Here is a 112,760-nt window from a genome sequence, read left to right on the forward strand (position 1 = left end):
CGCCGCCGATGCCGTCCCGACCCGTGCGTACCAGAGCATGGAAAACTCCCTCGCGTCGATGGCTTGACGCTCTCCAGCCTCGTCGCAGCCCTGATCGCGCTGATCCCCACGCCGAGCCAACCGCCTCCCCTGCCCGGGGGAGCCGTGGGCCCGCGCCGAGGCGGCGCGCGACCCCCGCAGCCCGCGCCGATCTTGCGGTTTGTGTCGCCGTTATGGCCGGATCGGCCCGGTATGTCGCCACAGAAAGTGCAAGATCGCGGGGGTGGGCGGGGCGGGGGTGGGGCGGGGGTGGGCCTCGGGCGCGGGGCTTCAGGGGGTGCGGCGGTGGGTGCGGCTCGTGTCGGTGGGGCGGCCGGGGTCGACGTGGTGGGGGAGGTCGGGTTCGTCGGGGCGCAGGGGAGCGAGGGTGTCGGTGAGGGCGTCGATGATTCGGTCGGTGGCCCGGCGGGCCGCGCCGGGGTGGGCGGCGTTTGACTCGCCCAGGTCGACGGGTTCGCCGAAGTGCACCCGGATCACCGGGCGACGCCACAGGGAGCGGGCGATGCCGGGCAGCATTCCCTTCGGCGTCAGGTAGGGCAGCACCTCGTGCGCGCCCCACTGGGCGACCGGGATGACGGGTGCGCCGCAGGCCAACGCGAGCCGGGCGACGCCGGTCTTGCCGCGTTCGGGCCACATGCCGGGGTCCAGGCCGATGCGTCCCTCGGGGTAGATGAGGATCACCGAGCCGGCCGCGACGGCCTGGGCCGCGTCGTCGAGGGCCTGGTGGACGGCGCTGGTGCCCCGGTCGACCCGGATGTGCCCGACGTGGCGCATGGCGGCGCCGAGCACGGGGGCGCGGAACAGGCCGGCGGTCGCCATGATCCGTGGGGCGATGCCCCGTTCCCGGCAGGCAGCGATCATGACCAGGGGGTCGAACGGGCTGATGTGGTTGGCGGCCAGCACGAGCGGTCCCCGGCGCAGGTGCGCCGGGACGTCGCCGGTGACCTCGAGGCGGGCGAGCAGGGCCACCAGGGCGCGGGCCAGCATGAGGGCGGCCCGCCAGAGCAGTGGTGGCTGCCAGGTCGTCGTGTCCATCAGCGCGCCATCCTCGCACGAGGCGGTGGGGCCGCGAGGGCGAGTGGCCGGAGTGATCAGGGTCATTGGTCCCGGGCCGCTTTGGGCCGCCCGGCCCTGCCCCTTTCTCTACGACGAGCAGTAGTATTTACTACGTCTCGTAGTACGCATAGTTGGGGGTTCAGGTGGACGCGTTGGACGTCGCCCGGTGGCAGTTCGGTGTCACGACCGTCTACCACTTCCTGTTCGTGCCACTGACCATCGGCCTGTCCGTGCTGGTGGCGATCCTGCAGACGATGTGGCACCGCACCGGCAACGAGCGCTACCTCAAGCTGACCAAGTTCTACGGCAAGCTGTTCCTGATCAACTTCGCCATGGGCGTGGTCACCGGCATCGTGCAGGAGTTCCAGTTCGGCATGAACTGGAGCGACTACTCCCGCTTCGTCGGCGACATCTTCGGCGCGCCCCTGGCCATCGAGGCGCTCGTGGCGTTCTTCCTCGAGTCCACGTTCATCGGCCTGTGGATCTTCGGCTGGGACCGGCTGCCCAAGCGCGCGCACCTGGCCAGCATCTGGGCCGCCGCCATCGGCACGAACCTGTCCGCGTACTTCATCCTCGCCGCGAACTCGTTCATGCAGAACCCCGTCGGCTACCGCATCAACCCCGACAGCGGACGCGCCGAGCTGACCGACTTCCCGGCCGTGCTCACCAACAAGGTCGCCCTGATCACCTTCCCGCACACCCTGGCCGGCTCGTTCCTGGTCGCCGCGTCGCTGATCGTGGCGGTCGGCCTGTGGCACGTGATCCGCAACCGGGACTCCGCCGACACCGGCGCGTACCGCTTCGCCACGAAGTTCGGCTCGTGGGTGGTCCTGGTCGCCTCGGCGGCCGTGCTGTTCACCGGCGACATCCAGGGCAAGATCATGACGGATGTGCAGCCCATGAAGATGGCCGCCGCCGAGGGTCTCTACACCACCGAGAGCCCCGCCTCGTTCTCCGTGCTCACCATCGGCAGCCTCGACGGCAGCCGCGAGGTGTTCGCCCTCAAGATCCCGTACCTGCTGTCGTACCTGGGCACCGGCGACCCGAACGGCACCGTGCACGGCATCAACGACCTGCAGGCCCAGTACGCCACCCAGTACGGCGCGGGCAGCTACACCCCGATCATCCCGGTCACCTACTGGAGTTTCCGCTTCATGGTCGGCTTCGGGTTGGCGGCGGGCGCGATCGCCCTGCTGGTGCTCTGGAGCCAGCGCAGGGGCCGTACCCCGCGCAGCAGGTGGCTGCTGCGCGCCGGCCTGGCCATGCCGGTGCTGCCGCTGCTGGCCAACTCCTTCGGCTGGATCTTCACCGAGATGGGCCGCCAGCCGTGGATCGTCTTCGGCGAGATGCTCACCCGCAACGGCGTGTCCCGCAGCGTCTCGCTCACCGAGGTGCTGACCTCCTTCACCGCCTTCACGCTGATCTACGCCACCCTCGCCGTGATCGAGGTCAAGTTGCTGCTGCGCTACGCCAGAGCCGGCGTGCCGGACGTCAGCGAACAGCCCCCCACCGACGACGCCGAGCGTCCGCTCGCCTTCGCCTACTGATCCCGGAGCCCATCGTGGACCTGACCACCATCTGGTTTCTCCTCGTCGCCGTGCTGTTCACCGGCTACTTCATCCTGGAGGGCTTCGACTTCGGCGTCGGCATGCTGCTGCCCGTGCTCGGCCGCGACGACCGGGAACGCCGGGTCCTGATCAACACCATCGGCCCGGTCTGGGACGGCAACGAGGTGTGGCTGATCACCGCCGGCGGGGCGATGTTCGCCGCGTTCCCCGAGTGGTACGCCACCCTCTTCTCCGGCTTCTACCTGCCGCTGCTGCTGATCCTGCTGGCCCTGATCGCCCGCGGGGTGGCCTTCGAGTACCGGCACAAGCGCCCCGAGGCGTCCTGGAAGCGCCGCTGGGACGCCGCGATCGTGGTCGGCTCGCTGCTGCCGGCGATCCTGTGGGGCGTCGCCTTCGCCAACATCCTGCGCGGCGTGCCCCTGGACGCCGACCACGAGTACGTCGGCGGCCTCGTCGACCTGCTCAACCCGTACGCCCTGCTCGGTGGCGCGACCACGCTCGCGCTGTTCCTGACCCACGGCGCGGTGTTCCTGGCCCTGAAGACCACCGGCGACATCCGCGACCGCGCGGGCGCCCTGGCGGTGCGCCTCGGCGTCGGCGCCGCCGTGCTCGCGGTCGGCTTCCTGGCCTGGACGTTGAGCATCCGCTCCAGCGCGGCCGCCGTCGTGCTCGCCGTCGGCGCGGCCCTCGCCCTGCTCGGTGGCCTCGCCGCCGCCCGGGTACGCCGGGAGGGCTGGGCGTTCACGGGTACGGCCGTGGCGATCGGCCTGGCCGTGGCGACCCTGTTCGCGGCGCTGTTCCCGAACGTGCTGCCGTCCACCCTCGACGCGGCGGGCACGCTCACGGCCACCAACGCGGCCTCCACCCCGTACACACTGAAGATCATGACCTGGGTGGCGGTGATCTTCACTCCGGTGGTGCTGGCCTACCAGGCCTGGACGTACTGGGTGTTCCGCAAGCGCATCGGCATAGCCAACATCCCCCAACACTGACCCCCACCCCCACCCCCACCCCCGCCGATCATGGACTTGTGGTGCCCGACCTGGGGCGTCAAGGGCGCTTCGTCACCCACCACGACTCCATGATCGACGGGCGTCCGGCCGGGGCGGTTATCGGCTGGTCGGGGTTGGGGCGGGCCGCTACGGTGTGCCGATGCGCGTTCGTGAACTCACCATCGACGACCTGGACGACGCCTGGGAACTGGGCCGGTTCGCGTTCGGCTCTGATGCTCAGCGGTCCCCGCACACCACCGTCGAGGTGCCCGGCATGACCCGCTACGGCGCGTTCGACGACACCGGCCGGCTCGTCGGCAAGGCCGTCGACCTGCACCACCACCAGTGGTGGTCCGGTCGGGCCGTCGCGGCGGCCGACGTCGCCGGGGTGGCGGTCGCCCCCGAGGCGCGGGGCCGGGGTGTGGCCCGAGCCCTGCTCACCGCCCTGCTGGCCGGGGCCCACGAGCGTGGCGCGGCGATCAGCGCCCTGTACCCGACCGTCGCCGCCCCCTACCGGGCCTGCGGCTGGGAGGCCGCCGGTGTGCTGCGCACCGTCAACGTCGTCACCGCCGCGCTACCCCGGCACCGGCCCGCGTCGCACCTGACCGTCCGCGCCGGCACGCCCGCCGACCTGGACGCCGTCGCCGCCCTCTACGAGCGGGTCAGCCGCCACCGCAACGGCATGTTGACCCGCCGGGGCAAGCTGTTCGACTTCTTCGCCGCCGACGCGAAACTGCCCGGTGACGGGATCACCCTCGTCGAGGACGACGGCGACCTCGTCGGCTACGCCACCTGGCAGCGCGGCCAGGGCTACGGCGCCGACTCGGTCCTCACCGTCGACGAGGCTCTGGCCACCACCGCCGACGCGGCCCGGGAACTCGTCGGGGTGCTCGGGAGCTGGGCCAGCGTCGCGCCGACCCTGCGGCTGTGCCCGCTCGACGGTGACGCCGTCAGCGTCCACCTGCCGTTGGAGGCGGCCCGGGACCACGAGCGGGACCTGTGGATGCACCGCCCGGTCGACGTCGTACGGGCGGTGGGTGAGCGCGGCTGGCCCACCCACGCCCGGGGCGTCGTCGACTTCCACCTCACCGACCCGCTCGCCGACTGGAACACCGGCACCTGGCGGTTGGCCGTCGCCGACGGCGAAGCCGAGCTGACCAGACTCGACGGCGAGGCGGACCTGCGGCTCGACGTGCGCGGCTTCGCGCTGCTGTACGCGGGCGCGGCGGGTGCCCGCTCGGTGGCCCAGGCCGGCCTGCTGCACACAGTCGGCATCGAGCCGGACGCCCTGGACCTGCTGGGCGCCGGCGGTCCGGCACACCTGCTCGACTACTTCTGACCGCCCCTTCGGGGACGGGTGGCAGTCCGGCGCGCCGGTAGGGTGTGCCGGTGCAGATCCTGACCCGCGTCCACTCCGGAGCGACGGCGCAGCGGCTGCTGCCCCACCCGCGCCTTGCACTGGTAGCGGCCTGGGACGCCGACCGTCCGGCGATCCGGATCTGGGAGTACCGGGACGGAGAACTGCGGCAGCGGGCAGCCCTCGGCGTGGACTCGGCCGGCTACGTCGAGGACGTCGGCTACGAGCGGTTGAAGCGCACACCCTCCGCCGCCTGGCACCCCCGCGACCCGTTGTTGGCGGTGGCGGACGCCGAGAGCGTTGTTCTCTGGACCCCCTCGGGCACGTCGCCGGTCGACGGCGTCCCGTCGACCGAGTACCGGCGGAAGGTGGCATTCAGCCCCGACGGTCGCACGCTCTGGTTGTCGCCCGCCGCCGGAACGGACGGCTGGGAGCACTCCGTCGCGCTCGACCTCGCCTCGGGAACGACCCTCACCGGCCCTCGGTGGGACACCGGGGTGGTGGCGCATCCGGCGGGTGGCCTGGTCTGCACCCTCGTGAGCGACCAGGGTGCCACGCTGGTGCTCTTCTCCGCGGACACCGGGCCGGTGCTGCGGCCGGTGCGCCGTGCGCTGGTCCTGGACTGCGACGGCTACCAAGCGCCGATCTTCAGCTCGGACGGCCGGCACCTCGCGGTACGGGGCAACGCGTACAACAACTCGCTTGAGGTGTTCGCGTTTCCCTCGCTGCGGCGCGTCCTGGGCATGACACTGGGGGAGCCGAGCCCGGGGTACCCGTACCCGCAGGAGTGGCTGGACGAGATGCGGGCCTGGTCCCGCCACAACGTCGCGTTCGGTCCGTCGCCGCGGGTCCTCTGGATCGGAACACCCGAAGGCGTGGTCGTCGAGCTGGACGTCGACGGCAGTCGGGTGGTCGAGCACGAGGTGCTGCCCGGGGCAGCGGTGACCGCGCTGGCGGCCACCGCCACCGGTGAGCTCGTCGTCGCCGGCAACGACGAGCTTCTTGTCCTGTCGGTGGGCACGGCCGACCCGGGCGAGGCAGCCGGGGCCTCAGCGACCGCGTTCCTCGCCAGCACCCGCGAGGCGTCGGTCGTCGACATGGACCAGCTCGACCTCACCGACGGCACGCGGGTCTGGCAGTCCGGCGACCGGGCGACGGTCGGCGAGACCTCCGCGACCGACCCGTCCTGGCTGCGGATCCGGGCGGCCGTGACCCGACGCACCTGAGTCGCTTCCGGCGTCAGGCCACGTCCGCCGGTTGAACGGCGTTCCGGCGTCAGGCGACGCCCGCCAGCTCGTCGTTGGCCCGCTCGGTGACGAGCGTGAGGACGCGGGCGGCGACGTCGGCCTCGGCGGGCGGGATGTCCCCGTACAGCCGGGCGGTGATACCCCCGACGGCCTCGGCGACACGGGCCTGCGTGCTCTGGCCGGCATCGGTGAGCGACACCCGCGGCTCGGTGGTGTCGTCGAGCCGCGCCAGGCCGGCGTCGACGAGGCCGGCGATCACCTCGTGCACGGCCGACTCGTCGACCCTTCGGGCGCTCGCGAGGCGCCGCACGAGCGAGGTCCGGTCGGCGGGGCCGGCGGTGAGGGCGTTGAGGGCGAGGACCTGGGCGAAGTCGATGCCCAGGGGCGCGACGGCGCGGTCGAGCAGGGCCCGGGTGGCGAAGTGGGCCTGACCGATGACCTGACCGTTGAGAGTGGACACGTTGCCTCCTTCGAAAACGTTGGCTGAACCAACGTTGGTAGAACCAACGTAACATGGTTTGTGGGTCACGCCAACGATTACTGTTAGGCTCCCGCCATGGACGCCACCGCCCCGCAGTCACCCGCCGGGCTGCGTACCACCGCGAGCTGGCTGCTCAACCAGGCCGCCGCCCACGCCGGCCGACTCGCCAGCGCGGGCTTCGCCGCACACGACCTCCGCGGCTACCACTTCCGGCTCCTCGCCTCGCTGGCCGAGGACGGCCCCGCGAGCCAGGCCGACCTGGGCCGCCGCTGCGGCATCGACCGCAGCGACGTCGTGGCCGCCATCAACGACCTGGCCGGCCGGGAACTCGTCGTACGCGCCCCCGACCCGGCCGACCGCCGCCGCAACGTCATCAGCCTCACCGACGCCGGCGCCGACGAAGCCCACCGGATGGCCGACACCGTCGCCCGCGTCCAGGACGACCTGCTCGCGCCCCTGTCGAGCGCCGAACGCGCGCAGCTGACCCGCCTGCTCACCCGACTGCTCCAGCACCACAACGGCCATTGACCGCCGCTCGGGCCCGCCCCACCGCAAAGGCAGCGCTCAGCTCGCCTCGCGCAACTCCGCCAACCGGGCCTCGATCTCGGCCAACTCCGCGCGCAGCTTCTCCGCCTGCTGCTCCGCCTCGGCCCGCTCGGCGCCCAGGATCTGCTCCACCGCCTCCTGCACACCCGGCACGTCCACCAGCGCCACCATCTTCAACGCCTCGGCCGGCTTCACCACGTACGGCTTCGCCAGGGCCTTGCTGCCCTGCTGCGCGGCGACCGTCCACTCGCCGTCCGCGTACGCCAGGGTCACCGTGAGGCCCGCGGGCCCCTTGGGCTTCGCGGCCTTGACCGCCCGCCGCGCCGGCGGCTTCTCGACCTGCTCCACCTTCGGCTCCTCCTGTCGCTGCGCGGGCACCCGCGGCGTGTCCAACACGAACTCCGGCGCCGCCACCGCGGGCGCCTCCGGTTCCGGTTTCGGCTCCGGTTTCGGCTCCGCCACCCGCCGGCCCGCGCCCTTGGGCGCGACCGCCAGATCGGCGGGGGAGAACGGCAACTCGTCACGACCGAACCGCACCACGACGAACTCGTCGGACACGTCCGGATCGGTCAACTCGACCACCTGGCCGACCTGACCGGCGATCTGCCCCGCCGACGCGGTGAACACCACCCTCGGCTTACGGCCGGCCGCCAACGCCTCCCGGATGCTTTGCACCTCGTCAGTGGACAAACCCTGGCCGGCATCCATCACAACCCTCTTCCGTACACCTGTTTGATTGCTGTCTTGATACCAGTCGACTGCGACACCCGCCGCACGGGGCTTAGGGCGTGTGTGAAGCCCCTGGCCGGCCGTTGGCTGGACTCCGCCTCGGCTTGACCGAGGACTTTCAGACACGCCCTAGCCGCCGAGGGCCCGCAACGCCCGATCGGCGTGGTCGTTCATGCTGACCTCGCTGTGGATCACCTCGATGATCCGCCGGTCCGTTCCGATCACGAACGTCATCCGCTTCGTGCTCAACGCCCCCAGCGGCACCCGCCGCCGGACCCCGAACGCCCGCGCGACCGTCCCGTCCACATCCGACAGCAGCGGATAGTCGAAGCCGTGCATCGTCGAGAACTCCGCCTGCTTCGCCACCTCGTCGCGGCTGATACCCACCCGCGACGCGCCCAGCGCCGTGAACTCCGCCGCCAGGTCCCGGAAGTGGCAACTCTCCGCCGTGCACCCCCGCGTCATCGCACCGGGATAGAAGAACAGCACCACCGGCCCCGACGCCAGGAACTCCGACAGCCGACGCGGCGTGCCCGTCTCATCCGGCAACTCGAAGTCGTCCACGACATCGCCGACACCCACACCCGCCACCGCGCACCTCCGTAGTCCGAACGACCGCGCGGGAAGCGTAAGCGATCACACCCGCAGCGCCTCGTGCGCCACCAGCACCAAGGCCCCCCGCATGTGACCCTCCTTACGACGACTCGTCCGCGCCGGTCACGGTAGCGTCGGCCCAACCCGCCCGACAGACCCGGAGGCGCCATGGCACCCGTCACCGTCATCACCGGCGGCGGCCGCGGCATCGGCGCGGCCACCGCCCGCCGCCTCGCCGCGGCCGGCCACCACATCGCCCTGTGCTACCGCCGCGACGACGCCGCCGCCGCGACCGTCCTGGCCGACCTGCGCGCCACCGGCGTCCAGGCCATCGCCGTACGCGCCGACACCACCGACCCCGACCAGGTCACCGCCCTGTTCGACGCCGCCGCGCAGCTCGGCCCCCTCACCGGCCTGGTCAACAACGCGGGCGTCACCAGCCTCATCGGCCCGTTCACCGACCTGCGCGTGGACGACCTGCGCCGCGTCGTCGACGTCAACCTCATCGGGTACGTCCTCTGCGCCCAGCAGGCAGCCCGCCGCCTCACCGACGGCGGCGCCATCGTCAACGTCTCCTCCGCCGCCGCGACCCTCGGCAGCCCGGGGGAGTACGTGCACTACGCCGCCGTCAAGGCCGCCACCGACACCCTCACCGTCGGCCTGGCCAAGGAACTCGCCCCGCGCGGCATCCGCGTCAACGGCGTCGCCCCCGGCCTCGTCCGCACCGACATCCACACCGACTCCGGCGTACCCGACCGCGCCGACACCGCCGCCGGTCGCATCCCGATGGGCCGCGCCGGCGAACCCGACGAGATCGCCGCCGCCATCGCCTGGCTCCTCAGCCCGGACGCCTCCTACACCGCCGGCGCCGTGCTACGGGTCTCCGGCGCCCTGTGAGCCGGGGCGCGCGACACGCGCCCCGGCCCACCGCCCTCAGTGGGTGAACAGCTTCGCCGCCGTGATCACCGTCTGCACGACCCCGTAGCCGAGCAGCACCGCCACCACCAGCCAGGAAATCCACAACCGGGCCTGCTGCCCGCTCCGACCGTCGTCGCTCATCGCGTACCACTCCTTCCCGCCGCCGTGACCTCGTCCACGTCCTGCTCCACCGGCTCGTGATAGCGCTGCGGCACCGGTCGCACCAGCAGGTTCGCCACGAAGCCCACCGCGAGGACACCCACCATCGTCAGCAGCGCCGGCCGGTACGCCGCCGCCGTCAACGTCCCCGGCTTGCCCTGCGCGTCGAGGAACCCGTTAACGATCAACGGCCCCGCGACACCCGCCGCCGACCAGGCCGTCAACAACCGGCCGTGGATCGCCCCCACCTGGTACGTGCCGAACAGGTCCCGCAGGTACGCCGGCACGGTCGCGAAGCCGCCACCGTAGAACGACAGGATCACGCACGCGAACAGCACGAACAACGCCGTCGCCGTGTGCCCGAACAGCGCCAGCAGCGCGTACATCGCCATGCCCACGCCGAGATACACCAGGTAGATCGGCTTACGGCCGATGACGTCCGACGTCGACGACCACACGAACCGGCCCGCCATGTTGAACAACGACAGCAGACCCACGAACCCACCGGCAGCCGCCACCGACACCGCCGACGTCCCGTTCTCCCGGAAGAAGTCCTGGATCATCGGGCTGGCCTGCTCCAGGATGCCGATACCGGCCGTCACGTTGCAGAACAACACCACCCACAACAACCAGAACGACCGCGTCTTCACCGCGTTCGCCGCCGACACGTTCGCCGTGGTGACCAGCGGCTTCGCCGCCACCGACGCGGGATCGAAGCCCGCCGGACGCCAGTCCTCGGCCGGCACCCGCACGTTCGCCACCCCGAACATCATGATCACGAAGTAGCCCAGGCCCAACGTCACGAACAACCACACCAGCGCGCTGCCCGACGCCGTCGAACCCGCGTTCGACGGGTCGTAGCCCGGGTCGTAGAACGACAGCAACTGCCGCGACAGGGGAGAGGCCACCATCGCCCCACCACCGAACCCCATGATCGCCAAACCGGTCGCCAGACCCGGCCGATCCGGGAACCACTTGATCAGCGTGGACACGGGGGAGATGTAACCGATACCCAGACCGATGCCGCCGAGCAGGCCGTACCCCAGGTACAGCAGCCACAACTGCTTCGTGGCGATGCCCAGCGACCCCACCAGGAAACCCGCCGCCCAGAAGCAGGCCGACACGAACATCGCCTTACGCGGCCCGTTCGCCTCCACCCACGTCCCGGCCACCGCCGCGGACAACCCCAGCATCACAATCGCGATACTGAAGATCACCCCGATCGCGGTCTGACCCGTGTCGAAATGGGCGATCAACGAATTCTTGTAGACGCTCGTGGCGTAGACCTGGCCGATACAGAGGTGGATGGCCAACGCCGCCGGGGGAATGAGCCACCGGCTGTAGCCGGGCGGCGCGACGGTATGCCGACGATCGAGTGCGGACAGCATGCGCTGCTTCCTCTCCGAGGCGGACGAAACGTGGTCACAACGTGCCCACCCCGCACCCAAGGAGCAAACCTCACCATCGCCGGACGGTCCCTCCCGTGAGCTGAGCGGTCACTCAGCCCACGCCGCACCTACCCCAGCTCCGGCGCATGCCAGCCACCCGCCAACGCATCCGCGTCCGCCGGACCCCAACTACCCCTGTCGTACGAGCGCACCGGCGCCGCCAGATCCAGGATCGGCGCCACGATCCGCCACTCCTGCCGAATCGTCTCCGCCCGCGCGAACCGCAGATGCTGCCCGTCCATCGCGTCGTCGAGCAACCGCTCGTACGCCTCCTGACGCCGACCCAACGCCGCACCGAAGTCCACCGACAGATCCACCGGCCGACTCGCCACCGCCGCGCCCGGACTCTTCGCCTGGATCGACATCGTGATGCCATCCCCACGACCCAACCGGAACCGCAACAGGTTCGCCGGCGCCTCCGCCCCACCCTCGGCGGGGATCAACGACCGCTGCGGCCGCTTGAACTCCACCACCACCTCCGTCGCCGTCCCCGGCAACGACTTGCCCGTCCGCAGATAGAACGGCACACCCGCCCACCGGGGCGAATCCACCGTCAACCGCGTCGCCACGAACGTCTCCGTGTTCGAATCCGGCGCGACACCCGGCTCATCCCGGTAACCCGCGTACTGCCCCCGCACCGTCGACTCCGGCGACAACGGCACGACCTGCCGCAACACCGCCGCCTCCGCCTCCCGGAACGAATCCACGTCGTCACCAGCCGGCGCGTCCATCGCGATCAACGCCACGACCTGCAAAATGTGGTTCTGCAACACGTCCCGCGTCGCGCCCACCGTGTCATAGAAACCGGCCCGACCCTGCGTACCGAAACCCTCGGCGAGGGTCACCTGCACGTTGTCGACGTGCTCACGGTTCCACAACGGCTCAAACAGCCGGTTGGCGAACCGGAACGCGTACAACCCCTCCACCGCCTCCTTGCCGAGGTAGTGGTCGATCCGGAACACCCGACTCGCGTCGAAAGCCGCACCCAACGTCCGATCCAACTCCTCGGACGACGCCACGTCACGCCCGAACGGCTTCTCCACGATCACCCGACCACGGTCGGCCAACCCGACCGCCGCCAAGCCCCGCACCACCGAACCGAACACCATGGGCGGAATCGCCAGATAGAAGATCGGCCGCCGCGCCTCACCCAGACGCTCCGCCAGCCGCTCGTACGTCGCCGGATCCGCATAGTCCCCGGAGATCATCGACAGGTTGGCCGCCAACGCGTCGAACGTCTCGTCATCCACCTCGTCAGAAGCCTCCGCCACCGACTTACGGGCGGTCGCCACCAACTGCTGATCATCCCAGGGGGAGCGGGCCACCCCGATCACCGGAACGTCGAGACGCCCCCGCCGCGTCAACTCGTACAACGCCGGAAACAGCTTCTTCGAGACAAGATCACCTGTCACACCGAACAGCACAACCGCGTCTGAACGCACGCGCATGACAATTCCATCCGATCATGTGGACCTGATCTTCCGAACGGACAACGGCGCGCCCCACCGGAGGAATTCCCCGCGAACTGCCCACGTGAGGTCGGCGACAACGCCACAACGGAAGATGACCCCACAGCGCTCCGCACACCCCCAGGAAGGACCAGAATGACCCTGGCCGCCGACCGCTCACCGGAAACCGGCCCCGACGTGGTGTGCCTGCCAATGTTCGGCACGACCCGCGCCGCCACCGCCGCCGCCTTCCACCCCGCCCTCGCCGGCACCGGCCTCCGGGAGACATACCTGGACCTGCCCGGCCACGGCGACACCCCACCCACCTGCCCGCCCACCTCCCAGGCCCTGCTCACCACCATCTGCGCCTGGCTCGACCACCACATCGACGGACCGGCCCTGCTGGCCGGCGCCTCCTACGGCGCCTACCTCGCCGCCGGCATCGCCCGCCAACGCCCCGACCTCGTCCGCGGCCTACTCCTGATCTGCCCCGGCATCACCATCGCACCGGCCAGCCGCACCCTGCCCGAGCACCGCCCGCCGCCAGGACCCACCGGCTGGCTCGACGACGCGCCCACCGACCTGCGCCCACACCTCGACACCGCGCTCGGCCACCGCACCCCGACCGTCGTCGCCACCGTCCTGCGCGCCCTGGACACGGGCGGCCCCGGCGACCACACCTTCCAACAGGAACTGCGCACAGGCCCCGGGTACGCGCTCCCCGACGAGACCGCCGACACCCCCTTCGACGGGCCCGTCAGCGTGCTCACCGGCCGCCAGGACGGCATCGTCGGCTTCGCCGACCAGTTCCACGCCATGCGCCGCTACCCCCGAGGCACCTACAGCACCGTCGACCAGGCCGGGCACTACCTGCCCTTCGAACAACCAGCCCTGCTCCGCGCCCACACCCGGGCCTGGCTCCGCCGAACCCCACAACCTGAGGCCGGTACGCGACAATGACCGCCATGGCTGACCTGGACGACACCAAGGCCGCGATGCACTACTACCTTCGCAGGAACCGCGACGACCTCATCTGGAAACTCGACGGCATCAGCGAACGCCAGGCCAGAACGCCCCGCACCACCACCGGCAACAACATGCTCGGCGTCGTCAAACACTGCCTCAACGTCGAGGCCGCCTACTTCGGACCCACCTTCGGCCGCGAGTTCCCCACCCCGCAGGAGCTGGTCCCGCTCACCGCGTTCGACGACGACCCGCAGGCAGACTGGTACGCGGACGAGAACGAGACCAAGGACGGCCTCATCGACCTGTACCGCCGCGTCGGCGCCTTCGCGGACGAGACGATCGACCAACTACCGCTCGACGCGCCGGGGCAGGTGCCCTGGTGGCAACCCGGCCGCCAGGACGTGACACTGGCCCGGACCATCATGCACGTCACCAGCGACATCGCCCGGCACGCCGGTCACCTGGACATCATCCGCGAGCAGCACGACGGGGCGATCGGCTGGCAGCGCGACAGCACCGGCATCGCCGACGGATACGACTGGCCGGCGTACGTCGACAAGCTTCGCAAGCTGGCCGACCAGTTCGACTGACCGAGCTGGGGGAGAAGGCCGCGGAAACGACACTGCCCTGCCGGTGCTACCGGGCACCGGCAGGGCAGTCACACCGCCTGAAATCAGTTGTCGGTGCCCTTCAGCCCCTGCAACATCTCGGCGAAGTCAGTGGTCTCCGCCGGCGGAGGCGTCTCGATGGTGACCGCCTTGCCGTAGTCGGTGTAGTCGACCACGATGTCGCCCATCGCGCCCATGACCGTGGCCGCACGACGCGGCCGGTACTGCTCGTCGACCCAGAGGTCGACCTTGACCTCCTTGACGCCCGCGGCGGTGAACTGCTTCTCGACAGCGGCCCGCAGCTTGGCGTCGACCTGAGCCAGCTGCGTCGCCACCGGGGTGGTGACGGTGTAGTGGACCGTGCGCGCCCCGTTCACCGTCTCCTCACCGACGACCGTCACGCCCTCGGACGCGAGCAGGGTCTTGACCTGCTTGGTCGGGTCGATGTCCTCGAACTGCTTACTGAAGTCCATCCCGGCCTGCTGGCCGATGCTGCCCATGTCCATCTTCAGCCACCGCTTACCGCCCATGCTCGAACGGTCCTTCGCCGGCACCTCGACGTAGAACGCGGTCCCGATCAGCCGGACGGTGGTCGGACCGTCGCTCGGGTCCGCCATCGTCATCTCGGCCTTGACCGGGTCACCCAGGTCCAGGACACCCTGCATGGAGATCTTCTGGCCGCCGGTCGTTCCCGTCATCGTCAGCGTCACCGAGTCGCTCTTGTCGGTGGCGTCGATCGTCTTCTGCAACGAGCCCTTGAGGTCGCTGGCCAGCAGCTCAAGGACGCTGGTCTGCTTCGGCGCGTCGGACGAGCCCGACGAACCGGTCGCCACGCCGCAGGCGGAGGCGGTGAGCGCCGTAAGCGCCGAGACCGCGACGACGGCGGTCTTCTTCCACAGTGACACGTGATTGCTTCTTTCCGACAAGGCTGCGGGGAATCTCCCCAGTAGATCGACGACACGCTAGCCCACCGGATCGATCTGCGGGTGCCGCGCCACATTCGATAATGCACATTATGTAAAGTCGTCCGATCTGGTGGCCCCCCGCCACGCCACGGGCGAGCCAGTCGCACATCAGGCCGAGTGGACGCGCGTCCTCGTTCGACCTGACGAGGCGTGCGTTGACCGGCGGGAGCAGGCCAGCTCCGTCGGACCGCCGAGGTCCCGGTACACGGTGGGCGTGTCCGCCCGACCACAGGTGGGACAGCTTGCGGGCGACGTCATGCCGCGCACGATCCGTGGCTCCTCGATCAGCCTATGGCCGTTCGGGCCGGCCCCCGACCGGGCTGCCGGCCGCCGTGGTGGGCTGTCCAGGCTGCGCCACGCCTGCCCCACCTACGGGGCAGCTCGACAGTCCTTCGCCGAGGTCGGTGCGGTCGCCCGAATGGCCTCCATCCCCTACTCTCCCCCGCTTCCCGGGAACACGAAAATGCTGCATAATATCCCTTATGCATGACAAAAAGGACGAATCGCTCGGAGCCTTGATCGAGGAGTTCCTGACCGCCCGGGCCACCCGTAAGCCCTCCCCCCACACCCTGGCGGCCTACCGACGCGACCTGTTCGCGGTGGCCAACCTGGTCTCCGCCGGTAATGCCACTCCCCTCCCCCTCGACGAAGTGTCGATCACCGACCTCTCCCCCCGGGTGTTACGGGCGGCGTTCGCCCGGTTCGCCGCTCCCCGCGCCCCCGCCTCGGTGCACCGCGCCTGGTCCACCTGGAACAGCTTCTTCACCTTCCTGGTGACCGACGGTGTGGTGGCGGGCAACCCGATGCCGGCGGTCGATCGGCCCCGGGCCGTCCTGCCCGAGCCGAAGCCGCTGCGCGGCGCGGACACGCCCGAGGTGCTGATGGCGTCGGTGGCGCGTGACGACGGCCGGCAGCGGGACCCGTGGCCGGAGCGGGACGTGGCGGTGCTGGCGGTGGCGCTGTGCGCCGGGTTGCGTCTGTCCGAGCTGCTGGCGTTGCGGGTGGGGTCGCTAGGTGGTCGGCCGGGTGAGCGGCGGATCGAGGTGGCCGGCAAGGGTGGGCGTCCCCGGGTGGTGCCGATCGAGACGGACCTGGACCGGGTGCTGGCGGACTATCTGGCCAGTCGGGCGCGGCGGTTCGGGTCGCGGTCGGTTCGCCCCGACTCGGCGTTGCTGGTGGACCGGCGGGGTGAGCCGCTGCGCCGCGGTGGCCTGCAGTATCTGGTCGAGTCGTGTTACCGGCGGGCGGGTATCGGTGACCGGGTACCCAAGGGGGCGCGGTTGCACGCGCTGCGGCACACGTTCGCGACCCGGTTGGCGGAGGACGGCGCGGGCGCGGCGGAGATCATGCGGTTGTTGGGGCACGCCTCGCTGGCATCGTCGCAGACGTACATCGAGGTGACGGCGGGTCAGCAGCGGGAGGCGATCCGGGCTAGTCGTACCCACCGGGTGTTGGCTGCTCTGGTGTCGGCGGAGGGTGACGCGGCGCGCTGATGCTGGCCTCAGCCGAGGTCGACGAGCAGGGGTCGGTGGTCGGAGATGGTGGACGTCGGCGTGGTGACGGCCCGTACGGGCGGGAGCGCGTCGAGGGCGTGTCGGTCGGCGAGGATGTGGTCGAGTTGGACGCGGGGTTGTCCGGAGGGGTAGGTGGGGCGTCGGCCGAGTGGCTGCCAGCGGGATACGAGGCGGGCCGGGCCGGCGGGGAGGTTGAGGTCGCCGAGCAGGACGCGGGGGCCGGGTAGGGCGCGCAGGGCGCGCACGGTCTGGCGGAGTTGGCGGGCGTTCCAGCCGGGTACGAAGGACAGGTGGGTCGCGGCGACGGTGAGGGGGCCGTGGGGGGTGTCCAGGATGGCGGCGAGGACGACGCGGGGCTCGTCGTCGAGGAGGATGAGGCCGCCGCCGGGTCCGGGGGCGTAGATGGGTGAGCGTATGGGCGCGGGTTTGAGTCGGGTGATGTGCCAGCTGCGCACGGGGTGGCGGCTGATGAGGCCGATGCCGTAGCAGGGTTCGCCGTGGCCGTCGTCGTCGTGGCGCAGGGGTCGGAACCGTTCGCCGGGGGTGCCGACGACGGCGGCCGCGAAGCGGTGGTGTGGCGCGTCGAGGGCCTGGGCGGCGATGGCGGTGAGGTCGAGGTTGCCGCTGCGGTGTTGGTCGCGGTCGACTTCCTGCAGGGCGAGGACGTCAGCGTCGAGGGCGTGTACGGCGGCGGCGAGTCGGTCGGGGTCGACGAGGCCGTCGGTGAGGGATCGTCCGTGCAGCAGGTTGAAGGTGGCCAGGCGCACTCCTGCACCTTACGTGTCCGTGGCAGGGTTGCCGCGTGGTGAAGCTGTTGCTGTGTTCGATGCTGGTGTTCGTGGCGGTCGGGGCGTGGGGGGTGTGGTTGCGGCGTAGGCGGGGCCGGTGAGCGGTGAGTCGCGCCACTTGCGGGGCTGGTGGGGTGGGTCGGGTGGGGAGAATTGCCGACCGTGGACGCCGTATCGCTGAGCACCCTGCTGGCCGCCGCGGCGATGGCCGGGTGGGTGGATGCCGTGGTCGGTGGTGGCGGGTTGTTGCTGCTGCCGGCGTTGTTGGTGGCGGCTCCGGGGGTGCCGGTGGCGACCGCGTTGGGCACGAACAAGTTGGCGGCGATCTTCGGTACGGCGACGGCGGCGGCGACGTACGCGCGGCGTACGAAGGTGGACTGGCGGGTGGCGGGGCCGGCGGCGGGTGTGGCGGTGCTCAGCGCGGGGGTGGGCGCGGCGTTGGCCGGGGCGGTGCCGGCGGCGGCGTACCGGCCGGTGGTGTTGGTGGTTCTGGTGGCGGTGGCCGTGTTCGTGTTGTTGCGTCCCCGGTTGGGGGTGGTGGCTGTGCCGGCGCGGCGGACGCGGGCACGGGTGGCGGTGGCGATCGGTGTGGCCGGGGTGGGGATCGCCCTGTACGACGGGTTGATCGGGCCGGGGACGGGCACGTTTCTGGTGCTGGCGTTCACGACGTTGGTGGGTGCGGATTTCGTGCACGGGTCGGCGATGGCGAAGGTCGTCAACGCGGGTACGAATCTGGGCGCGTTGGTGGTGTTCGCGGTGACCGGGCATGTGTGGTGGTGGTTGGGCGCGGCGATGGCGGTGTGCAACATCGCGGGCGCGGTGGTGGGTGCGCGGATGGCGTTGCGTCGCGGGTCGGGGTTCGTGCGGGTGGTGTTGCTGGTGGTGGTGCTGGCGTTGGTGGCGAAGCTGGGTTACGACCAGTGGGCGGCCCGGTAGGGGCGCGGGTTCAGGCGCGGCGGCTGGGTGAGTCGAAGCGGCCGGCGCGGATCTCGCGCAGGGCCCGGCGGCGGATGTCGCCGCGCAGGGTGTCGACGTAGAGGGTGCCGCGCAGGTGGTCGGCCTCGTGTTGCAGGGCGCGGGCGAGGAATCCGCTGCCGGTGATGGTCAACGGTTCGCCGTGCTGGTCGACGCCGTGGGCGGTGGCGTGCAGGGCGCGCGCGGTCGGGAAGTACAGCCCGGGGATGGACAGGCAGCCTTCCTCGTCGTCCTGGAGTTCGTCGGACAGTTCGAGGGTGGGGTTGATGAGGTGGCCTCGGTGGCCGTCGGCGTCGTAGACGAAGACCTGGGCGCTGACGCCGATCTGGGGTGCGGCGACGCCGGCGCGGCCGGGTGCGCCGAGCAGGGTGTCCATCAGGTCGGTGACCAGGGCGCGCAGTTCGGCGTCGAAGGTGGTGACCGGCTCGGCTTCGGTGCGCAGGACGGGGTCGCCGATGATCCGGATGGGCCGCATGGTCATGGGGGTCAGCGTATCGCCGGTGGTGGTGGTGTCAGCGTCCGGCCAGGGTGGCGCGTACGGGCGCGGTCTTGGCGGCGGCTTCGGCGACCTCGGCGGTGGGGTCGCTGTCCCAGGTGATGCCGCCGCCGGCCCAGGTGTGCAGGGTGTGGCCGGTGGCGGCGGCGGTGCGGATGGTCAGGCCGAGGTCGATGCGGCCGGGGGCGATCCAGCCGAGGGCGCCCATGCTGGCGCCCCGGCCGACGGGTTCGGCGGCGGCGATGTGGGTGAGGGCGGCGAGTTTCGGCGCGCCGGTGACGGAGCCGCCGGGGCAGGTGGCGCGGAGCAGGTCGGCGAGGCCGAGGCCGTCGGCGGCCTGGGCGCGGACGGTGGATTCGGCCTGCCACAGGTCGCACCAGCGGCGCACGGTGAACAGTTCGTCGACGGTGACGGTGCCGGTGCGGGCGATGCGGGCGAGGTCGTTGCGTTCCAGGTCGACGATCATGATGTGTTCGGCGCGTTCTTTGGCGCTGGTGAGCAGTTCGGCGTGGCCGGTGGCGGTGGCGGGGCGGGTGCCCTTGATGGGTCGGGTGATGATCTGGCCGTGGTGGACCTCGACGAGGGTTTCCGGGGAGGCGCAGCCGATGGCCCAGCCGTCGCCGGTGAGGACGCCGCCGTAGCGGGCGCCGGGGAGCGCGCCAAGGCGGCGCAGGGCGGGTAGCGGGTCGCCGCTGTAGGGGGCGGCGGCGTGTCCGACGAGGTTGGTCTGGTAGATGTCGCCGCGGCCGATGGCGGCGCGGACGGCGTCGACGGCGGCGGCGTGTTGCGCGGGTGTCCAGCTCTCGGTCCATGGGCCGAGCCACCAGGGCGTGTCGTCGGGGGCGGCGGGTGCTCGGGTGGGTCCGTGGTGGTAGATGACGATGGCGAGGTCGGGCAGGGTGGGCGCGGGTTCGGGTGCGGTGGCGGGTACGCCGGCCAGTTGTGCCCCGGCGGCGGCGGACAGGTAGAGCGCGGCGCCGCAGACGACCGGGCCGTGTGCGGCGGGTCGGTTCAGGTCGCGCAGGTCCAGGCCGTGTGCGGCCAGGAACTCCTCGGCGAGTGCGGCGGGGTCGCCGCCGTCGGCGCGATGCCAGTGGAGTCGGGCGCGTTCGACGAGGCTGTCGCGGCATCCGGCGGGTGCCGCGGGCGCATCGACCAGCACCTGTGGGAGCGTTTCCACGCCGTATGGTCCGATCTTCCTCATCCGTTCAGTGGATTTCCGGTACGGCAAGGCGACACCTGCTCGATGCTGGACACCTTCGCTTGGTACTGTGCGTCACTGGTCATGTGAACCATGACACAGTGCCCCCACAGTCCGGAGAACCCGATGTGCCAGCACCAACCGACCTGCCCCTTAGCTGAAGCCACCGATCGGGAAGCCGCCCGCGTCCTCGCCTGCTTCCCTGAGCAGGGCTGGAGCCTGCTCTGCAACGGCGTGATCGTCTTCGAGGACACCGGTGAGCTGCTTCCCGACGGCAGCAGCATCGCACCCCACCGCGGCCCCGCCCGCCACGCCCTCGTGGCCTGAACGACCACCCAGCGTCACCACGCCGAGTCGCTGTCCATCGCACAGCGGCTGCCGGGGCGGCCCGATACCGCCCGCCCCGGCACGCCCGTCGTCAGTCCTCGAACGCCTCCGGCGACGGGCACGAGCAGACCAGGTTCCGGTCGCCGTACGCGCCGTCGATGCGCCGTACCGGCGGCCAGTACTTCCCGGCCCGGTCCACCCCGGCCGGGTACGCGCCCACCGACCGCGGGTACGGGTGCGGCCACTCGTCGCCGCTGACCATCGGCGCGGTGTGCGGGGCGTTCGCCAGGGGGTTGTCCCCCGCCGGCCACTGCCCCGAGCCGACCTGCTCGATCTCGGCGCGGATCGCGATCATCGCGTCGCAGAACCGGTCCAGCTCGGTGAGGTCCTCACTCTCGGTCGGCTCCACCATCAGCGTCCCGGCCACCGGGAACGACATCGTCGGCGCGTGGAAGCCGTAGTCGATGAGGCGCTTCGCCACGTCGTCGACGCTCACGCCGGTCGCCTTCGTCAGCGGCCGCAGGTCGAGGATGCACTCGTGGGCGACCAGGCCCTTGTTGCCGGCGTACAGCACCGGGTAGTGCTCGCGCAGCCGCGCGGCCACGTAGTTCGCGGCGAGGACCGCCACGCCGGTGGCCCGGGTCAGCCCCTCGGCGCCCATCATCCGCAGGTACGCCCACGGGATCGGCAGGATGCCCGCGGACCCGTACTTGGCCGCCGAGATCGCCGGGGTGGCGTCGACGTGGGCGCCCAGGGGGTCGCCGGGCAGGAACGGCGCGAGGTGCGCGCGGACCGCCACCGGGCCGACGCCGGGGCCGCCGCCGCCGTGCGGGATGCAGAACGTCTTGTGCAGGTTGAGGTGCGACACGTCCGCGCCGAACCGGCCGGGCTTGGCGTACCCGACGAGGGCGTTGAGGTTCGCCCCGTCGACGTACACCTGCCCGCCGGCGTCGTGGACCTTCGCGCACAGCGACGCGATGCCCGTCTCGTACACGCCGTGCGTCGACGGGTACGTCACCATGATCGCGGCGAGCGCGTCCCGGTGCTTGTCGATCTTCGCGTCGAGGTCGACGAGGTCGACGTTGCCGTCGTCGTCGCAGGCCACCACGACGACCCGCATGCCGGCCATCACGGCGCTGGCGGCGTTCGTGCCGTGCGCCGACGACGGGATGAGGCACACGTCGCGGTGCGACTCGCCGCGCGACGCGTGGTACGAGCGGATGGCCAGCAGACCGGCCAGCTCACCCTGCGACCCGGCGTTGGGTTGCACGCTCACCGCGTCGTAGCCGGTCACCTCGGCCAGCCACGACTCCAACTGGCCGATCATCTCCCGGTAGCCGACGGTCTGCGCGTCCGGCGCGAACGGGTGGATGTTGGCGAACTCCGCCCAGCTCACCGGCTCCATCTCGGTGGTCGCGTTCAGCTTCATCGTGCACGAGCCCAGCGGGATCATGCCCCGGTCCAGGGCGTAGTCGAAGTCCGACAGCCGCCGCAGGTAGCGCAGCATCGCCGTCTCCGAGTGGTGGCTGCGGAACACCGGGTGGGTCAGGAAGTCGGTCGTGCGGGCCAGGTCGCCCGGCAGGGCCGCGTCGACGTCGCCGTCGAACGCGGGAACGCCGAACGCCGCCCACACCTGCCGCAGGTGCGCGTCGGTGGTCGTCTCGTCGCAGGACATCCCGACCCGGTCGGCGTCGACCAGGCGCAGGTTCACGCCCCGCTCGGCGGCGGCCGCGACGACCCGCGCCGCGCCGCCGGGCACCGTCGCGGTGACGGTGTCGAAGAACGCGACGTCCGCGACGTCCACGCCGCCGGCGCGCAGCCCGGCCGTGAGCCGCGCCGCCATGGCGTGGGTACGCGTCGCGATGTCCCGCAGCCCGTGCGGGCCGTGGTAGACGGCGTACATGCCGGCCATCACCGCGAGGAGCACCTGCGCGGTGCAGATGTTGCTGGTGGCCTTCTCCCGCCGGATGTGCTGCTCGCGGGTCTGCAACGCCAGCCGGTACGCCGGGTTGCCGGCCGCGTCGCGGGACACCCCGACCAGGCGTCCCGGCAGCATCCGCTCCAGGCCCGCGCGCACCGCCAGGTAGCCGGCGTGCGGCCCACCGAAGCCCATGGGTACGCCGAAGCGCTGGGTGGTGCCGGCGGCGATGTCCGCGCCGATCTCCCCCGGTGCCCGCAGCAGCGTCAACGCCAACAGGTCCGCCGCGACCGTCACGAGGGCGCCGGCGGCGTGCGCCGCCTGCACCAGGGCGGCGTGGTCACGGACCGCGCCGGACGCGCCCGGGTACTGCAGGTGCAGGCCGAAGAACTCGGCCGGCAGCTCGTCACGCGCGACGTCGACGACCCGCACGTCGATGCCGAGCGGCACCGCCCGGCTGGTGATCACCGCGATGGTCTGCGGCAGGGCGTCGGCGTCGACGACGTACACCCCGCTCTTGCTCTTGGAGGCGCGGCGGGCGAGGGTCATGGCCTCGGCCGCGGCGGTGCCCTCGTCGAGCATGGAGGCGTTCGCGGTGGCCAGGCCGGTCAGGTCGGTGACCATCGTCTGAAAGTTCAGCAGCGCCTCGAGCCGGCCCTGGCTGATCTCCGGCTGGTACGGCGTGTACGCCGTGTACCAGGCCGGGTCTTCGAGCACGTTGCGGCGGATCACCGCCGGGGTGTGCGTGCCGTGGTAGCCCAGGCCGATCATGGACACGGCGACGGTGTTGCGGGCCGCCAGGGCCCGCAGCTCGGCGATGGCCTCGGCCTCGGTGGCGGCGTCCGGCAGGTCGAGGGTGCCGTGCCAGCGGATCACCTCGGGGATCGCGGCGTCCATCAGCTCGTCGATGGAGTCGTGCCCGACGACCTCCAACATGCGGCGCTCGTCGTCGGGGCCGGGGCCGATGTGACGGGTGGCGAACTGCTCTACGGACATCAGGGGCGCTCCCGGGCGAGGTCGACGGGTCGGCCTCCCCCTCTGTCACACCCCACCGGAGCGCTCCACAGTGCCTGCCCACGAGGTCCTTTTGCCTGAGAGGTTCCGGGGAGGATTTGCCCCTTCGGCGCCGCCCCTGCTGTCGAGGCGGTCTCTCCCACGTGGGTGGTACCGGCATGGTCAACGCTACCAGCGCCGGTGTTTCCAGCAGATGTCCTACCCCGCGGCGGCTGTCACACCGGCACCGCCGACGCGCCGGTCACCCGCTCGGCGAGCACCGGCAGCACCTCCCCCAGCGGCGCGTCGACGCGCACCGTGGCGTACCCGTCACCCCGGGTCGGACCCTGGTTGACGATCGCTACCGGAATGCCCTGCTTCGCGGCCCGGATCACGAACCGCCGGCCCGACATGACCGTCAACGACGACCCCAGCACCACCACCGCCCGGGCCTGCTCCACCAGCGCGAAACACCGCGCCACCCGCTGCGACGGCACCGTCTCGCCGAAGAACACCACGTCCGGTTTCAGCATCCCCGTCCCGCAGATCCCGCAGTCCACCGGCCGGAACCCCGCCACCTGCTCGTCCGGGAGATCAACATCACCGTCCGGGTTGACCGCGGCGACCCGGGCCACGAAGTCCGGGTTCGCCTCGCGCAGCCGCCGGTCCACCTCCTCGCGCGAGGTCAGGTTGCCGCAGTCCAGGCACGTCACCTCGTCCAGGCGCCCGTGCAGCTCCACCACCCGCCCGCTGCCCGCCGCGCCGTGCAACCCGTCCACGTTCTGCGTGATCACCGCGTCGACCAGGCCGGCGTCCTGCAACCGCGCCACCGCCCGATGCCCCGCGTTCGGCGTCGCCCGCGCGATCAACCGCCACCCCAGGTGGCTGCGCGCCCAGTACCGCCGCCGCGCCACCGCGTCCCGGGTGAACGCCTGGAACGTCATCGGGGTGTGCCGGCGGGCCACCCCGCTGGGCCCCCGATAGTCCGGGATACCCGACTCGGTGGACAGGCCCGCCCCGCTGAGCACGACCACCTGACCGCCGGCCACCAGCGCGGCCAGTTCCTGCACACTCGTCGTCACCCCTTCATGCTGCCTCAGCGCACCCCCCGATGCCGAGCACCCGCCTACGCCGCGACGACGTCGGCGACGACACAGGCGATGTTGTCGGGCGCGCCCGCGGCCCGCGCGGCGGCCATCAGCTCCCGCACCGTGCGCTCCGGGTCGGCTCCCGCGCCCACCGTCGAGGCCAGGGCGGCCCGGTCGACGACCGCCCACAGCCCGTCGGAGCACAGCAGGTACCGGTCACCGGGCACCGCCACCCGCAACGCCAGATCGGCCTCCACCTGCCGACCGCCGCCGAGCGCGCGCACCAGCAACGCCCGCTGGGGGTGCGCGCCCGCCTCGGCAGGGTCGAGCCTGCCCTGATCCACCTGCGCCTGCACCCACGTGTGGTCCCGGGTCAACACCGACAGCTCGCCGTCGCGCAGCAGGTACGCCCGGGTGTCCCCGACGTGCGCCAACGCCAGGTGGGTGCCGCTGCGCAGCAGCGCGGTCAGCGTCGTCGCCGGCTGGTGCTCGTCGGTCGCCAGCCCCCGCACGGCCCGGTCGGCGTCGGTGACCGCGCCGGCCAGCGCCGTCACCACCTCCACCGCCGACACGTTGGTGAGGTCCAGCGACGCGAGCGCGTCGATGGCGGCGGCGCTGGCGGCAGCGCCGCCGGGCCCCCGCACACCGTCGGCGACGGCGAGCAACCGCTCGTTGGCGTACGCGGCGTCCTCGTTGCTGTCGCGGGCGATCCCGGTCTCACAGCCGGTGGCGTAACGGACACTCATCGACGACATGGTGGTGCTCCCCTCGGACAGGTCCCGCACGAGGAGGGCGGCGAGCCGCGCGCGGGCAGCGGTGTCGACCGACACCCGCCGCCAGTACGCGGTGACCACCTCGGCCGCCGCCGCCGGCTCCAGAGCACACACGGTGCGGATCTGCGCCAGCGGCATGCCGATACGACGCAGCTGAGCCACCAGCCGGGCCAGCGGCACCTGCCGCGGGTCGTAGAGCCGGTACCCGGACTCCGCGTCCACCGCCGCGGGCACCAGCACCCCCACCCGGCCGTACAGGCGCAACGCCTTCGGCGTCAGACCCGCCGCCCGGGCGAACGCCCCGATCGTCAGCAACCCCACGTCGGGTTCCTCCTCGCACCGGTCACCGTGACCGGCGCACCCCACACTGGGGGTTGCCCACAGGTCAAGGTCAAGCCCGGCGGGTGCCGGTAGGTTGGTCACATGCGTGTCGTCATCGCCGGAGGCCACGGCAAGATCGCCCTGCTCGTGCAGCGGCACCTCACCGGGCGCGGTGACGCCGCCGTCGGCCTGATCCGCAACCCCGACCACGTCGACGACCTGCGCGCCGTAGGCGCCACCCCGGTCCTCTGCGACCTGGAACACGCCGACGTCGACGAGGTCGCCGCGCACCTGCACGACGCCGACGCGGTCATCTTCGCCGCCGGCGCCGGCCCCGGCAGCGGCGCCGCCCGCAAGGACACCGTCGACCGGGCCGCCGCCGCGCTGCTCGCCGACGCCGCCACCCGCGCCGGAGTCCACCGCTACCTGCTGGTCTCCTCGATGGGCGTGGACCGGCCGCCCGCCGCCGGCACCGACGACGTGTGGGCCGCCTACCTGCGCGCCAAACGCGCCGCCGAGGACGACCTGCGCGCCCGCGACCTGGCCTGGACGATCCTGCGCCCCGGCCGGCTCACCGACGACGAACCCACCGGGCACGTCACCCTCACCCCACACGCCGGCCGGGGCGCCATCAGCCGCGCCGACGTCGCCCTCGTCCTCGCCGCGCTCCTGGACGAACCCCGCACCGCCGGGGCGACCCTGGAACTCGTCGACGGACCCACCCCGATCGCCGACGCGATCCACGCCGCCACCACCTGAACCTCAACCCGGGGGTGGGGCCTCACACGTAAGGCCCCACCCGCCAGGTGTTCAGCGCTGGTGGTGACGCGGCAACGCCGTCTGCCCGGCCGCGCCACCCACGAAAGGCGCCCCCGGCGTCTCCTTCGCGATCCGGTCCATCGTGCGCACCAACTGCTCACTGCCGTCGTCCAGGTGCCGCGCCGCCGCCTGCATGTGCGACACCATCATCTCGCCGAAGATCCGCAACGCCTCCCGGGTCGCCACCGAGTCGTCGAAGCTCGACCCGGCCGAACTGCGGTACTCCGCCACCGCACGCTCGGCCTCCTGCTTCGCCTCCTCCGCCGCCGCCCGCATGTAACTCTCGTACTGCACCCGGGCGTACTCCGCGACCCGCCGCGCGTAGTCGTGCGCCTGCGCGATGATCTGCTCCGCCTCCCGCTGCGCCGCCGACAGCAGGTTCACCTCCTTGGCCGCCGGCACCTTCGCCGCCGCCCCCGCGCTCGGGATCACCCCGTGGCGGTGCAACTCCACCCGATCGGTCAGCCGCTCGTTCTCCGCCCGCAGATGCGCGATCTGCGTCGCCAACAGATCCAACTCGTCGGCGACCTGCACCCGGAACCGGTCCACGTCCGCGTGGTCATAGCCCCGGCGCGCGAACGGCGCCGTACCGAACTCCCACCGCCGAACCCGGTCGGAGGTCATCCGCACCTGCACACCGCCGGACACCTGAATCCCGTCGTACCGGCTGATCGGGCTCGCGCTCATTGGTCACCCCCTGAACTCGACTGCTGGACCGCCGTACGCCACGCCGGGCCGTACCACTGCTTGCCCAGACCCTCGTGATGCACCTGACCCTCGTGGTAACCCGCCCGAGCCAACGTCTGCGCCGCATGCGACACCATCTCGTCGGACCCGCACACGTACACGTGCCGCGAACGCCAGTCACCATCGGCCAACGCCCGGTCCACCGCCTGCACGAACTCACCCGGCCGGTTCACGTCCGCGCCCACCACGTACGTCACCGTCAACCACGGGAACGACGACGCCATCTTGTCGATCGCGTCGCTGTCGTAGAACTCGCTGCGCGACCGCGCACCCACATACAGGTCCACCCGCCGACGGGAGCCCTCCGCGGCGATCTGCTCCACCAACGCCTTCATCGGCGCCCAACCGGTGCCCGAGGTCAACAACAACAGGTCACTGGAACCCGCCGACCACAACGCCAACCGCTCCCCCACCGGCGCGGCCAGATTGACACGGTCACCCACCGCCGAGCCGTACACCAGCCGCGACGACACCGCGCCACCCGGAGCGGCCCGCACATGCAACTCCAACGTGCCGTCCGCGCGCGGCGCGTTCGCCGGCGAGTAGTACCGCCACGACCGCACCGACGGATGCGACACCCCGATCGACTGACCCGGAGTGAACGGCAACAGGTACTGCGGACGCACCGTCAACACCGCGACGTCGAACGCCCGCCGCTCGTGGGCCACGATCTCCGCCACCCACCACGGCGGGTTCACCGCCTCGGCCGCCTGCGCCGCCTCCGTCATCACCTGCGCGACCAACCCGTACGCGCCCGCCCAGTCCTGAGCCAGCTCGTCGGTCCACTGCTCGGCCAGGAAATGCTGCAACGTCGCCAGCAACGCCTCACCGACCGCCGGGTAGTGCTCCGCGCGCACCGCGAACTTCCGGTGGTCCGCGCCGAGGTCCTGCAGGAAACCCACCAGCCGATCGACCTGGTCCACATGCGACACGATGTGCCCCAACGCGGTGACGAGGCGATCCCGCTGCCCCGCCATGTTCGTCGGGAACATCTGCCGCGTCTCGGGATGGGCCAGGAACAACGTCGAATAGAAGTAGAGCGGCACCTCGTCGCCGTGCGCGGCGACGAGGGACCAACTCTGCTTGAGTCGGGCCGCGTCCACGCTCAGACGCCCGGACGCTCTCCGGTGGACACCACCTGGTCCTGCACCTGCCCCAGCACCACGCGCACGTGGTCCAGGACGTCGGCCGGCACACCCAACTCCGTCAGCGTCGTGATCAGGTGCACGCCCACCTTCGCGTAGTGCTCCGCCGGGATGCCCAGCGGCTGGTGCGTCTCGGCCAAACCGCGACCCGCGTACTCGTTCGGGCCGCCCAACACCACCGCCAACATCAACGCCAGGTGTCGACGCTGCGTCGCCATGTCCACAGTGGCGAAATAGCCCGCCAGCTCGGGATCGGCGAGGACCTTGTCGTAGAACAGTTCGACGGCCGCCTTCACCGAACTCGCGCCGCCGATGCGGTCATAGTGCGAGGCGGCAGCGGTCTCTTCCGTAACCGTCACGGTCGTTCCTTCCGGGGGTGAAAGGTCGCGCGCGGTGACGCGCAGGGGCTACGGCCACCGACGCGACACCCGCGTGCCACGGGGCACCACGGCGGGGACCGTGACGGACCATAGCGTGCCCGCAACCTCCGGTCAGGGCCCCCCTATCCGATTCCCGACAACTGGTGGACACGCACCGTCACCACGGTCCACCCGAGATTCCACCCACCGCAACCGGAGCACCACAGACAGTGTCCACCATGGATTCATCGACCGGGGAACAGCCACCCAACGTCGACCGCCCTGACCCACAGTCACCAGCCGGGCGCGCCCAAAAAAGTCACCCACACCAACGGACCGCGCACCGACAGACGCGCAGCGCTACTCAGCCCGCGCGCCGCCGCGCCCGCCGCGCCGCCAACTCGTCCCCCACCGGATCCGACGAGGACCCCACCACCGGCTCCGCCGGGCCGCTCGCCGCCGGCTCCGCCGGCAGATGCGACAACGACCCCTGGATCTCCTTGAAGGCCCCACCGATCGCGATCCCGAACACGCCCTGCCCACCCTGCAACAGGTCGACCACCTCCTCCGGGGACCGGCACTCGTACACCGTCGTCCCGTCAGAGATCAGCGTGATACCCGCGAGATCCTCCACACCACGCGACCGCAGCGCCTCGATCGCCTTACGGATGTTCTGCAGGGACACCCCCGCATCCAACAACCGCTTCACGACCTTCAACACCACCAGATCGCGGAACGAGTACAACCGCTGGGTCCCCGAACCCGACGCGTCCCGGACGCTCGGCACCACCAACGTCGTCCGAGCCCAGTAATCCAACTGCCGATAACTGATGCCCACCGCGTGGCACGCCGTCACACCTCGGTAGCCCACCGAGCCGTCACCCTCAGGCGTCACACCCGGCTCGTTCACCTGTGTACCCGGATCGGGATCCTGCGGCTCGTGCATGCGGACAACCTCCCCGTCAGTGCGGCGACGCATCGTTTCCTGCGACGCGCACCCCTCGACACGGCAACCCTAACGCCACCTTCAGGGGTTACCGCGGAGGAACCGGCGCGACACGCCGCGCAGCCACCGAGAAAGATCACCAACCGCGCGCCAGCGTCACCCACCGTGACACCAGCCGGGCACCCGAACCGCTCAGCCCGCGAAGTCCTCCGGACGCACCTGCTCCAGGAACTCGCGGAACTTCTCCACCTCATCCTCCTGCTCATCAGGGATAACGATCCCCGCCTCGCTGAGGACCTGCTCGGCACAACGAATCGGCGCACCAACCCGCAACGCCAACGCGATCGAATCGCTCGGACGCGCCGAAACCCGCACCCCGTCACCGATCAACAAGTCGGCGTAGAACACGTTCTCCTTGAGCTCGGTGATCTCCACCGCCTGCAACGGCGCCTGCAACGCCGCCAACACATCCCGCAAAAGATCATGCGTCAACGGGCGGGCCGGCTTGACCCCCTGCTGCTCATAAGCGATAGCCGTGGCCTCGACCGCACCGATCCAGATCGGCAGATAGCGGTCGCCCTCGACCTCCCTGAGCAGGACGATCGGCTGGTTGCTGGGCAGCTCCACCCGAACTCCGACCACGCTCAGCTCGCGCACCGCCGCCTCCGTGTCGTCGTCAACCTACGCACCGCGCCCTTCCCTGCACGGTACACGGACCGCAACACGGCCGTCCCATGCGCTACAGCACCACGTCCGCGCCAGAAAGGGGTTACCCCGGCAAGCCTACGGCACGCTTCAGAGAAGAGATCTTTCCGCTCCGCCGCACCTGCCGGGCACCTCACCGACCCAACGTCGACCGCAACCCCACCCGCACCAACGCCGCGTGCAACTGCTCCGACAACGCCACCAACTCCCGCGCCGTCTCCGCCGCCCGCGCCCGCGCCGCCGGGTCACTCTGCCGCGCCAACGGCGCCACCAACTGCGCGAACAACCCGACCTCACGATCGGCCGCAGTCCGATAACCCCGCAGATGCCGCGGCTCCAACCCGTACGCCGCCAGACCCGCCACCGCCGACGCGATGATCAACGCATCCGCGTCATACCACCCCGGCGGATCCGACACCAGCACACCGAGCCGCTCCAACTCCACAAGCGTCGACTCGTCGACCCCACTGCGGGCCACCAACTCAGCCCGGCCGAGCCGCACCTGCGACGACTCGGCCGGCTCCGCCGACTCCCGACCCGGAACCGCACCATCAGGCCCCACCGCCACCAACGCCGGCCGCGACCGCTCCGGCTGCTCACCGGACGAATCCCACTCGGCCAACTGCTCACGGATCACCCGCAACGGCAGGTACCTGTCCCGCTGCGCGGTCAACACGAACCGCAACCGCGCCACATCGTCCCAGCTGTACTTCCGGTAACCCGACGCCGTCCGCTGCGGCTCAACCAGCCCTTCGGCCTCAAGGAACCGCAACTTCGAAATCGTGGTGTCCGGGAAATCCACCCGCAACTGACCCAGCACCTCACCGATGCTCATCAGCGGCTGGGACCGGGCCGCCCCGGGTGGCGTGGAGGCCGCAGGCTCGTTCACCCCCGGCCGGCCTCCTCCTCCGGGCGCGGACCGGCGATGAACACCACCCGGAACTTACCGATCTGAACCTCGTCACCATTGCTCAACGTGGCCGCCTCGACCCGCTCACGATTCACGTACGTGCCATTGAGGCTACCCACGTCCCGCACCGTGAACGTCCCACCATCACGGTGGAACTCCGCGTGCCGACGCGACACCGTCACGTCATCGAGGAAGATGTCACTGTCCGGATGCCGGCCACTGGTCGTCACGTCGTGGTCCAACAGGAACCGGGCACCCGCATTCGGACCGCGACGAACCACCAGCAGCGCCATACCCGGCGGCAACGAACCGGACATCCGGCTCGGCACCACATCGGTGTCCGGCCCCTCCAGCACTTCGTCGAGCGAGCCGAGATTGAGCGTCGAGGTGACGTCGAGCGGGGGGAACTCGTCGTCTGGGCGCGTCATGGGACCACCTCACGGATCTGTTCGGTCGGCGTCGGGTAATGGCGGGTCTGGCCGCCGGGCACTCCAACACCCGGCGGCTGGCTCCCCGTGCCCGGGAAGGCAATTCCACAACGCACAACTAATGGGTTCTTCTCGGTCGACTGGGCGAGCCTAGCCAGCGCCGAAATGCAGGGCAACCGGACGCGCGCAGACATCCCGCACGCCGGATCAAGCACACTCAGCCTTCGGTGATCTTCTGATACGCGCCCGCCGTGAGCAACCCGTCGGTCGCCGTCGGATCAGCCGGCGTGATCTCCACCAACCAACCCGCACCGTACGGATCCGTGTTGATCAGCTCAGGAGTGTCGCCCAGCGCCTCGTTCCGCGCGGCCACCGTACCCGCGACCGGCGCGTAGATCTCCGACACGCTCTTGGTCGACTCGATCTCACCCAACGAGTCACCGGCCGCCACGACCGCACCCGCCTCCGGCAACTGCACGTACACGATGTCACCCAACGCGTCCTGCGCGAAGTGCGTGATGCCGACCCGGATCGAACCGGTACCGTCACCCGCCACCCACTCATGCTCGGCGGTGTATCGCAGATCCTCGGGAATCACCAGACGCGTCCTCATCCATCGTGCCCCGGACCACCCGGGCCCGGCGCGGCCGCGCCGGTCAGGAGACCGGACGGGCGTGTTTCCTACTTGGTCGGCACGTGCAGCGCCGAAACCTCGGCAACCTCACGCTCCCCAAACGTCACGTTACCGCCGTCACCCCGGACCGACGCCACCACCCCACCAGGAATGTTCAACGCCGTACGCATCGTCGCCGGATCACCGATCACCGTGATCGTGTACGGACCCGTCAACCGACGCCCCTCCACCATCAGCGACCCGTTCTCCCCATCCAGGAAGTACGTCGACGCGATCACCCGCACCGTCGCCCGGTCACCACCGGAGATCTGCATCGCCTCCGCGCCCGCGCCCCGCAACTCCTGCACCGCGTCCAACACCCGGTTCGCCGTGATCGGCTTCACCCCACTGGAGAACTGCACCGTCAGCCCCGGGCCCACCGCCGGCAACGTACCCGCCAGAATCCCCAGCTCGTCCGCCCGACGCGTCGCCTCGTCCAACGCCGCCTGCCGACCCTGCTCACCCGAGGCCAACTGCCGCTGACTGTCCTCCAACGCCCGGATGTCCTGCTGCAGGCGACTCTCCCGCGCGTCCAGATCCGACAGGATCCGCACCAGGTCCTCCTGACGCGTCGCCCCCAACGTCGGATCCGTCGACGTCGTCTTCAACTGCACGACCAGCGTGAACCCCAGCAACGCCAACAACACCGCGATCATCACCCCGGCCGCGCTCCACCGCGACCGACCGGTCACCGCGGGCGCGGCCGGCGGCACGTCCGGCTCGTCCGACGACACCGCCGGCTCCCCCGCCCGCGACACCGCGCGCAGGTCCACCGTCGCCCCGTCATCGGCCGGCACCACCTCCGGCTCCGCGTCGTCCGGCTGCGGCTCCGACACCGGCCCGCGCGGCGCCAACGGACTCAACTCGTCCGGATCCGGCGCATCCGGCCGCGGATCCGGCTCACCCGCCGGCCCACCGGGCCGCCCCGGCACCACCGGCTGCGGCCAGCCCGTCCCCGTCTCATCCTGCTCGTCGCTCATCGCTGTCAAACCTACGCCCGGAACAGGTGCCGACGGATCGCCGCCACATTTCCGAAGATCCGCACACCCAGCACGACCACCACACCGGTGGACAACTGCCCACCCACGCCCAACTGGTCACCCAGATACACGATCAGGCCCGCCACCAGCACGTTCGAGATGAACGACACCACGAACTGCTTGTCGTCGAAGATGCGGTCCAACTTCGCCCGCACCCCACCGAACACCGCGTCCAACGCGGCCACCACCGCGATCGGCAGGTACGGCTGCAACGCCGACGGCACCGTGGGATCAAGCCACACCCCGAGCACCACACCGGCGAGCAACGCCAGCACCGCGATCATCCGCCACCTCCGGAAGGACTAGCGGTCCCCGGCGAACCCGACGACCCAGGACTGCCAGACCGGCCACCCGACCCCGAAGGGCTCGGACTGACCGACGGCTTGGCGTAGCGTAGCTGCGGCTCCGGCGCCGCCGGCAGGGTGAGGTCCTCCGCCTCCCGCACACCGAACGACAACCCGGTCTTCTGCGCGACCTCCCGCATCAGCGCCGCGTTCCGACTGTCCTCGAACTTGCGCCGCATCGACCCCGGACCCGTCGCCGACACCTCGTACGGCCCCGTCACCGGCCGGAAATCCACCAGGATCGCCTCACCCGCCGAACGGATCGTCGACGTCGACGTCAACCGCTGGCCGTTGATCGCGATCGCCTCCGCGCCGGCACTCCACAACGCGTTCGCCACACCCTGCAGGTCGCTGTACAGCACCCGCGGCGGCCCCGCGCCCGCACCGGTCACCGCATCCGCGTTCCCCGGAGCGTCCGCCAGGCGCACCACCACACCGTCACCCCGCACCCGACCCAGCCCGGTGCTCGCCTCCAGGTCCCGCAGACGCGCCGCGGCCGAACCGCTCAACGCCGCGTCCCGCTGCCGGCTGACCTCCTCACGCAGCTGGTCCGCCCGCGCCGACAACCGGTCGGTCTGACTCTCCCGCTCCTTGATCTGCGCCACCAGCCCCGAGCGCGCCTGGGCGCGCCCCGGCTCGTCCGCCATCGTCTGGCGGTACGCCACCGCGAACAGGAAACCCAGCACCACCACCACGACCAGGCCGACCGACCGCGCCGCCCAGCCCCGGGGCGCGTCCGGAGACGACCCCCGCCGGCGCGCGGCGGCCGCGTCCGCGTACCCCGGGTCCAGCGGGTTACGGAACAACTCGGTGAGGAAGTCCGGCGCGTACACCCGATCCGGGCGGGGCCGCGGCGTCGGCGGCGTCGCGCTCACGCGGCCGCGTCCCGGCCACGCGCCCCGCGCACCAACCGCGACGCCTGCACCACGTACATCGCGCCGGCCACCCAGTAGAGCACCAGCCCCCACCAGGCCAATCCCCAGCCGATCGCGGCCGTGGCCGTCGCCGCCGCGCTCCACTCGGTGGCCAGCAGCAGCACCGGGAACGCCGCGAGCAGCAGGAACGTGGCGGTCTTGCCCACGTAGTGCACCGGCGGCGGCCCGTACCCGAAGCGGCGCAGCACCGCCAGCGAACCGAGCAGCAGCAGCTCCCGGGCCAGCAGCGCCGCCGTGAACTGCCACGGCACCACCCCCCGGGCGGTGAAGGCCAGCAGCGTGGCGAGGATGTAGAGCCGGTCGGCGAGCGGGTCGAGCAGCTCACCGAGCCGGCTCACCTGCCGCAGTCGGCGGGCGATCCAACCGTCGACCCAGTCGGTGGTGCCGCCGATGGCCAGCACCACCACCGCCGCGACGTCCGCCCGGGAGACCAGGAAGAGATAGAGGAACAGGGGTACGCCCAGCAACCGCCCGAAGCTGATCAGGTTGGGCAGGGTGAGCACCTGGTCGCCGGGCGTCTGCTCGCCGGTGTCCCGCGGGTGCTCTGCCTGAGCCGGCCGACGCGACACCGAACCTCCTTCACGGCACGCCCCGACGCCGGGCCGAGATCGGGCGCGGCGGAGGTCGTACGCGCTGTCGGGCCGGCAACCACCGGCTCCCTGCGGTCCCGGGACGGGACCTCTGCCCTGATACGGCCCGCGATCACCGAGATCGCGGGCCGGTTAAGTGCGCTGCCACTATATCGGGCTCTCGTCGACGGCCCGGCCGCCGTGCGCGGTCGGCGCGGTGGTGTGGCGGTGTGGTGTGGATCACCACCGCCAGAGCGTCCTAGGATACTGGTGGAACGCGTCAGGCCGTCTGGACCGCTGCCTGGTCGGCCTGCTGCTCCGGCACCGTCTGCGTCGCCGCGCGGCCGAACGCCAACAGGGACGCCAACAGGTCGTGCTGCGTCCGGGGCGGCATCCTGTCCAGCACGGCCTGCACCGCGCGCTGGCGCCGCTCCGCCAACTCCCGCAACAGCGTCAACGCGGCGGCGGTGGGCACCAACCGCACCTCCCGCCGGTCCCGCGGATCCGCCACGCGACGCAGCAGGCCGGTCGCCTCCAACCGGTCGCACAGTCGGCTGGCCGAGGAGGGCACCACGTCCAGCAGCTCGGCCAGCCCGTTGACATTGGTCTCCGGACGGCCACTGATCAGCATCAGCACCCGCAACTGCGTGGGGGGCACCTGATGCCGTGACGCCGCCGAGTCGAGCACGGCGATCAGCGTCTCTGCGGCCGCGTTGATCGCCGCGGCGAGATCCGCCGGTCGCTCCACCCGATGTCCCCTGCCGTCGTCGCGCTGGTGCCCGCCCGGGACGGTGGCGGCGACTCTCATCCGCCATCCCGCCCACGCGGACCATGCCAGTCGAGGCAGACGACGACGGCGTCGTCGCGCAAATCGGAATCCGCGTGGTAGGCGTGTAGTTCGCGCATCACCGTACCAACCGCCTCGGTCGCCGGCTGCAACCGAGTGGCGCGCAGCGAACGAGCCAACATCCGCTGCCCGTACGGCTCCCGCCCCGCCGGCTCGGCCGCCCACACCCCGTCGCTGACCACGAAGACCCGGTCACCCGGCGCGAGCTGGAACTCCTGCACCTCGTAGCGGGTCTCGGCGAACATGCCCAGCGGCAACTGCTGATCCAGCGTCATCGGCTCGACGGTCGCGCCGCGCATCCGCAGCAGGTGCGGCGAACCGGCGTCGACCGCCCGTACCCGCCCGGTGGCGATGTCCAGCTCCAGCAGCAACGTGGCCACGTGTCGACGGCCCCGGTGCTGGTAGTAGACCGTGTCCGAGGCCAACTCCGCCTGCTCCACGAGGCCGCCGTCGGAGCGGCGGGCGTTGCGCATGGCGTTGACGGTCACCGCCGTCAGCAGCGACGCGGCCAGGCCGTTGCCCTCGCCGTTGAGCACCGTCAACGTCAGCCGTTCCCCGTCCAACGACCAGTCAAAGTGGTCTCCACCGACTGTGTACGCCGGTTCCAACTGCCCGGCCAGGTGGAAGCAGCGGTGTGCCACGCTGCGCCCGGGTAGCAGGTCCCACTGCATCTCGGCGGCCATGCTGAGCCGCTCCCGACGACGGGCCCGGCGGTACCGGTCGGTCTCCCGGTCCGCGGCCCGCATCGCCACCGCCAGGTCACCGGCGATGTCGGTGGCACGGCCGGTGACCGCCGGGCCGGGCACGGTCGGCAGCTCGATGAGCAGCACGCCGAGGCGCTCCCCCCACACCGTCAGGGGCAGGTAGAGCCGGCAGGCCCCGTCCTCGAGACCGTCGCGCACCGGCTGCTGGCTGGAGAAGCAGCGCTGCGCCACGGTGTGCCGGGCCAGGGCTCCGGCCGCCGGCAGGTCCGGGTCCAGCACGGGCCAGAGCCCGCTGATCCGGTAGTCGGCGACGAACACGTCGGTGCGCACCGCGCCCAACGCCGCCCGGATCGCCCGGTCCGCCGCCTCCGCCAACTGGTCGGGCGCGGCTTCGCGTAGCGCGCGCGACACCCCGTCCGGCGCGTCCACCATGCTTGGTCGTCCCTCCAAAAACTTGCTACAGGGCAAGCATCATACGGAGACCCCGGACAACCCGTCGTCGCGGGTCAGTCGGCGCCGCGCGTCGCCAGGACACCGTGGAAGGCGTCCGGCACGTCGACCGGCACGCCGGCGGGCCGCCAGCGGTTGACCGGGACGATTCCGTCCGACGTCGGCGTCCACCGGCCCAGCAGCGGCGCGAACGCCGCCGCGGGTCGCATCCGGAACGCCGGCCCCATCATCGCCAACGCCTGCGGGTGGGCGGCCAGCTCCTCGGTGTCGAAGTCCACGGCCAGCAGGCTGCCCGGCGCCGCCGCCGCGTACAACTCGTCGAGGGTGCGCCTCAGCGTGTCGTCGTCGAGGAACGCGGCGAGCCCGAGGAAGACCAGCCCCACCGGCCGTCGCCCCCACCCGGGTACGAAGCGGTGCAGTTGGGCCGGGTCGATGGTACCGATGTCGGTGGCGTCGCCGTAGCCGTAGCCCGCCCGGTCGCTGCCGGCGAGGATCCGCTGACCCAGCCGGATGGTCACCGGATCGACGTCGGTGTAGAGCACGCTGGCCTCGGGAGCGACCTCGTGCACGTTGCCCATCGTGGGCACCCCCGCCCCGAAGACCAGGAACCCGTCCACGCCCTGCTCGACGATCGCCCGGACCGCCCGGCCGAGAAACGCCCGCAGCTCCGCGAAGACCGGCGCGCACGGCCCGTACGCCTGCTCGAAAGCGGTCGCGGCGGCCACGTCGACGCCGAAGTGGTGCTCCCCACCGAGCCAGTAGTCGATCATGCGAGCGGTGCTCGGCTCGTCCGGTTCACCCATCGACGGCGCTCCTCCCCTCGGGTCGTCGCCAGCGTACCGACCGGTGCCCGAGCGGCGGTATCGCTCCGCCGCGCCGCCACGCCCGCGATACTGGCCCGGCGGGGGGTGGGCGGTGAACGCGGCGAACAGCGCGGCGGTGGTGGTCGGCGTGGACGGCTCGCAGCCGTCCCTGCGCGCCGTGCGCCTGGCCGCCGCCGAGGCGGTCCGCCGGCACCGGCCGCTGCGGGTGGTGCACGGTTTCATCTGGCCGCTGCTACGAGTACCCGTGGCACCTCCGTCCGGCGCGCCGCCGGGCGTCGGACTGCGCGAGCGGGCACAGGAGCTGGTCGCCGCCGCCGTGGCCGAGGCCGAGGCGACCACACCCGGGCTGACGGTCTCCGGGGAGATCATCGACGGCGAGGCCGCCGCGGTGCTGGTGGGCGAGTCCCCGACCGCCGCGCTCATCGTGCTCGGCGACCGGGGACTGGGCGGCTTCTCCGGGCTCGTCGTCGGCTCGGTAGCGGTGCAGGTCAGCGCGTACGCCGACTGCCCGGTGCTGGTCGCCCGCGGCGAGCAACGCCCCGACGGCCCGGTGGTGGTGGGGCTGGACGGCTCACCGGCGTCGCTGCTCGCCGCCGACGTCGCCGCCGAGGCCGCGGTGGCGCGCGGCGTGCCGCTGCGCGCGGTGCACGCCTACCGGCACCCCGGCAGCAGCGGTCCCGGCGACCTGCAACCCCTGGTGTACGACGAGGCGCGGTTGCACGACGAACAGGAGCGGCTGCTCGGCGGCTGGCTGCACGGGCTGACCGACCGCCATCCGGGGTTGCGCCTGACGTGCCGGGCGACCCGGGAACGCGCCAGCGCCGTGCTCGCCGAGGCGTCCGCTGACGCGCAACTGCTGGTCGTCGGGGGGCAGGGGCGCGGCGAGGTGACCGGGTTGCTGCTGGGGTCGGTGAGCCAGTCGGCGCTGCACCACGCGCGTTGCCCGGTCGAGGTGGTGCGCGGTCCCCGCTGACGCCCCGGGGTTGGTCCGCCGCCCAACGGGTAGACGGCCGCGGTACGCCAACGGCGACGAAGGAGGCAGCAGATGCCAGGACCACGGCCGGGCAGCAACGCGTACGACAAGCAGCGGGCGCGCCTGCGCAACGCGATCGACGACTCCGGACGTCGGGTACCCGACGGCAAGGCCAACCAGGTCGCCAACCGGATCCTGCAGGAGGATCGCGGCCAACGGGGCGTCGTGCGCGGTGAGCGCACGTACGGTCCCAAGAGCGAACGCGAACCGGGCGACCCGAAGTGAGGGGCGTCGACCTGGCCGACGGCGCGATCGCCGGCGCGGTCGGCAGCACCGCGCTGAACGTGGTCGGCTACCTCGACATCGCGCTGCGGGCGCGGCCGGCGAGCAGCACGCCGGAGCAGACCGTCGACAAGCTGGCCCACCTCGCGCACGTGGACCTGGGACCGGAGCCCCGGGCGGCCACCCGCCGCTCGGGGCTCGGCCCCCTGATCGGTTACGGGCTGGGCATCGCCGCCGGCATGGCCTTCGCGCTCTACGCCGGGGGCCGACGGCAGCCGTTGCCGATGGCCACCGGCGTGCTCGGCGCCGGCGTCATGGCGATGACCGACGGGTCCATCACGGCGCTGGGCATCAGCGATCCCCGTACCTGGCGGCGCTCGGACTGGATCTCCGACATCATCCCGCACCTGGCGTACGGGCTGACGGCCGCCGCCACCTGGAACAGGCTGCGACGGCCGTCAGGTCACGGTCGTTAGGAGCGGGTGTCGCTGTCGTCCTCGGCGACCGGCTCACCCGCCGGGCCGTACGGCGACACCTGCCCCTTGGGCACCGGCCGGCCGGCGTCCCCCCGCGACGAGCCACGGTTGAGCGGATGACCCGACGGTCCGGGCCCCTTGCTGTCCTGGCTGGTCGCTCCCTTGGCGTTACGCCGGAACTCCTCCTGCTGCGGGTTCACCACGAGCGTCTCCCTCCCGGTACGGCAGGCGGCATCGACCGCCTCCACCGGCCGCATACCCGTGGGATCCGGCCACATTCCGGTCCTGGCTGGCGTCGGGAGGGCTAGCCGGGCGTGCGGCGGGTACCCCGTGGTGTGGGTGACGATCGAGCGGTGGTGCGGGTCCTGCTGGACCGGCGTGGCGACACGTACGCCGAGGAGGCCGGCATCCGGCTGGCCGACCGTCCCGGCCCGCTGTACCAGCTGCTGGTGCTGGCCACCCTGTTGAGCACCCGGATCCGGGCCTGCGTCGCGGTGGACGCGGCGCGGGAGCTGTTCGCGGCCGGCTACCGCACACCGCAGGCGATGGAGGCGGCGAGCTGGCAGCAGCGGGTCGACGCGTTGGGGCGTGGTCACTACCGCCGCTACGACGAACGCACCGCCACCATGCTGGGCACCGGGGCCCGGCTGTGTCTGGACCGGTGGCACGGCGACCTGCGTCGGCTGCACCGCGATGCCCAGGGCGACCCGGCGGGGCTGCGTCGACGGCTCACCGAGTTCCCCGGCATCGGACCCACCGGCGCGGACATCTACCTGCGCGAGGCGCAGACGGTCTGGTCCGACGTGCGCCCGTACGCCGACCGGCGGGCCCTCGCCGGCGCGAAGCGGTTGGGTCTGCCGGGCTCACCGGACCGGCTGGCGTCCCTGGTCGACGAACCGGAGTTCGGTCGGCTCGCCTCGGCGCTGGTACGGGTGGCGCTCGGCGAGGAGTCCGCCGGTGAGGTCGCCCGTGTCGCCGCCGGCTGAGCCGCTCACTTGACGGTCTTGTCCCCCGGTCGGGTCAGGTGCCACACCAGCAGCGCGGCGAGCAGCGCCAGGACGATGACGCCGCCGGAGATGCCCCGGCCCTCCTCGGGGCTGCGGCCGGTGCTGCCGAAATAGATCACCGCGAGGCCGGCGAGGACGGTGACGAACGTACGTAACCCTCGGTCCTTCACGTACCGCACCGTAGGCGGGCCACCTTTCCACCGTGACGATTCACGCGTTTTGTCCCTCTTTCGGGGGTGCGGTCACTGTTCGGCGACGAAGCCTCGCAGCCGTACCCGGCGCACCGCCCGGTCGGCGACCTCCACCACCTCGATGGTCAACCCGGGCAACCGCACCGTCTCACCGGGAGTCCCCGGCAGGTGCCGCAACCGGGACAGCACCAGCCCCGCCACCGTCGTGTACTCCCGGGACAGCGGGAAGCTCAGCCGCACCCCCACGTCGGGCAGATCGTGCAGGGGAAAGTCACCGGGCACCAGCAGCGACCCGTCCGACTCCCGGACCACACCGCGCACGTCGCGGTCGGTCTCGTCGTACAGCTCGCCGACGACCTCGGCCAGCAGATCCTCCAGCGTGACGATGCCGTCGATGCCACCGTGCTCGTCCACCACGAGGGCCATCTGCTGGTGTTCCTGGCGCAGGCAGCGCAGCGCGTCGGCGACCGGCAGGGTGACCGGCAGCAGTAGCGGCGGCCGGGCCCGCTCCCCCACCGTGCCGGCCTCGGCCCGGACCAGGTCGCGGATGTGCACCACGCCGACCACCTCGTCGAGGCCGCCCGAGCCGGTGACCGGCGCACGGGACCGGCCGGCGACGCCGAGCAGACGAACCCCCTCGGCGGCGGGCAGGTCGGCCGGCAACGTGGTCACCTCCCGCCGGGCCACCAGGATCTCCCGCAGCGTCCGACCGGCGATGTCGAACGCGCCGCTCAGGATCTCCCGCTGCTGCGCCGACAGTCCCCGCTGGGTGGCCAGCATCTCCCGCAGCTCCTCCTCGGTCATCTCCTCACGGCTGGCCCGTGGGTTCCCGCCGGCGAGGCGGACCACCACGTCGGTCGTCGAGCTGAGCAGCCACACCGCCGGGCGGGACACCCGGGCGAGCAGGTCCAGGGGGCCGGCGCTGAGCAGCGCCCACCGCTCGGCGCGCTGCATCGCCAGCCGCTTCGGCGCCAACTCGCCGATCACCAGCGTCACGAAGGTCAGGGCCACCGTCACCAGCAGCACCGCGGCCGGACGAGCCACCGCGCCGAGGAAACCCAACGGGCCGACCAGTGGCTGGGCGAGGGACACGGCGGCCGCCGCCGAGGCGAGGAACCCGGCCAGGGTGATGCCGAGCTGGATGGTGGCCAGATAGCGGTTCGGGTCCCGGGACAGCCGGACCAGCCGCTCGCCGGCCCGGCTGCGCCGACCCAACCGTCGCAACTGCCCCTCGCGCAGCGTCACCAGCGCCATCTCGCTGCCGGACAGCGCGGCGTTGACCAGCACCAGGACGGCGACCAGCGCCAACTGCCCGAGCTGACCGCCCACCACGCACCCCCGTCGACCGCCCTTCCGTCACTCAACCGCAGCGCGGCCGGCTCCCGCGTGCGTTTAGTCGACCTCCAGGTCGTCCAGCGAGATGGAGTGCGTCATCAACCACCGGGCCAGCGCCGTCATGCCGAACAGCCACAGCGGCACCGACTCGGTGGGCCCGTTCGTCGCGTAGATGGCGAACCGCAGGTCCGGGGCGCGGTACGCCTCGATCCGCCACTGGTGCTGCCGGTCCCGCCAGACCGCCGAAGGGTCCATGGCGTCACCGTAGGTGACCGCCGACGGTTTGGGGGCCGGTTAGCCCGGCACCACGGCGGCACCGAGCAGAGCCCGCGCGGCGGACACCAGCATGGCGATGCCGATCCCGGCGAGCAGCAGCCAACCGACGCCGCGCCACCCCGAGCCGCGAGCGGGCGGCGGCACCGGCGGCGGTCGCCAGATCTCCCGGTACGACCAGGCCAGCACGCCCACGCCGAACGGGAGGAGCCCGATCCACCACCAGAACCACCGGGTGCCGACCGCCGGTGGGGCCCCACCGACCAGCCGGAGCAGCCACATCAGGGTCACCGCGCCAGCGAGCAGCCCGGCGGTGTCAGCGAGCCGGTGCGCGGCGACGCCGGAGGCCTGCCACGGGCGCGCCGACGCGGCCAGCCGCGCGTCCAACCCGTCGGGCCGCTCGGTCGCCTCCGGTACGAGGGACTGCGCCTGCGCGTTGGGCGGGTCGACAAAGGCGTACCGCACCCGACCGCTCGGCACGCTCCACGCGATCATCGCGCCCTGCATGTCGTACCGCAGGTGCGGCCGGCTGCCCCAGTACAGGTCGTCGTCGGCCCAGCCGGACGCCCGCTGGAAGGTCACCACACGGCCCGCCGCCAGATCCCGGTCGAGCTGGCCCGCCGTCGCCTCGCGCGGGGTCACCCACCACGCCAGCGCAGCCCACAGCACCCACAGCAGCGGCAATCCCCAGCGCATCGCGCCCGCGACGACACCACGCCACCGGTCACGTGACGACCGCGACGGGGACAGCAGCGGCTCGGCCACCTCTCCACCCTGACAGCCCACCGCAACCCCGGCCACCCCTGGTCATCGCGGAGACGCGCTCAGGTGACGACGACCCGCGCGTCGTCGGGCAGCCGACGGGTCGCGCCACGGCGGTCCAGCAGTTCCAGCAGCGGCACCGCCACCCGTCGGGTGGTGTCCAGCGCCTGCCGGGCCGCCGACAGGGTGAACGGCTGGGGCAGGCCGGCGAGGACGGTGACCGCCGCGTCGAGCGCGTCGGGCAGCAGCACCACGGTGTCGGCCAGCCTCAGCAGCGCGCCGGCGCGTACCGCCGCGCCGATCTCCCGAGGTCCCAGGCCCAGTTCGACGAGACGGTCCGCCTCCGGGGCGCGGAACGGCCGGTCGGCGTACTCGGCGCGCACCCGCCGCACGGCCCGCGCCACCGGCTCGGGCAGGGTGTCGACGGCGGCCGTGCCGATCCGGCCACCGTGCACCCGCAGCGGCGGACGCACCAGCGCCTCGACCAGCGCCCGGTCGGGCAGGGCGAGACGTTGCCGCAGCGCGTCCACCGGCATGCCCGCCTCCAACGGGTGCTCCCGGGCGTAGCGGGTGACCTCCTCGGTCACCTGGTCGCCGAGCTGCCGCCAGTGCCCCGGATCGGCCAGCCAGTCAGCGGCCACCGGCGTGGCCTGCACCGGCACACCCATGCGCCGCAGCGCGCCGACCCGGACCAGGCGACGGCGGCGCAGCTCGCCGGCCAGGTCGGGGCGACCGTCCAGCTCGGCGAGGACCGCCGCGCGGGCGACCGCCGCGCCCCGGCGGGACAGTGGCGGCGGCGCGACGTCGAGGACCCGTACCCCACCGGCAACCCGATGACGGCCGGGATCACGCAGCAGCGCCCGGTCGCCGACCAGCAACGGCAGCGGGCGGGCCAACCGCAGCCGGACGGTGTCCACGCCGAGCGGCCGCACCCGCGCCGGCACGGCCGCCGACCCCACGTGCAGGGTGAGGGTGGACGGCAGGTCGGCGGCGGGGTCACCGGTGAGCCGCACGTCGAGAAGGTCGGTGCGGTGGAACCGCCCCGGGGTGAGCAGCGCGTCGCCGCGGCCGAGCCGGTCGCGGGGCGTACCCCGCAGGTTGACCGCCACCCGGGACACGGCCGACGCCTCCGCTCGGGCCTCGCCCAGGCAGTGCAGGCCGCGGACCCGGACCGGCTCGTCGACGCCGGCCAGTTCCAGGGTGTCGCCGACCCGCAGCCGACCGGCGCCCAGCGTTCCGGTGACGACGGTGCCGCTGCCCCGCACGGTGAAGCTGCGGTCCACCCAGAGACGCACGGGCGCGTCCGCGACGGGGTCGGGCAGCCGCGCGACGAGCCGGTCCAGCGCGGCCCGCAACTGGGGCAGCCCGGCGCCGGTCAACCCGCTGACCGCCACCGTCTCCACCGCGCCGAGGCTGCTCGCCGCGATCTCGTCCCGGGCGCGCTCCGTCGCCGGCCCCGGGTCGGCGAGATCCGCGCGGGTCACCACCAGCAGGCCGCACCCGACGCCGAGCGCGTCGAGCGCGGCCAGGTGCTCGGCGGACTGCGGCATCCACCCCTCGTCGGCGGCGACCACGATCAGCGCGGCCGGCACCGGACCGACCCCCGCGAGCATGTTCGGCACGAACCGCTCGTGCCCGGGTACGTCGACGAAGGCGATCGTGCCGCCGGACGGCAACGTCGTCCAGGCGAACCCCAGGTCGATGGTCATGCCCCGGCGGCGTTCCTCGGCCCACCGGTCCGGTTCCATCCCCGTCAACGCCCGGACCAGGGTCGACTTGCCGTGGTCGACGTGCCCGGCGGTGGCGACGACGAACATGCTCAGTCGTCCCCGGGTACGCGCAGCACGGCGGCCAGGACCGTGTCGTCGGCGTCGACGGGCACGCACCGCAGGTCGAGCAGGAGTCGGCCCCGCACCACCCGACCCAGCACCGGCTGGTCTCCGGTGCGCAGCGGGACGGCGTACCGTTCGGGCAGGCTCAGCGCCCACGATTCCAGCTCGACGCCGGGAGCGCCGCCACCGCCGACGACGGCGACCGCCTCCACGACCTCCGCCTTGCGTCCGTCCGCGCCGAGCCGGTCGCGTAGCAGCTCCACCCGGCGACGTAGGACGGCCGGATCGGCGTGCAGCGCGGTCCGCGTCGGGGTGTCCGGCCGGTGCAGCGTGGCCGCCAACGCCGCCAGGGTGAGCTTGTCGACGCGCAGCGCGCGGGCCAGCGGGTGGCGGCGTAGGCGTTCGACGAGCGCGGCGTCGCCGAGCAGCAGGCCGGCCTGCGGGCCGCCGAGCAGTTTGTCGCCGCTCGCCGTGACCAGGGCCGCGCCGGCGCGCAGGGTGCTGGCCGCGTCCGGCTCGTCGGGCAGCAACGGATCCGGTGCGAGCAGCCCGGAGCCGATGTCGGCGACCACCGGCACGTCGAGGGTGGCCAGTTGGCGCACCGGCACGGCCGAGGTGAAGCCCGTGACCTGGAAGTTCGACGGGTGCACCTTCAGCACGAACCCGGTCTGCGGGCCGACGGCGGCGGCGTAGTCGTCGAGCGTCGTGCGGTTGGTGGTGCCCACCTCGCGCAGTCGCGCGCCGGTGCTTACCAGCAGGTCCGGTAGGCGGAAGCCGTCGCCGATCTCGACGAGTTCGCCGCGGCTGACCACAATCTCCCGGCCGGCGGCCAACACCGTGGCCGCCAGCACCAGCGCGGCAGCGCCGTTGTTGACCACGTGCACGGCGGCGGCGTCGGGCACGGCGGCGGCGAGCGCGTCGAGGGCGTCGCGGCCCCGACGGGCTCTGCGCCCGGTGTTCAGGTCCAGTTCGACGTCGGTGTGCCCGGCGGCCGCGACGACCGCCGCGACGGCGGCCGGCGACAGCGCCGCCCGGCCCAGGTTGGTGTGCAGCACGACACCGGTGGCGTTGAGCACCGCGCGGGGACCCGGCGCGGGCAGTCCGGCGACGGAGGCGTCCCGCACCTCCTCGGGGGCGATCTCACCACGGCGGGCCCGCGTCTGCGCCCGCACGACGGCGGCCTTGACCCGCTCGCGGCCGAGGGTCGCGATGGCCGCCGCCAGCTGCGGATCGGCGAGGAGGGTGTCGGTGCGGGGCACCCGACGTCGCGGGTCCTCGCTGCCGTCACGCATCACGTCACTCCTGCCGCCGTTGGCGGAGACGGACGGGAATCGAACCCGCCTGGCCCGGGTCCCGGACCACACCGGTTTTGAAGACCGGGAGGGGCACCAGCCGCCTGAACGCCTCCGTCGCACATTCGATCACAACGCCGGTGCGACCGCTCAGTCAGTCGTCGGATCCACCTCGGTCCGCCGGGCGTTCACCCGCTCGCGTTGCGGCACGACGGTGTAGCGGGGGTCGCGGGCGGACGCGACGCCGCCGTAGAAGATGCCGAACCGCGTGGCGACCGACGCGCCCAGCAGCGCGGCCCCGGACAACGCCCCGACGGCGCGACTACGCCGACCCAGCAGCGCCCCGGCCACCCCGGCGGTGGTCAGCAGCCGACCGGCGCGCAACAGCCGGCCCGGCCGACCCGACCGGTAGGGCTCGCTGAGCAGCCCGAGACGGGTCTCCACGCGGTGCGCGCCGTACAGCTCCAGGGCCGCCCCGGCCACCGCCATCCGGCGGGCCGGCCCGGCCTGCGACGGCGGCGCGGCGAGCAGACCGACGCCCGCGCCGCTGGCCAGCGCGCTGCCCGCGAAGATGACCGGCAACTCGGGGTACGCCTCATGCCACGACGGCACCGCCGTGTCGGCGAGCAGGACCCCGGTGTACGTCGCCAGGGCGGGCGCGGTGACGGCGGCGACCAGCCCGGCGGCGTGCCCGGCCGGCGGCAGAGCCCGACCGACCAACCCGAGCGGACCGTGCCGGGGCAGCCAGTCGGCGGTCTCGGCGATCGCCGCCAACCCGGCGGCCGGCCCGAACGCGCTGAGGATCCAGGTGCCTACCGACATGGGCGAGGTCAGCTTCGCCACCCGCAGCATGTGATGGAACCGCTCCGGCCGGCCCAGGTCCCGGATGAGGAAGACCGCGCTGGCGCTGACGGCGCCCAGCGCGGTGACCCGGCCGGCGCGGCGCAGCGCCGGGCGGCGGGTGAGTTGACCTCCGGCGGCCAGCAGCGACGAGCCGGCGGCCAGACCGCCGGTGAACAGGTACGCGGCGATGTCCCACTTCCACACCGGGGCCTTGAGGATGGGCCGGCCGTAGTAGGAGGTGAACTCGGCCTCGGGGACCCGCAGCTCCTCCCCGCCACCGCGACGACCGCGCCGGGAGCGCCGCGCGGCGTTCTCCCGGGGCTGCGCCGGCCGATCGTCGTGTGGTTGCGGCGTCCGATCCTCGTGGGCGCGGGCCGGCACGGCCACATCGGCGCCGTCGTCCGCCTGCCTCTGGCCCGGTAGGTCGAGGCTCGCGGCGGCCAGTCGGTCGCGGAACCGGCGGAACCGGTCGCCCACCGGAAGGCGCTCCGGGCTCACGAGGATCTCCCCACGAAGGCGGCTACGGTGGCCGCCGCCATGGCGAGCGCGGCGATGCCGGCGCGTTTCCACATGGCCGGTAGGTCCCGGGTCGTCACCACCGGGTCCGGCGGCAGCCCGTACACCTCCGGCTCGTCCAACAACAGGAAGAACGCCCCGTCACCACCCACACCATCGTCCGGGTCGTGCCCGTACAAGCGGGCCTCGGGAACACCCCGGCCGTGCAACGTCGCCACCCGCACCGCCGCCCGCTCCCGCAACTCCTCCAGTGGCCCGTACTGGATCGACTCCGTCGGACACGCCTGCGCACACGCCGGCGTCATCCCCGCACCCAGACGGTCGTAACACAGCGTGCACTTCCACGCCCGACCATCACCCTTACGCTGATCAATCACCCCGTACGGACACGCCGAAATGCAGTACCCACACCCATTACAGATGTCCTCCTGCACCACCACCGTCCCGAACTCCGTCCGGAACAACGACCCCGTCGGACACACATCCAAACAAGCCGCATGCGTGCAGTGCTTACACACATCCGACATCATCAACCACCGAAAATCCGACCGACCCTCCACACCGCTGTCCCGCCCCGGCGGCTGCGCCCCCGGCATACCCAGAAACTGTGGCTGCGCGCCGCCGTCGGCCGGGCCGGTGCCGGTCGCGCCGCCGTCGGCCATGCGCGCGGCGGCCGACGGCGACCCGGGCGGCAGACCCGGGTCGGTGCCGGTCGGCCCCGCCGTGCCGGCGGCGACCGCCGCCGACGCCGCGCTGACCGCCGTACCGGTGGGCGTACCGGCGAACGCCGCGCTGCCATGTCCCGCCGGGCGTGGCTGCTCCACGAACGCCACATGCCGCCACGAGTTCGCCGTCAACGCACCCGTGTTGTCATACGACATCCCCAACAGATCCAGACCACTCTCCGGAACCCCGTTCCACTCCTTGCACGCCACCTCACACGCCTTACACCCGATACACACACTCGTATCGGTGAAGAACCCCATCCGCTGCGGCGCGTCCACATAACCCGCGTCCGGCGCCGGATCGAGCGGCCCGTAGAGGCTGTTCGGGTCAGGAATCACCGCTGCCCTTCCCGTCCTGGTCGGTGGTGACGGCCGGCGCGTGCCCACCCGGGGTGATCCCGGCCCGCCGCTGGTAGTCGGCGACCAGGTCGAGCAGGGCAGCCCCGGTGGGCCGCCGGCCGGGCCGTACGTCGCAGGTACCGATCTTGCTCTCCTGGATGAGGACGTTGGGATCGAGGGTGATGCCGAACAGGTCGTTGGCCGAGTCGCCGGTCACCAGACCCTCGAACCCGAAGTGGTACGGCAGCCACACCTGATGGATGACCCGACCGTCCACCCGCAACGGAGTGAGCCGGTCGGTGACCAGCACCTTCGCCTCGATCACCGCCCGACCGCTGACCAGGTGCGCCCACCCGAGGTGCGCCAACCCGGTCTCGGCGGCCAGCTCCGGCGACACCTCGACGAACATCTCCGGCTGCAACTCGGCGAGGGGTCGTACCGTCCGGCTCATCCCACCTGCGGTGTGGTGCTCGGTGAGCCGGCTGACCGTGAAGATGTACGGGAAAACCTGACTGTGCTCCTGCGGCGGGCTCGGGTTCACCGAGTTCACCGGGTGCGCGTACGACTTGCGGGTCGGGTTGGCCTGCTGGCGGTAGAGCGGGTTGCGCACCGGCGACTCGACCGGCTCGTAGTGGGTGGGCAGCGGCCCGTCCAGGACGCCGCTGGGCGCGTACAGCCAACCCTTGCCGTCGCCCTGCATGACGAACGGGTCGTCACCGGCGATCCCCTCCGGACCGGACGCGCCGGCCGGCGGCCGGTACGACGGCGGTTTGGTCTTCTCGAAGTCCGGCACGTCGTGGCCGGTCCACTCGGCCTTGTCCGGGTCCCACCAGATGTAACGCTTGCGCTCGCTCCACGGACGGCCGTCCGGGTCGGCGGAGGCGCGGTTGTAGAGGATGCGCCGGTTCGCCGGCCACGCCCAACCCCACTCGGCGGCCACCCAGTCCTGCTCGTGCCGGGACTTGCGGCGGGCGGCCTGGTTGACGCCGTCGGCGTACACGCCGGTGTAGATCCAGCAGCCGACGGCCGTGGAGCCGTCGTCGCGGGCCTCGGCGAAACTGGACAGCGGCTGGCCGGTCGTCACGTCGTACCCGTTGATCTCGCGCAGCACCGACTCGGCGCTGGGCTCCGCGTGCGGACCGTGGGTGGGGTAGTCCCAGGTGAGGTCGAGCAGCGCCCGGTCGCGCGGCAGCGACGAGCCGGCCAGCTTCTCCCGCAGTCGGCGGCCCAGGTGGTAGAAGAACCACAGCTCGGAGCGGGCGTCGCCCGGCGGCTCGACGGCCTTCTCCCGCCACTGCAACAGCCGCTGGGTCTGCGTGAACGTGCCCTCCTTCTCCACGTGCGACGCGGCGGGCAGGAAGAACACCTCGGTGCGGCACTCCTCGGGCACGATCTCGCCGGTGGCCACCTCGGGGCCGTTCTTCCAGAACGTCGCGCTCTCGATCATGAACAGGTCCCGCACGACCAGCCAGTCGAGGTTCGCCATGCCCAGGCGTTGCGCCCGGCCGTGCGCGGACCCGACGGCCGGGTTCTGGCCGAGCAGGAAGTACCCCTTGATCTTTCCATCGATCATGTTGAGGACCTGCTGGTAGGTGCCGTGGTCCCCGGTCAGCCGGGGCAGGAAGCCGTAGCCGAAGTCGTTCTCCGGCGTCGCGGCGTCCCCCCAGTACGCCTTGAGCAGGCTGGCCGCGTACGACCGCGCGTTGCCCCAGAAGCCCTTCTGCCCGGGGTGCCGGATGCTGTCCACCCACTCGTCAAAGGTGGGGTGATCGGCGTGGTGAGGCATGGGCAGGTAGCCGGGCAGCAGGTTGAACAGGGTCGGGATGTCGGTCGAGCCCTGGATGCTCGCGTGCCCGCGCAACGCCATGACCCCGCCACCGGGCCGGCCCATGTTGCCCAGCAGGAGCTGGATGATCGCCCCGGCGCGGATGTACTGCACGCCCACGCTGTGCTGCGTCCAGCCCACCGAGTAGATGAGCATGCCGGTGCGTTCCCGGCCGGAGTTCTCCGTCCACGCCCGCGCCAGTTCCAGGAACTTGTCCTGCGGGATGCCGCAGACCCGCTCCACCATCTCCGGCGTGTAGCGGGCGTAGTGCCGCTTGAGGATCTGATAGACGCAGCGCGGGTGCTGCAACGTCTCGTCCCGCTGGGTCTGGCCGCCCACCGGCGCGCCGTGCGACTCGTGCTCCAACCCGGCGGCGGTGTCCCGCTCCTTCGCGGTGTGTCCGCTGCCCGAGGAGTCCTCGTGCCCCTCGTACTGCCAGCTGTCCTGCACGTAACTGCCGGTCTCGAGATCGAAGCCGGAGAAGAACCCGTCGCCGTCCTCGGTGTCGCTGAACCGGTCGCTGACGATCGTCGCCGCGTTGGTGTAGGCGAGGACGTACTCGCGGAAGTCCAGCTCGTTGTCGAGGATGTACCGGATCACCCCACCCAACAACGCGATGTCGGTGCCCGCCCGGATCGGCAGGTACGCGTCCGCCACCGCGCTCGTGCGCGTGAACCGCGGGTCGACGTGGAACACCTTCGCGCCCCGACGCTTGGCCTCCATCACCCACTGGAACCCGACCGGATGCGCCTCGGCCATGTTGGAGCCCTGGATGACGATGACGTCAGCGTTGGCGATGTCCTGCTGGAAGTCCGTCGCACCGCCGCGACCGAAGCTGGCCCCCAGACCGGGGACGGTGGCGGAGTGTCAAATACGCGCCTGGTTCTCGATCTGCAACGCCCCCATCGCGGTGAACAACTTCTTGATGAGGTAGTTCTCCTCGTTGTCCAACGTCGCCCCACCCAGGCTGGAGATCCCCAGCGTCCGGTTGAGCGGCCGGCCCTCGGCGTCGCGGTCCTCCCAGGTCTGGGCCCGGGCCGCGAGGATCCGATCGGCGATCATGTCGACGGCCGTCTCGAGGTCGAGGTCTTCCCACTGGGTGGAGTACGGACGGCGGTAGCGGACCGTGGTCTGGCGCAGCGGACTCGTCACGAGGCTCTTGCTGGCCGCGCCCTTGGGACACAGGCGGCCCCGCGAGATCGGACTGTCCGGGTCACCCTCGATCTGCGTGACCTGCCCGTCGGCGACGAAGACCCGCTGACCACACCCCACCGCGCAGTACGGACACACCGACCGCGCCACCGAATCGGCGGTCTCGGTACGCGCCGTCAGAGCGGCCGACCGCGCCGACTTCGCCGCGGCGCCCCGGCCCAACGGGTCCGTGCCGGTGAGCTGGCGATACACCGGCCAACCCTCGATGAAGGTCCGTAGACCCATCCCGACACCTCCTTGCCCGTGAGCGCGCGACCTCCCGAACATAGGTCAGATGAGGAGTCTTCGCTAATCGAGCGTCCGTCCGTCGCGGCGACGGTCCAGACGGTCCAGTCGGCCCAGGCGCCACGTCAGCGCCGGGACCATCACCGCCGCGGCGACGAGGTGCAGCACGACCAGCGCCACGACGGTCACCGGCGCTGCCCCGCAGAGAAACGGCGGGACCAGCGAGATCGCGGTCAGCACCACCGCCGTCCACAGGAACCGGTCGGCGGGACGCGCGCTGAACCGACCGAGCACGACGGCGAGAACGACGCCCACCACCGAGAAGACACCCGTCACCACGGCGAACCCGGCCACCGGGATCACCTCGCCACCCTCGGGAATCTCGAAGTCGACCCCGGCGGCCCCGGCGAGCGCGGCGGCGAGAGTCGTCGTGGCCATCGCCGCCACGGTGGCGACCAGGCCGACACCGACGAGCCCGAGGAGCCGGTGGGTGCGGTAGGGCGTAGCCGAGACACTCACCGCGCACCACCTGCCGACAGTCGCTCCGGCAGCCCCAGCCGCGGGAACTGGTCGGCGTGAAAGATGACGATCTCGGTGATCGCCCCACCGGTGACGCGCAGGACGTCGATGGTCAACGGCAGGTACGCGCCCTCGGCCTCCCGCCAGTGGTAGAACGCGACCGCGGGCTGCCGGTTCACCGAGGTGGCGACGCCACGCAGACCCGTCATCCCGTCGAAACCGTCCCCGATCCAGTCGCTGAGCACCGCGTCCCGACCCACGTGCAGGCCCGGCGTGGGCGGCATCGAACAGCGCACGTCCTCGCGCAACATCGTGGTGAGCCGGCCGATGTCCGTGGCCACGCTCGCCTCGGTGAAGCGCCGCACCAGCTCGCGCGTCCCGGCGTCCTGGTCGCCACCGGTCCAGTCCTGCCGCTCGGCGGGCAGGTGCTCGCGCAAGCCCGCCCGCGCCCGCTGCAGGGCGCTGTTCACCGAGTTGACCGAATCCCCGAGCAGCTCGGCGACGTCCTTCGCGGGCCAGCCCAGCACGTCCCGCAGGATCAGCACGGCCCGGGGACGCGGCGCGAGGTGCTGGACCGCCACCACGTACGCCAACTCGATCGTCTCCCGCGCGACCGCGACCGCCTCCGGCTCATCCGCGTCGCCCGCCGGCAACTCGTCGAGCAGCCGATCCGGGTACGGCTGCAACCACCGCACCTCACCGCCCCGGGCCGGCTCCGGACGGCACCTGGCCAACAGGTCCAGGCAGGCGTTCGTGGCGATCCGGTACAGCCAGGCCCGCACCGTCGACCGCCCCTCGAACGTCTCCCGCCGCCGCCAGGCCCGCAGGAACGTCTCCTGCACGGTGTCCTCGGCGTCCTCGAACGACCCGAGCATCCGGTAACAGTGCACGTGCAACTCCCGCCGGTGCCGCTGCGCCAGCCCCGCGAAGGTGGTCTCGTCGGCCTCGGCCAGAGCGCCCGCGCCCTCGCTCCGCGCGTCCGTACCCATCACGTCTTGCTCCCGTCTCGTCGTGTGCCGTCACACCTATGACGGGTGCGGGCAGGAGAACTCATCACCCGCGCCGACCGCGCGTCCCGACGTACCGTGGCGACACCCGCACCGACGGGCGTTACCCTGACACCATGCAGGCCGTCTCGCCCCCCGCGACCGGCGTGGCCTTCCTGGCCCGCCCGGGTCGTCCGGCCGTCGTGGCGCGCACGCTCACCGAGCTGGCCGGCCCCACCCGGGGCGTCGTCGAACTGCCGGTGCGGTTGATGTGGAACGCCGAGCGCACCTTCGACCTCGGCGACCCCGACCAGCTCCTCTGGATGTACGAGAACGTACTGCGCGAGACCGCCAGCACCGACGACCTGCGCACCCTCATCAACGGGCGCACGCTGCGGCGGGTGTGGCGGCTGCTCAACCTCCCCCGGGGCGTCCGCCAGGCCTGGGAGAGCCGGCACCGCGGCCTGCGCGCGGCGTGATCGCACCGCACCTGCACGACTTCTACCGGGAAGTGGCCCGGGTGGCGCTGACCGCCGCCCGGCCGTACCGATTCGTGCTCGGCGGCGGGGTGGCGTGGGCCGCGCACGGCCTGGTGGCCCGGCCCACCGAGGACGTGGACCTCTTCGCCGACGTGGAGGGCGCCGCCGCCGCGGCCTCCGCCGGGGTACGCGCCGCGCTGGAACGCGCCGGGTTCACCGTGACCGACGCCGACCCGGACAGCGAACTCGCCGACCTGTTCGACGGGTACGGCCGCGACATGAAGGACTTCGTGGTGAGCCGCGACGCACGGCAGATCCGGCTCAGCCTGGCCCGACTCGATCGACAGCAGAGCCCGGTGGTGATGGACCTCGGCCCGGTCATGGACGTCCGCGACCTGGTCGCCAACAAGATCGCGGCACTGGTCAACCGGCGGGAGGTCCGCGACTTCATCGACGTCGCGGCGGCGCTCGAGCACTACGACGTGACGCAACTGCTGGTGCTGGCCCGGCAGGTCGACCCCGCGCTCGACCCGGACGACGTCCGCGCCGCCGGGCGCTACCTCGACCGGCTGTCCGACACCCGTTTCGGCCGCTACGGCCTGAACCCGGACGACGTCGCGCGGGTACGCCGACGCTTCACCGCCTGGCCCCGCTGACGCCGGCTGGCCACCCCGTGCCGTGCTGCGGAAACCGGGGCTGACGTGGCGGGAGTGACAGGGGCTCGTTATGGTGCGCGAGGCGCTCACGAGGCGCGTCAACCCCCATCGAAGGGCACGTCATGACCTCTGGATCCGGTCCATCGCGTCGCCAGGTGCTCGCGGTCGCCGCCGCCGCGGCGACCGCCCCGCTGATCGCCGCCGCCCCCGCCCAGGCGGCGGGCCCCGCCCGGTCGCGCACCTGGGACCTCACGCTGCTGGGCACGTCGGACACGCACGGCAACGTCTACAACTGGGACTACTACCGGGACGCCGAGTACGACGACAGCAAGCACAACGATGTCGGCGTCGCGAAGCTGGCCACCCTGATCAACCAGATCCGCCGCGAGCGGCGCGGCAAGGCCACGCTCGTGCTCGACGCCGGCGACACCATCCAGGGCACTCCCCTGGCGACGTACTACGCCAAGCAGGAGCCCATCACCGCCACCGGCGAGAAGCACCCGATGGCCCGAGCGATGAACGTCATCGACTACGACGCCGTGACCCTGGGCAACCACGAGTTCAACTACGGCCTGCCGCTGCTGGACCTGTGGATCCGACAGCTCGGCTTCCCCGCCCTCGCCGCCAACGCGGTAAACGCGAAGACCGGCAAGCCGGCCTTCCTGCCGTACATCATCAAGAAGGTCTCCCTGGGCTTCGCCGCGCCGACCCTGCGGGTCGGCATCCTCGGCCTGACCAACCCGGGCGTCGCCATCTGGGACCGGGGCAACGTCGAGGGCAAACTGCGCTTCGACGACATGATCGCGACCGCCGCGAAGTGGGTGCCGGTCATGCGGGCCCGCGGCGCGGACATCGTGCTGATCTCCGCCCACGGCGGCGACAGCGGCACCTCCAGCTACGGCCCCGAGCTGCCCAACGAGAACCCGGTGGCGCTGATCGCCCAGCAGGTGCCCGGGATCGACGCGATCCTCTTCGGGCACGCCCACAACGAGGTCGTCGAGCGGTTCGTCACCAACGAGCGGACCGGCACGCAGGTGTTGCTCTCCGAGCCCTCGAAGTGGGGCCAGCGGCTCACCCGGATGGACTTCACCCTCACCCGTGAGCGCGGCCGTTGGACGATCACCAACAAGGCCGCCACCATGCTGAACACCAACACGGTCGTCGAGGACCCGAAGGTGGTCGCGGCCGTGCGGGCCCAGCACGCCAAGACTGTGGCGTACGTCAACCAGGTGGTCGCCACGTCCACCGTGGAGCTGTCGGCGGCGGAGTCCCGCTACCAGGACACCCCGATCCTCGACTTCATCAACCACGTGCAGACCGAGGTGGTCGGCGCGGCCCTGACCGGCACCGCGTACGCGGACCTGCCGGTACTGTCGATCGCGGCGCCGTTCAGCCGTACCGCCGTCTTCCCCGCCGGCGACGTCAAGATCCGCGACGTGGCCGGCCTGTACGTGTACGACAACACCCTCGAAGCCGTCGTGCTCAGCGGCGCCGAGGTACGCGCGTACCTGGAGTACTCGGCGAAGTTCTTCCGCACTCTCGCGCCGGGCGCTCCGGTCGACCCGGAGCAGATCAGCGACCCGGCCGTGCCGGACTACAACTACGACGTGATCTCCGGCCTGGACTACGACATCGACATCTCCAAGCCGGTCGGCCAGCGCATCACCCGACTGGTGCTGCCCGGCACCGACACCCCGGTCGCGGACGACGCGCAGTTCGTGGTGGCGGTGAACAACTACCGGCGCAGCGGCGGCGGCAACTTCCCCGGCATCGTGAAGACCCAGGTCTACAACGCGCAGCAGGAGATCCGCCAGCTGCTCATCGACTGGGCCCAGGCCAAGGGGACCATCAACCCGGACGACTTCTTCCAGCCCAACTGGCGTCTCGTGCGCGAGGGTGTGCCGGTCTTCTGACCGTGGCGTGACGGCGGGCCGTGGGTGACGACACCCGCGGCCCGTCCGCGTATGTTCAGCCCTGCACGTTCCAGCGGACCGGGTCCTCGGCCTTCTCCGGCCGGTCCCGCCCGGGATCGGTCTCGGTCAGCGCGACCTGGTCCTCCGGGCGGACCGCGGGTGGCAACTCCCCGAACCGGATGTGGCGCAGGAACGCGTACTCGTCGTCGGTGAACGGTTGCTCGGCCATCGGCACCCCCCTACTCCCCCGTCATTGTCCAACGGCGGGCCTTCGGCACATCGGTCCGTTGGCTGACAGCCCGTCGACGTTGGGTGGACCCCGACACACCCCGTAAAGCATCCTAGGATCCTGGTCTCATGGCCACGGAACCCGGCAACTCGCGTCGATCTTGCACTAACGGTTGCCGAAGTGTGCGGTTTCGCGTGGAATGTCGCCACAGAAAACGCAAGATCGGCGGGCTGGGGCGGGGCGGGCTGGGGCGGGGCGGGGCTCAGGAAGGGGTGTCGGCGGGCGGGCGGCGCGGGGTCGGCAGCCGGTCCAGCACGGCGAGGGCCGCCCGGATCGGTCGGCGGCGCAGCATGTCGTCGAAGCTCGCCTGCCCCTGACAGAAGCGCACGAACATCCGCCAGCCCGGCGGGGTCGCCAACAGCCCGTGGAACACCTCCGGGCGCCGGGTGAACAGGTCGAGCAACCGGAACCCTGCCCGCATCTCCGGCGTCAGGCGCTCGGCGACCGCCCGCTCGTACCCGGCCAGATCCCCGGCGGCCACCGCCGCCCCGGCCAGCTCGCCGGAGCGCAGGGCGAAGCTGATCCCCTCGCGGCTCCACGGCTCCAACAGCCCGGCCGCGTCCCCCACCACCAGCACCCGGCCGTTGCGCAACGGCGAGTCCTCCTCGCGACACCGCGTCAGGTGACCCGAATCGTGCGCCGCCGGCAGACCGGTCAGACCCAACCGGTCGACGAACTGCCGCAGGTAGGCACGTGTCCCCTCCCCCGCGCCCCGGCCCGCGATCACACCGACCGTCAACCGGTCGCCCTTCGGGAACACCCAGGCGTACGAGCCCGGCATCGCCCCCCAGTCCAGCAACAGTCGCCCACGCCAACGCTCCTGCTCGGCGGGCGGCACCGGGATCTCCAGCTCCAGCCCCAGGTCCACCTGGCGGTAGCGCACCCCCACGTGCCGGGCGGTCACCCCCGACGAGCCGTCCGCGCCGATCACCGTGCGGGCCGCCAGGGTCGTGCCGTCGGCCAGTCGCAGGCGTACCCCCTCGGGATCCTGCTCGATGGCACGGACCGCGACCTGCTCACGCAGCTGCGCGCCGGCGGCGACCGCCGCGGCGCGCAGGCGGTCGTCGAACTCCTCCCGGCGCACCATCGTCACCACCGGGCTGCCGTTGCGGCGGGTGAACTCCCGCCGGCCGTCGCGGGTGAACGTCACCCGGTCGACCCGGTCGTGCGCCGGCACCTCGATCCGTTCCCGCACGGCGGCCAGCGAGGTGCCGATGAGGCCGCCACCGCAGGTCTTGTAACGCGGGTGCGTGGCCCGCTCGACAACCAGGGTGCGAACACCCGCGCGGGCCGCGGCGTGTGCCGCGGAGAGCCCGGCGGGGCCCGCGCCGACGACGACCAGATCCCAGACGATCACCATCGCAGCGTAGGGCGTGCTCGCCCTCCACCGCCCGAACGGGTGGGCATCTTCGGTCGGGCAGGGGGTAACCGATGCGGCGCAACCGTCCGCGTCCGGCGGGTGGGCGAAGGAGGAGATCATGCAGCGGATGGAGCTGTCGGAGGTCGAGCAGCGGGTGTACGAGGCGGTCACCGCCCTCGAAGCACGCGGCCAGGTGCCCTATCCGGACCTGATCGCCGAAGGATCCGGGCTGACCGAGGAGCAGGTGCACGCCCCGCTGCACCAGCTCACCGAGAAGGGTCTGCTGCACCGCGAGGACTCGCCGATGGCCGGCCTCGACTTCGGCCCCCGGTTCTGCGCCCGTCAGATGGCGTGACCCTGGACGGTTCGCCCCCGCTGGTCGGGGTAGCGGTCAGGAATGCATGATCGACCGTCAACGGGGGGCACGATGAACGCGGCGGGCGAGCCGCAGCCGGTCGATGCGGCCGAGAACCGCCGACGCTGGCAGGCCGTCGGCGTCGGGCTGGTCGCCGCGTTCATGACGCTGCTCGACGTGAGCATCGTCAACGTCGCGGTGCCGTCCATCGACCGCGCGCTGAACGCCTCCCCGAGCGACCTGCAGTGGGTCCTCTCGGGGTACGCGCTCACCTTCGGTCTGGTGCTCGTACCGGCCGGCCGCTTCGGAGACTTCCGAGGTCGGCGTAACGCGTTCGTCTTCGGGATCGCGTTGTTCACCCTGACCAGCGCGCTCGCCGGCCTGGCGACCTCACCCACCTGGCTGGTCGCCGCCCGGCTGCTCCAGGGCGCCGCCGCCGGCATCATCAACCCACAGGTGATCGGGCTGATCCAGCAGTTGTTCCGGGGGCCGGAGCGGGCCCGCCCGTTCGGGTTGCTCGGCGCGACCATCGGCATCTCCACCGCCGTCGGACCACTGCTCGGCGGCCTGCTCATCGCCCTCGGCGGTGAGGAGCACGGATGGCGGTGGGTCTTCTTCGTCAACGTGCCGGTCGGCATCGTCGCGGTGATCCTGGGTTGGCGGCTGCTACCCGGTCGGCCCGACGGGCAACCCGGCCGCCGTCGACTCGACCCGGTCGGTGTGCTGCTGCTCGGCGTCGGCGTGGTGCTGATCCTGCTGCCCCTCGTGCAGGAGCAGCAGTGGCGTACGCCGTGGAAGTGGGCGCTCATCCCGGCCGGCCTCGCGGTGCTGGTCGCCTTCGGCCTGTGGGAGCGGTGGTACGCGCGACACCGCGAACCGCTGTTCGATCTGCGCCTGTTCACCTTCCAGTCGTACACGCTCGGGTCGCTCATCGCGCTCATCTACTTCGGCGGGTTCACCGCGATCTTCTTCATCTTCACGCTGTTCCTGCAGAACGGGCTCGGCTACAGCGCGCTCGTCGCCGGTCTCGCCATCACGCCCTTCGCGCTCGGGTCCGCCGCCGCGTCCGCTCTCGGAGGACGCATCGTCAACCGGTTCGGCCGACCCCTGGTCGCCATCGGCCTGCTCGCCGTGGTGATCGGGCTGGCCGCCACCGTGCTCGCCCTGCACGTCGCGCCGCATTCCCCGGCGCCCTGGGTCACCGCCGGTCCGCTGCTCGTCGCCGGCATCGGCAGCGGCCTCGTCATCGCCCCCAACCAGACGCTCACCCTTGCCCAGGTGCCCGTCCCGCAGGCGGGCAGCGGAGCGGGCATGCTCCAGACCGGTCAGCGGATCGGCGCCGCCGCCGGCATCGCCGCGGTCGGCTCGATGTTCTTCTCCTCGCTGGCCGACAGTCACGGCGACTGGACGGGAGCTTTCGAGAAGTCGCTGCTGCTCGCCACGGGCATCATCGCGCTCGCGCTGGTGGCGGCGTTGATCGACATCTTCCGCAATCACCACCACTGACGCGATCCGCGGGTACGGCGATGGCCGGCACCCGTTGTCGGGGTGCCGGCCATCTGCGTGTCTTAGCTGTTCCAGTTGTGGGCGACCAGGTCGGTGGCCTGCTGCTCCCACTGCGCGTACGCGTCCGGGTACGCCGACACCTGCACGGTCTGCGCGGCGTCGGTCAGCGGCATGTCCTGCCAGCCGTCAACCTGACGCAGGCCCTTGAGGAACGCCGTCGTCGAGTACTCCGGGTCGGTGATCTGCTCCGGCGTGCCCCAACCGCTCGACGGGCGCTGCTGGAACAGGCCGAGGGAGTCGTGGTCGTTGGCGTCGCCGAGGTGACCCAGGTTCTCCAGCTTGGACTCCTGCAGGCTGGTGGCGATGGAGATGACCGCGGCCCGTTCGGGCAGGCCGGCCTTCTTGGTGGCGGCGATGATGGCCTTGGCGTTGGCGGTCTGCTCGCCGTTGAGGTCGATGTGGGACTGGTCGCCCTGCGGCTTGGGTGCGGTGGTCTGCACCGCTGCGGCGGCGGGCTTGGCGTCGACCGGGTTGGCGTGGGCGGCGATGGGGCCGGCGAAGACGCCACCGGCGAACGCGAGACCAGCGATGGACAGCATGCTCTTGCGGAAGATCGTGTTCATCAGGGGTTGCTCCTTCGGGGGTAGGAAACACCCACCTGTCACCACTGCGGGGGATCGGTGACGGGGGTGTCAGCACCTCGTCCGGGCGCTCAAAGTCTGGGGGGCGGCCTGCGAGCCGGGGGGCTCGTGGCGGCCGGTCCGTGTGTAACGACCCGGGGGGCGGGGCCATTCCCGGGGGCTGACGATCCGCGGTGAGCGGGGCTCGTCGTGCCGGGACCGGGTGTAACGACCTGCGGTCCGGGGTCATTCCCGGGGGCTGACGATCCGAGGGGATCGGGGCTCGCCGTGCCGGGACCGTGTGTAACGACCCGCGGTCCGGGGTCATTCCCGGGGGCTTGGCTCCCCCCGGGGGCGGGGGGCTCGGCCGTGGTCCTGCGATCGTCGGGAGGTGTAACGACCCCCGGCCCGCCACGATTCCGGCCCACGGGTGCAGCGGGTCACCACAGTGGCCCCACAACCGGACACACCACCCACGCACGGCGGTCGGCCTGGGTGATCGACTCCGGATCGCCGAACTCGGGGCATCCCGGACCGGTCGATGCCCCCATATCGGCGACCTCGTGTCGATCACGGCGATCACGGCGATCACGGCGATCGGGGCGATCGGGGCGATCGGGGCGATCGGGGCGATCGGGGCGGCGTGGCAGGAGCCCGCCGCCGACGGACGCCAAGCGGGCGTCCCGGGTCGTCGACACCCCCGCGACTGGCGGTCGGGAGTCGATCACGCCGAGGCGGTGTGGACCGGGCGAACGCCACACCGCCCCACGACGTGACCTGGCGCCCGCCGGGACAATCCGACGGGCGCCAGTTCGAGGTACGTCCGGGGCACTGCCCCGGCTGTGGTGCCGGTTAGTGCGCGGCTCCGCCGAAGCGCTGGCGGCGACGCCAGGCCAGGGTCAGCAGCAGCATGATCGCGCCGGCGCCGACGAGACCGCCACCGAGCTTCATGGGCGTACCGATGCTGTCACCGGTGACGGGCAGCGGCTGCTTGCGGTGCAGCACCCGCAGCTCGGTGCTCGCGGTCCGGCCGGACTCGCGGCCCGTTGCGGTGAAGGTCAGCAGACCGGTCACCGACGGCTTGTAGCTCTTGGTGAAGTGCCCCTGGGCGTCGGTGTACGCCGTGAAGTTGAGCGGCGCGCTCGCCTGGTACGCCACCGGCGCCATGGCCACGGTGGTGCCGTCGCTGCGGCGGGCCGGCGCGTTGCCGGCGGCCGGGGCAGCGAGGGGGGTTACCGTCACCGAGATGTCGACGGTCTCGTTGGGGCCGAAATTGGTGCCGGTCAGGATGACCGTCTCGCCCAGGAAGATCGTCGGCCGGTTGACGGTCAGGGACGCGGCGGCCGGCGGGTACGGCGGCGGTTGAGGCGTGCCGCTGGGCGTCGGCTGCGGCTGTGCCGCCCCCGCTGCCGTCGGCACGGCCACCACGGCCAGGCCGACCGTGAGCGCCATGATGATGCGGGATAGCCGCATGATTGGTTCCCTCCTACTGGTCACAGCTTCGTGCGGAATGAACTTGGGTGGTCCAAGGGCTGGCGGTGGGGGTCAGCCACAGCTCGGCCTGCCCGACGCCGGTCTTGGCCGTCAGGACGGTGACCTCCAGCGCCCTCTCGACGCCGGGGCCGATGTCGACGTTGGCCGTCGCCACCTGGCGGCGGCGTTCGGTGCCGCTGCCCAGTGCCGTCTCGGCCCCGTCGAGCCGGGCGTCGAGCACGGAGCCGCCCGCCGGGCTGAAGATCGACACCAGCGTGCGCACGGTGTACGGGTCGCCAGCCAGACCGAGGCCAAGGATCGACTTGCTGAGCCCTGACTTCGGCGCCGTCGAGCGCAGAGTCACCCGCAGTCGGAGCTCGCGGCGGCCGTCGGGCCGGCATTCGCCGACCGTGAGGCTCGCCGTCGGCCGCAGGTAGTAGCCGAGCTTCGCGCCGCTGCCGTCGTTGAGAAACACGCCGACCGTCGGCACGGTGTCCTGTTCCGGGAGCGTCCCGGCCATCCGGCTGTTGCCGAACGTCCGTTGTTCTTCCGGGTGAGCACTCCAGAACAATATCCGGCGTTCCGTGATAGCACGGTCAAATGCGGACAACAACACCCTGGGGTTGACATTCTTCGTGAAGAAGGCGTCAAACACCGCAGCCGCCGAGGATGCGAAGTAGGCGTCCTGCTGCGTGGTGTCCAGTCGCTGGTAGGTCTCGTTGAGCAGGGTCTGCACGGCCTTCTCGCTGGCCAGCGGCGCCCCGCCGGGCACCAGCACCGGGCCGGTCGCCTTGAGCAGGTAGGACAGCACCACCGGATCCACGGCGAGCACACCGTCGACAGTGGTACCGGTCTTGCGCCGGTACATCTCCCGGTACAGGGCGGCGGCGGTCGGGAAGTGCGGGGTCAGGTTCACGTCGGCGGGGTAGATGCCGGGCAGGTCGGTCCAGATCGCCCGGGTCTCGGCGGGCAGCTTCAACGCCGGGGTGAACCGACCCAGGGACGCGCTGCTGCCCTGCCGGCCCATCTGGACCCGCCCGCCCTCGGCCTCGATCATCGCGTACGCGCCGAACATGCCGCCGGTCGCGCGCAGCTCGGCCAGGTTCTGCGAGACGAGCAGGTAGCGCCGAGAGCCGCTGGCGCCGAGCAGCGGCGGCAGCAGCCGAGCGCCCTGGTCGGCCGCGGCGGTGAGGCTGGCCAACCGGTCGATCTCGCCGCGGAGATCGGTCAGCGCCTGGCGGACCTGGCTGACCAGCTTGTCGGCCGGCACGGCGGCCAGGTCCCGACGGGTGCCCTGCACCGAGTCGTTGACCCGGGTCAGCTCGCCGGAGACCGACGTGAGCCGGGCCAGGTCCAACCGGCCGCCGGCCGGCACGAGGCTGGTCAGGTCCGTGCGCAGCAGGCTGGGGAACGCCTGCCGGGCCAGGTCGTCGATGGCGATGGCGATCAGCCGGACCGCGTCGAGATCGTCACCGGCCGCCGGGGTGTGCCGACCGAGCCTCCAGCTCGGGTCGGACGTGGCGGTCCGGGCCGCGCCGGACTGCTCCTGCAGGGCGGAGAGGGTGCGCAGGGCCCGGTCGGTGTCCCCGCCGACGACCTGAGCGCTCAACTCCCGGGCCAGGCCGGCGGCATTGAGCAGGTGCGCGCGCGCCTGCCAACCGCGAAAACCGATCCACCCACCCGCGGCCAGCACCAGCGATCCGACCACGAGCGCGCCGAGCAGGGCCCGGCGCAGTCGCGCGCGCCGGCGACGCCGGGACCGGCTTCGTCGTCGACCCGGTCGTTCGCTCTCCGTCACACCACACTCCGATCCAGGAATCGGACAGTCTGTCGAATTCCCTGACGTTCTTAGCACGTTACGAGGACTCTCGTACCGTTATGGAATTTCTGGTCCTTTACGCGAGGTTTCCTCGCGACGCCGTGGCTCCCTGCGGGACGCGGCCGGCGGCCTCGTGCAGCAGCCGTTCGATCCGGTCGACACCGGCCGGCAGCGACATCTCCCGCAGGTACGTCTGCCGCCCCCGCCGGCCCATCTCGGTGCGCGCGGGCGGCGGGATGGTGGCGGCCAGCCAGAACCGGTCGGCCAACGCGGCCCAGTCCTCGGGTGGGCAGGACAGCCCGGCTCGGGCGCGTTCGACCAGCTCGACGGTGTCCCCGCCGGCCGACGCGACGACCGGCGCGGCGCACGAGAGCGCGGCCTGCAGCTTGCCCGGCACCATGCCGCGAAGCTCGGGCAGGTCGCGCAGCATGATCAACTGGTAGTCGGCGGCGGCGTACAGCTCGGGCATGTCGACAGGTGAGCGCCGTTCGAGGAAGCGGACGTTCTCCGCCTTGAGGTCGGCGGCGAGCCCCCGCACCCGCCGCTCGTCCGCGCCCGAGCCGACCAGGACCAGGTCCATCGTCCGGTCCAGCGCGGCCGCGGCCCGTACCGCCGTCTCCAGCCCCTGGCGGGGTCCGATGGTCCCGGCGTGCATGACCACACACCGGCGATCCCGGCGGACCATCTGCCGGGCCGCCGCGCCGGGTGTCGCCGGGTAGAAGATGCGCTCGTCCGTCCAGTTGAGGACCAGACGAACCCGGCCGGGGTCGGCGCCGGCCGCGACCACCAGGTCGCGCATCGACGGCGCGGCCACGGCGACCCGCGCGGCCGACCGGTAGACGCGGGTCATCGCGGCGTCCATCCGCGCCAACCAGCGGCCGCCGCCGGACGCGTCGACGCCGTCGCGAGCCCAGACATCCTGTACGTGCAGCACCGTCGGCACCCTCGCGAGGAGCCGCAGGACGGCGGCGGTGGCGAACGTGGTGGCCGGCAGTTGAAAGACGTAGAGCGCGTCCACGTCACCCAGGAACCGGCGGGCCGCCAGCGACGCGCTCCCGGCGAACGACAGGTAGCTGGCCATCCGCGCCCGGGTGGTGGTGGCCCCGCCGGAGACCCGCGGCACCCGGCGGACCGACAGCCGGTCGCTGTGCGTCTCGTGGTGCCACCGCTGCCGCCACCCTGGATAGACGTGGCCGCCCGGGTAGTCGGGGAATCCGGTGAGGACGCGGACCTCGTGCCCGCGCGCGGCCAACTCCTCGGCGAGGCTGCCGGGGATGAACGCCGGCTCGGGCGGGAAGTGGTACGACAGGATGCCGATCTTCACCGCGGCACCGCCGGTGGGCGCGGACCGGGCTCGGCCGGCGCGGCACCGCGTCCGACGGGGCGGCCCGCGTAGGATGCTGGCAACCCCTCCCCGCGCGCCCAGCGGCGTCGACGCATCACCCTCGCGGTGCGGCGACCCGTGTCCGCATCCACGAGAGGGCTCCCGATGGCCGACCGCGTGCTGTTCGTCTGCCACGCCAACCTGTGTCGCTCGCCGATGGCCGAGCACCTGGCCCGACGGCTGTTGGCCGACCGTCCCGTGCTGGTGTCCAGCGCCGGCACCGACGCGATGGACGGGATGGCCATGCACCCGTACGCGGCGGAGGTCGTGGCCGAGGAGGGCGGCGACCCGACGGCGTTCAGCAGCCGTACGCTGCGTGCCGAACAGCTGACCGAGGCGACGCTGGTGCTGACCGCGACGCGGCGGCAGCGGTCGGTGTGCACCTCGCTCGCGCCCGGCGCGCTGCACCGGACGTTCACCCTGCGCCAGTTCGGCCGGCTGGCGGCGGCGGCCGAACCGCCCGTCGGATCGACCGACGATCCGCTGGGGGCCGCCATCGCCGCCGCCGCCAGCGCCCGCGGGCGGCTGCAACCCGCCGCTGCGGACGCGGACGACCTTCGGGACCCGATCGGCGGTACCGTCGCCGACTTCCGTCGCTGCGCCGAGGAGATCGAACGCTCGCTACGACCCCTCGCCGCGCTCATCGGGGCAGCCGGGTGAGTTCCTGGGTACGGTCGCTGACACCGTTGACCCCGGCGTCCTCACTGTGCCGGGCGGCGGGGGCCCGGTCGGTCGGTACCGACGGCGTGGCCGTCGAGGCGACCACCCGGTAGGCCTCGTACTGGTACGCCTCGGCCTTGGCCACCTTCGCCATGTTGAGCACGCAGCCGAGCAGCCGCACCGAGACCGAGTGCAGCGCGCGGGCCGCCGCGGCCACCTGGGTACGCGACGTCCGACCCTGCTGGCTCACCAGCAGCGCGCCGTCGGCCTGGACAGCCACCACGACGCCGTCGGTCACCGCGAGCAGCGGCGCGGTATCGATGATCACGATGTCCGCGGACTCGCGCAACGCGAGCAGCAGGTCCGCCATCGCCTTGGAGCCGAGCAACTCGCTCGGGTTGGGCGGCGCGGAGCCACTGGGCAGCACCAGCAGGGACTTGTCGCCCCACCGCTGCACCACGTCACCGACCTGGACGTCGCCGACCAACACGTCGGTGAGGCCGACACCGGCGTCCAGGCCCAGGTAGTCGTCGACCTTCGGGCGTCGCAGGTCGGCGTCGACCAGCAGCACCCGCCAGCCCGCCTCGGCCAACGCGATGGCCAGGTTGCACGACATCGTCGTCTTGCCCTCGCCCTGCAACGCGCTGGTCACGGCGATGACCCGGGCCGGCTCGTGCACGTCCACGAAGCGCAGGTTGGTCCGCAGCTTGCGGACCGCCTCGGCACGGGCCGACGTCGCGGCGTCGCCGACGATCAGCGGGGACGTGCGGGCGGCGCTCTCGAACGGGATCTCACCGAGCAGCGGGCTTCCGGTGGCGCGTTGCAGGCCGGCGGCGTCGCGCAGGCGGACGTCGGCGACGCCGCGCAGGATCGCCAGGCCGACGCCGAGGACGAGGCCGAGCAGACCGCCGAGTACGAGGTTACGCAGCGGCTTCGGCGAGACGGGGCTCGCGCTGACCCGTGGGCCGCTGACCACCTCGATCTTGATGGGTGACTTGCCCTCGGGTGGCGTCTCGACCTTCTGGACGAGTTCGACGAACTTCGCGGCGAGGGTCTCGCTCACCCGCAGGGCGCGGGCCTGGTCGGTGTCGGTGATCGAGGCGCGCAGCAGGACGGTGCCCGTCTCGGTGGAGGTGGTCACCCGGCGCTGCACCTCGTCCGCGGTGAGCCCGACCGGCGTCTCGGCCGCGACACTCTGTGCCAGGCGGTCGCTGCTGAGCAGGTCGGCGTACGACTTGACGCGCTGCTGGAGGAACAGCCCGCCCTGGTAGGCATCGGAGACGCCCTGGTTGGGGGTGGTGACGAAGAAGGTCACCGAGGCGACGTACCGGGGCTGGGCCCGTACGGTCAGAAACGCCGAGACGCCCAGGGACACCATGATCGTGAGCAGCACGACCCACCAGTGCCGACGCACGTGGCGCAATTGGCGAAGCAGGTCCATCAGGCTTGCCTCCGGACCGGTCCGGTTACGCCAAAGAACTTCACGAAAACCCCCAAGGTCGTCTGTCAACTCGTGAAACCATTAAAGCCCCTCATAGGACTTATGTCCGGAGTTATGCATTTTCGGCGTCGGTAACCGCGCCGTCCCGCATGACCAACCCGACAAAGGGCCATTCGGCAGCGGCGACGTCCGGAAAAGTCGGCGACCGATTCCACGGGCCGATCTCGATCGCCGCGCCGCGCCGCGCACGATCACGACGTACCGCCGAGCGGATAGGCTCGACAACGGTGTGCCGGGAAGTCTGGTCGGCGATTGGATCTTTGCCGTCCCGACACCAGAGGTGAGCCCTTTGACCGACCGCACCCCCCACCGCGACCGACTCTTCGCGCGGTCGTCCTGGCCGGAGGCCCGGCACCTGGCCGACGTGCTGCGCACCGAGACGGTCGGTGGCGCCCTGCTGCTGCTCGGCGCCGTCCTCGCGCTGGTCTGGGCGAACTCGCCATGGAGCGAGGCGTACGTCCGGCTCGGGGCCTGGGTGCCCTGGCCGGGCGGCGCGCGCTGGCACCTCGACCTGAGCCTCGCCACCTGGGCCGCCGACGGCCTGCTCGCCATCTTCTTCTTCGTGGTGGGCCTGGAACTCAAGCGTGAGTTCGTCGCCGGCGACCTGCGCGACCCACGCCGCGCGGCACTGCCGGTGGTGGCCGCCCTGGGTGGAATGGCGCTGCCCGCATTGGTCTACGTGGCCGTGCTCCTCGGCACGGGCGGCGAGGGACTGCGGGGCTGGGCCATCCCGACCGCCACCGACATCGCCTTCGCGCTGGCCGTCCTCGCGGTGGTCAGCTCACACCTGCCCCAGGGTCTGCGCGCCTTCCTGCTCACCCTGGCCGTGGTCGACGACCTGTTCGCGATCACCATCATCGCGGTCTTCTACACCGCCGACTTCCACCCGCTGCCGCTGTTCGCCGCGCTCGCCCCGATCGGGCTCTTCGCGTGGCTGGTACGGCGGGGCCGGACGTGGTGGTGGGCCCTCGTCCCGCTCGCGGCCGCCACCTGGGCGCTGGTGCACGCCTCGGGCGTGCACGCCACGGTCGCCGGCGTACTGCTCGGCTTCACCGTGCCGGTGCTGAGCCGCGCCCCGGGCGGCACCGCCGCGACGGCCGACCGGGCGGAGTCGGGTGGCGCGGACGCGGGCGGTCTCGCCGCGCACCTGGAACACCGGTGGCGACCCGTGTCCGCCGGCTTCGCCGTGCCGGTCTTCGCCCTCTTCGCGGCCGGCGTGACACTCCGTGGCACCGATCTCGGGACCCTGCTGACCGACCCGCTGGTGATCGCCGTGGTGGCCGGCCTGGTGTTCGGCAAGAGCATCGGGATCTTCGGCTCGACCTACCTGCTGGCCCGGTTCACGCGCGCCGAGTTGGACGAGGACATCACCTGGTCCGACCTGTTCGGCATCGCCCTGTTGGCCGGGGTCGGGTTCACCGTCTCGCTGCTCATCGGCGACCTGGCGTTCGGCGCGGGCAGTACGGCCGACGAGCGGGTCAAGGCGGCGGTCCTCGTCGGGTCGGTGATCTCCGCGGCGCTCGCCGCCGCCGTGCTCGCCCGCCGCAACGCCGCGTACCGGCGGGTGGCCGAGAAGGAACGCCTCGACGCCGACGGCGACGGGGTGCCCGACGTCTACCAGCGGCCCGGACGGGAGTGACCGGCCCGGCCCGCGACCCGCCATGCTCAGCGCTGGCGGTCGCGCGGCGCCCGCTCCTCGGTCTCGTCCGCGAGGGCGTCGGTCGTGGGGGCGGTGAGGTCGTCGGCGGGCACCGCCACCTCCTCCGCGAGGTCCTGCTCGTCGGGCTTGCCGCCGGGCTGCGGCTCGGGAGCGGTGGCGCCGCCGGCGTATCCGTACTCGTTCGGTTCGTCGTGCCGGTTCATGTGGTTATCCTCCCGCTTTTCCCGGTTTCTCTGGTACCGCCCACGGTAGGCGGTGATCGTCGCCCCCGCAGCGCGGCGGGGATTGTCGCCGCGACCACGGCGGCGGGAGACTCAACGCCGCCGCGAGCAGTTGCCGCAGCGCGACGATCGCGGCGGTGGAGGCCAGGCCACCCCACGCCGGATCCCCGGCGAGCCGCAGCAGGCCGGCCGCCGTCAAAAGGTCCAACAGCACGCGTACGGCGACCCGCACGTCGCCGGTGCACACCGCCGCGACGACCCCGGTGACCAGGGCCAGCGCGGTCACCGCCTCGACCAGCCCGCCGATCACGTCCCCTGCCGCCCGTCGGTGACCTGCCGTTGCTCCTGCCGGATCTCCCGGCCCAGGAAGTAGTTCAGCGCCGTCCGGATCGTGGCGATCGCCGCCAACTGGCCGATCTGCGTGAACGACGGCGACACCGCGGTCCGCAACACGTCGGCCGCGAGTTGGAACTCCAGACCGAGCGTCAGGAACCGGCCCAGCGACAGGCGGATCGGGGTGAAGACGGCGGCGGTGCGGTGCCGTAGCCCCTCGGCCACGAACCGCACCGCCGCCCAGAGCGCGCCCACGACGATCACCAGGGCGCCGGCCACCTCCACCACGGCGACCAGCACCTGGTCGCCGTGGCGCAGCAGCTCCGCCGGCTCCACCCGGAGGCGTTACCCGCCACCGGGGCGGCTAGTCGGCGCTCAGGTCAGCTCGTTCACGGCCTCCAGGATCAGCCAGAGGCCACTGATGGCGAACAGCACCGCGGCGCCGTACCTGATGGTCCTCTCCGGCAGCCGGCGGCCGAGCATCCGGCCGACCAGGATGGCCAGCGCGTCCGCGGCCACCATGCCCACCGTGGAGCCGAGCCAGGTGCCGAACCAGCCGTACTTGGTGGCCAGGGTGATCGTCGCGAGCATCGTCTTGTCGCCCAGCTCGGCCAGGAAGAACGCCACCGACACCGCCACGATCGCGGTCTTGCTGGTCTTCTCGGCCTTACGCTTCTCCTCCTCGGTGAGCTTGTCACCGCGCAGTGTCCACGCGCCGAAGCCGAGGAAGGCCACGCCGGCCACCAGCGAGATCCATTCGGTGGGCAGCACGGCGCCGAGACCCGAACCGATGGCGACCGACGCCAGGTGCACCACCGCCGTGGCGACGGTGATGCCGATCAGCACCGGAAGCGGCTTGAACCGCGTGGCGAACGTCAGCGCCATCAACTGGGACTTGTCTCCCAGCTCGGCGACGAAGATGACGCCGAAGCTGACGACCAGCGCGGCGAGGAATCCCTCCATGACATCCTTCCCGTTCAGACCGGGAGGAGGTGCGGGGGCGCCCTCGACCCGGCTGCGACAGCCTGAGTCGAAGGTCTCGCCCGCCCCGGAGAACCGGGGCCGCGTGGCCGGATGCGGAACGCACCAGTATGTCGACCACGACATTGGGGGCTACTCCCCTTCGCGCGACCAGCCTAACCGATCAGCGAGCGGGCCGGACGGCGCGGGTGAACAGGCTCACCACGCCCGCGCCAACGTCACCCCGAACAGCCCGCGCGGGTCCGTCCAGAAGTGCGACGCCGCGAAGCCCGCCGCGCCCAGTTCGGCGGCCACCCCTTCCGGGCGGAACTTCGCCGACACCTCCGTCCGCAGCTCCTCCCCCTCGTCGAACGCCACCGAGAGGTCCAGCACCCGGACCCGCATCGATCGCGTCGCCCGCAGACGCATCTCGATCCACTCCCGCTCCGGGTCCCACCGGGCGACATGCGCGAACGCCTCCGGGTCGAAATCGGCCCCCAACTCCCGGTTGATCACATACAGCACGTTGCGGTTGAACTCGGCCGTGACCCCGGCCGCGTCGTCGTAGGCGGGCACGATCACCGACGGGTCCTTCACCAGGTCGGTGCCGAGCAGCAACCAGTCGCCGACCTCCAGCGCGGCGCGCATCGCGGTCAGGAACCCGGCCCGCTCGGCCGGCAACAGATTGCCGATCGTGCCGCCCAGGAACACCACCAGCCGCCGCCCGCCGGTCGGCAGCCGGTCGAGCTGGCGGGTGAAGTCGCCCACGATCCCCCGCACCCGCAGCCCCGGATAGTCGGCGGCGATCTGCGCCGTCGACCCGAGCAGGGCGCTGACCGAGACGTCGAGCGGGACGAACGTGCCCAGCCCTCCCCGGCGGGTGAACGCGTCCAGCAGCAGCCGGGTCTTCTCCGACGAACCGGAGCCCAGCTCGATCAGGGTCTTCGCGCCGGTCAGCGCCGCCACGTCGGCGGCGTGCGCGGCGAGCACCGCGCGCTCGGCCCGGGTCGGGTAGTACTCGGGCAGCCGGGTGATCTCCTCGAACAGCTCGCTGCCCCGCGAGTCGTAGAACCACTTCGGCGGCAGCCACTTCGCCTCGGCCGTCAGCCCCGCCCGGACGTCCGCCCGCAGGCCACGCTCCAGGTCCTGCGGCTCAAGGTAGATCTCCAACGGTTCCGCGCTCATGGCCCCCGCCCCTATCGTGGTCGTCAGACACCTCGCGTAGCCCGGCCGGCAACGCTCATCCGGCCGGCAGCCCGCACACCCGCACCTCGTCCGTCGTGGCGGTGACCAGGCGCTGCTGCGGCACCGGCCGCCACCCGGCGTCGTCGTCGTGCGGCTCGGACGCCACCACCACCGAGCCCGCGCCCGCGCGCACCGACAGCGCGTGACCGACCGCCGTAGCCACCGCCCGCCGTCCGTCGGTGAGCAGCAGATTCAGCCGCGACCCCGGAGCGGCGGCGGCGACCTCGACCACCGTCCGGCCGACCGCCTCCGCCGGGTCGTCGCCCGCGCGCAGCCGATGCCGCACCAGCGCCCACAGCAACGCCGAGTCGGTGGCCGCGTCCAGGGTCAGCAGGTCCCGCACCGGCAGGCCGGCGGCGAGCGGCACCATCGAATCGGGCCAGCCCCGGATCACACCGTTGTGGCTGAACAGCCACCGGCCCTCCGCGAACGGCGCCGCCGCGCCGTCGACCACCGCCATCCCCACGGTGGCCGACCGGACCGCGGCGAGCACCGCGCCGGCACGTGTCACCGCCGCCAGCTCGGCGATCGTCGGGTCGCTCCAGATCGGCTGGGCACGCCGGTACCGCACCGGAGGACCGTCGTCCGGATACCAGCCGACACCGAACCCGTCGGCGTTGATCGTGCCGCCGCCGCGCATGTCACGCGGCGCCCAGGACTGACGGACCAGCGCGTACGCCGGCTCGAACAGCAACGCGGCCAACGTGACCGGCGGGCCGAGGTAGACCAGATGACGGCACATCAGCGCACCCCGCGTGGCGTCGGGCGCCTCACCGCGGCGACTCGTCCGGACCGGCGTCGCGGGCGCACCGGAAGCCACTGAAGATCTGCCGGCGGATCGGATAGTCCCAGTTGCGGAACGTCCCCCGGCACGCCGACCGGTCCGTGCCGAACGAGCCACCGCGCAGCACCCGGTGGTCGTCGCCGAAGAACACCTCGGAGTATTCGCGGTACGGGAACGCGACGAAGCCGGGATGACCGGTGAACGTGGTCGACGTCCACTCCCAGACGTCCCCGATGAGCTGGTGCACACCGAGCGGCGAGACGCCGGCCGGGTACGCGCCCACCGGCGCCGGCCGTAGGTGACGTTGGTCGAGGTTGGCGTGCGCCTCGGTCGGGTCGTCGTCGCCCCACGGGTAGCGGCGGGACCGCCCGGTCGCCGGGTCCCACCGCGCCGCCTTCTCCCACTCCGCCTCGGTCGGCAGACGCTTACCGGCCCACGTCGCGTACGCCTGCGCCTCGTGGAAACACACGTGCACCACCGGCTCGTCGGGGCGTACCGGGTCCCAGCGGCCGAACCGCCGGTACGCCCAACCGTCACCGTCGCGACGCCAGTGCAGCGGCGCGACCAGTCGCTCGCGCACCCGGTGTTCCCAGCCGGCCGCGCTCCACCACCGCCGGTCGGAGTAGCCGCCGTCGGCGATGAACGCCTCGTACGCGCCGTTGGTCACCGGTGCGGCGTCGATGACGTACGCGGGCAGGTGGACCTGGTGCGCGGGCCGTTCGTTGTCCAGGGCCCAGGGATCGGTGTCGGTGCCCATCGTGAACTCTCCGGCCGGCACCAGCACCTCCCCGCCGGCCCGGACGGCCGGCTCGGGCGGCGGCGGGGCGTGCAGGACCGCCGCGCCCGCGCGCAGCTGGTGGGTCGCGAGCATCGTCTCGTCGTGCTGCTGCTCGTGCTGCACGATCATGCCGAAGGCGAACCCGTCGGCGACCAACGGCCGGTCGGTGAAGCGCACCGCGTCGAGCAGGTCGTACACCTTGTCGCGGACCGCGCCCACGTAGGCGCGCGCCTCCGCCGGTGGCAACAGGGGCAGCCGCGGTCGGTCCCGGCGGGGCTGCTTGAACGCGTCGTACAGGTCGTCGATGTCGCAGCGGACCGGCTCACGGCCGCCCACGTCGCGCACCAGCCACAACTCCTCCTGGTTGCCGACGTGCGCCAGATCCCAGACCAACGGCGACATCAGCGGAGAGTGCTGGCGCATCAGGTCGCCGTCGTCGACCGCCTCGGTCAGCAGGGCCGTGCGGGAGCGGGCGCGCGCCAACTCCTGTGCGATCCGCCCCCGCAACAGCTCACCGTCGGCATGCTCCGTCGTACTCGCGCTCACCGTCGCACCTTTCGTTCGCGACTGCGGGGCTCGCAGACCCGGCTCACTCCTCGCGCTCACCCGTCGCACCTTTCGTTCGAGGCTCGCTCTCGCGCGCTCACCGGTCGACCCTTGCGATGGCGGCGAGCCGCCGCCGTACACCGTCGTGGATGTCGTCCTCGGTGCCGGCCGGCAGGCCCAGCCGCGGTAGGGCGGCCAGGGCCAGGTCGAGCAGCGCGGCCGCCGCGACGGCCAGCGCCGGGTCGGCGAGGCCGCGCCGGGCGGCGGCCGACCAGCGGTGCGCCACCGGCGCGCCGATCGTGTACGCCGCGCGGACGGTGCCCGCGTCGGTGAACAGCGCGCTCAGCACCGCCAGCGGTAGCCGCCAGTCCCGGTCGGGCTGGGCGTCCAGGTACCGCAGCTCCAGGTAACCGCGCGGGCGCACCGGCGGGAAGAGGGTGCTGACGTGGTAGTCGAGGTCGTCGGTGGTGGGCGGGCGGGGCAGCGCGCCGTCCAGCCAGTCGGCGAAGGTGATACCCGGCGGCGGGGCCCAGTCCGGGCCGGGCCGGCGCAGACACAGCAGCGGGGCGGCGAGCACGTAGCGTGCCCAGGCGGCCGGCGGGTCGTCGTCCGCGCGCTCGGGCGCCCACACCGGGCGGGTACGCGCCGGATCGATCGCCAGCCAGGCGGCCATCCGCGCGGATGCCCAACCGGTACGCCGGCCGGCGTGCCGACTCGACGAGGCGAACGCCGCGAGCAACGGTGGGCCGACGGCGTGGGCCGCCGCCCAGCGCGGGGCGACCTGGTCCGGTTCGCCGATGTCGAGGCACACCTGCAGGCCGGCGGTGCTGTACATCATCGTCCGGCCGGCCGGGCCGCGCCGGTCGAACACGCGGCGCATGGCGCGGTAGCGGGGAGTGTCCAACACCGGGCGGGGCCGACGGTGCGGGTCGATGCCGCTGCGCCCCAGGGTCAGCCCGGCGGCGGCCAGCAGACCGGCGACCTGGGCGATGTCGGCCTCGGTGGCCTGGATCAACGCGCCGGCCGAGGTACGCGGCGGGGTGGAGATCTCCAGCTGGCCGCCCGGTTCGAGGGTCACCGTGCCGCCGTGTCGCAGCGGCTCGGCGGGGCTCGCCGGATCCAGCGTGACGGGGCTGTGCCGCCCCAGCGCCGTCCGCAGCCGCGCCGGGTCGACTCCTCGGGTGGGGTCGGCGGCGTCGTGCACGGTCCATTCCAGTTCGACGCCGGTGTACGTGGGAGGGCCGGTCTTGAAGCAGATGCGCGCGAGGTGTCGGCCCGCGGCGGCGGACTCGCGCAGGATCTCGCTCTGGTCCAGCTCCGGCGACGTCACCATCGGTGCAGCCTCCCTCGTCGTGCGACGACCGCGTGCGCCGTGCGTCAGCTCCGGAGCACGGGTGCCACCGTAGACCCGGCCACCGACACTCCCCTTTCCGAGCGTCGACGGACCACCAATCCCTGTCTAACAGACGCGTTTCCCGGTGCAGGGCAGAACGAACCGCGCGCCCGTACGCTCAGTCGCCGGCCGGGCCGGCCGGGTGCGAGGGCTTGACCTTCGCCTGACCGGGTGGCGTCGCCCGCGCGGACGGCTCCGCAGGCGGCGACGGCGGCGGCGGAGCGGACGGAGACGGGGACAGCGGCGACGGGCTGGGCTTCGCCTCGGGCACCAGCCGCTGGCAGTACTCCTCGACCGCGCCGACCCCACCAGCGGCCGTCACCAACCGCTCGAAGGCCGGCGTTCGCAGCGCCTTCTCCCGCTGCTCGGGCTTCTTGGACCGCCAGGCCTGGCACAGCCCGTGCAGCTGACCGCCGGGGGTCGTGCCGACCGACGGCGAGACGGACAGGGAGGGACGGCCGGGCGGCGTCGATCCGCTCGGCGCGACGGGCCCGGTGCTCACCTGCGCGCTGGCAGTGGGGGGCGCGCTACTCGGTGCCGGCGGCGGTTCGGGTGCCTTCTCCAACCCGGCCGCGGCGAACGCGACGCCAGCGGTGGCGGTGGCCGCCAACGCCCCGATCCAGGCCACCGCGCCGGTCGTGAGCCGCAGACGGCGTGGCCGTCGGGCCACGGCGGGCGCCGGGACGGCGCGGGCGGCCCGGAACGCGGACAGCGCCGCCTCCTCGCCCGCCAGCTCCGTAGGCCGGGCCGGGCCAGCGGCAGCGGCGAGCAGTCGGGCCAGCGGCTCGGTCCCGGAGTCCGGTGAAGGCCCGGACTGCCGGACGCTCGCCGCACCCGGCTCGGCGAGGTCGCGCGGGAGGGCGGAGGTGGTGTCGATGCGGGCGGCGTCGAGCAGCCGTTCGGTCTCGGCGCGGCCGGCACGACGGTCCGGCCGGTGCGGGTTCATCCGGAATCCCTTCACGTCAGCCCTCCGCCTGCTCGGCGTGTGAGGTCTGCTGCCGGGTACGCCCGATCCGGCGACGAGGGGGCGGAACCACCTCGGCGCCGACCGCCGGTGGGCCGCCGTCGGCCGGCGCGCTCGACGTGTCGGGCGCGCGCAGCGGGGGGGTGGCGTCGCCGTCGACCGACGGCGTCGGTACGGCCTGCCGGTCCAGCAGGGTGGCGAGTCGCCGCAGACCGCGGTGCGCGGCGGTCCGGACGGCGCCGGCCCGGCGACCGAGCACCCGGCCGGCGGACTCCGCGTCGAGCCCGATCACGGCCCGCAGCAGCACCGCCTCGGCCTCGCGGGGTGGCAGCGTGGCGATCAACGCCAGCGCAGCCTCGGTGCTGATCGTCTCGTCGGCCCGCTCGGCGGTGTCGCCGTCGCCGGCCAGCTCGGTGAGCGCCTGCACCGGTACCGGCAGCGACGGTCGTCGCCGCAGCCGCCGCAGGTGGTCCATCGCGCGGTTGCGGGCGATGGTGACGGTCCAGGCGCGGAACTCGCCGCCGGTGAAGGTGGGCAGGTCGCGGGAGATCTGTAACCAGGTCTCCGACGCGACGTCCTCGGCGTCCGCGCCGACCAGGGCGGTCAGGTACCGCAGCAGTCCCGGCTGGAGGCTGCGGTACAGGAAGCGGAAGGCGTCCTCGTCCCCGGACTGCGCGGCGGTGACCGCCTCGGACAGTTCGCCCGTCATCGGCGGCCCACGGGCCGCCCGGAGCGGATCGGCGCGACACGCGTCGGCGTCGTGCGCGCACGGCGAACCGCCGCCCTCACCCGCTCCCGCACCCGCACCGCCCCCGCCGATTTCGATTCGGGCCCCGTCCGGGCACCGGCCGGGGTGTCCACACCCGGTGATGGCCCGGAACGGGCTGCCCGTCTGCGCCCCGAGCCGGGCTAACGGTAGGAGGGGACGTTTCCTGCGACAAGTTGGGATCGCATTACAGAAGAGTGACAATTATCAAACCATCCGACCGGCGTGCCGGCGTAACGGACGACGCCCCTCGGGCGCTCCCCGGCTCAGGTGAGCGTCTGCGGCGGCGACCGGGCTGGCGTACGCCGACATGTGTCGGCTTTTGTGACCTGGCGTCATCGAAGCGTCACACACCGGCCCGGCCGCCGGAGGTCGCCCCGGGCGGACCGACGGGGGCGACCCCGCACCGGGTCCACCGCAGCGAGCCGTTGGCCGCCACTCTGGGTACGGTAATGCTGTGTTGTCATCGGAGGTCGTGCTCAGCGGTCGGTACCGCCTGGACGAACGTGTCGCCACGGGCGGCATGGGCGACGTCTGGCGTGCCTCCGACCTCGTCCTCGGCCGGCAGGTCGCGGTCAAGGTCCTGCTGCCGGCGCTGGTCTCCGACCCGGACTTCATCGCCCGCTTCCGTGCCGAGGCGCGGATCATGGCGGCCTTGCGGCACCCCGGCATCGTGCAGGTGTACGACTGCGGGGAGGACGACCTGCCCGACGGCGGTCGAGCCGACTATCTGGTCATGGAGTTCGTCGAGGGCGAACCGCTGTCCAAGCGGATCGAGGCCGCCGGTCGCCTCGACGTGGCCGAGACGATGTCGATCGTCGCCCAGGCGGGGCACGCGCTGGGCGCGGCGCACCGCGGCGGCATCGTGCACCGCGACGTCAAGCCCAGCAACCTTCTGGTGCAGGAGGACGGCACGGTCGTCCTGGTCGACTTCGGCGTCGCCCGCTCCACCAACGTGACCAGCATCACCAGCACCAACGCGGTGCCCGGCACCGCCCTCTACATGGCGCCCGAGCAGGCCGCCGGCCGGCCGGTCAGCGGCGCCACCGACATCTACGCCCTCGGCGCGGTCGCCTACTGCTGCCTCACCGGCGGCCCGCCGTTCACCGGTGACAACCCCCTCCAGGTCGCCGTCCGGCACCTCGACGACGAGCCCCCGGAGCTGCCGCACGACATCCCGGAGGCGGTCCGCGCCCTGGTATCGCGGGCCCTCGCGAAGGACCCGCTGGACCGCTTCACGAGCGGCTCGGCGATGGCGGAGGCGGCCCGTACCGCGGTGACCGGCGGCGAACCACCGACGGCGCTGGCGTCATCGGTGCCGCTGCGCGAGGCGGGTCCGGGCACCCGCACCGACGTGCCGGTCGGCGCGGCGGTGGCGGGCACGACCGACCCGGCACGCCCGCGACGCCGCGGGCCGCTGGTCGGTGCCGCGGTGGCCATGCTGGTCGCCCTGGTCGGCCTCGGCGCGGCCCTGGGCGCGGCGCGCAACACCGGCAACGATCCGGCCGTCAAGCTGCCGACGGTCGCGCCGACGCCGGGGCCGACCGAGCAGGTGGAGTTGCCGGCGGCGAACGAGCAGATGACCAACGACCCGGGCCGGCCGAACCGGCCGACCGTCCCGGACACCACGACGTCCGCGTCGGTCAGCGCCACGCCGAGCGTCCAGCCCAGCCAGTCGGCCAACTCTCCATCGCCGACGCCGAGCGCGACCACCGCGCCGCCGCCGAGCGACCCGCCGAAGACCCCGTCGTCGCCGAGCAACTCGCCGGCGACCGACCCGAGCCCCTCCACCGAACCGTCGACCGGCTCCGGTGACGTAGGCGGCTGACCAGCCGCCCCACCAGCACCGATATCCCCAAAACGGACTTACGTCGCCGAAAACCGCTCTAGGCTCTCCGCAGGTCATTTCCACCGTCTGCGGGAGCCCGGGTGAGCGCTGAGAAGCTGGTCGTGATCGGCCAGGGGTACGTCGGACTGCCGCTGGCCATGCGTGCCGTCGAGGCGGGCCTGGACGTCGTCGGCCTGGACGTCGACGCCGACCGGGTGAAGCGGCTCGCGTCGGGTGAGTCGTTCGTCGAGGACATCCCCACCGACCGGCTGGGCCGGGCGCTGGGCAGCGGCCGGTACCGCCCCAGCACCGACTACACCGACGCCGAGGGTTTCGACGTCTGCGTCATCACCGTGCCCACCCCGCTGCGCGACGGCACCCCGGACCTGAGCTTCGTCGAGCAGGCCGGTATCCGCGTCGGCCCGTACGTGCGGCCGGGCTGCACGGTCATCCTGGAATCGACCACCTACCCCGGCACCACCGAGGAGCTGCTTCGGCCGCTGTTGGAGTCGGCCAGCGGGCTGACCAGCCCCGGCGACTTCCACCTCGGCTACAGCCCGGAGCGGATCGACCCGGGCAACCCGACGTGGCGACTGGAGAACACCCCGAAGGTGGTCTCCGGGATCGACGCGGCGTCGCTGGACCGGGTGCAGGGCTTCTACCAGCGGCTCGTGGAGCGCACCGTCGCCGTCGACTCCACCCGGGTGGCCGAGTTGACCAAGCTGATCGAGAACACGTTCCGCCAGGTCAACATCGCGCTGATCAACGAGCTCACGATGCTCTCACACCACCTCGACATCGACGTCTGGCAGGCGATCGACGCCGCCGCGACCAAGCCTTTCGGGTTCCTGCCGTTCCGGCCCGGCCCGGGTGTCGGCGGGCACTGCCTGCCGATCGATCCGTGCTACCTGTCCTGGCAGGTCAAGCGACGCCTCGGCCGGCAGTTCCGGTTCATCGAGCTGGCCAACGACATCAACCACGAGATGCCCGAGCACGTCACCCAGCGGATCATGGCAGGGCTCAACCGCACCGGCCGGGCGGTCAGCGGCGCGCGACTGCTGCTGCTCGGGCTCGCGTACAAGCGGAACACCGGTGACATGCGGGACTCCCCCGCCGTCGACGTGGCCCGCCGTCTGCAGGCACTCGGCGCCGAGGTGCACGCGGTCGAGCCGTACGCGGAGGCCCACCAGATCCCCGCCGGGGTCGCGGTCGTCGGGCTCACCGAGCGGGAGGTGCGGGCCGCGGACGCGGTCGTGGTGGTCACCGACCACGACTGCTTCGACTACGACCTGGTGGTCCGGCACGCCCGCTACGTCTTCGACACCCGCAACCGGTGCTCCGGCGAGGTGGTCGAGCGCCTGTAGGGCGTGCCCCGGACCCGGCACCGCTGGCCGGTCCCGCCGCCGGGGAAGGCGGCGGGGCCGGCCGGCGGATGTCGCTTCGGGCACCCGTGGACGACACGCTCACTGGTCGGCGAGCGCCTCGACGACGGGCCGCGACAGTGCCCGGCGGGCCGGAAGCACCGAGGCGAGCAGAGCGGCCAGCACCGCCACGCCGAGGATCGAGGAGAGCTGGCCGAGTGGCAGCACCACGTGGAAGTCCCCGCCGAGGCGGGCCAGCAGCGCCATCCCGGCGGCGCTGACGCCGGTGCCCAGCCCGATACCGAGGATCGCGCCGACCAGCGTCATGAGGATCGCCTCGACCGCGAGCATGGCCCGCATCCGGCCGCGGGACAGCCCGACCGCCCGCAGGACGCCGTTCTCCCGGGTGCGCTCGACCACCGACAGGCTCAGCGTGTTGGCCACGCCGACGAGGGCGATCACGACGGCCAGGCCGAGCAGCGCGGTGACGGAGGCCAGCAGCATGTCCACCGTGCCGGTGAGCATCTTCTTGTACGCGCCCTGGTCCATCAGGTTCGCCGTCGGGTAGCGGGCGAGCACGGCCTCGATCGCGGCGCGGGCCCGTTCGGCGCTCACGCCGTCAGCCGGGTCGATCTCGGCGAGGAAACCGCGTTCGCGGGGAAAGAGCACCGCGAAGTCCCGGTCGTCCAGCTCGATGACGTGTCCCTCGGGCGCGGCGCTGGAGACCATGGCCGGCGCGTCGTCGGCCACCACCGCGGCCACCCGGAACGCCCGCCCCTCGATGGTGACGGCGGAACCGACCTGCCAGCCGTGCGCCCGCGCCAGCTCCTGGTGCACCAGCACCTGCCCCGGCCCGAGTCGGTCGACGTCGCCGGCCACCACGCCGGACAACGTCCGGCCGACCAGCGCCGGGTGGGCGGCCCGGACCTCGATGTCGCCGGTCACGACGCTGCGCTGCTCGTGCACCACGCCCAGTTCGGGGCGCGCGGCCAGCTCACCGGCGAGCGCGGCGGGCAGATTCTGGCCGATGTCGCTGACCACGAAGTCCGTCCCGATCTCGGCGTCGACGCTGCGTTCGATGCCGTCCTTGGTGCTGCGCGCGCCCACCACGAACGCCGACACCAAGCCGATCCCGATGACCAGGGCGGTCGCCGTCGCGGCGATCCGACGCGGGTTGCGAACCGCGTTCGCCACCGCCAGACCGACGGTCATCCCGAACACCCGGCGGGCCGGCCAGCCGATCAGCCGGACCAGCGCCGGGACGAGCACCGGGCCGAACAGCACGATGCCGAAGAAGGCCAGCACACCGCCCACGGCCACGAGGAGCACCTGACCGGCGTCGGCCGCGCCGGCCAGCGCCGCGACTCCCGCGCCCAGCACCACCGCGCCGAGGGCCAGCCGCACCCGGCCCGCTCCCCGGGCGGGCTGCACGGCGGCGTCGGTCAGCGCGGCCACCGGGGCGACCCGGGTGCCCCGCCAGGCCGGCAGCAGGGCCGCGGCGACGGTGAGCCCGGTACCGAGCAGCAGGCTGGTCAGCACGGTCGAGCCGGCGACGGTCAACCCGCCGGAGAGCGGCACGTCCAGTCGAGACATCAGCAGCCGGAGTCCGCCGGCGAGAGCCACCCCGAGCACGACGCCGAGGGCGGAGGCGACGAGGCCGAGCAGCGCCGACTCCAGCAGCGCCGCCCGGAACACCTGCCCCCGGGTCGCACCCACCAGGCGCAGCAGCGCGGTCCGGCGGGTGCGCTGCGCCAGCACGATCGCGAAGGTGTTGGCGATCACGAAGCCGGCCACCACCACCGCGACCCCGACGAAGATGAGCAGCAGCAGCAGGAACTGGTTCAGATTGCGGACGGCGTCCTCGACGGCCTCATCGAGGATCTGCTGGCGGCCCTTCACGTCGACGTCGGCGCTCCCGACGGCGGCGCGTAGCCGGTCGGCCAACGCCGCCTGGGCTGTTCCCGGCCGGGCCGCCACCATGATCCGGTCGTAGCCACGCCCGCCGGTGACCGCGAGCGCGTCCGCGCCGACCAGGCCGATGAACGGGCCGCCGACGTCGCGGACGCTGCCCGCCACGTCTACCGTGCCGACCAGGGTGTACGGACGGGCCGCCCCGCCGGTACCGCCGACGAGAACCGGAGCGCCGAGGGTGAAGCCCTCCTTCGCCACCGTCGGCGCGTCGAGCACCACCTCGCCCGCGCGGTCGGGGAGGCGACCGGCGACCACGTCGTACGAGCGCAGGGCCGTCTCGGTGGGGATGGCGGCGAGCACTGCGTAGCCGAGCACCGGTCGCCCGTCAGCGCCGAGGAGTCCACCGGCGCCGAGCAGCTCACCGGCCGCGGCGGCCACCCCGTCGACCGTACGGACGTCGTCGACCAGCCTCGCCGGCAGCGGCCGGGGGCCGTCGGGGTAGACGCCGAGGTCGGTGTGCCGGTCGAAGGCGCCGGCCCGCTGGTACGCGCCCGCGCGCATCCCGTCCACGACGATCAGCGTGCCGGCGACGAAGGCGACACCGAGTACGACGGCGAGCGCGGACAGCAGCATGCGCAGCGCCTCGGCGCGCAGCGTACGCAGGGTCAGGCGGATCATGTGCGGGCTCCCGGTGCCGGCGCGGATCGGACCCCTCCGACGCTATGGCCGGTCCGGTCGGATCGATCTCCACCTGCGCTCTCGACCCGCGTACGCCGCAGGTGGCGCACGGACGCGCCGGCCGTACGACCGCGGTCGTACGGCGGGTCAGCGCCCGGGTGTGACCAGGCCGCTCTCGTACGCCAGCACGACCGCCTGCACCCGGTCGCGCAGGTGCAGCTTCGCCAGGATCCGCCCGACGTGGGTCTTCACCGTCGCCTCGGCCACGTGCGCCTTGGCGGCGATCTCGGCGTTGGACAGCCCCTGCGCGACCAGCAACAGCACCTCCCGCTCCCGCTCGGTGAGCTGGGCCAGCCGGGGGTCGGCGGTCGGGGTGACGCCGAGTTGGCCGGCGAAGCGGTCCAGCAGCCGCCGCGTGATCGACGGGGCGACCACCGAGTCGCCCCGCGCGACCACGCGGATGGCGTCCAGCAGCTCCTCCGGCGGAACGTTCTTGAGCAGAAAACCGCTCGCGCCGGCCCGCAGCGCGGCGAACGCGTCGGCCTCGGTGTCGAAGGTGGTCAACACCAGCACCCGAGGCGGACCCGCCGGCCGGTCGGCGCAGATCCGGCGGGTGGCCTCCACCCCGTCCATGGTCGGCATCCGGATGTCCATCACCACGACGTCCGCCTCGGTGCGGGCCAGCACGCGCAGGGCGTCGGCGCCGTCGATGGCCTCCCCGACCACCGTCAGGTCGGGCTGCGAGTCCAGCACCATCCTGAATCCGGCGCGCACCAGCGCCTGGTCGTCCACGATCACCACCCGGACCGTCATGCCGCGATCACCTCCGCTGAGGGCTCCGACGGTAGCGGGAGCCGTACCCGCACCTGCCAGCCCCCGGTCGGCCGGGGGCCGGCGGTGAGGCTGCCGTCGTACACCGCCACGCGCTCGCGCATGCCGAGCAGACCGTGACCGCCGGGCGGCGCTGGACTGACGACCGGGCGGCCCCGACCGTCGTCGACGACCCGGACCTCGACGGCGTCGGCGGAGTACGTCATCCGCAGGTCGACAGTGGCGCCGACGCCGGCGTGCTTGAGCGCGTTGGTCAGCGCCTCCTGCACCACGCGGTAGACGGTCAGCTCCAGGCCCGGCGGCAAGGCCGGGGGCTCGCCGCTGACGGCGTCCCGGACAAACAGCCCGGCGTCGCGGAAGCGGGCCAGCAGGTCGGGCAGCTCGGCCAGGGCCAACCGGCGGTGCTCCGGGTCGGCGGCCACGACGTCCGCCCCGGCGGGGCCCGAGTCGCGCAGGACCCCGACGAGCCGCCGCATCTCCTCCAGCGCGGAGCGGCCGGTGTCGGCGACCACCTTCACGGCGGCGCGCGCCTGCTCGGGGTCGCGGTCGAGCATGAAGCGGGCACCGTCCGCCTGGACGATCATCACCGCCATGCTGTGCGCCACCACGTCGTGCAGTTCGCGGGCGATGCGGGTGCGCTCCTCGGCGACCGCCGCCCGCGACTCGGCCTCCCGCTCACGTTCGAGGGTGGCGGCGCGCTCTTCGAGGCTCAGCACGTAGAGGCGGCGGGTCCGCACGTTCAGCGCGACGAGCCAGACCGCGCCGGTGACCAGCGCGTACCACAGCGCGGTCACCCACCACACGATGACGCCGGGGGTCTGCGCGGCGGCGAGCAGCACGCCCACGGCGGCGACCGCGCCGGCCAGCACACCGTCGCGCAGCCGCCGGCCGTATTTCACGACGCTGTAGAGCGCGATCAGGACGGCGACGTCGAACGCCTGCGGACCCCACCGGGTGATCACCTGGACCAGGGCGAGCGCCGCCACGACGACGGTCACCGCGCTCGGGTGGGTGCGGCGGAACAGCAGCGCCACCGCCATGCCCACGCCGACGCCGACGGCGGCCCAACCGCCGGGTTGCGACACCGCCGAGGTGAGACCGACGAACGCGACCACGACGGAGACGGCCACGTCGAAGGCGACGCCGCGCAGGGGGCGGCCGAACAGCGTGCGTCTCACGGTCACCCAGCGTACGGGTCGTCGACGGTCAGGGCGGCGTCAGCTCGCGCAGGCGGTTGATCTCGATGGCCTGCTCGGTGGCGAGTGAGGTGGCCAGCTCGTTGAGGGTCGCGTCGACCCCGACCGACAACAGGTCGGTCGCCATGGTCACGGCGCCCTGATGGTGATCGGTCATCATCGTGATGAAGAGCCTGTCGAACTCGACGCCCCGGGCGGCGGCCAGTCGCCGCATCGCCTCGGGAGACTGCATGCCGCGCATGCCGGCGTGGTCGTGGCCGGGCGCCGTCTCGGGCAGCCCGCGGGTGGAGAGCCAGCCGCGCAGGACCTTGATCTCGGGGCCCTGGCCGGCGCGGATCCGGTCGGCGTACGCGCGGATCCGCGGATCCGCAGCGTGGTCCGTCGCCAGTGTGCTCATCTCCAGCGCCTGCTCGTGGTGCGGGATCATCATCTGGACGTAGACGGTGTCCAGGCCGTTGTAGCGGGGTGGGCTGTCGTCGCGCAGCTCGTGCGCGGACCGGGCGACGGCGGGCTCCCCGGGGCGGCCGGGCACGAGGACCGGCGGCGGCGGTGGACCGGTCGGGCTGGTCGTCGGCGTGGGCGTCGCCGAGGCGGGCGCGGCGGCCGGGGGGCCGGGTTCACCGGCGGCGCGGATGGCCAGCGCCACCAGCGCCGCGACGATGGTCGCCGCTATGACGACGGCGAGTAACCGACCACGTCGGACAGTCATGCCGCACTCCCCTCAGGTCGAGGTCGCAGCGATCCTATCCATTGACGAGTCGACGTAGATGTGACCCGGATCACATCGATGATCTCCGAGGCTCGGTAAGGTACCGACAACGTCATCCCCCCTTTCGAAGGGCGCCGCCAATGATCAAGTTGGCCACCGCACGGCTCCGACAACTCCGCATCGTCAGCCTGGCCGCGACCGGCCTGCTGCTGACCAGCGTCGCCCTGGCGACACCGAGCAGCGCACAGGAGGCCGCACCGGCCGCACCGGCGGCCGCCAGCGACATCCCGGGCGTCGACGAGATCCGCAGCAGCCCCAACCTGCGGCAGATCGCCAACCTCCCCAAGCAGGCGCCGTTCGACACGACGGCCGCGCTCAACAGCGACATGGCGTTCCAGGGCAAGTACGCCTTCGCCGGCAACTACAACGGGTTCGTCATCTACGACATCTCCCGGCCCAGCGCGCCCACGATCACCGCGCAGGTCAACTGCCCGGGCTCGCAGAACGACATCTCCGTCTACGGCAACCTGCTGTTCGTCTCCACCGACTCGTCGCGCAGCGACGACTCGTGTGCGAGCGTCGCGCAGCCGGCGTCGGTCAAGGAGTCGTGGGAGGGCATCAAGGTCTTCGACATCAGCGACAAGGCCAACCCGCGCTACATCAAGTCCGTCGAGACCGCCTGCGGGTCGCACACCCACACGCTGGTGCCGGGCAAGGACCGCAAGAACGTCTACCTGTACGTCTCGTCGTACAGCCCGCGGGCCGAGTTCCCCGACTGCCAGCCGCCGCACGACTCCATCTCCATCGTCAAGGTGCCGGTGAAGAAGCCGACCGAGGCGGCCGTCATCTCGACGCCGAACCTCTTCCCGGACGGCGGTTTCCCGGGCAGCGAGACCGGCTCGGCGACCACCGGCTGCCACGACATCACCGCGTACCCGGCGAAGGACATCGCCGCCGGCGCCTGCATGGGTGACGGCATCCTGCTCGACATCAAGAACCGCGAAGCGCCCCGGCTGATCACCCAGGTCCGGGACACCGTCAACTTCGCGTTCTGGCACTCGGCCACCTTCAACAACGCCGGCACCAAGGTCGTCTTCACCGACGAACTGGGCGGCGGCGGCGCGGCCACCTGCAACGAGACGGTCGGCCCCGACCGGGGCGCGGACGCCGTCTACGACATCACCGGCCGCGGCAACGCGCGGAAGCTGGAGTTCCGCAGCTACTACAAGATCCCCCGGACCAACGGCGACACCGAGAACTGCGTGGCGCACAACGGCTCGCTGGTCCCGGTGCTCGGGCGGGACATCATGGTGCAGGCGTGGTACCAGGGCGGCATCTCGGTCTGGGACTTCACCGACTCGCGCCACCCCAAGGAGATCGCCTACTGGGAGCGGGGCCCGCTGTCCGCCACCCAGGCCGTCACCGGCGGCGCCTGGTCGACGTACTACTACAACGGCAACATCTACTCCAACGACATCCAGAAGGGTCTGGACGTCCTGGAGCTGAACGACTGGCGGACCTGGTCGGCGAACCTGACCCGGTTCAAGGAGTTGAACGTGCAGACCCAGCCCGGTTACCTGAGCTGGTAGAACCGACGTCCGACCCGGGCCCGGCCGCTCCTCGAGAGGCCGGGCCCGGCCACGTCAGGTGGGCCTGGTCACCCGGGCCCGGGTTGACGAGCGCCTGACCGGGCGCTGTGTCAACGTGGTCACCTGTGAAGTCTGCCGCCGGCGCGCCGCCGGCCCCGCCCGAGCCGACCGCGCGCTGGCGTCCCCACCCGCTCGACCTGGTGGCCGTCGTGCTCGCGGTGGCCGGCGCGGTCTGCGCGCTGACCGGGCTGCTGCCCCGCGCCGAGACCACGGGCACCCTGCACCGCATCCTGCCGCTGCTGCTCTTCCTCGGCACCGTGATCGTGCTGGCCGAGCTGACCGCCGTCGCGGGCGTCTTCGACGTGCTCGCCAGTCGGCTGGCCATCGCGTCCCGGGGCCGCTGGGCGGCGCTGTTCCTGCTCTGCGGCGGCCTGGCCACGGTGACCACCCTCGTGCTCAACCTCGACACCACCGCCGTGCTGCTCACCCCGGTGCTGCTCGCCCTGGCCCGCACCCTGCGCGTCCCCGCCGGGCCGCTCGCGGTCACCACGGTCTGGCTGGCGAACACCGCCAGCCTGCTGCTGCCGGTGTCGAACCTGACGAATCTGCTGGCCGCCGACCGGGTCGGCCTCACCCCACTGGCGTACGCCGAGCGCATGGCGCTGCCGCAGCTCGCCGCCGTGACGGCCACCATGGCGCTGCTCTGGTACGCCTGGTGGCGGCGGGAACGACCGGACGGCGGACGCTTCATCCCGCCGGCCCCGCACGTGCCGGCCGACCCGGTGCTGCACCGCACCGCCCTCGCCGGCTGCCTGCTCTTCGTCGCCGGCATCCTCGCCGGGGTGGAGATCGGGCTCGCCTCCACCGTCGCCCTCGCGCTGGTGCTGGTCGGCTTCGTGATCCGCTCCCCCGCGACGCTGCGCGCCCAACTGGTGCCGGTACGACTGCTGCTCTTCGTCGTCGGCCTGTTCCTGGTAGTGCAGACCCTCGGCCGGCACGGGCTCGACGACCTGGTCGCCGGTCTGGTCGGCGCCGACGGCGGAGCGGTCGGCGCGTTGCGTGCCGGCGGCACGGGTGCGCTGCTGGCGAACGCGGTCAACAACCTACCGGCGTACCTGGCCGGCGAGTCGGTGCTGCCGACCGTCGACCACACCCGCCTGCTGGCCCTGCTGATCGGCACGAACGTCGGCCCGCTGGCCGCGCCCTGGGCGTCGCTGGCCACCCTGCTGTGGTTCGAGCGGTGCCGGGCGGCCGGGGTGGCGGTGCCGGTGCGACGGTTCGTGCTGACCAGCGCCCTGCTCGCCGTCGTGGGCACGCTGGCGGCGGTCGGCGCGCTGCTCCTGGTCGGCTGAGGGCCGTCACCCGGCGGCCCGCTCCACCACGAACATGAAGCAGCCGTAGATCACGTTGCGACTGTGCAGTCGGTGTACCTGCGGATCGGCGAACAGCTCCGCGATCACCGCCTCCGGGTCCGTGCCGTCGTGCAGCCGGCCGCCGCAGATCCGTCCCTGCCGGTCGTACGCCCGCAGGACCTGGGCCCGTCCCCGCCAGCCCGGCGGGTGGCCGCCGCCGTGGTCCGGGCCGGGGCAGGCGGCGGCGTGCGCGAAGACCGGCCCGATCTCCCGGTACGCGGCGGCGGCGATCGGCGGGGCGTACCCGAAGAGCAGCACCGCCTCCCCCACCTCCGCGTCGCGTAGGCAGCACCGCAGCGGCTCCCCGCCGCCGGCCAGGCGCCCTTCGACGCGATGGCCGGCGGCGTCTCGGCCGGTCCGACGGACGAGCTCCAGCACCGCGGCCGGCACGGCGTGGATGAGGAAGGTGGCGGTGGTCGTCATGCGTCCAGCCTGCCCCGGTGCCGGTGCGGGTGCTGGCGGTGATCGGACCTGGCGCTCGGGACCAGCCGCCGGCGCGAGGGCGAGCGCTGTCAGTCGCGGTCGACGGCGAGCTGAAGCTCGGTCACGCCGGCTTCCGGGGAGTCCTGGCGATAGTCCAGGTACACCTCGCGGGCGAACCCGTCCGGGCGGTACCCGTTCTCCTCGATCCACCGGGCGAGCGCCTGGACGCTGCGGTCGGCGTCGTCCATCGAGCCGTGGTGCACGATCGTCGCGGCCGTCCCGACCGCCGGCAGGTCCCGCACCGTCACGTCGGGAATCGCCGTGACCCCACCGCCGACGCTCACCCCGGCGTGCACCACCACCGCCTCGCCCTCGTCCTCGGCCGGTTCGTACCAGGCGATGGCCGGCCCGGACGGGGTGATCCCGGCGGCGTCGAGCCGGCGGAACAGCTCCGGGTAGAGCGGCTGGATCACCGGACCGATGTCCTGACTCTCGTAGCTGGGCGCGACGGCGGTCAGCTCCGCCACGCGCACCGGCGCGATCTGCTTGAGTACGACGTCCTGGTTGGTCATCCGACCCTCCGATTCGATCATCCGGAGCCTCGCCTCGACCGCCGCGAGCCGGGCCGTGTCGGCGGCCAGCCGGGTGGCCAGCTCGCTGCGACGCAGCCGCAACATGCCGCGCAGCTCGGCGGTGTCGACGGTCTCGTCCAGGATCGCGCGCACCTGCTCCAGGGTGAGCCCCAGGTCCTTGAGGGCGATCACCCGGTTGAGCCGACGCAACTGCTCGGCCCGGTAGAAGCGGTAGCCGGTGTGCGGATCGACGCTGGCCGGCCGCAGCAGACCGATGCTGTCGTAGTGGCGCAGCATCCGCACCGACACGCGGCCCAGTCGGGCGAAGTCTCCGATGGTGAACATGATCCCCTCACGCTGGTCCCTGACACGGTGTCAGAGTCAAGCGTCGGGCCGGGGTCAGCCCACCGGTGAGCGCCGGGGCGGGCGCGGGCCGACCAGCCGGCGGACCATCGGCGCGGCGTTCCACTTCGCCGCCCCGACCAGGTCACGAGCGTGCTCCAGGACGGTGTAGTCGGGTCGGTTCATCCCGTCGGCGATGGCCCGGTCCAGGTCGTTGCCGCACCCGCTGAGCACGGTGTCGAAGTCGCGGCGGACCGGCTCCAGCAGGTCGTAGCCGAACGACCGGTGCATCCGGGCGAACAGCGGCTTGTAGAGCCGCACCCGCTCGTGCAGACCGGAGGAGTACGACATGGGGTGCTTCGGCCGCCGCACGACGTAGTCGGGCAGCACGTCGGCGAACGCCCGCCGCACGATCCACTTCTCCTGGCCGTCGCGCACCTTCAGGTTCAGGGGCAGACGCATCGCCAGCTCCACCACGCTGAGGTCGAGGAACGGCACCCGCGCCTCCACCCCGTGAGCCATGGCGGCCCGGTCGACGCGCTGCAACTCGGTACGGCAGAGGTTGCGGATCCGGTGCAGAAACAGCCGGCGGGACGCGATCGGGTCGACCTGGCGGTACATCGGGTACCCGCCGAACAGCTCGTCGGAGCCGTCGCCGGTGAGCACCACCTTGACGCCCAGGTCGCGCAGCCGACGGAAGATCGGCACCGACACGACGGCGTTGATGATGTCGCCGTACTCGGTCAGCTCGGAGATCCGGATGGCCTCCCGGACGTCGGCCAGCCGGATGTCGCGCGGGCGCAGCTCGACCACGACGTGCGGCACGTCGAGGTCGGCGGCGAGCCGACGGGCGTACGCGACGTCGGGACTGTCCGGCACGCCGACCGTCACCGCCACGCAGTCCGGGTGGAGGTCGCGTACCTGCCGCAGCGTCAACGAGCTGTCCAGCCCGCCGGAGAGGACGACGCCGACGGTCAGGTCGGTCTCCACCCGCATCCGGATGGCGTCGGTCAGGGCGGCCCGGACGAGCAGGGTGGCCTCGTCCGGGTCGTCGATGACCGGCAGGCCCTCGCCGATGGCGAGCAGGTCGACGTACGGGCGCAGCCGCACCGGTCCGTCCGGCTCGGCCCAGCCGTGGTGACCGGGAGGCACCTCGGTGACCGGGGCATGATGCCCGACGAGCGCCTTGACCTCGGAGGCGAGGTACAGGCAGCCGGGCCGCCGGGACCAGTACAGCGGTTTCACCCCGAGCGGGTCGCGGGCCAGGTACGCCCGGCCGGTGGCGCGTTCGACGACCGCGAAGGCGTACTCGCCGCGCAGCCGGGTCACCGCCGACTCGCCCCACTGTTGGAAGGCCGCCAACAGCACCTCGGTGTCGCTCTCGGTGCGGAACACCTGCCCGAGGCGGGTGAGCTGCGCGCGCAGCTCCCGGTGGTTGAAGATCTCGCCGTTGAAACAGAGCAGCCACCGCTCGTCGGTCGAGGTCCAGGGCTGCACGGCCCGGTCGCGGTCGACGACCCGAAGCCGGCGGGTGCCGGCGAGTAGTCCGGTCTCACAGCGGGTCTCGGTGACCTCGCCGCGCGGGGCGAGGACGGCGAGCATCCGTCGGAATGTCGCCGGGTCGGCCTCGGGGCCGAGGCTGAGCGCTATGCCGCACACGGGCTCAGACCCCCATCTCGGCCTCGTACGCCCGGCGCAGGCGATGCCGGGCGGTGGGCGCGAGGCACAGGTGCCAGGCCTGCCCCTCGTCGATCACGTTCAGGTCGCCGGCCTCCTGGCGGGCCAGCAGCAGCTCCGCGAGGGCGTCGCGCGCGCCGAACCGGGTGAACCAGGCCAGCTCGACGTCGGCCGAGTAGCCGAGGCAGTGGCCGCTGGGCAGCATCGCCGCGTAACCCAGGCGGCGTAGCCGGTACTGGTGCTCGGTGCTCCGGACCAGGCTCGTCACCCACAGCGGCGGGGTGCCCGCGGGCGCGGCGGCGGCGAACTCCCGGCCCAGTTCGTTGAGTAGCGCCACCACCTCCCGGCGGGCGCGACGGAACAGCAGACCGGCGGTGCGCGGGGTCACGTCGGGGCGCAGCCGCCGGCGTAGTCCGCGCGCGGCCCGGCCCAGCACGGTCGCGGGTTGCTCCTGGTAGCGAAAGCGCAGCAGGTCCCGGCGGCGCAGCCACTCCAGGTCGACCAGTTCCGCGCTGCCGTTGACCTGGTCGTCGGTGTGGAACACGGGGGCGTCCTGCCACCACAGCACGTCGATGCGGGAGAGCAGGTAGATCCGGACCAGCGCGGTGAGGTCGCGTGCCGAGGTGCGCTCGTTCGGCTGGTAGCGGGCCATCTCCAGCAGCAGCGTCTCGCGCGCCCCGAGCAGGCCCTGCGGGGTGGCGTCGAGCACGGCCGCCAGGGCCGGTTCGCGCAGCCGCTCGTCGATGAGCACCTGACGTGCCCGGGTGCTGGTGGCGTCGGCCAGGGCCCCCACCTCGACGAGCAGGTCGGCCACGGCCGCCCGGTAGGCGGCGAGGTCGGGGGCGGCGCTGGTCGGGCGTCGGGTGGCGGCGCCGGGGGGTCGGCGGCGAGGTGGAGCGGTGGGCGACGCGGGTTGCTGTCCCGGACTACGGCTGGGCACTCGCATGACGGGTTCCCTTCTCCGGCCACGTCGCTGGGTCAATCACCCTGAAAAACACCGTAATCATCGAGACCGACGTAGACCGAACAATCCTCCGATCTCACCCAAAGAAGCCGCGGGCGCAGGTGAGGCGCCCGCGGGCCGCGCCACGACGACTGGTGTTACCGGCTCGGCCGCAGGCTTGCGGGGTGTCCGGGCGTCGTCACCGACCTGTCCCGGTGCGACTGCGCGCCATCCTGGCGGGACGGTGCGCCGCCCTGATCGGCGGGTACGCCGCCCGGACGGCCACCAGGGGTCGACGGACGCTGCTTCGCACGCGCGGTCGGTGCGCTCGGCCGGGCGGCCGGCACGCCAGCGGGCGGCCCGGTCGGATGCGTCGTCGTGGCCGGCGTGGTCGATCTCGACCCGGCCGGGTTACGGCTCGGCTTGGCGACAGCCGCCGGGGATCCCTGGCTCGTGGAGGTGGCCGGCCCGGTCCTGGAGGGCACCGGCGTGGCGCTGGTGGCGATGTCCCCGGCGGGGGACGACGGTTCGGCCGCAGGGGCGGGCGGGAGCAGCAGCCGCAACTCCTCGAGCTCCCTGCGCAGGCGAACCGCGGTCGTGTCCGCGCCCATGGTGCTCAACAGGCCCTCGGCGCGCTCCAACTGTCGGCGCGCGTCGTCGTGGCGCCCGTCGGCAAGATCCTGCCGGGCCTGCTCCAGCATCCGTCCGACCTCACGTTCGGCGACCATGGACTGCGCCCGCTCGGCGTAGACCAACTCGGTGACCGGCCACAACAGGCCGCCCGGCTCCGCGCGGCCGGCGCCGAACCAGAGACCGCCGACGACGGTGACCAGGGCCAGCGCGGCGGCAGCGTACGTGGGTCGCCTGCCACGGCGGCGCGCGACGCCGGTCGGGGCACCGGTGCGGGAACGCCGGCGGCGGCCCGTCCACGGTGGTCGGCTCGAAGCGGGCCGGTGCGCCACTGTCACCACGTCCGGCTGAGCCGCGCGTGGGGCTGCTGCCGGCGCTGCCGGTTCCGCGGTCGCCTCGAACTCCTCCGACCGCCGCACCACGTCCGCGTGCCAGTCGGCCAGGAGGGCGATGACGGCGTCGTCGTCCGGGTGACCCGGCGGCGGACGCTCGCCACGGCTGATCGCGTCGAGCAGTTGGTCAGCCTGCACGATGGGGTCCGGCGGCGTCGGCACCGGCTCGGACGCGGTCACAGGATCACCCCGGCGAGGGTGTCGCCCACGAGGGCGCGGAGCCGGGTGAGAGCGCGGTACTGCGCGAGTCGGACGGCGCCGGGCGTCTGCATCTACTCGACCTGGAAGGGCGCCGCCTACAACACCATCTCCGGCACCTCGATGGCCAGCCCGCACGTCGCGGGCGGGGCCGCGCTCTACAAGGCCACCCACCCCACCGCCACCCCGAGCGCGGTCAAGTCGGCCCTCCAGGCGGCCGGCACCACGAATTACAGCTGGCCGGCCGGCGACCCGGACGGCATCCAGGAGAAGCTGCTCAACGTCGCCACCTTCTGACCCCCCGCTGATCCGTCCCGGCCCGAGTCAGGGCCGGGACGGTTCCGTCAGCGGGGTCACCGTCCGGTCCGTACCGTCGTAGCTGCGGGCCGCGTCGAACGCGCCCGTCGGGCGCTGCCCGCCGGTCAACGCGCGGGCCATCCGCAGGTCCGCGTCGCGGAACCGCAACGCCAGGCTGAGGTGCGGCACCCACGCTCCCGGCGCGTGCCAGGGGCGGTGTCCGTCGGCCTTCTCGAGGACGTCCCAGACGGCGGCGTGCAGCGCGGTCAACGCCGGCGTGGGCCGCACGAGCCAGACCAGCGGGGCGCTGCCATCGAGCACCACCACGCGGTCGAGCGTGACCGGCACCGGCAGCGCGGCGTCGAACAGGTCGGCCAGCCGGTGCTCGACACCCGGCCCGAACTCGTCCACGGCGGCGAGGGTCAGGTGCGGCCGGTTGGTCTGGTGGGTGTTGCGGGCCAGGCTCGGCAACCCGGCCGCCGCCAGGCGATCCCAGGCGGCCCGGACCTCGGCGTCCAACCCGGCCGAGCAGACCAGTTCCACGGTACGCACGAGGCCCACGCTAGCGGGCGCCACGCCCGTCAATGACCGAGCGGTGCGGATGGCCGGCCCCGTCACGGACAGCGGGGCTGATTCCGCCTCCGAGCCGGGCCGGACGGCCAGGTCGAAGAACAGTCCGACGGCGCTGGAGCGTACCGGTTTACCGGACCCGCCATCGTCTTCCTGGGCATCACGCCATCATTGAAGCCATTCCGGACATGAGGGCGCGACTGGCCTCATCGGCCGGGGAGCAGGCAGGACGCGCGGATCAGCGTCGCTCGTCGAACCGGTTTCGCAAAGACCTGCCCGCTCCCCGCGCTCGGCGGGGCAGCCAGATCCCGCCGATCACCAGCAGGACGATCACAAGGATGAGCAGCCAGCGCATCAGAACCTCCATGTCCGGGGGGTGCAGACCGTTGTGCCCCGCCGCCGATCGCCTTCAAACACTTCGAGAGCAGATCGCCGATGGCTGCCCGGTGCACAGCGTCTTGAGGCTGTCGTGGGCACGTGGCAGGCTCATGCTCCATGATCGACGATTTCGCGAAGACGGCATGGCCAAGCCGAGTCGCGAGACGAGACTCTGCGCTGGCCCCGCGCGAAGCCGACGAAGTCTCGCCACGCCTCCGGCGCGAACGTCAGCGTCCCACCGTCACGGTCCTTCGTGTCCCAAACGAGGACGACGCCCCGAAGGTTGTCAGCGACCTCCACACACGCCCCTCCGTTGTTGCCACCCTTGGTGCTCTTGCGCCACAGCGCGTCGGTTAGGTCCATGAGGATCCCGCTTCGCTGAGCAGGTCTAAGGACTGTCCACGGGAGAGAGCTTCCCCGCGGATGCGCTCCCATCGCCGGTCAGGAGAAACAATTTCTGACTGCTGTTCGGTTATTTGCGCCTGGGCCTGCCCGTCGATGTGGTTCGTCGCCGGGGCGCGTTGCCGGCAGCCGAGCCCTTCGACGGCACGGCGACGGCCCAGTGTTGCGTGGGGTGAAGCAGAGCAAGGGCTGACGACAGGTCAGAGCCAGCCGTTGTCCCGGGCGGTCCGTACCGCCTCCGCGCGGTCGGTCGCGCCGAGCTTCTGCACGGCGGCGGAGAGGTGGTTGCGCACGGTGCCGGTGGACAGGTGCACCCGGCGGGCGATCACGGCGACCGGCGCGCCGAACTCGGCCAGCCGCAGTGTCTCCAGTTCGCGGGGCGTCAGCGGGCACGCCGGCAGCGTCAACGCGTCGGCGGCCAGGGACGGGTCGACGTACCGGCCGCCGGCATGTACCCGGCGGATCACGTCGGCGAGCGCGCCACCGGGCGAGCCCTTGGGCAGGAAGCCCCGGGCACCGGCGGTCAGCGCCTGCCGCAGGTGACCGGGCCGGCCGTGTCCGGTGAGAAGCACCACGGCGCACTCGGGTCGGACGCGGGACAGCTCGGCGGCCACCGCGATGCCGTCCAGGCCGGGCATCTCCAGGTCGACCACGGCCACGTCCGGGCGGTGGGCGAGCGTCGCGGTGACCGCTGTCGGCCCGTCGGGGGCGTGTGCCACCACCTCGATGTCCGGCTCCAGGTCGAGCAGCGCGCCGACCGCGACGCGGATGAGATCCTCGTCGTCGGCGAGCAGGACGCGGATCACGTCGCCACCGGCACGGTGGCCTCGAGGGTGAAAACGGTGTCCTCGCGGCGTACCCGCAGTTCGCCTCCGGCAGCGGCGAGCCGGTCGGCCAGGCCGCGCAGGCCATGGCTGTGCGCGTCCGGGCCCCGGTCGTCGGCACCGTCGTTGACCACCGTCATCCTGGCCACGTCGCCCTCCCGGCCGATACGGATCCGGCACCAGTCGGCCCGGCTGTGCCGCAGCACGTTCGTGCCGGCCTCGCGCAGCACCGCCGCCAGTTCGGTGGCGACGGACTGCGGCAGGTCCGCCGGCGGCGGCAGGACGGTGCACCGTACGCCGCAGGACCGCAGCACCCCCACGATCGCGGTGAGCTGTTCGTCGAGGTCGACGACGCGGTAGCCGTGCACGGTCTCGCGTACCTCGGTCAGCGCGGACGCGGCGAGTCGCTGGGCCTCGGCGGCCTCCCGACCGGCCCGCTCCGGGTCGATCGGGGCGAGGCGGGCGGCGAGTTCGGCCTTCAGGGCGATCACCGTGAGGCGATGTCCCAGGACGTCGTGCACGTCGCGGGCGAAGCGCAGCCGTTCCTCGGCGGCGGCCAGCCGGGCCTGGGCGGCCTGGCCCTGCCGCGCGTCCACCAGGAGGTCCCAGAACCAGACCTGGAAGCCGTTGAGAGCGGCGATGCCCACCCCGACCCCACCGGTCACCGCCAGGTGGCGCGCGACTGAACCGCCGGTCCATTCGGCGACGGCCACCGACACCAGCAGGACGGCGGCGGCCACCGCGAACGCGGCCCGCGGCCGGACGAGCAGCGGCGCCATACCGATCAGCGCCGCCCCGAGCCAGGCCCACGTCGGCCAGGCGCCGGCCGCCACCGGCCCCACCAGCGGAACGGTCAGCACGGCCGCCCCGGCCAGAGCCAGGTGGAAGCGGCGACGCCGGCGCGGGTCGAGCCACGGTGTCACGGCCGCGTACAGCACCGCGGTCTGGGCGAACACGAAGGCGAGGACGCCGGCCGCGCCGAGCGCCGCCCGACCCGGATCGGGCTCACGGGCGAGGCCGACCGCGGGCAGCAGGACACTCGCCCAGACGCCGGTGACGAGCGACAGCAGCGTCGCCCGGCGGGCACGGCGCAGCCGGCGGTCCGCCCGGACTGTGCCTGCCTCGCTCACCACGCGTCGATCCTAGGACCGCCCCGCGCACGCTCCACCCCTGCGAGATGTCACGGTCGGACCGTGCGGCCCGCACGAACTTCCGGTGACGGACACACCTGCCCCCTGCGCCGCGCCGACGGCAGGGTCGAGGCATGGAAGAGACACAGATGTACGCGAACACCGCACCCGTCGTACCGCTGCCCGAGCCGCTGCCGGCCACCCCGCCGGCGCCCCCGGTCCCGACGGCGACCGGGGGCGGCCGGGGATGGCTGTGGCACCTCGGCGAGATGGCGGTCGCCATGTTCGTCGGGATGCTGCTGCTCGGCCCGCTCTGGGACGCGGCCGGCACCGTGCTCGGGATCGGCGCGACGCTGGGCCGCCCGGAGGTCGCCGCGCTGGTGATGGCCACCAACATGACCATCGGCATGACCGTGTGGATGCGCTACCGAGGACACCACTGGCCCGCATGCGTCGAGATGGCCGCCGCGATGTACGTCCCGTTCCTGCTGCTGTTCGTCCCCTTCTGGACCGGTCTGCTGGACGGTGACGCACTGATGCGCGGCGGACACCTGCTGATGGTGCCGGCCATGGTGCTGGTGGCGCTGCGCCACCGGCACCACACACCGACGGCGGTACGCCACCACCCGGCCGTGGTGGCGCTCGCCCGACGCTGGCCGGCCGGCCTCGCGCTGCTGGTGACCGTCGACATGTGGGTCGACCCGGGCGTGCTCAGCCCGTGGACGATGCTGGTGTTGCCCGGCGGGTACCTGCTGATCGGCCTGGCCCGGCGGACGCTGCGCGGGCCGGGTGTGCTCGCCACCCAACTGGCCGGCCTGGCCGTCTGGGTCGCGCTGACGCTGGCGGCGGTCGCCGTTGGGGGGCGGACCGCGGCGTGGCTCGTGGCGCTGGGGTGGCTGGCACACGCCGGCTGGGACGTCATCCACCACCGCACCGGGCGGGTGGTGCCACGGGGGTACGCCGAGTTCTGCGGGGTGCTCGACGTGGTGCTGGCCGGCGTCATGATCCTGGCCATCCTCACCACGGGTGCCTGACGCGCACGGGGCGCCGGGCGTGTTGTGCCGGTCGGCGCAGCGGCCCCGACGGGGTGATGAAAGGCTTGGCACATGAGTTCCGCACCTGCACAGCACGACGCACCGACCGCCAGCGAGCCCGACGTGACCGCGTTCACGGACCTGGGGCTACGCGACGAACTGCTGGGCGCGTTGTCCGCCCTCGGCTACGAGGAGCCGACGCCCATCCAGCGGGAGGCCATCCCACCGCTGATCGAGGGTCGGGACCTGCTGGGTCAGGCCGCCACCGGCACCGGCAAGACGGCGGCGTTCGCGCTGCCGCTGCTGCACCGGATGCCGGCCCACCGCGACGGCGGGGACCCGGTGGCGCTGGTGCTGGTGCCGACCCGGGAACTGGCGGTGCAGGTGTCCGAGGCGTTCCACCGGTACGGCAAGGACCTGGGCGCACGGGTGCTGCCGATCTACGGCGGGCAGCCGATCGGCCGGCAGTTGCGGGCGCTCGACAGCGGCGTCGACGTGGTCGTGGCCACCCCCGGGCGCGCGCTGGACCACATCGCCCGGGGCACCCTGCGCCTGAGCGGCCTGGCCACCGTCGTGCTGGACGAAGCCGACGAGATGCTCGACATGGGCTTCGCCGAGGACATCGAGGCGATCCTGGAGCACGCGCCCGCCGAGCGGCAGACGGTGCTCTTCTCGGCCACCATGCCGTCGCGGATCGACGGGATGGCGCGCCAGCACCTGACCGAGCCGGTACGCATCGAGATCGGCCGGGAGCAGCCGGTGGCGGGCGAGGCGCCCCGGGTCCGGCAGAGCGCGTACATCGTGACCCGCGCGCACAAGCCGGCCGCGCTGGGCCGGGTCCTCGACGTGGAGTCGCCAACGGCGGCGATCGTGTTCTGCCGCAGCCGCGAGGAGGTGGACCGGCTCACCGAGACGATGAACGGCCGGGGTTACCGCTCCGAGGCGCTGCACGGTGGGATGAGCCAGGAACAGCGGGACCGGGTGATGGGCCGGCTGCGGGCCGGCACGGCGGATCTGCTGGTGGCGACCGACGTGGCGGCCCGTGGGCTGGACGTCGAACAGCTCACCCACGTGGTCAACTACGACGTGCCGTCGGCGCCCGAGTCGTACGTGCACCGCATCGGTCGGGTGGGTCGGGCCGGACGCGAGGGCGTGGCGATCACCCTCGCCGAGCCGCGCGAGCACCGGATGCTCAAGACCATCGAGCGGGTGACCGGCCAGCGGATCACCATCGACAAGATCCCGACCGTGGCGGACATGCGGACCCGCCGGCTGGAGCTGACGCAGGCGGCGCTGCGGGAGAGCCTGCTGGAGGACGACCTCGACCCGTACCGGGTGATCGTGGAGACGCTGACCGACGAGTTCGACCTGATGGAGGTCGCCCTCGCCGCCGTGAAGCTGGCCCACGAGGTGACGTCGCCGGGCTCCGACGACGAGGAGGAGATTCCGCAGGTTCCGGTCCGCGCCCCGCGCGAGGGTCGCCCGGAGTTCGGTGGGCGGGGCGGCGATCGACGCGGTGGTGGCCGGCCGCGCGTCGGCGGCAACACCGTCCAGGTCTTCGTCGGCCTGGGCCGGCGGGCCGGCGTACGCCCCCAGGACCTGGTCGGCGCCATCACCGGCGAGACCGGCATCCGGGGCCGGGACATCGGCTCGATCGAGATCGCGGACCGGTTCTCCCTGGTCGAGGTGCCGCAGGGCGTCGCCGACGAGGTGATCTCCGGGTTGCGCCAGAGCACGATCAAGGGCCGCAAGGCGACCGTGCGCCGCGACCGCGGACGCGACGAGCGCTGAGCTGAGCCGTCGGCGACCGCCTGGGTACGGCGGTCGCCGACGGGCCCTCACAAGGAGTACGGGCCGAAGCGTCCCCACGCCACCACGGCGGCGAGGACGAGCAGCACCGCGCAGGTGATCGCGCCCTGGATCTCCAGCCGACGCTCGGCCGCCGTGTCGCGCTTCTTCCGGTCGCGCAGGTGCACGAGGATGCCGCCGATCATGACGATGACCAGCCCGACGGCGGCCAGCGGCGTGAGGACGGTGGCGATGCCGGTGAACGCGGGCAGCACGAGCCCGAGGGCGGCGGCCACCTCGACCGCGCCGAGGGCCTTGACCTGCGACGGCGGGACCGGGTCCACCCACCGCATCATCTCGCGCAGCTTGTCCTTGGGCTGGGTCAGCTTGGCCAGGCCGGCGCCGGCGAAGACGACAGCGAGCAGGATCTGGATGATCCCGAGCACGAGATTCACGGGGTTACCTCCGGGGGCACCGCCTCGCGGCGGAGAGGTGGTCGACGCTTCGAGCGGAACACTAGCCTTCGATGCGTGGACGCCGATGACCCCCGCCGTCGACGGACGGCGGGGGTCATCGTGGTGGACTGTCAGACCGTGAAGAGCGCCGGTCCGTCCAGCGCCTGGACGTCGGCCGGGCGCAGCGCCAGCGCGAGCACGTCGGCCACGTCGGCCAGGGTGTGCACGGTCAGCGCCTCGCGCACCTCGGCCGGCAGGTCGTCCAGGTCCGGCTCGTTGCGCGCCGGGATGATCACCTCGGTGAGGCCGGCCCGGTGCGCGGCGAGCAGCTTCTGCTTCACCCCGCCGATCGGCAGCACCCGACCGGAGAGGGTCACCTCACCGGTCATCCCGAACTCGGGACGGACCGGGCGGCCGGTGACCAGCGACGCCAGGGCCGTCACCATGGTGATGCCGGCGCTCGGGCCGTCCTTGGGCACCGCGCCCGCCGGGAAGTGGACGTGGATCCGCCGCCCGGCCAGGGCGTTCGGGTCGATGCCGAGCCGCCGCCCGTTGGAGCGCAGGTACGACAGCGCGATCTGCGCCGACTCCTTCATCACGTCACCGAGTTGACCGGTCAGGGTCAGTCCCGGCTCGCCCTCCATGCTCGTCGCCTCGATGAAGAGGACGTCGCCGCCGGCGCCGGTCACCGCGAGCCCGGTGGCGACACCGGGAACCGCCGTACGTTCGGCCGACTCCGGGGTGAACTTCGGCCGCCCCAGATAGCCGCTGAGGTTGTCGGTGTCGACGCGTACCGGCGACGGGTCGGTCGCCAGCGTCACCGTCACCTTGCGCAGGATCTTGGCCAGGGCCCGTTCGAGCTGCCGGACACCGGCCTCGCGGGTGTACTCCCCCGCGATCAGCGCGAGCGCCTCGTCGGCGACGGTCACCTCGTCGTCGGTCAGCCCGGCCCGCTCCCGCTGCCGGGGCAGCAGGTGGTCGCGGGCGATGGCGACCTTCTCGTCCTCGGTGTACCCGTCCAGCATGACCAGCTCCATCCGGTCCAGCAGCGGGCCGGGGATGGACTCCACCACGTTGGCGGTGGCGAGGAAGAGCACGTCGGACAGGTCCAGGTCGACTTCCAGGTAGTGGTCCCGGAAGGTGTGGTTCTGGGCCGGGTCGAGCACCTCCAGCAGGGCGGCGGCCGGGTCACCGGCGTAGCCGGCGGCCAGCTTGTCCACCTCGTCGAGGAGCACGACCGGGTTCATCGAGCCGGCTTCGCGCAGGGCCCGGACGATCCGACCGGGCAGCGCGCCCACGTAGGTGCGCCGGTGACCGCGGATCTCCGCCTCGTCGCGGACGCCGCCGAGCGACACCCGGACGAAGTTACGCCCGAGGGCCCGCGCCACGGACTCGCCGAGGCTGGTCTTGCCGACCCCGGGAGGGCCGGCGAGGGCGAGCACCGCGCCGGAGCCGCGACCGCCGACCACGCCGAGGTTGCGCTCGGCACGCCGGTTCCGCACGGCCAGGTACTCCAGGATGCGGTCCTTCACGTCGGACAGACCGGCGTGGTCGGCGTCGAGCACCTCCCGGGCCGCGGCCAGGTCGGTGTTGTCCTGGGTACGCGTGCTCCACGGCATCTCGAGCACGGTGTCCAGCCAGGTTCGGATCCAGCCCGCCTCCGGGGAGGCGTCACTGGCCCGCTCGAGCTTGCCGACCTCGCGCAGGGCCGCCTCGCGGACCTTGTCGGGCAGCTCGGCGCTCTCCACCCGGGAGCGGTAGTCGGCGGAGCCGTCCGGCTCGTCCTCGCCCAGTTCCTTGCGGATCGCGGCGAGCTGCTGGCGCAGCAGGAACTCCCGCTGCGACTTCTCCAGGCCCTCGCGGACGTCGCTGTTGATCTGCTCGGTGACCTCCTGCTCGGCCAGGTAGTCCTTCACCCAGCCGACCAGCAGCTCCAGCCGGGCGGTGACGTCCGGCGCGGCGAGCAGCTCGGTCTTCTGCTCCAGGGTCAACCACGGCGCGTAGCCCGCCGAGTCGGCCAGCTCGGAGAGGTCGGTCATCCGCTCCACGGCGTCGATGACCTGCCAGGCGCCCCGCTGCTGGAGCACGGAGGTGACCAGGGCGCGGTACTCGCGGGCGAGCTCACGTGCGCGGCCGGCGGGAGCGGGTTCGTCGAGTTCGGTCGCCTCGACCCAGAGCGCCGCGCCGGGACCGGGCACGCCGGAGCCGATGCGCGCGCGGGACAGGCCACGGACGACGGCGGCGGGCTCACCGTCGGGGAGCCGGCCGACCTTCTCGATGGTGGCGACCACGCCGATCGGGCCGTACTCGCCGTCGATCCGCGGGACGGCCAGCAGCTTGCGGTCGCCGGTTGTCCGCGCCGCGTCGATGGCGGCCTGGGTGGTCGGGTCGAGGGTCACCGGGATGACCATGCCGGGCAGCAGCACGGCGTCGGTCAGGGGCAGTACCGGAAGAGTTGCCATCGAACACCTGCTATCCATTGAGTTGAGCGTGTCTCACTCAAGTAACAAAGCGTTCCCCTTGTTCCGGCGTGTGACCCAGGCCACTGTCCGGAGCCCGGCGGCGAGCCGGCAGCAGCAGCAGCTCGCGAACCGCCCGGCCGCCCCCGGCCATCGCTACGGCCACGGGGATGGCCAGGCTGGTCAGCGCCAGCGCGAGGACCACCCGGGCAGGCAGTCCGACCCCGACGGCGAGCGCGGTCAGCACCGTGCAGACGGCCAACTTCACCCGGGTACGCGACAGCGGGACCGCTGCGGACTCGCGGGCGGGCGCGACGACAGACATACGCTTCTCCTCGTCTTCTCCGGTGAGCGGGCGGTCTCGTCGGGCCGCCCGTGCGGGACCCGGACGACCCGACGGGACGAGCTCAGGTGAGCCTGCTCTTGACGGTGTTCACGACGCCGCCGGCCGGGTCCGGGTTGGTGCCGTAGAGCCGCGGGTCACCGGGCGGCAGCACCGGCTCGGGGGCGTTCGCGCGCGGGTTGTCGTCGTACCGGAACTCGCCCCTGCCGTCCGGCGCGGGCCCGGACGCCCACCGCCGCTGGGCGGCGTCGGCGCCCGAGGAGAAGCCCAGGTAGGTGTAGCCGAACTCGTCGGTGAACTCCGCCGAGTCCGGAAAGGCCTCCGGCACCGGCATCTCCTCCAGGCCGTCCTCCTTGAGCTGCTCGATGGCCGCCAGCCAGATGTTCTGGTGCATGGTGTCGCGGGCCAGCAGGAAGCGCAGCATCTGCTTGACCCCGGGGTCGTCGGTCATGTTGAACAGCCGGGCGACCTGCAACCGGCCCTGCGCCTCGGCGGTGACGTTGAGCTGGAAGTCGGCCAGGAGGTTGCCGCTCGCGGTGACGTACGAGCCGTTCCAGGGCACCCCGCTGGCGTCGACGGGCAGCGCCCCGCCCCCGCCGTGGATGAAGTGCGCCGGGTTTGACCCGGCGTAGACCGCCCCGCCCCCGGGGTTGTCCGCGACGGCCTCCGACAGCGTCAGCGGGGCGCTGTCCAGCAACCGGCTGATCATCGTCACGATCATCTCGACGTGGCCGACCTCCTCGGTGCCGACGTCGAGCAGCAGGTCCTTGTACTTACCGGGGAGTCGGCAGTTCCAGCCCTGGAAAAGGTACTGGTTGGCGACGGTCATCTCGCCCCACTTGCCACCCAGCACCTCCTGCAGACGGCGGGCGAACGCGGCGTCCGGAGCGTCCGGCTTGGCCTCGAACTGCAGGTCTTTGACGTGGCTGAACATCCGACCTCCTCGGCACCGGGTTGCTGGCGCCAAGGACGATTCCCATCCCGCTGACCCGGCCGGGCCAATGCGTGTCCCGCACGGGTCAGCGCAGCGGTCCGACCGCCGGCAGCAGCACCTCCAGCGCCACGCCCCGCGGGCGCAACCGGTGCGCCCGCAGCGCTCCCCCGTCGGCGGCCACCAGGTGCCGCACGATCCACAACCCCAGCCCGGACATGCCGACCACGGGGGCCGGACGGCGCAGCGCCACCAGCAGCCCGTCGTCCACCCGCCCCTCGTTGGTGACCACGATGCTCAGGCCGGGGCCGCGCAGCGCGGCGTAGAGCCCGACCCGCCCGTTCGCCGGCCCGTGCCGCAGCGCGTTCTCCACCAGGTTTCCCAGCACCTGCCGGGTGCGGCCGGCCGGTACCGGCCAGCAGGCCGCCCGTCGGGTGGCGCGGACCCGACGCCGGCCCGCCGGCACGAACGCGGCCGCCTCACGCAGGAGGCCGGCCAGGGGCACGGTCGCTTCCGGTTGGGCCACCGGCGTCAGCGCGCCGGCGCCGGCCGTCGCGTCGCGGAGCAGGCCCTGCAGATGGACGGCCTGGTCGCGGGCCAGCGCGATGACCGCCCGCCGGTCAGCGCCGGTCAGCGGCCGGTGGTCATCGGCCAGCGCCCGGGTCAACGACGTCAGCGCGCTGACCGGGGTACGGAACTCGTGACACAACACCCGCAGCAGCAGGTCCGCGTCGACCTCCGGGGACGGTGGGATGCCCGGTCCGGACCCGGCGCGTCGCAATCCTCGCAACCGGCCCTGCCACCCCTGGCGTGCGCGCATCCATCCGACTCCCCCCGATCGGTGCATACCCGCATGATCGGTACCCGCTGGGGAACGGCCCAGACATGCCGGACGCCCCCAACCTCAGACTCGCTGTCGTGGACGATCACCCCCTGTTCGTCCGTGGCTTGGAGCTGCTGCTTCCGGTGACCACCGACGGACGCGCCGAGGTGGTCGGCTCGACCGGGGACGCCGCCGCGGCGGCCGGCATGATCAGTCGTTGCCATCCCGACCTCGCGCTGGTCGACCTGCACATGCCACCACCCGGCGGCGTCCGGGCGGTGGCCGCCATCCGGCGGACCACCCCCCGCGTACGGGTGGTCGCCATGTCCGGCTCGACCGACCCAGCGCCCGCACTGGAGGCGCTGCGGGCCGGCGCGGAGGGATTTCTGCCGAAGACCAGCGAACCGGAGGAGCTGCTACCCCCGCTGCTGGCCATCCTCGACGGCTGGGCAGTCCTGCCGGCGGAACTGCTGCGCGCCCTCCTCGGACCCGCCCGGACGGCGTCCGTCGACCTCGACGCCGAGGAGCGCCGTCTGCTGCGGGCGATCGCGATCGGGCGCAGCACCGTCGACATCGCCGAGGAACTGCACGTGTCGGAACGGACGGTGAAACGAATGACCGCCGCTCTGCTGCGCAAGCTGCGGGTCGCCAACCGGGCGGAGGCGGCGGCGGTCGCCGGCCACGCCGGTCTGCTCACCGATTGACACCGCACCGGGACCTGCGATTACGGCCAGTTCGCTGTTTTGTGGCCCACTCAATCGCGACGCGCCGAAATGAATGGCACGCACATTGTTGCGGATTCCCCGGGTGATAGGTCAGACTTTGGAAACATCCCGCCACACACAGGGAGTAATCGGCAATGGCGAGAAAAGTAATCACGGTGCTGACCGACGACCTCGACGGCGGGAAGGCCGATCGGACGGTCGAGTTCAGTCTCGACGGCGTCGCGTACACCATCGACGTCTCGGACGAGAATGCGGGTGTCCTGCGTAAGGCGCTGGACCCATACATCAATGCGGGCCGGCGGATCGGCCGAGGCCCGGCGGAGAACGCGCGGGCAGTTCGGCGGCCGGGGCGACCCACCGGCGCGGGAATGGACCGCGAACAAAACCGGGCGATCCGGGAATGGGCCGTCAAGAACGGCTACAAGATTTCCGAGCGGGGCCGGATCCCGGTCGAGGTCGTCGAGGCGTACAAGAACCGCTGACGCACGGCACAGCGACGGGGTCCCGCCAAAACGGCGGGACCCCGTCGCTGTGTGCGCGGCCGGCCACCCGGGGTGCTGTCCACCCGGGTGGCCGGCCGCTCATCGACCGGTCAGTTGACGGTGACGCGGATCGAGTCGAACGCCGGGGTCTGGTTGGCCCGCTCCATCATGGGCAGACGGTGCGAGCCGTCACCGGCCCAGACCGAGCACTGCGCGGTGCCCGACTCCGGCAGACCCGGGATCTGGATGGTCACCTCGTCCGGCTGGGCGCCACCGCGGCCGTCCTCGGTGGCGACGAAGAACGCCGGCACCTCCTGCGGCTCGGGCGGCGCGGTCAGGCTGTCCAGCATCCGGCAGGCGGTGTGGAAGTGACCCCGGACCAGGCCCTGGGCGTTGAGCAGCGAGCTCTCCACGTAGTAGCCACCCTGGCCGGCCGCCAGGAACCGGTCCCGGACCAGGTTCTTGGTGCTGACCCGCAGGGTGAAGGGCTGGTTGCGGCCGACCTGCTGCGGGAACTGGGTGATCAGCAGCGACGGGTTGTTGGCGGCGGCGCCGACCTCACCGAACTCGGTGCTCACGCAACGGTTGCCGAGCTGGAAACCGTTGTGCGGCTCCAACTTGCTCTCGTCGCAGTTGTTGGCCAGCACACCGAGGCCAGCGCCGGGAGCGTTGCCGCCGTTGTTGCCACCGCCGTTGTTCCCACCGCCGGTGTTGCCACCGCCGTTGTTCCCACCGTTGTTGGTACCGCCGCCGGTGTTCCCACCATTGTTGCCGCCACCGTTGTTGTTACCGGTCGGCTGCACCTGACACTGGGCGAGTTGCGCCAGGCCCTGCGGGCGGGGCCCGACCCGGTCGATGGCGGTCGTGATGCGGTCCAGCACCGCCTTACGCTTGTCGGCCAACGGCCGCAGAATCGCGTTGTCGATGAACGCCTTACCCTTGTTGCCCTCGGCGGCGAGCCGGCGGTCGGCCTCGGCGATCTGGGTCTGCAACTGCGCGAGGTTACGGTCGACCTCGGCACGCGCCCGCTCCGGCACCTGCGGCAGCTTGGACAGAACATCCGGACAGGCGATGGCCGAGCCGGTGCCGACCGTGCCGTCCTTACCGTCCTCGCACTCCGCGACCGACTCCTGACCGTCACCCCAGTGGTTGCGCACCCACCGACCGTTCTGCCACGTACGGCTGGTCGAGGTGCCGCTCGGCGCGGTCGAGCCGGGGCTCGGTTCCACGCATTGCCCGGCGACGGGCCGGGGCTTGTTCGTCCGCCGGTCCTGGGCCGACGAAATCTGGGTGACGGCGACTACTCCACCGAAGACCACCAGCGTGCCGACAACGGCCAGCAGACGCTTGCTCCGCGCGATGCCGGGTGACCGGCGCGCCCGAGTGGACCTGCGCATCGAATTGCTCTCCTTCTCGATCCGGTAGTGGATTCCTGCCCTCGGCGGACCGACGGATGTGAGATGGCACGCCACGGTGGCGGCCACCGCGACCTACCCGGTAACGTGTCGACGGCCGACGATGCCCTTTCCGCACCGTCGCCCGCGCCCGATCGACGCGGTTGGGGAGATCCTCTTCATTCGCGCAGGAGTACGGGACGGCGACGGGGAAGGTTCAACCACCCCACAGAAAAATGCTCGGCACCCGAACGGATCGGGAGCCGAGCGGTCTTGGGCAGCGGAGAGTCGCGGTCAGTCCACGCAGAGGTGATCGAAGGCGAAACCGCCCACCAGCTCGTCGCGGCGGCGGCTCAGCGCGGCGATCTCGGCGGTGAGGTCCGCACGCGCGAGCAGGCCCGGGTCCGCCGACCGGGCGACGCGCAGCCGCTCACCGATCGCGACGGCCGCCAGGTCCTCGGCCAGGCGGGCCTCGTCGACACCGCACGAGAATCGCTGCGCGGTGATCGACACTCGCTCGACGAGGCAGCCGTCCAGGCGCGGCTGGACCCAGCTCCATCCCTGCGCCGGACCCTCGATCCAGCGCACGTGCAGCCCGCGCACGATCGGGTCGGCGAGCTGCCCGGCCACGTACGCCTCGACGGCCGCCGCCCGGGTCAACGCGCCGAGGTCGTTCACCGGGCCGGTCCGCCCGTCGGGCAGCCGACCGAGGATGTCGCGGAAACCCACCGGGGCGGGCTCGTCCCCGGTGCCGCCCGCCGCGTAGGCGCGCGCGTCGAGCACGTACTCGATCAGACGCCGGCCGTGCTCGGCGGCCCGCAGCGTCGGCGACCCGATGCGCAGCACGGGCAGGCCGACGGCCGCGCCCACGGCGTCGGCGAGCCGCTCGGCGCGCTGCTCGGCCGACCCGGGCAGCGGGACCGGTCCGATCGTCACGGCGACGACCGGCCGCTGGGTGTCGGGCGCGCAGACCACGAGGTCGAACGCCGTTCGGCTGGCCGAGCCCCACTGGCTGCCGGTCACACCCGGCGGACGCCCCTGCACCAGTTCGCTGAGCCGACGCGTCCCGTACACCCGGTGGCCGGCGCGGCTGAACAGCGCGTCGCGTCCACCATCGGCGGGCAACGCCCGCAGCCAGCCGCGCTCGTCGGTGCTCGTCATCTGCCTGATCCATCCGCCGGTCGGTCGAACCGCGCCGAGTCTAGGCGGTCGATCACCCGTTCCGGTGGCGCGGCCCGCCGGCCGCCGCGCTAGCGGCAGACGGCCGTGACGACGACGGGCGCCTGCGGCAGGGTCGGCGGGTGGCAGCCCCCGGGCGTTGTCGGCCGCCACGCCGCCGCGACGTTGTAGAACCAGTCGTCCGGCACGTACGCGGCCCATTGGGACAGGTCGTTGCCGCCGTTCAGGCCACTGGCCAGCGCCACGCTCCGGGAACCGCTTCGGAGCGCGGCCAGCAACTGCTGCATGCCGACCGTCGGATAGCCGAGCGCGGCGCACGCCTGGTCGCCCGAGCGCCAGCACGTCCAGGCCAGTGCCGGGTCGGCGATGGCCCGATCCGGGTACGGGGCCGTGAACAGGTCGAACACCACCGTCTCATCGAAGATGGCCTGACCGACGCTCTGCCAGAAGTCAATCGCGTACGCGGCGTCCGGCATCGGCTTGGCGCAGACGGCGCGTTCGTCCCGGCAGGTCGCCCCCGGCCCGGTGTAGCGGCCGTGGCTCCAGGCGAGCGCGACGATGGGCGTGATGCCGGCGGTCGTCAACCGTTGCGTGTACGCCACGATCTCCTGCCGGTACGGCTCCCCGCCGTAGCGGGGGTCGACGTACGACAGGCCCAGCCAACAGGCCTCGTTGAGGGGGATGTACACCGCCTGCACGCCGCGTGCGGCGAGCCCGGCCACGGCGGTGGCGTCGACCGGGCCGTCCCAGATGCCGCGCCCCTGCACGCAACGGGCCTCCGCTCCGGTGCGCACGAGCGGCGTCAGGCGTCGGGGCGCCGCCGTGTCGATGACCGGGGAGATGCCCCAGAGCTGGTCGCGGACCACGCTGACGTACGGCGCCTGCCGCTCCTCGCCGGGTGTCAACACCCGCACGGAAATACTCTTCTCGCTGCTCAGCGTCGCGCCCTGGTCGTCGTACACCTGGGCATTCACGCTGTAGAGGCCGGCCGGCAGATCACGCCACCGTGCGGTGTACGGCGCGGTGGTGTCGGTGCCGAGCGAGATGCTGTCCGACCAGCTGCCCCAGCCGAAGAACTCGACGCGGGTGATCCGTCGGCCGGGCGCGGCCGTGGCGGCGGCTTCCACGGTGATGGTGGCCGGGGCGAAGAAGTGGTCGCCCTCCTCGGGCTTGATGATCCGCACGGACGGACGGTTCGGGTCGGGGGTGGGGCTGGGCGACCCGCTCGGCCGCGGACTCGGCGAAGTCGGCGGTGGGCTCGACGGGGGCGGAGGCGCGGGCACGGAGGTCGTGCAGGTGACGCCGTTGAGCGTGAATTCCTGCGGCTGGCTGGTCCAGACCACCCCGTGCGTCATGGCATACGGAAAGGACACCGTCTTGTCGGCCGGCAGCGTGACACCGGGCAGGTTACGGATCGTGACCTGCGCGCCGTGCTGTTCCCAGCGCACGCCCTCGACGTTCTTGATCTGCTCGGTCGGGTAGCGCAGCGGGAACCGCAGCGTCCACTCCGCGAGCGGCCGACCGAAACTGTGCACCCTGAGTTCGCCACGCAGCATCGACGAGTACCGGGCGTAGACCAGGAGCTCCGCCGCGCACCCGCTGGCGGCGGAGGCCGGGAGAACCACGGCGAGAGCACCCGTGACGGCGACGAGCGCCACGACAGCCAGCGAGACAACCCGATTTCTCATCAACGACCCCCGTCATCGATATTCGTCACTGGAATCGTCGCCCCGGCCGGTGTCGGACGTCAAGGCGCGCAGGGCTGCGTCGCCACCCCGAGGAAGGGCGTCGACGCCAATTCCACGCCGCTGGCCGCGCCCGGGTACACGCATGGCGGCCTCCTCAGACGCGTATTACAACCGGGTAGAAGCGCGTGAAGGGGACACGGACCACGCCACGTCGGCAGCCGACTGTGACCTGTATCACACTGCTGTCGCGTTCCAGTCGACCTGCCGGGGTGTATCCAGCGAGGTCGCCCGAAGCGGATCGGCTGGGAGGTCGGAGCATGTCGCGACAGCTGCGGTTCGGCGCCCTCGCCGCGAGCGGGCCGCGTCCCCGCCGACGCGAGGGGGAGCATCCGCGCCGGCCCCGGCACCCGCGACCGGCCGGCGAGCCGACCATCCGCCGTCGACCGACCACGGATCGGGCGGAACGACACCACCGGCTTCCCGGGCGGCCCACCTCCACCCGGGCCACGCCGGCCGGCGACGCGCTGCCGGGCGCCGAACCACCGCGCCGCGACACGGACGCGGCAGCGCAGGTCGGTCGGAGCGCCGTCGCCGCCGCCGGCCGGGTGCCGGGCATCCGCGACGTCCGACCGGTCACCGTCCGCGTGGACGACCGGACCGTGGGCCTCGACCTCGACCTCATCACCGAGTACGGACACCACCTGCCCGCCGTCGCCGACGCGGTCCGGCGCGCGGTCGCCGACCGGGTGTACGCCGACACCGGCCACACCGTCGTCGCGGTGACGATCACGGTGCGGGATCTCGTGGTGCCCGGCTCGGACGAGGCCACTCTCCGCCCCTCGACCACGCGGGGAGAGCTGACCATGGCGACCGTCAACCGGGCTGCCTCATTCCTGCTCGGTGTGGTCCTGCTCGCCGGCGGCGCCCTGCTGGCCGCGCAGGCGCTGCTGGTGACGCTCGGTGTACCGACGCCGCTGCTCGTCCGCCCCGGCTGGTACGAGGCGCTGACCAGCACCCGCTGGGCCGATCCGGGCGTGCGGGTGGCGGCCGGCGCGGCCGTCCTGCTGGGCCTCGTCGTCCTGGCCGCTCAACTGCGTCGGTGGACGCCGGTCCGGCTGCGGGTCGACGAACGCGACGGCTGGCACCTGCGCCGACGGTGTGTGGAACGTCGACTGACCGAGGCGGTGGACACCGTGCCGGGCGTACGCCGGACGAGAGTGCGCGTCCGACGGCACGGCGACCGGTGGCGGCCCCGGCTGCACGCCACCGGCGACCCCGCGGCCCGCGCCGAGGTCGAGTTCGCCGTGCGCCAGGAGCTGCGCCGGCTCGCCCGGCCGCGCGTCGACCGTGTCGAGATCCGACTGCTGCCCTCCCGGGGACCGGCATGACCGACGCCGCACACCGCCTGCTGTGGACGATCGTCGCGCTGCTGCTGGTGGCCGGTGGGGCGACCGCGCTGACGATCGGCGCCGGCGCGCTGTCGGGCGGCGACCCGGTCCTGCTCGGCGGCGGCCTGGTCGACGCGTGGCGGCTGGCGACGCCCTGGAGCACCCTGGCCGCCGCGGTGGCCGGGCTGCTGACCGCCGTCGCCGGCCAGCGCCTGCTGCACCGGACGGTACGCCGACCCGACCGGCCCCTGCGGGGCATGCTGAGCCACCCCGGCAACCGTCCCGGTCGCACCCGGCTGTCCACCGAGGTGCTCGTACGCGCCCTGGAACGGGACCTGGTCCGGGCGGCCGGGGTACGCCGCGCCCGGGTCGTGCTCACCGGCCCGCCACCGCGACCCGACGTGTGGGTCCAGGTGGACCTGAGCAGCGACGCCCCCGCCGCGCGGGTCCGCGAGCACGTCCACGCCGCGGTCCGCCGGTTCGCCACGACGGCCGGCTGCGCACCCGCGCACCTCGACGTGACGGCCCGGATCGAGCCGG

113 protein-coding genes, 1 tRNA gene, 3 pseudogenes and 1 riboswitch (2 of these 118 cut by a window edge) are annotated in these 112,760 nt (G+C 72.5%); of the genes and pseudogenes, 34 read left to right on the plus strand and 83 right to left on the minus strand.

Features of this window, described 5'->3' with window-relative positions:
* Both AB0I89_RS02120 and AB0I89_RS02125 read right to left on the minus strand, forming a co-directional pair.
* Positions 1–39, minus strand: the start of a protein-coding gene (locus AB0I89_RS02120; RefSeq protein ID WP_357118684.1) for a hypothetical protein. It extends 519 nt beyond the left edge of the window; the window shows 39 of its 558 coding nt (coding positions 1–39); it begins with the start codon at positions 37–39; the stop codon falls past the left edge of the window.
* A gap of 270 nt (positions 40–309) precedes the next feature.
* A complete protein-coding gene (locus AB0I89_RS02125; RefSeq protein WP_357118687.1) occupies positions 310–1,074 on the minus strand; it encodes a lysophospholipid acyltransferase family protein in 765 nt (254 codons plus the stop codon).
* A gap of 164 nt (positions 1,075–1,238) precedes the next feature.
* Between AB0I89_RS02125 and AB0I89_RS02130 the strand changes: the two genes are divergently transcribed.
* From AB0I89_RS02130 to AB0I89_RS02145, 4 genes are all read left to right on the plus strand, one after another.
* Positions 1,239–2,642, plus strand: coding sequence for a cytochrome ubiquinol oxidase subunit I (locus AB0I89_RS02130; protein WP_357119449.1), 1,404 nt, complete (start codon positions 1,239–1,241; stop codon positions 2,640–2,642).
* Between the two features lie 14 nt (positions 2,643–2,656).
* On the plus strand, positions 2,657–3,655 hold the full coding sequence (gene cydB / locus AB0I89_RS02135) for a cytochrome d ubiquinol oxidase subunit II (RefSeq protein ID WP_357118690.1): 999 nt from the start codon (positions 2,657–2,659) through the stop codon (positions 3,653–3,655).
* A gap of 160 nt (positions 3,656–3,815) precedes the next feature.
* Positions 3,816–4,994 (plus strand): GNAT family N-acetyltransferase, encoded by a 1,179-nt coding sequence (locus tag AB0I89_RS02140; RefSeq protein ID WP_357118693.1) that lies wholly within the window; start codon positions 3,816–3,818, stop codon positions 4,992–4,994.
* Positions 4,995–5,044: 50 nt separating this feature from the next.
* Complete coding sequence (locus AB0I89_RS02145) at positions 5,045–6,238, plus strand: hypothetical protein (protein ID WP_357118696.1); 1,194 nt, start codon at positions 5,045–5,047, stop codon at positions 6,236–6,238.
* A gap of 49 nt (positions 6,239–6,287) precedes the next feature.
* On the opposite strand, the gene AB0I89_RS02150 is transcribed toward AB0I89_RS02145, so the two are convergent.
* On the minus strand, positions 6,288–6,719 hold the full coding sequence (locus AB0I89_RS02150; protein ID WP_357118699.1) for a hypothetical protein: 432 nt from the start codon (positions 6,717–6,719) through the stop codon (positions 6,288–6,290).
* Between the two features lie 96 nt (positions 6,720–6,815).
* Between AB0I89_RS02150 and AB0I89_RS02155 the strand changes: the two genes are divergently transcribed.
* Positions 6,816–7,268, plus strand: coding sequence for a MarR family transcriptional regulator (locus AB0I89_RS02155; protein ID WP_357118702.1), 453 nt, complete (start codon positions 6,816–6,818; stop codon positions 7,266–7,268).
* Positions 7,269–7,304: 36 nt separating this feature from the next.
* Here the strand turns inward: AB0I89_RS02155 and AB0I89_RS02160 are convergent, their stop codons facing one another.
* The gene (locus tag AB0I89_RS02160) at positions 7,305–7,994 is read right to left on the minus strand and encodes a hypothetical protein (protein ID WP_357118704.1); all 690 of its coding nucleotides are present in this window, start codon (positions 7,992–7,994) and stop codon (positions 7,305–7,307) included.
* Positions 7,995–8,144: 150 nt separating this feature from the next.
* On the minus strand, positions 8,145–8,606 hold the full coding sequence (locus AB0I89_RS02165) for a peroxiredoxin (RefSeq protein WP_357118707.1): 462 nt from the start codon (positions 8,604–8,606) through the stop codon (positions 8,145–8,147).
* A gap of 171 nt (positions 8,607–8,777) precedes the next feature.
* Between AB0I89_RS02165 and AB0I89_RS02170 the strand changes: the two genes are divergently transcribed.
* Positions 8,778–9,506, plus strand: coding sequence for an SDR family oxidoreductase (locus AB0I89_RS02170; RefSeq protein ID WP_357118710.1), 729 nt, complete (start codon positions 8,778–8,780; stop codon positions 9,504–9,506).
* A 36-nt stretch (positions 9,507–9,542) separates the two neighbouring features.
* On the opposite strand, the gene AB0I89_RS02175 is transcribed toward AB0I89_RS02170, so the two are convergent.
* The 3 genes from AB0I89_RS02175 to zwf form a co-directional block, all read right to left on the minus strand.
* Positions 9,543–9,668 (minus strand): hypothetical protein, encoded by a 126-nt coding sequence (locus AB0I89_RS02175; RefSeq protein WP_357118713.1) that lies wholly within the window; start codon positions 9,666–9,668, stop codon positions 9,543–9,545.
* Complete coding sequence (locus tag AB0I89_RS02180) at positions 9,665–11,074, minus strand: OFA family MFS transporter (RefSeq protein WP_357118716.1); 1,410 nt, start codon at positions 11,072–11,074, stop codon at positions 9,665–9,667. Before AB0I89_RS02180 ends, AB0I89_RS02175 begins: the two co-directional genes overlap by 4 nt.
* Before the next feature lie 128 nt (positions 11,075–11,202).
* On the minus strand, positions 11,203–12,582 hold the full coding sequence (gene zwf / locus AB0I89_RS02185) for a glucose-6-phosphate dehydrogenase (protein WP_357118719.1): 1,380 nt from the start codon (positions 12,580–12,582) through the stop codon (positions 11,203–11,205).
* 156 nt (positions 12,583–12,738) lie between these two features.
* On the opposite strand from zwf, the gene AB0I89_RS02190 reads away from it, so the two are divergent.
* Positions 12,739–13,542 carry an alpha/beta hydrolase gene (locus tag AB0I89_RS02190; RefSeq protein ID WP_357118722.1) on the plus strand — a complete coding sequence of 268 codons (804 nt, stop codon included), beginning with the start codon at positions 12,739–12,741 and terminating at the stop codon, positions 13,540–13,542.
* 5 nt (positions 13,543–13,547) lie between these two features.
* Complete coding sequence (locus AB0I89_RS02195) at positions 13,548–14,138, plus strand: DinB family protein (protein ID WP_357118725.1); 591 nt, start codon at positions 13,548–13,550, stop codon at positions 14,136–14,138.
* Between the two features lie 83 nt (positions 14,139–14,221).
* Here AB0I89_RS02195 and AB0I89_RS02200 read toward each other — a convergent pair whose 3' ends face one another.
* Entirely contained in the window at positions 14,222–15,061 is an 840-nt protein-coding gene (locus AB0I89_RS02200; RefSeq protein ID WP_357118728.1) for a hypothetical protein, read from the minus strand.
* A 542-nt stretch (positions 15,062–15,603) separates the two neighbouring features.
* On the opposite strand from AB0I89_RS02200, the gene AB0I89_RS02205 reads away from it, so the two are divergent.
* Positions 15,604–16,614: a tyrosine-type recombinase/integrase gene (locus AB0I89_RS02205; protein ID WP_357118731.1), complete on the plus strand. Its 1,011-nt coding sequence runs from the start codon at positions 15,604–15,606 to the stop codon at positions 16,612–16,614.
* Between the two features lie 8 nt (positions 16,615–16,622).
* Here the strand turns inward: AB0I89_RS02205 and AB0I89_RS02210 are convergent, their stop codons facing one another.
* Positions 16,623–17,402 (minus strand): endonuclease/exonuclease/phosphatase family protein, encoded by a 780-nt coding sequence (locus tag AB0I89_RS02210; RefSeq protein WP_357118734.1) that lies wholly within the window; start codon positions 17,400–17,402, stop codon positions 16,623–16,625.
* Positions 17,403–17,585: 183 nt separating this feature from the next.
* Between AB0I89_RS02210 and AB0I89_RS02215 the strand changes: the two genes are divergently transcribed.
* Positions 17,586–18,359 (plus strand): TSUP family transporter, encoded by a 774-nt coding sequence (locus tag AB0I89_RS02215; protein ID WP_357118737.1) that lies wholly within the window; start codon positions 17,586–17,588, stop codon positions 18,357–18,359.
* A gap of 10 nt (positions 18,360–18,369) precedes the next feature.
* On the opposite strand, the gene def is transcribed toward AB0I89_RS02215, so the two are convergent.
* Together def and AB0I89_RS02225 are read right to left on the minus strand one after the other, a co-directional pair.
* The gene (def, locus tag AB0I89_RS02220) at positions 18,370–18,879 is read right to left on the minus strand and encodes a peptide deformylase (RefSeq protein ID WP_357118740.1); all 510 of its coding nucleotides are present in this window, start codon (positions 18,877–18,879) and stop codon (positions 18,370–18,372) included.
* Between the two features lie 31 nt (positions 18,880–18,910).
* Positions 18,911–20,125: a chorismate-binding protein gene (locus AB0I89_RS02225; protein ID WP_357118743.1), complete on the minus strand. Its 1,215-nt coding sequence runs from the start codon at positions 20,123–20,125 to the stop codon at positions 18,911–18,913.
* A gap of 96 nt (positions 20,126–20,221) precedes the next feature.
* On the opposite strand from AB0I89_RS02225, the gene AB0I89_RS02230 reads away from it, so the two are divergent.
* Positions 20,222–20,422: a DUF5999 family protein gene (locus AB0I89_RS02230; protein WP_234586185.1), complete on the plus strand. Its 201-nt coding sequence runs from the start codon at positions 20,222–20,224 to the stop codon at positions 20,420–20,422.
* Between the two features lie 91 nt (positions 20,423–20,513).
* Here AB0I89_RS02230 and gcvP read toward each other — a convergent pair whose 3' ends face one another.
* From gcvP to AB0I89_RS02245, 3 genes are all read right to left on the minus strand, one after another.
* Positions 20,514–23,336, minus strand: a complete 2,823-nt coding sequence (gene gcvP, locus AB0I89_RS02235) for an aminomethyl-transferring glycine dehydrogenase (RefSeq protein WP_357118747.1) — start codon at positions 23,334–23,336, stop codon at positions 20,514–20,516.
* A 73-nt stretch (positions 23,337–23,409) separates the two neighbouring features.
* Positions 23,410–23,506: riboswitch (glycine riboswitch) on the minus strand.
* A gap of 63 nt (positions 23,507–23,569) precedes the next feature.
* On the minus strand, positions 23,570–24,415 hold the full coding sequence (locus tag AB0I89_RS02240; protein WP_357118750.1) for an NAD-dependent protein deacetylase: 846 nt from the start codon (positions 24,413–24,415) through the stop codon (positions 23,570–23,572).
* Between the two features lie 44 nt (positions 24,416–24,459).
* Complete coding sequence (locus AB0I89_RS02245) at positions 24,460–25,515, minus strand: MerR family transcriptional regulator (RefSeq protein WP_357118753.1); 1,056 nt, start codon at positions 25,513–25,515, stop codon at positions 24,460–24,462.
* A gap of 102 nt (positions 25,516–25,617) precedes the next feature.
* Here AB0I89_RS02245 and AB0I89_RS02250 point away from each other — a divergent pair, with 102 nt between their 5' ends.
* Positions 25,618–26,274 (plus strand): NAD(P)-binding oxidoreductase, encoded by a 657-nt coding sequence (locus tag AB0I89_RS02250; RefSeq protein ID WP_357118756.1) that lies wholly within the window; start codon positions 25,618–25,620, stop codon positions 26,272–26,274.
* Positions 26,275–26,325: 51 nt separating this feature from the next.
* Here the strand turns inward: AB0I89_RS02250 and AB0I89_RS02255 are convergent, their stop codons facing one another.
* From AB0I89_RS02255 to AB0I89_RS02325, 15 genes are all read right to left on the minus strand, one after another.
* Positions 26,326–27,021: a DivIVA domain-containing protein gene (locus tag AB0I89_RS02255; protein WP_357118759.1), complete on the minus strand. Its 696-nt coding sequence runs from the start codon at positions 27,019–27,021 to the stop codon at positions 26,326–26,328.
* On the minus strand, positions 27,018–28,184 hold the full coding sequence (locus AB0I89_RS02260; RefSeq protein ID WP_357118762.1) for a globin domain-containing protein: 1,167 nt from the start codon (positions 28,182–28,184) through the stop codon (positions 27,018–27,020). Before AB0I89_RS02260 ends, AB0I89_RS02255 begins: the two co-directional genes overlap by 4 nt.
* 2 nt (positions 28,185–28,186) lie before the next feature.
* Positions 28,187–28,585, minus strand: coding sequence for a group 1 truncated hemoglobin (locus AB0I89_RS02265; protein WP_357118765.1), 399 nt, complete (start codon positions 28,583–28,585; stop codon positions 28,187–28,189).
* A gap of 364 nt (positions 28,586–28,949) precedes the next feature.
* Positions 28,950–29,531, minus strand: a complete 582-nt coding sequence (locus AB0I89_RS02270) for a MerR family transcriptional regulator (RefSeq protein ID WP_355051042.1) — start codon at positions 29,529–29,531, stop codon at positions 28,950–28,952.
* A gap of 192 nt (positions 29,532–29,723) precedes the next feature.
* Positions 29,724–30,188, minus strand: coding sequence for a bifunctional nuclease family protein (locus AB0I89_RS02275; RefSeq protein WP_007460347.1), 465 nt, complete (start codon positions 30,186–30,188; stop codon positions 29,724–29,726).
* 181 nt (positions 30,189–30,369) lie between these two features.
* A complete protein-coding gene (locus AB0I89_RS02280; RefSeq protein WP_357119452.1) occupies positions 30,370–31,071 on the minus strand; it encodes a MerR family transcriptional regulator in 702 nt (233 codons plus the stop codon).
* Between the two features lie 50 nt (positions 31,072–31,121).
* Complete coding sequence (locus tag AB0I89_RS02285; protein ID WP_007071101.1) at positions 31,122–31,574, minus strand: FHA domain-containing protein; 453 nt, start codon at positions 31,572–31,574, stop codon at positions 31,122–31,124.
* A gap of 217 nt (positions 31,575–31,791) precedes the next feature.
* Positions 31,792–32,172, minus strand: coding sequence for a glycine cleavage system protein GcvH (gene gcvH, locus AB0I89_RS02290; RefSeq protein ID WP_357119455.1), 381 nt, complete (start codon positions 32,170–32,172; stop codon positions 31,792–31,794).
* 83 nt (positions 32,173–32,255) lie between these two features.
* A complete protein-coding gene (locus tag AB0I89_RS02295; protein WP_357118770.1) occupies positions 32,256–33,227 on the minus strand; it encodes a DUF881 domain-containing protein in 972 nt (323 codons plus the stop codon).
* 11 nt (positions 33,228–33,238) lie between these two features.
* Positions 33,239–33,571, minus strand: coding sequence for a small basic family protein (locus AB0I89_RS02300; RefSeq protein ID WP_355051040.1), 333 nt, complete (start codon positions 33,569–33,571; stop codon positions 33,239–33,241).
* Positions 33,568–34,506 (minus strand): DUF881 domain-containing protein, encoded by a 939-nt coding sequence (locus tag AB0I89_RS02305; protein WP_357118774.1) that lies wholly within the window; start codon positions 34,504–34,506, stop codon positions 33,568–33,570. The genes AB0I89_RS02300 and AB0I89_RS02305 overlap by 4 nt, the downstream gene beginning before the upstream one ends.
* Positions 34,503–35,135 carry a CDP-alcohol phosphatidyltransferase family protein gene (locus tag AB0I89_RS02310; protein WP_357118777.1) on the minus strand — a complete coding sequence of 211 codons (633 nt, stop codon included), beginning with the start codon at positions 35,133–35,135 and terminating at the stop codon, positions 34,503–34,505. The genes AB0I89_RS02305 and AB0I89_RS02310 overlap by 4 nt, the downstream gene beginning before the upstream one ends.
* A 280-nt stretch (positions 35,136–35,415) precedes the next feature.
* Positions 35,416–35,883 carry a MarR family transcriptional regulator gene (locus tag AB0I89_RS02315; protein ID WP_357119458.1) on the minus strand — a complete coding sequence of 156 codons (468 nt, stop codon included), beginning with the start codon at positions 35,881–35,883 and terminating at the stop codon, positions 35,416–35,418.
* A gap of 56 nt (positions 35,884–35,939) precedes the next feature.
* Positions 35,940–37,118, minus strand: a complete 1,179-nt coding sequence (locus AB0I89_RS02320) for a PP2C family protein-serine/threonine phosphatase (protein ID WP_357118780.1) — start codon at positions 37,116–37,118, stop codon at positions 35,940–35,942.
* Between the two features lie 74 nt (positions 37,119–37,192).
* Positions 37,193–37,939, minus strand: a complete 747-nt coding sequence (locus AB0I89_RS02325) for an SAM-dependent methyltransferase (protein ID WP_357118783.1) — start codon at positions 37,937–37,939, stop codon at positions 37,193–37,195.
* A gap of 112 nt (positions 37,940–38,051) precedes the next feature.
* On the opposite strand from AB0I89_RS02325, the gene AB0I89_RS02330 reads away from it, so the two are divergent.
* The 3 genes from AB0I89_RS02330 to AB0I89_RS02340 all read left to right on the plus strand — a co-directional run bounded on the left by AB0I89_RS02330 (position 38,052) and on the right by AB0I89_RS02340 (position 39,691).
* Entirely contained in the window at positions 38,052–38,933 is an 882-nt protein-coding gene (locus tag AB0I89_RS02330; protein ID WP_357118786.1) for a universal stress protein, read from the plus strand.
* Between the two features lie 72 nt (positions 38,934–39,005).
* Complete coding sequence (locus AB0I89_RS02335; RefSeq protein ID WP_088948250.1) at positions 39,006–39,218, plus strand: phosphatidylethanolamine-binding protein; 213 nt, start codon at positions 39,006–39,008, stop codon at positions 39,216–39,218.
* Positions 39,215–39,691 carry a hypothetical protein gene (locus AB0I89_RS02340; RefSeq protein WP_357118790.1) on the plus strand — a complete coding sequence of 159 codons (477 nt, stop codon included), beginning with the start codon at positions 39,215–39,217 and terminating at the stop codon, positions 39,689–39,691. The genes AB0I89_RS02335 and AB0I89_RS02340 overlap by 4 nt, the downstream gene beginning before the upstream one ends.
* On the opposite strand, the gene AB0I89_RS02345 is transcribed toward AB0I89_RS02340, so the two are convergent.
* Positions 39,688–39,894 carry a hypothetical protein gene (locus tag AB0I89_RS02345; RefSeq protein WP_355051033.1) on the minus strand — a complete coding sequence of 69 codons (207 nt, stop codon included), beginning with the start codon at positions 39,892–39,894 and terminating at the stop codon, positions 39,688–39,690. The two genes, AB0I89_RS02340 and AB0I89_RS02345, sit on opposite strands and share 4 nt — an antisense overlap.
* Before the next feature lie 132 nt (positions 39,895–40,026).
* On the opposite strand from AB0I89_RS02345, the gene AB0I89_RS02350 reads away from it, so the two are divergent.
* Positions 40,027–40,677 carry a hypothetical protein gene (locus tag AB0I89_RS02350; RefSeq protein ID WP_357118794.1) on the plus strand — a complete coding sequence of 217 codons (651 nt, stop codon included), beginning with the start codon at positions 40,027–40,029 and terminating at the stop codon, positions 40,675–40,677.
* A 5-nt stretch (positions 40,678–40,682) separates the two neighbouring features.
* Here AB0I89_RS02350 and AB0I89_RS02355 read toward each other — a convergent pair whose 3' ends face one another.
* The 12 genes from AB0I89_RS02355 to AB0I89_RS02410 form a co-directional block, all read right to left on the minus strand.
* Positions 40,683–40,868, minus strand: coding sequence for a hypothetical protein (locus AB0I89_RS02355; protein ID WP_355244916.1), 186 nt, complete (start codon positions 40,866–40,868; stop codon positions 40,683–40,685).
* 72 nt (positions 40,869–40,940) lie between these two features.
* On the minus strand, positions 40,941–42,218 hold the full coding sequence (locus tag AB0I89_RS02360; RefSeq protein ID WP_357118796.1) for a hemolysin family protein: 1,278 nt from the start codon (positions 42,216–42,218) through the stop codon (positions 40,941–40,943).
* Between the two features lie 63 nt (positions 42,219–42,281).
* Entirely contained in the window at positions 42,282–42,479 is a 198-nt protein-coding gene (locus AB0I89_RS02365; RefSeq protein WP_145781709.1) for a hypothetical protein, read from the minus strand.
* A 39-nt stretch (positions 42,480–42,518) separates the two neighbouring features.
* Complete coding sequence (locus tag AB0I89_RS02370; protein WP_357118799.1) at positions 42,519–43,262, minus strand: hypothetical protein; 744 nt, start codon at positions 43,260–43,262, stop codon at positions 42,519–42,521.
* 59 nt (positions 43,263–43,321) lie between these two features.
* Positions 43,322–45,076, minus strand: a complete 1,755-nt coding sequence (selB, locus tag AB0I89_RS02375) for a selenocysteine-specific translation elongation factor (protein ID WP_357118802.1) — start codon at positions 45,074–45,076, stop codon at positions 43,322–43,324.
* Between the two features lie 2 nt (positions 45,077–45,078).
* Positions 45,079–46,383, minus strand: a complete 1,305-nt coding sequence (selA, locus tag AB0I89_RS02380) for an L-seryl-tRNA(Sec) selenium transferase (RefSeq protein WP_357118805.1) — start codon at positions 46,381–46,383, stop codon at positions 45,079–45,081.
* Positions 46,384–46,403: 20 nt separating this feature from the next.
* Positions 46,404–46,499: transfer RNA gene (locus AB0I89_RS02385), tRNA-Sec, on the minus strand.
* 34 nt (positions 46,500–46,533) lie between these two features.
* Entirely contained in the window at positions 46,534–47,724 is a 1,191-nt protein-coding gene (gene nrfD / locus AB0I89_RS02390; RefSeq protein WP_357118808.1) for an NrfD/PsrC family molybdoenzyme membrane anchor subunit, read from the minus strand.
* Complete coding sequence (locus AB0I89_RS02395) at positions 47,721–48,803, minus strand: 4Fe-4S dicluster domain-containing protein (protein WP_357119461.1); 1,083 nt, start codon at positions 48,801–48,803, stop codon at positions 47,721–47,723. The genes nrfD and AB0I89_RS02395 overlap by 4 nt, the downstream gene beginning before the upstream one ends.
* Complete coding sequence (fdh, locus tag AB0I89_RS02400; RefSeq protein WP_357118811.1) at positions 48,796–52,068, minus strand: formate dehydrogenase; 3,273 nt, start codon at positions 52,066–52,068, stop codon at positions 48,796–48,798. Before fdh ends, AB0I89_RS02395 begins: the two co-directional genes overlap by 8 nt.
* A 63-nt stretch (positions 52,069–52,131) precedes the next feature.
* Positions 52,132–52,587 carry a DUF6069 family protein gene (locus tag AB0I89_RS02405; protein WP_357118814.1) on the minus strand — a complete coding sequence of 152 codons (456 nt, stop codon included), beginning with the start codon at positions 52,585–52,587 and terminating at the stop codon, positions 52,132–52,134.
* Positions 52,584–53,576 carry an RNA polymerase subunit sigma-70 gene (locus AB0I89_RS02410; RefSeq protein ID WP_357119463.1) on the minus strand — a complete coding sequence of 331 codons (993 nt, stop codon included), beginning with the start codon at positions 53,574–53,576 and terminating at the stop codon, positions 52,584–52,586. The genes AB0I89_RS02405 and AB0I89_RS02410 overlap by 4 nt, the downstream gene beginning before the upstream one ends.
* Before the next feature lie 134 nt (positions 53,577–53,710).
* Here AB0I89_RS02410 and AB0I89_RS02415 point away from each other — a divergent pair, with 134 nt between their 5' ends.
* The 3 genes from AB0I89_RS02415 to AB0I89_RS02425 all read left to right on the plus strand — a co-directional run bounded on the left by AB0I89_RS02415 (position 53,711) and on the right by AB0I89_RS02425 (position 56,621).
* Positions 53,711–54,052, plus strand: a complete 342-nt coding sequence (locus AB0I89_RS02415) for a hypothetical protein (protein WP_357118817.1) — start codon at positions 53,711–53,713, stop codon at positions 54,050–54,052.
* A complete protein-coding gene (locus tag AB0I89_RS02420; protein ID WP_357118819.1) occupies positions 54,049–54,708 on the plus strand; it encodes a nucleotidyl transferase AbiEii/AbiGii toxin family protein in 660 nt (219 codons plus the stop codon). Before AB0I89_RS02415 ends, AB0I89_RS02420 begins: the two co-directional genes overlap by 4 nt.
* A gap of 122 nt (positions 54,709–54,830) precedes the next feature.
* A complete protein-coding gene (locus tag AB0I89_RS02425; protein ID WP_357118822.1) occupies positions 54,831–56,621 on the plus strand; it encodes a 5'-nucleotidase C-terminal domain-containing protein in 1,791 nt (596 codons plus the stop codon).
* Positions 56,622–56,676: 55 nt separating this feature from the next.
* On the opposite strand, the gene AB0I89_RS02430 is transcribed toward AB0I89_RS02425, so the two are convergent.
* Both AB0I89_RS02430 and AB0I89_RS02435 read right to left on the minus strand, forming a co-directional pair.
* Complete coding sequence (locus AB0I89_RS02430; RefSeq protein ID WP_355053659.1) at positions 56,677–56,850, minus strand: hypothetical protein; 174 nt, start codon at positions 56,848–56,850, stop codon at positions 56,677–56,679.
* A 262-nt stretch (positions 56,851–57,112) separates the two neighbouring features.
* Positions 57,113–58,267 carry a geranylgeranyl reductase family protein gene (locus AB0I89_RS02435; protein WP_357118826.1) on the minus strand — a complete coding sequence of 385 codons (1,155 nt, stop codon included), beginning with the start codon at positions 58,265–58,267 and terminating at the stop codon, positions 57,113–57,115.
* A 121-nt stretch (positions 58,268–58,388) separates the two neighbouring features.
* Between AB0I89_RS02435 and AB0I89_RS02440 the strand changes: the two genes are divergently transcribed.
* Both AB0I89_RS02440 and AB0I89_RS02445 read left to right on the plus strand, forming a co-directional pair.
* Positions 58,389–58,625, plus strand: coding sequence for a hypothetical protein (locus AB0I89_RS02440; RefSeq protein ID WP_355249091.1), 237 nt, complete (start codon positions 58,389–58,391; stop codon positions 58,623–58,625).
* Between the two features lie 42 nt (positions 58,626–58,667).
* On the plus strand, positions 58,668–60,131 hold the full coding sequence (locus AB0I89_RS02445; protein ID WP_357118830.1) for an MFS transporter: 1,464 nt from the start codon (positions 58,668–58,670) through the stop codon (positions 60,129–60,131).
* Positions 60,132–60,193: 62 nt separating this feature from the next.
* Here the strand turns inward: AB0I89_RS02445 and AB0I89_RS02450 are convergent, their stop codons facing one another.
* The 4 genes from AB0I89_RS02450 to AB0I89_RS02465 form a co-directional block, all read right to left on the minus strand.
* Positions 60,194–60,754: a hypothetical protein gene (locus AB0I89_RS02450; protein WP_357118833.1), complete on the minus strand. Its 561-nt coding sequence runs from the start codon at positions 60,752–60,754 to the stop codon at positions 60,194–60,196.
* Between the two features lie 849 nt (positions 60,755–61,603).
* A complete protein-coding gene (locus AB0I89_RS02455; protein ID WP_357118836.1) occupies positions 61,604–62,224 on the minus strand; it encodes a hypothetical protein in 621 nt (206 codons plus the stop codon).
* 13 nt (positions 62,225–62,237) lie between these two features.
* Complete coding sequence (locus AB0I89_RS02460) at positions 62,238–64,022, minus strand: DUF4012 domain-containing protein (RefSeq protein ID WP_357118839.1); 1,785 nt, start codon at positions 64,020–64,022, stop codon at positions 62,238–62,240.
* Positions 64,023–64,119: 97 nt separating this feature from the next.
* Entirely contained in the window at positions 64,120–65,367 is a 1,248-nt protein-coding gene (locus AB0I89_RS02465) for a glycosyltransferase family 4 protein (protein WP_357118842.1), read from the minus strand.
* Positions 65,368–65,532: 165 nt separating this feature from the next.
* Here AB0I89_RS02465 and AB0I89_RS02470 point away from each other — a divergent pair, with 165 nt between their 5' ends.
* Positions 65,533–66,087 carry a low molecular weight phosphatase family protein gene (locus tag AB0I89_RS02470; RefSeq protein ID WP_357118845.1) on the plus strand — a complete coding sequence of 185 codons (555 nt, stop codon included), beginning with the start codon at positions 65,533–65,535 and terminating at the stop codon, positions 66,085–66,087.
* Here the strand turns inward: AB0I89_RS02470 and AB0I89_RS02475 are convergent.
* The gene (locus AB0I89_RS02475) at positions 66,068–67,528 is read right to left on the minus strand and encodes a polysaccharide biosynthesis tyrosine autokinase (protein ID WP_357118848.1); all 1,461 of its coding nucleotides are present in this window, start codon (positions 67,526–67,528) and stop codon (positions 66,068–66,070) included. The two genes, AB0I89_RS02470 and AB0I89_RS02475, sit on opposite strands and share 20 nt — an antisense overlap.
* 349 nt (positions 67,529–67,877) lie before the next feature.
* Between AB0I89_RS02475 and nhaA the strand changes: the two genes are divergently transcribed.
* On the plus strand, positions 67,878–69,227 hold the full coding sequence (gene nhaA, locus AB0I89_RS02480) for a Na+/H+ antiporter NhaA (RefSeq protein WP_357118851.1): 1,350 nt from the start codon (positions 67,878–67,880) through the stop codon (positions 69,225–69,227).
* A 26-nt stretch (positions 69,228–69,253) separates the two neighbouring features.
* Here nhaA and AB0I89_RS02485 read toward each other — a convergent pair whose 3' ends face one another.
* The 10 genes from AB0I89_RS02485 to AB0I89_RS02530 all read right to left on the minus strand — a co-directional run bounded on the left by AB0I89_RS02485 (position 69,254) and on the right by AB0I89_RS02530 (position 77,181).
* Positions 69,254–69,451 (minus strand): hypothetical protein, encoded by a 198-nt coding sequence (locus tag AB0I89_RS02485; protein WP_357118854.1) that lies wholly within the window; start codon positions 69,449–69,451, stop codon positions 69,254–69,256.
* A 4-nt stretch (positions 69,452–69,455) separates the two neighbouring features.
* A complete protein-coding gene (locus AB0I89_RS02490; RefSeq protein WP_357118857.1) occupies positions 69,456–69,779 on the minus strand; it encodes a hypothetical protein in 324 nt (107 codons plus the stop codon).
* Complete coding sequence (locus AB0I89_RS02495; protein ID WP_357118860.1) at positions 69,776–70,138, minus strand: DUF1622 domain-containing protein; 363 nt, start codon at positions 70,136–70,138, stop codon at positions 69,776–69,778. Before AB0I89_RS02495 ends, AB0I89_RS02490 begins: the two co-directional genes overlap by 4 nt.
* Positions 70,139–70,177: 39 nt before the next feature.
* Positions 70,178–70,765, minus strand: coding sequence for a TMEM165/GDT1 family protein (locus AB0I89_RS02500; protein WP_357118863.1), 588 nt, complete (start codon positions 70,763–70,765; stop codon positions 70,178–70,180).
* Between the two features lie 216 nt (positions 70,766–70,981).
* Positions 70,982–71,947, minus strand: a complete 966-nt coding sequence (gene egtD / locus AB0I89_RS02505; protein ID WP_357118866.1) for an L-histidine N(alpha)-methyltransferase — start codon at positions 71,945–71,947, stop codon at positions 70,982–70,984.
* Between the two features lie 55 nt (positions 71,948–72,002).
* Positions 72,003–72,749 carry an ergothioneine biosynthesis protein EgtC gene (gene egtC / locus AB0I89_RS02510; RefSeq protein WP_357118869.1) on the minus strand — a complete coding sequence of 249 codons (747 nt, stop codon included), beginning with the start codon at positions 72,747–72,749 and terminating at the stop codon, positions 72,003–72,005.
* Between the two features lie 28 nt (positions 72,750–72,777).
* On the minus strand, positions 72,778–74,115 hold the full coding sequence (egtB, locus tag AB0I89_RS02515) for an ergothioneine biosynthesis protein EgtB (protein ID WP_357118872.1): 1,338 nt from the start codon (positions 74,113–74,115) through the stop codon (positions 72,778–72,780).
* A 97-nt stretch (positions 74,116–74,212) separates the two neighbouring features.
* Complete coding sequence (gene egtA / locus AB0I89_RS02520; protein ID WP_357118875.1) at positions 74,213–75,448, minus strand: ergothioneine biosynthesis glutamate--cysteine ligase EgtA; 1,236 nt, start codon at positions 75,446–75,448, stop codon at positions 74,213–74,215.
* Positions 75,449–75,626: 178 nt separating this feature from the next.
* Positions 75,627–76,454 carry a hypothetical protein gene (locus tag AB0I89_RS02525; protein ID WP_357118878.1) on the minus strand — a complete coding sequence of 276 codons (828 nt, stop codon included), beginning with the start codon at positions 76,452–76,454 and terminating at the stop codon, positions 75,627–75,629.
* 16 nt (positions 76,455–76,470) lie between these two features.
* Complete coding sequence (locus AB0I89_RS02530; protein WP_357118881.1) at positions 76,471–77,181, minus strand: RNA polymerase sigma factor; 711 nt, start codon at positions 77,179–77,181, stop codon at positions 76,471–76,473.
* A gap of 514 nt (positions 77,182–77,695) precedes the next feature.
* Here AB0I89_RS02530 and AB0I89_RS02535 point away from each other — a divergent pair.
* Positions 77,696–79,066 carry a protein kinase gene (locus tag AB0I89_RS02535; RefSeq protein WP_357118884.1) on the plus strand — a complete coding sequence of 457 codons (1,371 nt, stop codon included), beginning with the start codon at positions 77,696–77,698 and terminating at the stop codon, positions 79,064–79,066.
* 101 nt (positions 79,067–79,167) lie between these two features.
* On the plus strand, positions 79,168–80,430 hold the full coding sequence (locus AB0I89_RS02540; protein WP_357118887.1) for a nucleotide sugar dehydrogenase: 1,263 nt from the start codon (positions 79,168–79,170) through the stop codon (positions 80,428–80,430).
* 99 nt (positions 80,431–80,529) lie between these two features.
* On the opposite strand, the gene AB0I89_RS02545 is transcribed toward AB0I89_RS02540, so the two are convergent.
* The 4 genes from AB0I89_RS02545 to AB0I89_RS02560 all read right to left on the minus strand — a co-directional run bounded on the left by AB0I89_RS02545 (position 80,530) and on the right by AB0I89_RS02560 (position 85,752).
* Positions 80,530–83,016, minus strand: a complete 2,487-nt coding sequence (locus tag AB0I89_RS02545; RefSeq protein ID WP_357118890.1) for an FtsX-like permease family protein — start codon at positions 83,014–83,016, stop codon at positions 80,530–80,532.
* 147 nt (positions 83,017–83,163) lie between these two features.
* Positions 83,164–83,829: a response regulator transcription factor gene (locus AB0I89_RS02550; RefSeq protein ID WP_357118893.1), complete on the minus strand. Its 666-nt coding sequence runs from the start codon at positions 83,827–83,829 to the stop codon at positions 83,164–83,166.
* Entirely contained in the window at positions 83,826–85,031 is a 1,206-nt protein-coding gene (locus AB0I89_RS02555) for a sensor histidine kinase (RefSeq protein WP_357118896.1), read from the minus strand. The genes AB0I89_RS02550 and AB0I89_RS02555 overlap by 4 nt, the downstream gene beginning before the upstream one ends.
* 22 nt (positions 85,032–85,053) lie before the next feature.
* Positions 85,054–85,752: a DUF305 domain-containing protein gene (locus tag AB0I89_RS02560; RefSeq protein WP_357118899.1), complete on the minus strand. Its 699-nt coding sequence runs from the start codon at positions 85,750–85,752 to the stop codon at positions 85,054–85,056.
* Positions 85,753–85,892: 140 nt separating this feature from the next.
* Between AB0I89_RS02560 and AB0I89_RS02565 the strand changes: the two genes are divergently transcribed.
* Complete coding sequence (locus tag AB0I89_RS02565) at positions 85,893–87,341, plus strand: hypothetical protein (RefSeq protein WP_357118902.1); 1,449 nt, start codon at positions 85,893–85,895, stop codon at positions 87,339–87,341.
* 125 nt (positions 87,342–87,466) lie between these two features.
* Positions 87,467–88,693, plus strand: coding sequence for an SLC13 family permease (locus AB0I89_RS02570; protein ID WP_357118905.1), 1,227 nt, complete (start codon positions 87,467–87,469; stop codon positions 88,691–88,693).
* A gap of 6 nt (positions 88,694–88,699) precedes the next feature.
* Here the strand turns inward: AB0I89_RS02570 and AB0I89_RS02575 are convergent, their stop codons facing one another.
* The 5 genes from AB0I89_RS02575 to AB0I89_RS02595 all read right to left on the minus strand — a co-directional run bounded on the left by AB0I89_RS02575 (position 88,700) and on the right by AB0I89_RS02595 (position 93,912).
* Positions 88,700–89,176 (minus strand): DUF1203 domain-containing protein, encoded by a 477-nt coding sequence (locus AB0I89_RS02575; protein ID WP_357118908.1) that lies wholly within the window; start codon positions 89,174–89,176, stop codon positions 88,700–88,702.
* A gap of 89 nt (positions 89,177–89,265) precedes the next feature.
* Complete coding sequence (locus AB0I89_RS02580; RefSeq protein WP_357118911.1) at positions 89,266–90,093, minus strand: MerR family transcriptional regulator; 828 nt, start codon at positions 90,091–90,093, stop codon at positions 89,266–89,268.
* 54 nt (positions 90,094–90,147) lie between these two features.
* A complete protein-coding gene (locus tag AB0I89_RS02585; RefSeq protein WP_357118914.1) occupies positions 90,148–91,749 on the minus strand; it encodes an asparagine synthase-related protein in 1,602 nt (533 codons plus the stop codon).
* 4 nt (positions 91,750–91,753) lie between these two features.
* The gene (locus AB0I89_RS02590; RefSeq protein ID WP_357118917.1) at positions 91,754–92,713 is read right to left on the minus strand and encodes a DUF5715 family protein; all 960 of its coding nucleotides are present in this window, start codon (positions 92,711–92,713) and stop codon (positions 91,754–91,756) included.
* Positions 92,714–92,868: 155 nt separating this feature from the next.
* Positions 92,869–93,912 (minus strand): anti-sigma-D factor RsdA, encoded by a 1,044-nt coding sequence (locus AB0I89_RS02595; protein WP_357118920.1) that lies wholly within the window; start codon positions 93,910–93,912, stop codon positions 92,869–92,871.
* 75 nt (positions 93,913–93,987) lie between these two features.
* On the opposite strand from AB0I89_RS02595, the pseudogene AB0I89_RS02600 reads away from it, so the two are divergent.
* A pseudogene (locus tag AB0I89_RS02600) lies at positions 93,988–94,227 on the plus strand (S8 family serine peptidase); the annotation flags it as partial.
* 27 nt (positions 94,228–94,254) lie between these two features.
* On the opposite strand, the gene AB0I89_RS02605 reads toward AB0I89_RS02600, so the two are convergent.
* From AB0I89_RS02605 to AB0I89_RS02630, 6 genes and pseudogenes are all read right to left on the minus strand, one after another.
* Positions 94,255–94,779 (minus strand): 2'-5' RNA ligase family protein, encoded by a 525-nt coding sequence (locus tag AB0I89_RS02605; protein ID WP_357118923.1) that lies wholly within the window; start codon positions 94,777–94,779, stop codon positions 94,255–94,257.
* A gap of 256 nt (positions 94,780–95,035) precedes the next feature.
* Entirely contained in the window at positions 95,036–95,152 is a 117-nt protein-coding gene (locus AB0I89_RS02610) for a twin-arginine translocase TatA/TatE family subunit (RefSeq protein WP_357118926.1), read from the minus strand.
* Positions 95,153–95,358: 206 nt separating this feature from the next.
* Positions 95,359–95,538, minus strand: a pseudogene (locus AB0I89_RS02615) (DUF397 domain-containing protein); the annotation flags it as partial.
* A pseudogene (locus AB0I89_RS02620) lies at positions 95,529–95,678 on the minus strand (XRE family transcriptional regulator); the annotation flags it as partial. The pseudogenes AB0I89_RS02615 and AB0I89_RS02620, both read right to left, overlap by 10 nt.
* Before the next feature lie 99 nt (positions 95,679–95,777).
* Positions 95,778–96,383, minus strand: coding sequence for a response regulator transcription factor (locus tag AB0I89_RS02625; protein WP_357118929.1), 606 nt, complete (start codon positions 96,381–96,383; stop codon positions 95,778–95,780).
* Positions 96,380–97,534: a histidine kinase gene (locus tag AB0I89_RS02630; protein WP_357118932.1), complete on the minus strand. Its 1,155-nt coding sequence runs from the start codon at positions 97,532–97,534 to the stop codon at positions 96,380–96,382. The genes AB0I89_RS02625 and AB0I89_RS02630 overlap by 4 nt, the downstream gene beginning before the upstream one ends.
* A gap of 131 nt (positions 97,535–97,665) precedes the next feature.
* Between AB0I89_RS02630 and AB0I89_RS02635 the strand changes: the two genes are divergently transcribed.
* A complete protein-coding gene (locus AB0I89_RS02635) occupies positions 97,666–98,565 on the plus strand; it encodes a DUF6010 family protein (protein WP_357118935.1) in 900 nt (299 codons plus the stop codon).
* A gap of 72 nt (positions 98,566–98,637) precedes the next feature.
* The gene (locus AB0I89_RS02640) at positions 98,638–100,356 is read left to right on the plus strand and encodes a DEAD/DEAH box helicase (protein WP_357118938.1); all 1,719 of its coding nucleotides are present in this window, start codon (positions 98,638–98,640) and stop codon (positions 100,354–100,356) included.
* Between the two features lie 47 nt (positions 100,357–100,403).
* Here AB0I89_RS02640 and AB0I89_RS02645 read toward each other — a convergent pair whose 3' ends face one another.
* The 5 genes from AB0I89_RS02645 to AB0I89_RS02665 all read right to left on the minus strand — a co-directional run bounded on the left by AB0I89_RS02645 (position 100,404) and on the right by AB0I89_RS02665 (position 105,361).
* Entirely contained in the window at positions 100,404–100,808 is a 405-nt protein-coding gene (locus AB0I89_RS02645) for a DoxX family protein (protein WP_357118941.1), read from the minus strand.
* Positions 100,809–100,939: 131 nt separating this feature from the next.
* Positions 100,940–103,270, minus strand: a complete 2,331-nt coding sequence (lon, locus tag AB0I89_RS02650) for an endopeptidase La (protein WP_357118944.1) — start codon at positions 103,268–103,270, stop codon at positions 100,940–100,942.
* 37 nt (positions 103,271–103,307) lie between these two features.
* A complete protein-coding gene (locus tag AB0I89_RS02655) occupies positions 103,308–103,592 on the minus strand; it encodes a hypothetical protein (RefSeq protein ID WP_357118947.1) in 285 nt (94 codons plus the stop codon).
* Between the two features lie 82 nt (positions 103,593–103,674).
* Positions 103,675–104,544, minus strand: a complete 870-nt coding sequence (locus tag AB0I89_RS02660) for a manganese catalase family protein (protein WP_357118949.1) — start codon at positions 104,542–104,544, stop codon at positions 103,675–103,677.
* Between the two features lie 85 nt (positions 104,545–104,629).
* Positions 104,630–105,361 carry a HAMP domain-containing sensor histidine kinase gene (locus AB0I89_RS02665; protein WP_357118952.1) on the minus strand — a complete coding sequence of 244 codons (732 nt, stop codon included), beginning with the start codon at positions 105,359–105,361 and terminating at the stop codon, positions 104,630–104,632.
* Between the two features lie 98 nt (positions 105,362–105,459).
* Between AB0I89_RS02665 and AB0I89_RS02670 the strand changes: the two genes are divergently transcribed.
* Entirely contained in the window at positions 105,460–106,068 is a 609-nt protein-coding gene (locus AB0I89_RS02670) for a response regulator transcription factor (RefSeq protein ID WP_357118955.1), read from the plus strand.
* A 155-nt stretch (positions 106,069–106,223) separates the two neighbouring features.
* A complete protein-coding gene (locus tag AB0I89_RS02675; protein ID WP_357118958.1) occupies positions 106,224–106,571 on the plus strand; it encodes an Lsr2 family protein in 348 nt (115 codons plus the stop codon).
* 110 nt (positions 106,572–106,681) lie between these two features.
* Here AB0I89_RS02675 and AB0I89_RS02680 read toward each other — a convergent pair whose 3' ends face one another.
* From AB0I89_RS02680 to AB0I89_RS02690, 3 genes are all read right to left on the minus strand, one after another.
* A complete protein-coding gene (locus tag AB0I89_RS02680; RefSeq protein WP_357118961.1) occupies positions 106,682–107,968 on the minus strand; it encodes a hypothetical protein in 1,287 nt (428 codons plus the stop codon).
* Positions 107,969–108,259: 291 nt separating this feature from the next.
* Entirely contained in the window at positions 108,260–109,126 is an 867-nt protein-coding gene (locus AB0I89_RS02685) for a hypothetical protein (RefSeq protein ID WP_357118964.1), read from the minus strand.
* An 89-nt stretch (positions 109,127–109,215) separates the two neighbouring features.
* Positions 109,216–110,832 (minus strand): Ig-like domain-containing protein, encoded by a 1,617-nt coding sequence (locus AB0I89_RS02690; protein WP_357118967.1) that lies wholly within the window; start codon positions 110,830–110,832, stop codon positions 109,216–109,218.
* A 317-nt stretch (positions 110,833–111,149) separates the two neighbouring features.
* Between AB0I89_RS02690 and AB0I89_RS02695 the strand changes: the two genes are divergently transcribed.
* Both AB0I89_RS02695 and AB0I89_RS02700 read left to right on the plus strand, forming a co-directional pair.
* Positions 111,150–112,220 (plus strand): Asp23/Gls24 family envelope stress response protein, encoded by a 1,071-nt coding sequence (locus AB0I89_RS02695; protein ID WP_357118971.1) that lies wholly within the window; start codon positions 111,150–111,152, stop codon positions 112,218–112,220.
* Positions 112,217–112,760, plus strand: partial view of a hypothetical protein gene (locus tag AB0I89_RS02700; protein ID WP_357118973.1) — the 5' portion only. It continues 11 nt past the right edge of the window; only the first 544 of its 555 coding nucleotides appear in the window; the start codon lies at positions 112,217–112,219; its stop codon lies off the right edge, out of view. Before AB0I89_RS02695 ends, AB0I89_RS02700 begins: the two co-directional genes overlap by 4 nt.

Origin of the sequence: Micromonospora sp. NPDC049801, from assembly GCF_040656575.1 — a bacterium.
In the GTDB taxonomy this organism is placed as follows: Bacteria; Actinomycetota; Actinomycetes; order Mycobacteriales; family Micromonosporaceae; genus Micromonospora.

Coding starts and splice junctions, on each gene's coding strand:
- AB0I89_RS02125 (WP_357118687.1), bottom strand. CDS start 1,074: ATGGACACGACGACCTGGCAGCCACCACTGCTCTGGCGGGCCGCCCTC.
- AB0I89_RS02140 (WP_357118693.1), top strand. CDS start 3,816: ATGCGCGTTCGTGAACTCACCATCGACGACCTGGACGACGCCTGGGAA.
- AB0I89_RS02155 (WP_357118702.1), top strand. CDS start 6,816: ATGGACGCCACCGCCCCGCAGTCACCCGCCGGGCTGCGTACCACCGCG.
- AB0I89_RS02160 (WP_357118704.1), bottom strand. CDS start 7,994: ATGGATGCCGGCCAGGGTTTGTCCACTGACGAGGTGCAAAGCATCCGG.
- AB0I89_RS02170 (WP_357118710.1), top strand. CDS start 8,778: ATGGCACCCGTCACCGTCATCACCGGCGGCGGCCGCGGCATCGGCGCG.
- AB0I89_RS02175 (WP_357118713.1), bottom strand. CDS start 9,668: ATGAGCGACGACGGTCGGAGCGGGCAGCAGGCCCGGTTGTGGATTTCC.
- AB0I89_RS02180 (WP_357118716.1), bottom strand. CDS start 11,074: ATGCTGTCCGCACTCGATCGTCGGCATACCGTCGCGCCGCCCGGCTAC.
- zwf (WP_357118719.1), bottom strand. CDS start 12,582: ATGCGCGTGCGTTCAGACGCGGTTGTGCTGTTCGGTGTGACAGGTGAT.
- AB0I89_RS02190 (WP_357118722.1), top strand. CDS start 12,739: ATGACCCTGGCCGCCGACCGCTCACCGGAAACCGGCCCCGACGTGGTG.
- AB0I89_RS02195 (WP_357118725.1), top strand. CDS start 13,548: ATGGCTGACCTGGACGACACCAAGGCCGCGATGCACTACTACCTTCGC.
- AB0I89_RS02205 (WP_357118731.1), top strand. CDS start 15,604: ATGCATGACAAAAAGGACGAATCGCTCGGAGCCTTGATCGAGGAGTTC.
- def (WP_357118740.1), bottom strand. CDS start 18,879: ATGACCATGCGGCCCATCCGGATCATCGGCGACCCCGTCCTGCGCACC.
- AB0I89_RS02230 (WP_234586185.1), top strand. CDS start 20,222: ATGTGCCAGCACCAACCGACCTGCCCCTTAGCTGAAGCCACCGATCGG.
- gcvP (WP_357118747.1), bottom strand. CDS start 23,336: ATGTCCGTAGAGCAGTTCGCCACCCGTCACATCGGCCCCGGCCCCGAC.
- AB0I89_RS02250 (WP_357118756.1), top strand. CDS start 25,618: ATGCGTGTCGTCATCGCCGGAGGCCACGGCAAGATCGCCCTGCTCGTG.
- AB0I89_RS02255 (WP_357118759.1), bottom strand. CDS start 27,021: ATGAGCGCGAGCCCGATCAGCCGGTACGACGGGATTCAGGTGTCCGGC.
- AB0I89_RS02270 (WP_355051042.1), bottom strand. CDS start 29,531: ATGCACGAGCCGCAGGATCCCGATCCGGGTACACAGGTGAACGAGCCG.
- AB0I89_RS02280 (WP_357119452.1), bottom strand. CDS start 31,071: ATGAGCATCGGTGAGGTGCTGGGTCAGTTGCGGGTGGATTTCCCGGAC.
- AB0I89_RS02285 (WP_007071101.1), bottom strand. CDS start 31,574: ATGACGCGCCCAGACGACGAGTTCCCCCCGCTCGACGTCACCTCGACG.
- AB0I89_RS02295 (WP_357118770.1), bottom strand. CDS start 33,227: ATGAGCGACGAGCAGGATGAGACGGGGACGGGCTGGCCGCAGCCGGTG.
- AB0I89_RS02300 (WP_355051040.1), bottom strand. CDS start 33,571: ATGATCGCGGTGCTGGCGTTGCTCGCCGGTGTGGTGCTCGGGGTGTGG.
- AB0I89_RS02320 (WP_357118780.1), bottom strand. CDS start 37,118: ATGGTGGACGCGCCGGACGGGGTGTCGCGCGCGCTACGCGAAGCCGCG.
- AB0I89_RS02325 (WP_357118783.1), bottom strand. CDS start 37,939: ATGGGTGAACCGGACGAGCCGAGCACCGCTCGCATGATCGACTACTGG.
- AB0I89_RS02335 (WP_088948250.1), top strand. CDS start 39,006: ATGCCAGGACCACGGCCGGGCAGCAACGCGTACGACAAGCAGCGGGCG.
- AB0I89_RS02365 (WP_145781709.1), bottom strand. CDS start 42,479: ATGGACCCTTCGGCGGTCTGGCGGGACCGGCAGCACCAGTGGCGGATC.
- selB (WP_357118802.1), bottom strand. CDS start 45,076: ATGTTCGTCGTCGCCACCGCCGGGCACGTCGACCACGGCAAGTCGACC.
- selA (WP_357118805.1), bottom strand. CDS start 46,383: ATGCGTGACGGCAGCGAGGACCCGCGACGTCGGGTGCCCCGCACCGAC.
- AB0I89_RS02410 (WP_357119463.1), bottom strand. CDS start 53,576: ATGGGTACGGACGCGCGGAGCGAGGGCGCGGGCGCTCTGGCCGAGGCC.
- AB0I89_RS02415 (WP_357118817.1), top strand. CDS start 53,711: ATGCAGGCCGTCTCGCCCCCCGCGACCGGCGTGGCCTTCCTGGCCCGC.
- AB0I89_RS02425 (WP_357118822.1), top strand. CDS start 54,831: ATGACCTCTGGATCCGGTCCATCGCGTCGCCAGGTGCTCGCGGTCGCC.
- AB0I89_RS02430 (WP_355053659.1), bottom strand. CDS start 56,850: ATGGCCGAGCAACCGTTCACCGACGACGAGTACGCGTTCCTGCGCCAC.
- AB0I89_RS02440 (WP_355249091.1), top strand. CDS start 58,389: ATGCAGCGGATGGAGCTGTCGGAGGTCGAGCAGCGGGTGTACGAGGCG.
- AB0I89_RS02445 (WP_357118830.1), top strand. CDS start 58,668: ATGCATGATCGACCGTCAACGGGGGGCACGATGAACGCGGCGGGCGAG.
- AB0I89_RS02450 (WP_357118833.1), bottom strand. CDS start 60,754: ATGAACACGATCTTCCGCAAGAGCATGCTGTCCATCGCTGGTCTCGCG.
- AB0I89_RS02455 (WP_357118836.1), bottom strand. CDS start 62,224: ATGCGGCTATCCCGCATCATCATGGCGCTCACGGTCGGCCTGGCCGTG.
- AB0I89_RS02470 (WP_357118845.1), top strand. CDS start 65,533: ATGGCCGACCGCGTGCTGTTCGTCTGCCACGCCAACCTGTGTCGCTCG.
- AB0I89_RS02475 (WP_357118848.1), bottom strand. CDS start 67,528: ATGGACCTGCTTCGCCAATTGCGCCACGTGCGTCGGCACTGGTGGGTC.
- AB0I89_RS02485 (WP_357118854.1), bottom strand. CDS start 69,451: ATGAACCGGCACGACGAACCGAACGAGTACGGATACGCCGGCGGCGCC.
- AB0I89_RS02500 (WP_357118863.1), bottom strand. CDS start 70,765: ATGGAGGGATTCCTCGCCGCGCTGGTCGTCAGCTTCGGCGTCATCTTC.
- egtD (WP_357118866.1), bottom strand. CDS start 71,947: ATGAGCGCGGAACCGTTGGAGATCTACCTTGAGCCGCAGGACCTGGAG.
- egtC (WP_357118869.1), bottom strand. CDS start 72,749: ATGTGCCGTCATCTGGTCTACCTCGGCCCGCCGGTCACGTTGGCCGCG.
- egtA (WP_357118875.1), bottom strand. CDS start 75,448: ATGGTGACGTCGCCGGAGCTGGACCAGAGCGAGATCCTGCGCGAGTCC.
- AB0I89_RS02525 (WP_357118878.1), bottom strand. CDS start 76,454: ATGAACCCGCACCGGCCGGACCGTCGTGCCGGCCGCGCCGAGACCGAA.
- AB0I89_RS02530 (WP_357118881.1), bottom strand. CDS start 77,181: ATGACGGGCGAACTGTCCGAGGCGGTCACCGCCGCGCAGTCCGGGGAC.
- AB0I89_RS02545 (WP_357118890.1), bottom strand. CDS start 83,016: ATGATCCGCCTGACCCTGCGTACGCTGCGCGCCGAGGCGCTGCGCATG.
- AB0I89_RS02550 (WP_357118893.1), bottom strand. CDS start 83,829: ATGACGGTCCGGGTGGTGATCGTGGACGACCAGGCGCTGGTGCGCGCC.
- AB0I89_RS02560 (WP_357118899.1), bottom strand. CDS start 85,752: ATGACTGTCCGACGTGGTCGGTTACTCGCCGTCGTCATAGCGGCGACC.
- AB0I89_RS02565 (WP_357118902.1), top strand. CDS start 85,893: ATGATCAAGTTGGCCACCGCACGGCTCCGACAACTCCGCATCGTCAGC.
- AB0I89_RS02575 (WP_357118908.1), bottom strand. CDS start 89,176: ATGACGACCACCGCCACCTTCCTCATCCACGCCGTGCCGGCCGCGGTG.
- AB0I89_RS02580 (WP_357118911.1), bottom strand. CDS start 90,093: ATGTTCACCATCGGAGACTTCGCCCGACTGGGCCGCGTGTCGGTGCGG.
- AB0I89_RS02590 (WP_357118917.1), bottom strand. CDS start 92,713: ATGCGAGTGCCCAGCCGTAGTCCGGGACAGCAACCCGCGTCGCCCACC.
- AB0I89_RS02610 (WP_357118926.1), bottom strand. CDS start 95,152: ATGCGCTGGCTGCTCATCCTTGTGATCGTCCTGCTGGTGATCGGCGGG.
- AB0I89_RS02635 (WP_357118935.1), top strand. CDS start 97,666: ATGGAAGAGACACAGATGTACGCGAACACCGCACCCGTCGTACCGCTG.
- AB0I89_RS02640 (WP_357118938.1), top strand. CDS start 98,638: ATGAGTTCCGCACCTGCACAGCACGACGCACCGACCGCCAGCGAGCCC.
- lon (WP_357118944.1), bottom strand. CDS start 103,270: ATGGCAACTCTTCCGGTACTGCCCCTGACCGACGCCGTGCTGCTGCCC.
- AB0I89_RS02655 (WP_357118947.1), bottom strand. CDS start 103,592: ATGTCTGTCGTCGCGCCCGCCCGCGAGTCCGCAGCGGTCCCGCTGTCG.
- AB0I89_RS02660 (WP_357118949.1), bottom strand. CDS start 104,544: ATGTTCAGCCACGTCAAAGACCTGCAGTTCGAGGCCAAGCCGGACGCT.
- AB0I89_RS02665 (WP_357118952.1), bottom strand. CDS start 105,361: ATGCGCGCACGCCAGGGGTGGCAGGGCCGGTTGCGAGGATTGCGACGC.
- AB0I89_RS02675 (WP_357118958.1), top strand. CDS start 106,224: ATGGCGAGAAAAGTAATCACGGTGCTGACCGACGACCTCGACGGCGGG.
- AB0I89_RS02680 (WP_357118961.1), bottom strand. CDS start 107,968: ATGCGCAGGTCCACTCGGGCGCGCCGGTCACCCGGCATCGCGCGGAGC.
- AB0I89_RS02685 (WP_357118964.1), bottom strand. CDS start 109,126: ATGACGAGCACCGACGAGCGCGGCTGGCTGCGGGCGTTGCCCGCCGAT.
- AB0I89_RS02690 (WP_357118967.1), bottom strand. CDS start 110,832: ATGAGAAATCGGGTTGTCTCGCTGGCTGTCGTGGCGCTCGTCGCCGTC.
- AB0I89_RS02695 (WP_357118971.1), top strand. CDS start 111,150: ATGTCGCGACAGCTGCGGTTCGGCGCCCTCGCCGCGAGCGGGCCGCGT.